Source organism: Acidovorax cavernicola (assembly GCF_003581445.1).
In genome coordinates this window covers 109,332-220,326 of sequence record NZ_QXMN01000002.1, presented here as the reverse complement: position 1 = coordinate 220,326, position 110,995 = coordinate 109,332, and the positions used below count along the sequence as shown (strand labels likewise).

Below are 110,995 nucleotides of genomic sequence, written 5' to 3'. Positions count from 1 at the left end.
CATCGGCGACACGATTCGCGTGTCGCTCACGCCGCAGCCGGGCGAGTCGCGCACGCAGGAAGTGGTGATCGCCAATGAAATCCTGCAGGCCCTGGGCCTGCGTGTGTTCGTGCCGAGCGTCACCGCCTGCCCAGGCTGTGGCCGCACTACGAGCACCACGTTCCAGGAGCTTGCCAAGCAGATCGACGACTACCTGCGCCAGCAGATGCCGGTCTGGCGCAACAAGTACCCGGGCGTCGAGACGCTGAAGGTGGCCGTCATGGGCTGCATCGTCAACGGCCCCGGCGAGAGCAAGCACGCCGACATCGGCATCAGCCTTCCCGGTACCGGCGAAGCGCCGGCCGCCCCGGTCTTCATCGACGGCGAAAAGGCCCTCACACTGCGCGGCGACAATATCGCCCACGAGTTTCACCAGCTCGTCGAAACCTACATCGAAAAGCGCTTCGGCAGCGAGCACGCTGCCCTGGCCTGACACCTCCGCAGACTCATGGCTGAAAAACTGAATGCCGTCAAAGGCATGAACGACATATTGCCGCCCGAATCGGCGCGCTGGGAGTGGCTCGAAGCCATCGTGCGCGACCTGATGGGGCGCTTTGCGTACCGCAACGTCCGCACCCCGATCCTGGAGCACACGGCGTTGTTCGTGCGCGGCATCGGCGAGGTGACGGACATCGTCGAGAAGGAGATGTACGCCTTTGAGGACCGATCGGACAAGCATGGGCAGGCCGAGCATTTGGCGATGCGGCCGGAGAACACGGCCGGCCTCGTGCGCGCCGTGATCGAGCACAACATGCTCTACGAAGGCCCCAAGCGCCTCTGGTACACGGGACCGATGTTCCGCCGCGAAAAGCCGCAGCGTGGGCGTTTCCGCCAGTTCCACCAGATCGGCGCCGAGGCGCTCGGCTTCGCTGGCCCGGACGTCGATGCCGAGTTGATCCTACTGGCCACCGCGCTGTGGAAGGCCATCGGGCTGACCGATGTGCGCCTGGAGCTCAACAGCCTCGGCCAGCCGGCCGAGCGCGCACTGCACCGCGCCCAGCTCATCGCCCACTTCGAGCAGCACGCCGACAAGCTCGACGAGGATGGCAAGCGACGGTTGCACAGCAATCCGCTACGCATCCTGGATACGAAAAATCCGGCGATGAAGGACGTCGTCGAGTCGGCGCCGAAGCTGATCGATTTCCTGGGTGCCGAATCCCTGGCGCACTTCGAGGGACTGCAGGCCATCCTCAAGGCCAACGACATCGCTTTCACGATCAATCCGCGCCTTGTGCGCGGGCTCGACTACTACAACCTCACGGTGTTCGAGTTCGTGACCGACCGTCTCGGTGCGCAGGGCACGGTGTGCGCCGGTGGCCGCTATGACGACCTGATCGCGCAGATCGGCGGCAAGCCGGCGCCCGCCGTGGGCTGGGCCATCGGCGTCGAGCGTGTGCTCGACCTGCTGAAGGAGCAGGGCGCCGAAGTACCCGCGCCGGTGCCCGATGCCTATGCCGTCGTACCCGACGCTGCGTCGATGCCCGTCGTGCTGCGCGCCTTGCAGCAATTGCGCGAAACCGGCGTGCGCGTGCAGATGCACGCCAGCACCGTCGACGGCCTTGCGAGCTTCAAGGCGCAGATGCGCAAGGCGGACGCCAGCGGCGCCGCCTACGCCCTGATCTTCGGCGCCGATGAACTCGCACGCGGTGAAGTGACTCTCAAGGCCTTGCGTGACGCCAGCGTCGCGCAGTCCGCCCGTTCACTTGCTGAAGTGACCACCTGGGCCGCCACCCTACAATCGCCGGCTCCCAACCTCTGACAGCGCATGGCCACCCATCTCGACCTCGAAGAACAGGAACAGCTCGACCAGCTCAAGCATTTCTGGAACACCTACGGCACCCTGATCACCTGGGTCGTGCTGCTCGTCGCCGGCGCCTTCGTGGCCTGGAATGGATGGCAGTACTACCAGCGCACCAAGGCTGGCCAGGCAGCGGCCCTCTATGACGAGGTCGAGCGCAGCACCCAATCTGGTGACGTCGAGCGCATCCGGCGCGTGATGACCGACATGAAGGATCGTTTCGCGGGCACCGCCTACGCGCAACAGGCCGGCCTGCTGGTCGCCAAGACCCTGTTCGACAAGGGCAACGTCGACGGCTCGCGCGAAGCGCTGGGCTGGGTGGCACAGAACGCAGTCGACCCGGGCTACCAGGCCATCGCGAAGCTGCGGCTCGCGGCGGAACTGCTCGATGCCAAGTCCTACGACGAAGCGCTCAAGCAACTCGACGGCAAGGTGCCCACTGAATTCGAACCGCTGGTGGCCGACCGCAAGGGCGACATCTACATGGCGCAGGGCAAGCGTGACGAGGCACAGGCCGAGTACCGCAAGGCCTGGACCGGCCTCGGTGCCGGCTCGGACTACCGCCGGCTGGTCGAGATCAAGCTCAACGCGGTCGGTGTCGACCCGAAGACCCTGGCGCCGACCGTCACCGTGACGCCCGCCGTCCCCAAGAACTCCTGATCGCACACCTCCCATGAATTTCAAGCGTTTCAAGCCTGAATCGACCGCCCTGCGCGCGGGTTCTGCTCTTGTTCTGGTAGCGCTGCTGGCTGCCTGCTCGGGCTCCGGCAAGCCGAAGCCCGCCGAGTTGCCGGCCAACCCGTCCCTGATGGGCGTGCGCCAGGCCTGGAACGTGCGGATTCCAGGGGTCGAATTCCCGCTCACCGCCGATGTCAGTGGCGACATCGTGACCGTGGCAGGCAGCGACGGCACCGTGGTCGCCATCGACGCCCGCGCTGGTCGCGAGACCTGGCGCGCCAGCGCCGGCGCGCCGCTCGCGGCAGGCGTTGGCAGCGACGGTTCGCTGACGGCCGTGGTCACCACCAACAATGAAGTGGTCGCCATCGAAAACGGCAAGGTGCTGTGGAAGCAGCGCCTGTCGGCCCAGGCCTTCACCGCGCCGTTGGTGGCCGGCCGCCGCGTCTTCGTGCAGACCGCCGACCGCAGCGTCAGCGCCTGGGATGGCCAGAGTGGCCGTCGCCTGTGGCAGCAGCAGCGCCCGGGTGAGAACCTCGTGCTGCGCAAGTCGGGTGTGCTGATCGCGGTGGGCGATACGCTGGTTGCGGGTCTGGGTGGCCGTCTGGTCGGCATGAACCCGGGCAACGGCAGCTCGCGCTGGGAAGCCCCCATCGCCGCTCCGCGCGGCACGAACGACGTGGAACGTCTGGTCGACCTGACCGGCAGCGTGAGCCGCTATGGCGACACGGTCTGCGCGCGCGCCTATTACGCCAGCGTCGGCTGCGTCGACACCCTGCGCGGCCAGCTGCTCTGGAGCAAGCCGGCCTCGGGCGCCGACGGCGTGAGCGGCGACGAGCGTTTTCTCTACGGCACTGAATCCGACGGCAGCGTCACCGCCTGGCGTCGTGCCGACGGTGAACGCGCCTGGCAGATGAGCCGCCTGAAGAACCGCGATCTGACCGCGCCGCTGGCCGTGGGCCGCTCGCTGATCATCGGCGAGAGCACCGGTACGCTGCACTTCGTGTCGCGTGAAGACGGTGCGCTGCTCAACCGCGTCACGCCCGACGGTTCGGCCATCACCGTGACCCCTGTTCTGGCAGGCAACACGGTGGTCGTCGTGACTGCCAAGGGCGGCGTGTTCGGCTACCGCCCTGAATAATCATTTCTTCTCTTTCTCTCACTTCCAAGGCCCGACCATGAAAACCGCGCCCTCGAAAGGCCGGCCATGAAGCCGGTCGTGGCCCTGGTCGGCCGTCCCAACGTCGGCAAGTCGACGCTCTTCAATCGCCTGACCCAGACGCGCGACGCCATCGTCGCCGACTTCGCCGGCCTCACGCGCGACCGCCACTACGGCAACGGTCGCCTGGGCAAGCACGAGTTCATCGTGATCGACACCGGCGGCTTCGAGCCCGACGCCGGCAGCGGCATTTACAAGGAAATGGCCAAGCAGACGCGGCAGGCCGTGGCCGAGGCCGACGTCGTGATCTTCGTGGTCGATGCCCGCGAAGGCCTCTCGGCTCAAGACCACGACATCGCCAACGAGCTGCGCCGGCTGGGCAAGCCCTGCGTGCTGGCCGCCAACAAGGCCGAAGGCATGCACGACGGCACCAAGCTGGTCGACTTCTACGAGCTGGGCTTCGGCGACGTGCATGGCGTGTCGGCGGCGCACGGGCAGGGCATGCGCGACCTCGTCGAGCTGGCGCTCGCGCCGCTGAACCTGGCCGACCCGGACGACGAGGAAGATGAAGACGACGTCAACAAGCCGATCAAGCTGGCGGTTGCCGGCCGGCCCAACGTCGGCAAGTCCACGCTGATCAACACCTGGCTGGGCGAAGAGCGCCTGGTGGCCTTCGACATGCCCGGTACGACGCGTGACGCCATCTCCGTGCCCTTCGAGCGAAACGGCCAGCGTTTCGAGCTGATCGACACCGCCGGCCTGCGCCGCAAGGGCAGGGTGTTCGAAGCGATCGAGAAGTTCTCGGTGGTCAAGACGCTGCAGGCCATCGAATCGGCCAATGTCGTGCTGCTGCTGCTCGATGCAACGCAAGGTGTGACCGATCAGGATGCACACATCGCCGGCTACATTCTTGAAAGCGGTCGCGCGGTGGTGATCGCCATCAACAAATGGGATGCCGTCGACAGCTACCAGCGCGAGCAGATCCAGCGGCAAATTGAAACGCGGTTGCCGTTCCTCAAGTTCGCGTCATTGCATTTCATCTCGGCCATCAAGCGCCAGGGCCTCGGTCCGGTGTGGCAGGCGATTGCGCAGGCTCACAAGTCGGCCACGCGCAAGATGTCGACGCCGGTGCTGACGCGCCTGTTGCTGGAGGCGGTTCAATTCCAGGCACCCCAGCGCGGCGGCATGTTCCGGCCCAAGCTGCGCTATGCGCACCAGGGCGGCATGAATCCGCCGGTGATCATCATCCACGGCAATTCGCTCGAGCACGTGACCGATGCTTACAAGCGGTTCCTGGAAGGGCGTTTTCGCAAGGAATTCGATCTCGTGGGCACGCCCTTGCGGATCCAGTTCAAAAGCTCGCAGAATCCGTTTGTCGACAAGGACAACTGAGGGTGCTTGGCTGCTGATGGCAGCCGATGAGTTGCAGCAGGAGTGGAAGTTCCGCCTTTTGAGAACCGTTATTTTCTCAAGGCTTTTGGCCCCGATTGCTGCGGCGCAGAAACCCTGTGTTAAGGTCATCTCTCCAACAACTACTCTTGAACACGGAGAATATCGTGAGCAATAAAGGGCAACTTCTGCAAGACCCGTTTCTGAACACCTTGCGTCGCGAGCATGTGCCGGTTTCCATTTATTTGGTGAACGGCATCAAGCTGCAAGGCCAGATCGAGTCCTTCGATCAATACGTCGTGTTGCTTCGCAATACAGTGACGCAAATGGTCTACAAGCACGCCATTTCCACCATCGTGCCGGGTCGTGCCGTCAACTTCTCGGCCAACGAGAACGACGACGCCGCCGCCTGATCGCGCGGAGCGCGGCGGCAACCCCGCCGCGCTTTTTCCATATTCTGATTCCGCTTGTCTGATTCGATCCCCCGCCAGGAAGGCGCCGCCGTTCTCGTCGGCGTCGATTTCGGGCTGCCTCATTTCGACAGCGAGCTCGAAGAACTCGGTCTGCTCGCGCAGACCGCGGGCCTGACGCCTGTCGCCCGCCTGGCCTGCAAGCGCAAGGCGCCTGATGCGGCGCTTTTCGTGGGGAGCGGCAAGGCCGAAGAGATCAAGGAGCTCGCCGCCATGTACCGGGCGAGCGAGGTCATCTTCGACCAGTCCTTGAGTCCTGCGCAGCAGCGCAATCTCGAACGCCAGCTCGATGTCGCGGTCTACGACCGTACCTTCCTCATCCTCGAGATATTCGCCCAACGCGCCCGCTCGCATGAGGGCAAGTTGCAGGTCGAACTGGCTCGCCTGCAGTACCTGAGCACGCGGCTGGTTCGTCGCTGGTCCCACTTGGAGCGCCAGACCGGCGGTGCAGGTGTGCGCGGCGGCCCCGGCGAAAAGCAGATCGAGCTCGATCGCCGCATGATCAACGAGTCGATCAAGCGCACGCGTGAGCGTCTCGCCAAGGTGCAGAAGCAGCGCAGCACGCAACGTCGCCAGCGCGAGCGCCGCGAGACCTTCAACATGTCGCTCGTCGGCTACACCAACGCCGGCAAGTCGTCGATCTTCAATGCGATGGTCAAGGCCCGCGCCTATGCGGCCGACCAGTTGTTCGCCACGCTCGACACCACCACCCGCAATCTCTACCTGGGCGATGCGCGCCGGCAGGTGTCGATTTCCGACACGGTGGGCTTCATTCGCGACTTGCCGCACGGTCTGGTCGATGCGTTCAAAGCCACCTTGCAAGAGGCGGTCGATGCCGACCTGCTTTTGCACGTGATCGACGCCTCCAATCCGCACTACCCGGAGCAGATGGCCGAGGTCCAGTCGGTGCTGCAGGACATCGGTGCAGGGGACGTGCCGCAACTGCTGGTGTTCAACAAGCTCGACGCCCTTGAAAGCGCGCAACATCCGCTGCATCTGCAGGACGAGATGGAAATCGACGGCGTGCAGGTTCCCCGCATCTTCCTCAGCGCCAGGACCGGCGAGGGCCTGCCGTTGCTGCGAGCCGAACTGGCCCGGCAGTCGGGGTCCGTCGTCGATACGATGACCCCTGAGGCGGACGCTGAATTGCACGATGCCGCCCCTTGATTGGGCACAATCCCGCCACTGACACGAGAACGAAGCGAATGAATGCAAAGCCAGCGCGGAGAGGGTTTCTGGGCATGTTCAACCTGAACGATGGCCGGTGGGGTCGCGGCGACGAGCCGTCCTCCAACGGCGATCGCCCGGCCGGCAACCGCCCGCCCGATGCCGATCCCCCCGGCGCCCCGATCCCGCCGCCTTCGAGCGGCAACCAGAACAACAACGGCAACCGCCCGCGCGGCCAGGGCCCGAACCAGGGCCCGCCCGACCTCGACGAACTCTGGCGCGACCTCAATCGCAAGCTCGGCGGTTTCTTCGGTGGCGGCAAGGGCGGCGGCAATCGCCCGAACGGCAGCGGCGGTGGCGGCAACGGCTACAAGCCCGACATGAAGAACGCCGGCTTCGGCATCGGCCTCGTGGCCATCGTGGCGGTCCTGATCTGGCTGGGCACGGGCTTCTTCATCGTGAACGAAGGCCAGCAGGCCGTCATCACGCAGTTCGGACGCTACAAGTCGACGGTGAATGCCGGCTTCAACTGGCGCCTTCCGTACCCCATCCAGCGCCACGAAGTGGTGGTGACGACGCAGATCCGCTCCACCGACGTGGGCCGCGACGCCATCGTGCGTTCCACCGGCCTGCGCGAATCGGCCATGCTGACCGAAGACGAGAACATCGTCGAAATCAAGTTTGCCGTGCAGTACCGCCTGAGCGATGCGCGCGCCTGGCTCTACGAGAGCAAGTCGCCCGCGGAGACCATCGTGCAGGTGGCTGAAAGCTCCGTGCGCGAAGTGGTCGGCAAGATGAAGATGGACGCAGCGCTCGCTGAAGAGCGCGACCAGATCGCGCCCCGCGTGCGCGCGCTGATGCAGACCATCCTCGACCGCTACAAGGTCGGTGTCGAAGTCGTCGGCATCAATCTGCAGCAGGGCGGTGTGCGTCCGCCCGAGCAGGTGCAGGCCGCATTCGACGATGTGCTCAAGGCCGGTCAGGAGCGCGAGCGCGCCAAGAACGACGCAGAGGCCTATGCCAACAACGTCGTGCCGCTGGCCACCGGTACATCGTCACGCCTGAAGGAAGAGTCCGAGGCCTACAAGGCGCGGATCGTGGCGCAGGCGCAGGGTGATGCCGGGCGCTTCAGCTCGGTGCTGGCCGAGTACCAGAAGGCACCGCAGGTGACGCGCGACCGCATGTACACCGATGCCATGCAGCAGATCTACGCCAGCACGACCAAGGTGCTGGTCGACAGCAAGCAGGGCTCCAACCTGCTGTATCTGCCGCTCGACAAGCTGATGCAGCAAAGCGGCAATGCCGCAGCCACCCCTGTCGATGCTGCCAACCCCAACGTGGCCGGCACCGCGCCGACCCAGTCGTCGGTGATTCCGGTGGCTCCGACGACCACCGACGTGCGCGCCCGCGATGGCCGCTCGCGTGACCGCGACGTGCGCTGAGAAAGGCCCGGAACAACATGAACAGAATCGGTTTCATCGCCACCTCGGTCCTCGTCCTGCTCGTGCTGCTGAGCTCGACCCTCTTCGTGGTCGACCAGCGCCAGTTCGGCGTGGTCTATGCCCTCGGCCAGATCAAGCAGGTCATCACCGAGCCCGGCCTCAACTTCAAGCTGCCGCCGCCGTTCCAGAACGTGTCGTACATCGACAAGCGCCTGCTGACGCTGTCCAGCCTCGACACCGAGCCCATGCTCACTGCCGAAAAGCAGCGCGTGGTGATCGACTGGTACGTGCGCTGGCGCATCTCCGACCCGCAGGCCTACATCCGCAACGTCGGCCTCGACGAGAACGCGGGCGCCATGCAGCTCAACCGCGTGGTGCGCAATGCGTTCCAGGAAAACATCAACAAGCGCACCGTGCGCGACCTGATCTCGGTGCGCCGCGAGGCCCTGATGGCCGACGTGCAGCGCGAAGTGCTGGCCGTGGTGAAGGGCGCCAAGCCCTGGGGCGTCGACGTGGTCGACGTGCGGATCACCCGCGTGGACTACGTGGAAGCCATCACCGAATCGGTCTACCGCCGCATGGAAGCCGAGCGCAAGCGCGTGGCCAACGAACTGCGCTCCACCGGCACGGCCGAAGGCGAAAAGATCCGCGCCGACGCCGACCGCCAGCGCGAAGTGATTGTGGCCAATGCCTACCGCGACGCCCAGAAGATCAAGGGCGAGGGAGATGCCCAGGCCGCCGCGACCTACAGCGAGGCCTTCGGTCGCGATCCGCAGTTCGCCCAGTTCTACCGCAGCCTCGAGGCCTACAAGCAGAGCTTCAACAAGAAGAGCGACGTGATGGTGCTCGACCCGACCTCGGACTTCTTCCGCGCCATGCAGAGCTCCGGCTCGGGCGGTGCGGCGCGCAGGTAACAGCGAGCCGCCTGCGTTTTCCTGTCTGGAGCCGTGAGCGCCGACACCTTCTGGAGCGCGTTGGCGCTGGTCCTGGTGATCGAAGGCATCCTGCCTTTGGTCTCGCCGGGTGGGTGGCGGCGCGGCTTCAGCCAGTTGCTGCAGCTGCGCGACGGCCAGCTGCGTTTCTTCGGTCTTTGCAGCATCCTGCTGGGTTTGGTACTCCTTTGGGTTCTGGGGTAGCGCGGGCCCGGTAGAATCCCGGTTTAACCACGCCCCCGATCCCCATGTCCGCCTGGGTCCTCCCGGATCACATTGCCGATGTGCTGCCCTCCGAGGCGCGCCACATCGAAGAACTTCGACGCCAGCTGCTCGATACCGCCCGTGGCTATGGCTACGAGCTGGTGATGCCGCCGCTGCTCGAGCACCTGGAGTCGCTGCTTTCGGGCACCGGCGAGGCGCTCGACCTTCAAACCTTCAAGCTTGTGGACCAGCTCTCCGGTCGCAGCATGGGCCTGCGCGCCGACACCACCCCCCAGGTGGCGCGCATCGATGCCCACCTGCTGAACCGCGACGGCGTGGCCCGGCTGTGCTACTGCGGCCCGGTGGTCCACACGCGGCCCGACCGTCCGCACGCCACCCGTGAACCGCTGCAGTTCGGTGCCGAGATCTACGGCCACGCCGGCCTGGAAGCCGACACCGAAACCCTGCTGCTGGCGCTCGACTGCCTCGACGCCGCCGGTTTGCGCGACGGCGTGATCGTCGACCTGGCCGACGCCCGCATCGTGCGTGCGCTGTTCGCCGGTGTGCCGGTCGATGCCGCCGCGATCGCTCGCGTGCACGCCGCGCTGGCAGCCAAGGACGCGAGCGAGCTGCAGGCGCTCACCAAGGATTTCCCCACAGCTTCGCGCGACGGCCTGCGTGCCCTCGTTGGTTTGTACGGCGATGTCGCGGTGCTCGACGAGGCTGCCAAGGCCTTGAAGGGCGCGCCCGCCGTGGCGGCTGCGCTGGCAGACCTGAAGCAGCTTGCGGCCGGCCTGAACGGCACGGCCGGGCGCCAGATCAGCTTCGACCTGGCCGACCTGCGCGGCTACGCCTACTACAGCGGCATGCGTTTCGGCATCTACGTGCCGGGCGCCGCCGATTCGCTGGTGCGCGGTGGCCGCTACGACGAAGTGGGCGCCGTGTTCGGCCGCAACCGTCCGGCCGTCGGCTTCAGCCTCGATGTGCGTGAGCTCGTCGGCGTGCTGCCGGCGCGTCCGCTGCGCGCCGCGATCCGCGCGCCCTGGAGCGATGCGGTCGGCCTGCGCGAGGCCATCGCGATGCTGCGCAAGTCGGGCGAGACCGTCGTCTGCGTGCTGCCGGGCCACGGCAGCGAAATCGATGAATTCCATTGCGACCGCGAGCTCGTCGAGCAGGCCGGCCAGTGGAGTGTCCGAGCGATCTGAATTTTTAAGCAATGGAACGAGCATGAGCGTAACCACCGGAAGAAACGTGGTCGTCGTCGGAACCCAGTGGGGCGACGAAGGCAAGGGCAAGCTGGTTGACTGGCTGACGGAAAGCGCCCAGGGCGTGGTCCGTTTCCAGGGCGGCCACAACGCGGGCCACACGCTGGTCATCAACGGCGTGAAGACCGCGCTGCACCTGATCCCGAGCGGCATCATGCGGCCCGGCGTCAAGTGCTACATCGGTAACGGCGTCGTGCTGTCGGCCGCCAAGCTCTTCGAGGAAATCGAGGGCCTGGAGAAGGCCGGTGTCGAAGTGCGTTCGCGCCTGCGCATCAGCGAGGCCTGCCCGCTGATCCTGCCGTTCCACGCCGCGCTGGACATTGCGCGCGAGGCCTATCGTGAAAAGGGCGGTATCGAGAAGATCGGCACCACCGGCCGCGGCATCGGCCCGGCCTACGAGGACAAGATCGCCCGCCGCGCGCTGCGCGTGCAGGACCTGAAGCACCCCGAGCGCTTCGGCGCCAAGCTGCGCGTGCTGCTCGAGCTGCACAACCACGTGCTGACCCAGGTGCTGGGCGCGCCCGCCATCGACTACGACACCGTGTTCGACGAGGCCATGCGCCACGCCGCGCTGCTAAAGCCCATGATGGCCGACGTCTCGCGCGAGCTGAACGACGCCCACAAGGCCGGCGCCAACCTGCTGTTCGAAGGCGCCCAGGGCACGTTGCTCGACGTCGACCACGGCACCTACCCGTACGTCACTTCGAGCAACTGCGTGGCCGGCAACGCCGCCGCCGGTTCGGGCGTGGGCCCGGGCATGCTGCACTACGTGCTCGGCATCACCAAGGCCTACTGCACCCGCGTGGGCGGTGGTCCGTTCCCCACGGAACTCGATTGGGCCACGCCGGGCACCCCCGGCTACCACATGAGCACCGTGGGCGCCGAAAAGGGCGTGACCACTGGCCGCAGCCGCCGTTGTGGCTGGTTCGACGCCGCGCTGCTCAAGCGCTCGGCGCAGGTCAATGGCCTGTCGGGCTTGTGCATCACCAAGCTCGACGTGCTGGACGGCCTCGAGAAGCTGGAGCTGTGCACCGGCTACGAGCTCGACGGCGAAACCACCGACATCCTGCCGATGGGCGCGGACGAGATCGAGCGCTGCACGCCGATCTACGAAACCCTCGAAGGCTGGACCGAAAGCACCGTGGGCGTCACGCAGTACGACAAGCTGCCGGTCAATGCGCGGCTGTACCTGCAGCGCATCGAGCAGGTCACCGGCGTGCCGATCCACATGGTGTCCACGAGCCCTGATCGCGACCACACGATCATGATGCGCCACCCTTACCTCGCGGACTAAGCTCTCCCCCAGGCTTGCCCACTTCGTGTGGCCGCCAACCCCCTTCCGAGGGCAACACCAGCGGCCCGGCAAAGCCGGTTCCGCGGTGTTCCACGAACGAGAAAAAGACTGAAGGAATCCAGACCATGTTGACCGAAGACGGCAAACATCTCTACGTCAGCTACGACGAGTACCACAACCTGATCGAGAAGCTCGCGATCAAAGTGCACCAGTCGGGCTGGGAGTTCGACACCATCCTGTGCCTGGCGCGTGGCGGCATGCGCCCGGGCGATGTGCTCTCGCGCATCTTCGACAAGCCGCTGGCGATCATGTCGACCAGCTCGTACCGCGCCGACGCCGGCACGATCCAGGGTCATCTCGACATCGCCCGCTACATCACGACCCCCAAGGGCGAGATCGCTGGCAAGGTGCTGCTGGTGGACGATCTGGCCGATTCGGGCCACACGCTGCACGCCGTGATGGACATGCTGCGCAACAACTACAAGCCGATCACCGAGTTGCGCAGCGCCGTGATCTGGACCAAGGCGCTGTCGACCTTCACGCCCGACTACTCGGTCGAGTTCCTGGCCACCAACCCGTGGATCCACCAGCCCTTCGAGGGCTACGACTCGCTCGGCGCCGACAAGCTGATCGAGAAGTGGTCGGTCTGACGACCGGCCCAGGCACCGCCGGCCGGCGCGCTCAGTTGCTGCTGCAGCTGCCGCCGCCGGGGGTGTCGAACATCGCGGTGTAGCGCCGCTGCATTTCCTCCGGCGTCACCTTCTCGATGCTGTGACCCACGTTCCACCGGTGACCGAACGGGTCGCGAAAGACGCCGGAACGCTCCCCATAGAACTGATCTTGCGGTGCCATGTCCAGCGTGGCCCCGGCGGCGACCGCGCGCGCGACCAGTGCGTCGGCGTCGTCCACGTGCAGGTGCAGCGTGACCGCGCTGCCGCCGAGCGCCTTGGGCGAGCGGATGTTGAACTCGGCGAACTCGTCCGAGATCATCAGGATCGCGCCATTGTGAAAGTCGAGTTCGACGTGCCCGATGCGGCCGCTGGGCTCGGTCAGGCGAAAGATCTCCTTCACTTCGAACACGTGGCAATAGAAGTCGACGGCCGCGGCGGCGTTGTCGACACAGAGATACGGAAACAGCTCGTGAATGGCCATGGCGGGACCTGCCTTTCTTTCTTGGAACGGATATTGAAACAGGGACTGTGGCGCCGATTCTGCGCAGCCCCGGCGCTAGCGTCTTGAAGGAATTTGACCTGCTGTGTCGACAGCCGGCACATGACGCGGCGATGTCGCGCCCGTCTGTCGCCAGGCCTGTGGCGACAGCCCGGCCAGCGCGGAGAACTCGCGGCTCAGGTGCGCCTGGTCGCTGTAGCCTGCGGCGAGCGCAATGTCGGCCCAGGCGCGCGCAGGGTCGTCGGCGGCCAGCGCCAGCACGCGGTCAAAGCGCATCACGCGGGCGTACTCCTTGGGCGCGAGCCCGATCGCCGAGCGGAACAGCGCGATGAAACGCCGGTGGCTGTAGCCGCTGCGCGCCACCAGCGTGGCGATCGATGCGGGCGTGTCGCGGCCCATCTGCCCGAGCGACGCCGCCACGGCCGGGTGCAGGCCGCGCGGGCTGGTGCGGGGCAGGGCGACGCTGGCCAGGCGCTGGGTCAGCAGCGCCTCGAATACATCCAGTTGGCGGGCCGGGTCGTCGGCTGTGGCATGCAGTTGCTCGAGCGCCTCGCTAGTCTGGCGTTCGCCCCAGAGCGCGTCGAGCGGGGTGTGGCGGCCGCTCAGGGCGTCCTCAGGCGCGCCCAGCAGCAGGCGGGCGGCTCCGGGATGCAGTTGAGCGCCCACCGAACGCGTCACCACCGATACATCGCGCAGATAGAAGGCCGCGCGTGCGCCGCCGACGATCGCGTAGCCGACCGTGTGGCCGCCTAGGTCGCGTGTGTCGTCGACGAGCCGCAGCGGCGGTCCGGAGAGCCGAAACACCACATGCATGCCACCCGTGGGCAGCACGTGCTCGCGCGCGCCGGTGCGTGTCTGCGGTTCGCCCTCGGGCACCGAGGCCCACAGCAGCCGCAGGAAGGGCCGCAAATGAGGGGACGGGGGCCGCGTCAGCTGCATGGCGCGACGGGCCCCAAAAAGGGCGGGCGGGTGAGCATCGGCGCATTGTGCGCCGAGGGCCCGCTTCGGCCCAGGCTGCTTACTTGCTGGTTGCGAGGCGCTTCTGGATGTTCGCCGCGCGGTCGCCGGAGGCGGGGTGCGAGCTGAGCATGGAGCTCTTGCCGCCGTCGAGCTTGGCCAGCTTCTGGAACGCGGTGACGAGGCCTTCGCGCTTCATCTTCTGCGCGGTCAGCAGGTCGAAGGCGTAGTTGTCCGAGTCGGTTTCCTGCGATTGCGAGAACTGCGCGTTGACCAGCTTCTCGGCGAAGTCGCCGATCTGCGAGGACGACAGCTGCGTGATCGCCGCATTGCCGGTGGCGCCGGCCAGGCCGCGCGCGGCCGACACGGCGTAGGCGGTCTGCATGGCCTTCTTGCTGTGGCCCAGGGCGACGTGACCGATCTCGTGGCCGATGATGCCGCGCAGCTCGTCGTCGTTCATGAGGTCCATCAGGCCGCTGTAGACGCGGATGCAGCCGTTGCCCATGGCCCAGGCGTTCACGTCCTTCGTGAGGTAGACCTTGTAGCTGGCAGGCTGGCCGCCGATGGTGGTGGGCAGGCCCTGGCGCACGCGCTCCAGGCGCTTGCTGTAGGCGTCGCTCGCGGGTGCGACCTTGGAGCTCTTGTCGAGTTCGGCGCAGGACTGGTTGGCCAGTGCCTGCACGTCGCCGTCGGAGAGGGACATGGCCTTGAAGGCGCTGCCGCCGGCGCCCGCGAGCGCGTTGGAATCCAGGTTCTTCATGCCGCCGCAGGCGGACAGGGCCGCAGCGGCCGTGATGGTGATGAGCAGATGACGCATCGAGAAAATCCTCCCTTTGTTTTCGGAGGGGGGACTCTATCCGCAATGCGCTGGCGATTTGTCCAAGGCCGTCAACATCGCACGGAGAATGTCACGACCACCGAGGGTTCCTCGCGGGGCGCTAGCATCGGCACATGAGCAAGCCTTCCACGACCCTGATCCATCATCCCTACACGCCGCCGGACACCTTCGCCGCGCCGCAGCCCGGCGTGTTCAAGGCCTCCACCGTGTTCTTCGCCGACGTCGCCGCCATGCGCGCGCGCGACTGGAAGACCAAGGCCGGCTACACCTACGGCCTGCACGGCACGCCCACCACCTTCACGCTCGAAGAACGCCTGGCCACGCTCGAAGGCGGCACCGAGTGCCTGCTGGTGCCCAGCGGGCTGGCCGCGATCTCGCTGGTCTCGTTCGCGTTCCTCAAGACCGGCGACGAGGTGCTCATTCCCGACAACGCCTACGGCCCCACCAAGGCACTGGCCACCGGTGAGCTCGCGAACTTCGGCATCACGCATCGTTTGTACGACGCGATGAATCCGTCCGACCTGGAAGCCAAGCTCTCGCACCGCACGCGGCTGGTGTGGCTCGAGGCGGCCGGCTCGGTGACGATGGAATTCCCCAACCTGCCGGCCCTGGCCGAAGTCTGCCGCGAGCGCGGCGTGATGACCGCGCTCGACAACACCTGGGGCGCGGGCCTGGCCTTCGCTCCTTTCGATTTCAACGGCAGCGGGCAGGGCGTCGATGTGTCGGTGCATGCGCTCACCAAATACCCGAGCGGCGGCGGCGACGTGCTGATGGGCAGCGTGGTCACGCGCGACGAACGGCTGCACCGCGCGCTCAAACTCACCCACATGCGCACCGGCTTCGGCATCGGCGTGGGCGACGTGGAAACGCTGCTGCGCTCGCTGCCGAGCATGGCGCTGCGCTATGCCGCGCATGACCGCGCGGCGCGCGAACTGGCCGGCTGGCTCAGCGGCTGCGAGGAGATCGCCCAGGTGCTGCATCCTGCGCTGGAGGATTCGCCGGGCCACGGCAATTGGCGCGCGCTGTGTGGCGCTACCGATCTGGCTGCGGGCCTTTTCTCGGTGGTGTTCGACGAGCGCTTCAGCACCGAGCAGGTTGATCGCTTCTGCGACAGCCTGAAGCTCTTCCGCCTGGGCTATTCGTGGGGCGGTCCTATCAGCCTCGTCGTGCCCTACGACATCGGCCTGATGCGCGACAACAGCGTCGCCCGCTGGCCCTACAAGGGCACGCTGGTGCGTTTTTCGGTCGGCCTGGAGGACGTGGACGACCTGCGTGCCGACCTGCAACAGGCCCTGGCGCAGATGTAAGCAAAGCGCCAGGTCCGGGCCGCTGCCGGGCCGGGAGTGCACCGTTATCGCTTACAGTAGGCCGCAGCGCAGTCACCCTGACTGCCTCGCCTGAAGGAGAAGCAGTGGCAACACCCAATTACGGCTACGAGAAGCGCCAGAAAGAGCTGGCCAAGAAGAAAAAGAAGGAAGACAAGCTCCGGGAGAAGGCGAACCGCAAGCTCAACCCGAGCAGCGACGGGCTGGCCCCCGGAGACCCGGAGACCGACGTGGCATCGCTCGAACACGATCCCCCCACGGTGCCCGAGTTGCCGACCAAGAACGGGTGATCTCCCGATCCCGGAGTCCGGGAACACAAAAGCCGCTGCAGGCGAAGGTCTGCGGCGGCTTTTTCTTTGCGGGTACCGGATGGTTATTTAGGCAGCAGCTTGCGCAACTCCAGCCAGACGTTGTCCAGGATCTGCGGCTGCGCCGCGGCGGTCGGGTGGATGCGGTCGGCCTGGAACAGCGTCATGGCGTCGGGCGCATCGGCCACGCCCTTGAGCAGGAAAGGCACCAGCGCCGACTTGGTCGCGCCAGCCACCTTCGCGAACACGGCCTCGAAGCGCCGCGTGTAGTCGCCGCCGTAGTTCGGCGGCACCTGGATGCCGACGATCAGCACCCGGGCGCCCGCAGCCTGCGCGGCCTTGGTGATCTGCAGCAGGTTGTCTTCGGTGTTCGTGAGCGGAAGGCCACGCAGGGCGTCGTTGGCGCCCAGTTCCAGCACCACGTGGGTGGGCTTGTGCTGCGTCAGCAGGGCGGGGAAGCGGGCGCGTCCGCCGGAGCTGGTGTCGCCGCTGATGCTGGCGTTGACCACCGAGGCTGCGATCTTCTGCTGTGCAAGCCTTTTTTCCAGCAAGGGTACCCAGCCTTCGCCGCGCTTGAGGCCGTACTCTGCGCTCAGCGAATCACCGAGCACCAGGATCACCGGCTTGCCCGCCGATGCTGCTGGTGCCTGGGCCGCAGCACCCGTCCATGCCCCCGCGCTGCCGAGCGCGGCGGTGGTCAAGATAAAGTCACGTCGATTCAAAACGAAAAGCCTTTCATGTCCCAACCCCCGTCTGATGCCATTGTCGCCGTCGAGCATGTCTTCAAGTCCGTCACCGACTCGGCCGGCACGCTGGACATTCTGCAGGACATCCATTTCACCCTGGGCGCGCGGGAAACCGCCGCCATCGTCGGCGCTTCGGGCTCCGGCAAGAGCACCTTGCTGTCGATCATCGCCGGACTGGACACGCCCACGCGCGGCACGGTGAAGCTGGCGGGCGACGACATTTTCGCCATCGACGAGGACGAGCGCGCCGCCCTGCGCGCCCAGCGCGTGGGCTTCGTGTTCCAGAGCTTCCAGCTGCTGGGCAACCTGAGCGCCCTCGAGAACGTCATGCTGCCGCTGGAGCTGGCCAACCGCAAGGACGCGCGCAAGGCGGCCGCCGAGATGCTCGGGCGCGTCGGCCTCGGCCAACGCCTGGGCCATTACCCCAAGGTGCTGTCGGGCGGGGAGCAGCAGCGCGTGGCGCTGGCGCGAGCCTTCGTGGTCCAGCCGGCCCTGCTGCTGGCCGACGAACCCACCGGCAGCCTCGACTTCGCCACCGGCGAGCAGGTCATGAAGCTGATGTTCGACCTGAACCGCGAATTGGGAACCACGCTGGTGCTGGTCACGCACGACCGCAGCATCGCCTCGCAGTGCGAGCGTCGCATCACCATCGAGGCCGGGCGCGTGGCCCTCAACGAAAAAACGCCAGAATCGACCGTCGCGCAAGCGGCTTGAGCCCGTCAAGAAACAGCGCCCGGCCCCCGCGGTGCCCCCTGAACACGAGGAGAGTTCATGACCCAGCTTCCCCCCGAAGCCATCGACGCGCTGGAGCGCGGCAACCTGATCGAGGCCATCAAGATCGTGCGCGAGCGCACCGGCATGGACCTCAAGTCGTCCAAGGAAGCCGTCGAGCGCTACGCCAACAGCGGCGCGGGCGCAGCAGGTGCGCCTGCGGACTGGCAGGAAGGCGACTGGGGCCGGAGCGACGCCGAAGCCGGGGACATGCCGGGCAACGGGCTCGCCGCGGTGCCGGCCGCCGCGCTCGCGGCTCTTGCGCGGGGTCAGAAGATCGAGGCCGTGCGCCTCACACGCGAGGCCACCGGCCTGGGCCTGGCCGAAGCCAAGCAACTGGTCGAGGCGCACCAGAATCCCGCCGCCGGCGGCTTCGAGCGCCCGCCGTCGAGTGCACCGGCGAACCCGATGGCCGAGCCCGGCCGGGTGTCGGGTGGCGGTTTCAAGTGGCTGCCGCTGGTCGTGGTGCTGCTGCTCGCGGCGCTGGCGTGGTCGTACTTCAAGGGGGCCTGACCGCGTGATCGTCCCCAAGTTCTGGGCCGAGGGCCGCATCCAGGAGCGGGTGGCCGGCGACCAGGTCACCGTGCGCCGCTTCGGCTGGTCCGACGACAGCCCGCTCGCCGCGCAGGCGCATGCCGACCAGCGTACCCGCGAAGCCTTCGACCGCGTGGTCCGTGGTGAAAAGCTGGAGCGACGCGAGCCCAAGCGGGCCTACAACGGCGCCGACGGCGTGCCGATCCGCGAGGAAATCGTCGAACGCCAGGGCGACAGCGTCATCACCCGCAATGGCTACGGCGCGCGCTGCCTCAACACGCCGGACGTGCTGTTCGTCGATGTCGATTTCGAGGAGGGCCCCAACGGGTCGCCGCTGTTCTCGGTGATCGGCGCCGCGCTGATCGGCGCGATCGTGGCCGCCTACGCCGTCAAATCGTGGATCGCGGTGCTGGTCACCTTTGTCGCGGTGCTGGCTTTCGGTCTCTGGCGCATCCGCGTGGACAAGGTCAAGGTGGCGCCGGCGCCGAAGGACCCGCTGCAGGCAGTACGGGGGCGCATCGAGCGCTTCATCCACCAGCATCCCGACTGGCACCTGCGGCTGTACCGCACGCCGGCGGGCCTGCGGGTGCTGGCGATGCACGATGTCTTCGCGCCGTCCGATCCCGCCGTGGTCGACGCTTTCCAGGTGCTGGGTGCCGACAAGGTCTACGCGCGCATGTGTCGCAACCAGAACTGCTTTCGCGCACGCCTGAGCGCCAAGCCCTGGCGCGTAGGCATCGGCGAGCACCTGCGGCCGCGCCCGGGTGTCTGGCCGGTGTCGCCCGACCGGCTGCCCGCGCGCGACGCCTGGGTCGCGCGCTACGAAAGTGCGGCCAAGGGGTACGCTGCCTGCGAGTATCTGGAGAGCGTGGGCAACACGATGAAGGTGCACCTGAACGCCCTGGCGGTGCAGGAACTGCACGACGAACGCGCCGGCGCCACCAGCGGATTCCCGCTGGCCTGAGGGCGAGGGCGCCGCGCCCTCGATAATCGGCATATGTCTTCCCCCAAAGTGATCTTCGGCTTCCATGCCGTGGGCGTGCGCATCAAGACCGCGCCGAAATCGGTGCTCGAAGTGATGTTCGACGCCAGCCGGCGCGATGCGCGCATGAAGCAGTTCATCGCGCGCGCCCAAGAGGCCGGTGTCCGGCTGGTCGAAGCCGACGGTCTGCGGCTGTCCAAGCTCAGCGGCAGCCACGGCCATCAGGGCGTGGTGGCGCGCGTCGAACCCGTCGCGCAGGTGCGATCGCTCGACGAGTTGCTCGAAGGCCTCGAAGAGGCCGGCACCGTGCCCCTGCTGCTGGTGCTCGACGGCGTGACCGATCCGCACAACCTCGGCGCCTGCCTGCGCGTGGCCGACGGTGCTGGAGCCCATGCGGTGATCGCACCCAAGGACCATGCGGCCGGCATCAATGCGACCGTGGCCAAGGTGGCCAGTGGCGCGGCCGAGACGATGCCGTACTTCATGGTGACCAACCTGGCACGCACTCTGAACGAACTCAAGGAGCGCGACATCTGGTGCGTGGGCACCAGCGACGACGCACCGGGCACCATCTACCAGAGCGACTTCAAGCGTCCGCTGGCATTGGTGCTGGGCGCCGAGGGCGAGGGCATGCGCCAACTCACGCGCAAGACCTGCGACGAGCTGGTGAGCATCCCCATGGCCGGCGCGGTCGAGAGCCTGAACGTCTCGGTGGCCAGCGGCGTGTGCCTCTACGAGGCCCTGCGCCAGCGCAGCGCCTGATTGGCTGTCGGGGCCTCAGCGCCCCTTGCGGTGGAAATACACCAGCTCCGCCGCGCGCCGCATGGGCGCCGTGCCGAGCAGGCGGTTGAACATCCAGTCGCTCTGGAAGTGGTCGAAGCCCCAGCGCAGCAGCCGCTTCGCCAGAAAGCGCGGGTAGCCGCGCACGAACCACGTGGCCGGGTCGTCCGCCTCGCCGCGCACGAAGCGCGCCACGGCCTCGCCCGCGCGCTCGCCGTGCTGCAGCGCCGTGTGAATGCCGCCGGCGGTCACGGGCGACACCATGCCGGCCGCATCGCCCACCAGCAACGCCCGTTCGCGGGCCACTACCGGCAGCACGCCGCCGCAGGGGATCATCCCGGCGCGCACGGCGACCGGCGGCGCCTCGCCGGGGGACACCACGGGAGCGATCTTGCGCAGCAGCGGGTCGAGCCGCAGTGCGCCTGCATCGTGGCGCCCCATGCGGCGTGCCAGCCCGATCTGGCTCACACCGACACCGTCGAGCGCCCAGCCGATGTAGCCCGGCGCGAGCTGGCGATCGATGAAGCAATGCAGCAGGTCGGGCGCCATGCGCGCGCCCTGGTACTCGTGTTCCACGCCGTAGAGGAATCGCGTGTTGCGCGACAGGCCCAGGGCCTTGGCGACGCGCGAGTGCGGGCCGTCGGCGCCGACGAGGTAGGTCGCGCGGATGCACGGGCCCTGTGCCACCGGCACCTCCCACCGGCCGTTCACCCACAGCGCCTGTTCGAACAGCGTGCCCAGGCGCACCTCGACGCCGCAGGCCCGGGTGGAGTCCACCATCCAGTCGAGCAGCGCGGGCGCGTCGGTGGCCCAGAACCAGTAGCCCGGCGCGTGCAGGTCGACGTGGTGCATGTCGGGTGCGTAGAGCCGCACGCCCTCGATGCGGCGCACCAGCGCGGGCGGTACTTCGGCCAGCCAGGGCACGCTGTCGACCGCGTCCTTGACGATGATCCCGGTGGTGTGCAGCTTGGCCCCGGCGGCGGTTTTCTTCTCGAGCACCATCACGCTGAGACCGGCCTTGGCGGCGGCGCGCGCACAGGCCAGCCCCGCGAAGCTCGCGCCGATGACGAGCAGGTCGACCTGGGTGCTGGCCGGACCGGTGTCGGTCACGAAGGCTGGTGCGGGGCAGGGCGTGGCCGGCGACGAAGGGGCACGCGGAGAACGTGGGGTGAAGAGACTGAAAGAAGAAGCGGAAGAGGCGTGCATGGGCGGCTGACTTGCAATGCGCACCGCGGGGTGCGGTGCGGCTGCGAAGTTAGCGACGCCATGTGCGCCGGGCGTGAAGCCTGTGTGAAGGGGCTTTCAGACCGGCACGCTCAAGATGGATCTTTGCTGCGCGTGCGCCCCACCGCGCTGAAGATGCCGATGCCCAGCAGGATCAGCGCACCGATGCCGATGTAGAGCGTGGGCACGCCGGCCACCGAGGCACCCCAGGCAACGCCGCCCAGGAAGATCAGGAAGCCGATCATGTAAAGCGCAAAAGACATGGGGAGTCCTCCAAAGCTGAGATGCTTGGCAGTATCCCGGGCGGCCCCGCGCCTCGCACCGGCCTGGACCGCCTCTGCGTGTGGGAGCGAGCCTACCGCGCTAGTCGCGACCTGAGACCAGCAGATAGCGGCAAGCCGTGGGGCCCAGCGCCCTGAACATCAGCGGCCGATCCACGCCGTAGTCGAGGCAGTCGCCCGGGGCGAGCTCGAAGCTTTCGTCGCCGTAGTCCACCCGCAGCGCGCCCTCGAGCATCCACAGGCACTGACGGTAGGGCTTGCCGCTCCATCGCGGGTAGCCGACCTGCGCCGCGCGCGGCAGCTCGATCTCGACCAGCTCCACGCCGCCCTCCGCACCGCGCTCGGCGACCTGGCGGCGCAGGTAGCCCGCTTCGGGGTCGCGCCAGACGTCCTGCTGGCCTTTCGTACGCAGTCGCTGGGGGTCTTCCTTCTCCTCGGTGAGAAGCTGCGCCAGCGACACGCCCAGCCCTGCGGCCAGCCGGCCCAGCAGCACCGCCGTGGGGCTGCTTTGCACACGTTCCACCTTCGAGATCATGGCCTTGCTGACCCCCGACAGCTCGGCCAGCTCGGCCAGGCTGAGCCCGCGGGCCTGGCGCAGCGCCAGCAGCCGGGTGGCGATGAGCGTGTCGATGTGGCCGTCGGCCGGTGCCGCCGACAAGGTGGACGGCATGGAGGATGCGGTGTTTCCCATATGAGATTATTATTCTCTTATATTGAACGACAGAGCAACACCATGCGTCTCATCGCCTGCACCGAAGAAGCCCATTCAGCCGCCATCCTGGCGATCCTGAACGAGGCCATCGTCAACTCCACCGCGCTGTACGACTACAAGCCGCGCACGGCCGAGAACATGGTGACGTGGTTTGCCACGAAGCGCGCCAGCGGATTCCCGGTGATCGGCGCGGAGGACGAGAGCGGCAAGCTGCTGGGTTTCGCGAGCTACGGCACGTTCCGCGCCTTTCCCGCCTACAAGTACACGGTGGAGCACTCGGTGTACGTCGATGCCGCGCACCGAGGCGAGGGCCTGGGCCGCACGCTGATGGAGGCGATCGTTGCGGAGGCCATGGCGCGCGAAGTGCACGTGATGGTCGGTGCCATCGACGCCTCGAACGCCGGGAGCATCGCGCTGCACGAGCGCCTGGGCTTCACGCACTCAGGCACCGTGCGGCAGGCCGGCTTCAAGTTCGGCCGCTGGCTCGACGTGGCGTTCTACCAGCGCATCCTGGCGACGCCGCTGACCCCGGTCGACGGTTGAAGCTCAGGCCGCTCAGGCTGGCGTTTCGGCGCTGGCCCGGTCGAGCATGGCGATGGTGCCCGCATCGAGCTTGAGCTGCGTGGCCACCACCAACTCTTCGAGCTGCGCCAGTGAGGTGGCGCTGGCGATCGGGGCGGTCACGCCGGGCCGTGCGATCTGCCATGCGATGGCGACCTGGCCGGGCTTGGCGTTGTACTGCTGGGCCACCTTGTCGAGCGCATCGAGGATGCGCAGGCCGCGCGGGTTGAGGTACTTCTTCGTGGTGTTGGCGCCGCGCGCGCTCTTGGCCGCATCGGCCTCGGTGCGGTACTTGCCGGTGAGAAAGCCCGCCGCCAGCGCGTAGAAGTTGATCACGCCCACTTCGCGCTGGATGCACAGCGGCTCCAGTTCGTCTTCGAACACCGCGCGGTCGTACAGGTTGTACAGCGGCTGCAGGCTCTCGTAGCGTGCGATGCCCAGGCGCTCCGACACGTCGAGCGCCTCGGCCAGCCGCGGCGCGGTGTAGTTCGAGGCGCCGATGGCGCGCACCTTGCCCTCCTTGATGAGCGCGTCGAAAGTGCCCAGCGTGTCTTCGAGCGGCGTGTTCGCATCGTCGTCGTGCGACTGGTACAGGTCGATGTAGTCGGTCTGCAGGCGCTTGAGCGACGCATCGACCGCCTCGCGGATGTACTTCGGTGCCAGGCCCACCTTGCCTTCGCCCATCGGCTTGCCGACCTTGGTGGCCAGCACCACGCGGTTGCGCTTGCCGCTTTGCTTGAGCCACTTGCCGATGATCGTCTCCGACTCGCCGCCGACATGGCCCGGCACCCAGGCCGAGTAGACGTCGGCCGTGTCGACGAAGTTGAAGCCGGCGTCGAGCCAGGCGTCGAGCAGCTTGAACGAGGCCGCCTCGTCGACGGTCCAGCCGAACACGTTGCCGCCGAAGGCGAGGGGAGACACGCGAAGGCCGGAGCGACCGAGCGGACGAAGTTGCGACATGACAGAGGGCTCCTGAAGGAAAGGGAAAACAGAAGAGGGCTCAGACGAAGCCTACCGCGCCCAGCGCCGCGCCGCAGCCCAGCAGCCACAGCAGGTGGATGCGCGTGCGCCAGACCACCAGCGCGGCCACGCCGCTGAGCAGCCACAGGTGCCAGGCCGGCACCCCGGCCGACTGGTTGCCGCCCGCCAGCACCCAGCCGGTGGCAATGAGCAGTCCGACCACCACTGGCGCCATGCCCTGCTTGAAGGCGCGCACCTCGCGGCGGGTGCGGTTGCGATGGCCCCAGCGCGTGGCGAAATAAGTGAGGGTGGTGCTGGGCAGCATGATGCCGACCATGGTGACCAGCAGGCCGAAGAAGCCGAGCAGCCAGGCCATGGGCCCGGCGCCGATGCCGCCGCCCGCGTTGAGCCCGACATTCCAGCCCATCAGCGCGACGAACAGCACGTTGGGCCCGGGCGCGGCCTGGGCGATGGCGACCGAGGAAGTGAACTGCGCCTCGGTGAGCCAGCCATGCTGGGCCACGAGGTAGCGGTGCATGTCGGGCACCGTGGTGATCGCGCCGCTGATCGACAGCAGCGACAGCAAGAGGTACTGGCCGAAAAGCCCCAACCAGTCGTGCCATTGCATCGCAATGGTCATGGCGCAATCCGCTTCCAGGTCCACACGCAGGCCACGCCGCCCACCGCGAGCAACACCCACCCCAGCGGAATCTTCAGGAGCGCGATGGCCGCGAACACCAATGCCACGAACACCAGGCAGGTGGCGAAGCCCAGCGGGTGCTTGCGCAGTTGCGGGATCAGCTTGATGCCCGTGGCGGCGATGAGCCCACCCGACACCGCGCCCATGCCGCGCAGCGCGGCCGCCACCTGCGGGTTGGCGGCGTAGTGCGCGTAGAGCACGGCCAGCGCCAGGATCACGAAGAGCGGCACGGTGAGCATGCCCGCCACCGCGGCAACGGCGCCGCGCAGGCCGAAGTAGCGGTCGCCGATCATCAGCGCGAGGTTGATCACGTTGGGCCCCGGCATCACCTGGGCCACGGCCCAGTCCTCGAGGAACTGGTCGGGCGTGAGCCACTTCTTCTTCTCGACCATCTCGCGCTGCACGATGGCGAGCACGCCGCCGAAGCCCTGCAGTGCAAGCCAGGTGAATGAAACAAAAAGGTCGCGTGGCGACGCGGGCTGCGGGTGGTCGGGCGGCGCGGCCGCGCCAGAAGGGGACGGATGCATGTGGATGCGATTATCGTAGGCGGGTCGTCCCCGAGGAACATTCCATGCTTATGCAACTGCGCGCACTCTTCGATCTCTGCCGACGAGCCTTCGCCTCCTGGTCCAACGACTACGCCCCGAGCATGGGCGCGGCGCTGGCCTACTACACGGTGTTCTCGATCGCGCCGCTGCTGCTGATCGTGATCGCGGTGGCGGGCCTCGTCTTCGGGCAGGAGGCCGCGCGCGGCGAGATCTTCGCGCAGCTCTCGGGCCTGATGGGCGAGCAGGGCGCGGCGGCGGTGCAGGGCATGCTGAAGGCCGTCAACAAGCCGACCGAGGGCATCGTGGCCACGGTGGTCGGCATCGGCCTGCTGGTGGTGGGCGCGACCACCGTCTTCGGCGAACTGCAGGACGCGCTCGATCGCATCTGGCGCGCCCCCGCGCGCACCCGCAACAAGGGCATCTTCAACATGCTGCGCGTGCGGCTGCTCTCGTTCAGCATGATCATGGGCATTGGCTTCCTGCTGATGGTGTCGCTGGTGGCGAGCGCGGCCCTGGCGGCGCTGGGCAAGTGGTGGTCGCCGATGTTCGGTGCCTGGGCCACGCTGGCGCAGGTGGTGAACTTCGTGTTCAGCTTCGCGATGGTGACCGTGATCTTCGCGATGATCTACAAGATCATGCCGCGCGCCAAGGTGCAGTGGCGCGACGTGTGGGTGGGCGCGGCCGTCACGGCGCTGCTGTTCACCGTGGGCAAGCACCTCATCGGCCTGTACATCGGCAAGAGCAGCGTGGCTTCGGGCTACGGCGCGGCCGGCTCGCTGGTGGTGGTGCTGGTGTGGGTGTACTACTCGGCGCAGATCTTCCTGCTGGGCGCCGAGTTCACCTGGGTCTACGCGCGCACCTACGGCTCGATGAAGGATGCCGCCGGTGAACCGGCCGGCCATGCCTCACCGACGCGCGACGTGCCGCTGCCCGCGCACGTCGATGCCGCCTAGCCGGCGAAACCGCCGTCGTCGAGAAACTGCTGCTCCTCGGGCGTGGACGTGCGCCCGAGCATCCGGTTGCGGTGCGGAAAGCGCCCGAAGCGGGCCACGATGTCGCGATGCAGCACCGCGAAGTGCTGCGTGTTGGCGTCCTGCGTGGCGTTGAGTTCGACCGAGCGTTCCTGCTCGGCCAGCACTTCCGAGTGCATGAAGGGCAGATAGAAGAAGCGCTGCAGCGAGGCCTCGGCCTGCCGGTCGAAGCCGGCCTCGACGGCGCGGCGCGCCACGGCCAGCGCGAGGCCGTCGGTGGCGAGCATGTGCGGGTTCTGGCGCCAGGCGTTGCGCGGGAACTGGTCGAGCAGCACCAGCAAGGCCAGTGCGCCTTCGCCGGTGTCGGCCCAGTGGTCGAGCCGGCCGCTGGCCGCGGCCTGGTGGGCGTGGGCCAGCGTGGCGATGCAGTCGGCGTCGAAGGCATCGCTTTTGGCGAACCAGCGCTCGGGGCCGGCATTGCGCCAGAAGGCGACCACGTCGTGCGCGGAGGGGAGTGTGTTGTCGGACGTCATCGTTGCATTCTCTTGCACAGGCGTGCGAAGAAGGGGCGCTGGCCGACAAGGCCGCAGGCGCCGCCTGCCTATGCTGAATGTTTTACCTCCACAGGAGACAACGACCATGAACAGCACTCGCACACTCTGGCGCACCGCCCTCGTCGCCGGCCTGGCAGCCGCCGCATTGGCCGGTTGCGGAATGATGTCGAAGTCGAACGTCGCGAGCTTCAGCGGCGCGATGAACGCGGCCAGCGAGGTCCCGCCCAACATGACGCGCGGCAGCGGCATGGCCGAGGCCTGGCTCAACCGCGACACCAACGTGCTCAAGTACAAGATCACCTACAACGGGCTGAGCGGCCCGGCCACGGCGGCTCACTTCCATGGCCCGGCTGCCGCGGGTGCGAATGCCGGCGTGGTGCTGCCCTTTGCCAACGCGGCCAGCCCGATCGAAGGGCAGGCCACGCTCACACCGGCGCAGGCGGCCGACCTCGTGGCCGGCAAGTGGTACGCCAACATCCACACGGCGGCCAACCCGGGCGGCGAGATCCGCGGGCAGATGCTGCCCAAGATGTGAGATTCGTCCGGGCTGAAGACGCGAAAAGGCCCCAGGTCAGGTAGCTGTCGCGAGGCTGGTGTCCAATGACCGCATGACGACGACACCCAAGAAAAAGCCTCGCGCCGCCACCGCTACTGCCTCTTCTTCTGCTTCTTCCGCTTCCGCTTCCGCTTCCTCTGCCGCTCCGCCCCATCCGTTCATCGCCCGCCGCGAAGACATGCGCGGCGCCCGCAAGGCGCTGGTGCTGCAGGGCGGCGGTGCGCTTGGGGCCTACCAGGCGGGCGTGTATGCCGCGCTGAGCGAAACCGATCTGCAGCCGCACTGGATCGCGGGCGTGTCGATCGGTGCCATCAACGCGGCGCTCATCGCCGGCAATGCACCCGCGCAGCGGGTCGACCGGCTGCGCGAGTTCTGGCACCTGGTGTCTTCAGGACCGGCGCAGCGCCTGCCGTCGTGGCTGGGTGATCGCGCCACGCAGAACCAGTGGAGTGCCACCATGGCGTCGTTGGTCGGCATTCCGGGCTTCTTCGAGCCGCGCTATTCGCCGGCCCTGCTGATGGGCGGCGCCGCGCCGCTCCTGAGCTACTACGACACCTCGCCGCTCAAGGCCACGCTGGAGCGGCTGATCGACTTCGACCGCATCAATGCCTGCGAAGCCCGTTTCAGCGTGGGCGCCGTGAACGTGCGCACCGGCAACTCGGTGTACTTCGACAACACGCGCCAGCGCATCGGCCCCGAGCACATCATGGCCAGCGGTGCGCTGCCTCCGGGCTTCGCGCCGGTGCACATCGACGGTGACGACTACTGGGACGGCGGCATCGTGTCGAACACGCCGCTGCAGTACGTGCTCGACACCCATCCGCGTTCCGAGGCGCTGGTGGTGCTGCAGGTCGACCTGTTCAACGCACGCGGCGAGATGCCGCAGACGCTGTCGGGCGTGATGGAGCGCCAGAAGGACATCACCTATTCGAGCCGCACGCGCATGAACACCGACGCGTTGGCGGCCAACATGAACCTGCAGCAGGCCATTGCCGACCTGATCGCCAAGCTGCCCCCGGGCTTGCGCAAGGACCCGAGCGTGGCCGAGGTGCAGGCGCAGCTCACGCACGAGCCGATCGACATCTTTCACCTGATCTACCGCGACAAGTCGTACGAGCTCGAATCGAAGGACTACGAGTTCTCGCGCGCGGCGGTCGAAGAGCACTGGGAGTCGGGCGTGCGCGACATGCGCAAGACGCTCTCGCACCCCGAGACGCTGCGCGCCGATGCCACGGTGAACGGCGTGACTACCTTCGACCTCGGCGAGCCGGGTACGGGGCGCATCAAGCGGCCGGGGCTGACGCGCTGAGTCTCGCTGCCGCAGCCGCTCGCCACGCGCGGTGGCGATTCAGCTTCAGCTAAGAAACCAGCGCCAGACTGGGTCGTCACTTCGCTTCAACAGGAGGAAATGTTTTCATGAACATTGAAGATGTGCGACGAACGGCCTTCGCGATGCCGTTGACCAGCCCGGCGTTTCCGCCCGGACCCTATCGTTTCACGCGTCGCGAATTTCTCATCGTCACCTACCGCACCGACATGGACGCGTTGCGCGCCGTGGTGCCCGAGCCGCTCGAAGTGGTCGAGCCGCTGGTCAAGTACGAATTCATCCGCATGCCGGACTCCACCGGCTTCGGCGACTACACCGAATCGGGGCAGGTCATTCCGGTGCAACTGCGCACGGCCCGGGGCGTGGAGAAGGGCGCGTACGTGCACGCGATGTACCTGAACGACCATCCGCCCATTGCCGGTGGCCGCGAGCTGTGGGGCTTTCCGAAGAAGCTGGCTTCGCCGTCGCTCGACTACGAGACCGACGTGATCGTCGGCACGCTCGACTACGGCAAGGTGCGCGTGGCCAAGGCCACGATGGGCTTCAAGCACCGCGCGCTCGACCCGGCGCCGATCCTCGCGGGCATTGCGCAGCCCAACTTCCTGCTCAAGATCATTCCGCACGTCGACGGCACGGCCCGCATCTGCGAGCTGGTGCGCTATCACATGGTCGACGTGACGCTGCACGGCGCGTGGACGGCGCCGGCCTCGCTCGAACTGCATCCGCATGCGCTGGCACCGGTGGCGGACCTGCCGGTGCTGAAGGTCGAGTCGGCGGTGCACTACATCGCGGACATGACGCTCGCGCTGGGCACGGTCGAGCACGACTATCTCGCCTGATTCTTGCTGTCACTTTTCAACCCAACCTCAAGGACTTCACCATGCAACTCAAGGACAAGGTCGCCTACATCACCGGCTCGGCCAGCGGCATCGGCAAGGAAATCGCCATCCTCTTCGCACAGGAAGGCGCGAAGATCATCATTGCAGACCTCAACAAGGAAGCGGCCGACGCCACGGCCGCCGAGCTGAAGGCCTCGGGCGCGCAGGCCATCGGCGTGGGCGTCGACGTGACGAACGAAGACCAGGTCAACGCGTCGGTGGAAGAGGGCGCCAAGGCCTTCGGCGGCATCGACATCCTCATCAGCAACGCCGGCATCCAGATCGTGCATCCGGTGGAAGAGTTCAGCTTCGCCGACTGGAAGAAGATGCTCGCGATCCACCTCGACGGTGCGTTTCTCACCACGAAGGCGTGCCTGAAGCACATGTACGCGCAAGGCCGCGGCGGCAGCGTGATCTACATGGGCTCGGTGCACTCGAAGGAGGCATCGCTGCTGAAGGCGCCGTACGTGACGGCCAAGCACGGCCTCATCGGGCTGGCCAAGACGGTCGCCAAGGAAGGCGCGAAGCACGGCGTGCGCGCCAACGTGATCTGCCCCGGCTTCGTGCGCACGCCGCTGGTCGAGAAGCAGATTCCCGAGCAGGCCAAGACGCTGGGCATCAGCGAGCAGGAAGTCATCAAGAACGTGATGCTGAAGGAAACGGTGGATGGTGAGTTCACGACCACGGAAGACGTGGCGCGCGTGGCGCTGCTGTTCGCAGGGTTCCCGACGAATGCGCTCACCGGCCAGTCGCTTGTCGTGAGTCACGGCTGGTTCATGCAGTAGTTGTTGCTCGCCCCCAGGCTGCGCGCACTTCGTGTCGCTTCGCCAACCCCGTGCCGGGGGCAACACCAACGGCCCGGCAAAGCCGGTTCCGTGGTGTTCCTGGCCTCAGAGCTTCAACTCCCAGGTCTCACCGACCTGCGGCTGGCCATAGCCCTCATGCGGCTCCGAATGCGTGAGCTGGAACCCCCGCTTGGCATAGATGCTGCGCGCGGCGACGAGGCAGGTGTTGGTCCACAGCGTCATCTTCTTGTAGCCCTTGCGGCGCGCGAAGGCGATGCACTCGTCCACGAGGCGCCCGCCCAGGCCCAGTCCGCGCGCGGCGGGCGAGAGGATCAGCATGCGCAGCTGCGCCACGGTGGCCGACTTGCGCACCACGAAGATCGCACCCACCCGCTCGCCATTGAGTTCTGCGATCCAGCAGCGCTCCCACTCGGGCTGGAACTTGAGCAGGAACTCGCTCGCGATGCCCGCCACGAGCGCCTCGAAGCGATGGTCCCAGCCGTATTCGCGTGCATACAGCTCGCCGTGCTGCTGCACCACCCAGCCGATGTCGCCGGGCGCCGGGTCGCGCAGCACGACGGCCTGGGGCCGGGCCGGCGGCGTGGCCGGATCGAGCAGCGATTGCACGGTGCCCATGGCCTGCACCAGCTGGCTTTGCTGCGCCGGCGGCAGCGCGGCGAGCAGGGCGGCGGCTTCGTCGCGCGATTTCTGTTGCAACGGCGCAAATGCGGCGTGCCCGGCCTCGGTCAGGCGCAGCACGCTCTGGCGCGCGTCCCGGGCGTGCGGCTCGCGCGTGAGCCAGCCCTGGGTTTCGAAGCGGCGCAGGATGCGGCTCAGGTAGCCCGCGTCGAAGCCCAGGTCGCGCCCGATCTCGCTGGCGACGGGGGTTTCGCGGTGCGCCAGCTCGTAGAGCACGCGCACGTCGGTCAGCGACATGTCGCTGTCCAGGTAGGGGTCGAGAGCGCCGATGCGCCGGGTGTAGAAGCGGTTGAACTGGCGGATGGCCTTGACGGCGGACGGGTCGACGGGGCTGGCGGAGGCGGTGGCAGATGCGTTCATGGTTGCCATTGTCATTTGATTGATTGACTTTGGCAATCAATTGGTGGCCTTGTCGATCCCGGGGCACTGGCTGCCGGAGGCGACAGACATGATGGAAAACCCTAAAATCAAGGGTTGCCCTTCACGGCGCCACCGAAGCGCTGTCCACTCCCACCGATGAACGCCCCCGTCGACGTCTCCTTTTTCGCGCGTGCCGCCAAGCCGCTGACCAGCTACCGCAAGTACTGGGCGGCCCGTTTCGGCACGGCCAAGTTCCTGCCGACCTCGCGCAAGGAGATGGATGCGCTCGGCTGGGACAGCTGCGACATCATCGTGGTCACGGGCGATGCTTACGTCGACCATCCCAGCTTCGGCATGTCGGTGATCGGCCGCATGCTCGAGGCGCAGGGCTTTCGCGTGGGCATCATCGCGCAGCCCGACTGGCAGAGCGCCGAGCCCTTCAAGGCGCTGGGCAAGCCGAACCTGTTCTTCGGCGTCACGGCCGGCAACATGGATTCGATGATCAACCGCTACACGGCGGACCGGAAGATCCGCAGCGACGACGCCTACACCCCCGGCGACGTCGGCGGCGCGCGGCCCGACCGTGCGGCCATCGTGTATTCGCAGCGCTGCAAGGAAGCCTGGAACGACGTGCCGATCATCCTCGGCGGCATCGAAGGCTCGCTGCGCCGCATCGCGCACTACGACTACTGGTCGGACAAGGTGCGCCGCTCTATCGTGGTCGACGCCAAGTGCGACCTGCTGCTGTACGGCAACGCCGAGCGCGCCATCGTCGAGATCGCGCATCGCCTGGCCGCCAAGGAGCCGGTGCAGCAGATCACCGACGTGCGCGGCACCGCCTATGTGCGGCGCGAAACACCCGACGGCTGGTTCGAAATCAACTCCACCAGCGTCGACGAGCCCGGCCGCGTCGAGGCGCACGTCAACCCGTACCTGATGGTGTCCGACCAGGCCAAGGCCAACGGCGCCACCTGTGCCAAGGAAGACGAGGCCGAAGCTGTCGCCAAGGCCGCCGAAGCCGCGGGCTCCGCGGCCGGCTCGGTCGTCAACCCCGCCATCAAGCCGCTGAACTTCGTGCCCGACCCCGCGCTGCAAAGCCGGGGCAAGATCAGCGTGCCGCCGCGCGATCGTTCGGTGATCCGCCTGCCGGCCTACGAACAGGTGCGCAGCGACCCGGTGCTCTACGCGCACGCTAACCGCGTGCTGCACCTGGAGACGAACCCCGGCAATGCCCGCGCGCTGGTGCAGGCACACGGCGAAGGCGCCACGGCGCGCGACGTGTGGATCAACCCGCCGCCCATTCCGCTCACCACGGCCGAAATGGACCACGTGTTCGACCTGCCGTATGCGCGCAGCCCGCATCCGCGCTACGCCGACGAGAACGGCAGCCACGACGGCGCGACCAAGATTCCCGCGTGGGAAATGATCCGCTTCAGCGTGAACATCATGCGCGGCTGCTTCGGCGGCTGCACCTTCTGCTCGATCACCGAGCACGAGGGCCGCATCATCCAGAGCCGCTCTGAAGACTCGATCATCAAGGAGGTCGAGGCCATCCGCGATTCGGTCAGCGGCTTCACCGGCACCATCTCCGACCTCGGCGGCCCCACGGCCAACATGTACCGCCTGGGCTGCAAGAGCCCCGCGATCGAGGCGGCGTGCCGCAAGCCCAGCTGCGTGTACCCGGGCATCTGCCCGAACCTGGGCACCAACCACGACCCGCTCATCAAGATCTACCGCCGCGCGCGGGCACTCAAGGGCATCAAGAAGATCCTGATCGGCTCCGGCCTGCGCTACGACCTGGCCGTGCAGTCGCCCGAGTACGTGAAGGAACTGGTGCAGCACCACGTCGGCGGCTACCTGAAGATCGCGCCCGAGCACACCGAGCAGGGCCCGCTCACCAAGATGATGAAGCCCGGCATCGGCAGCTACGACAAGTTCAAGCAGATGTTCGAGAAGTACTCGGCCGAGGCGGGCAAGAAGCAGTACCTCATTCCGTACTTCATTGCCGCGCACCCGGGCACCAGCGACGAGGACATGATGAACCTCGCGATCTGGCTCAAGAAGAACGGCTTTCGCGCCGACCAGGTGCAGACCTTCTACCCGTCGCCCATGGCCACGGCGACGACGATGTATCACACCAACAAGAACCCGCTGCGCAAGATCACGCGCGAAAGCGAGACGGTGGACATCGTGCGCGGCGACAAGCGCCGCCGTCTGCACAAGGCCTTCCTGCGCTACCACGACGCCAACAACTGGCCGCTGCTGCGTGAAGCGCTCAAGAGCATGGGCCGCGCCGACCTCATCGGCAACGGCAAGCATCACCTGATCCCGACCTGGCAGCCGCTGACCGATGGCGGCTACACGAGCGCGCGGCGCAAGAATTCGACCTCCGCGCCGGTGGCTGCGAAGGCCCCGGTCCGGCTGGCACCGGTGAAGCCCTCGAAGGGCCGCATCCTCACGCAGCACACCGGCCTGCCGCCGCGCGACAACGGTGCGGGCACGGGCAACAAGGGCGGCGGCAAGCCGGTCAACAAGCCTTCGCGCAAGGTGCGCTGAGGCACTGTGACGCGCTGAACGCGCGTGGCCGGCCTGGATTCGTCAGGCGAAGGCCGCGTGCTTCGACAGCCAGAACACCCACGCCAGCAGCGCCGCGCAGTGCAGCGCGACCGTGGCGTAGAACCTCCCCAGGAAGCTCGCCTTGCTCGACTTGTGCCGCAGCAGCCGCTGCGCGCACCACGCACCGGGCCAGCCACCCACCAGCGCGAGCAGGTGCAGCGTACTTTCCTGGGTACGCCAGCGACCGGCCTGTGCCGCGCTCTTGTCGAGCGCGTAGGCCACGAAGGTGAGCAGGCTCAGCCCCGCGACGACGGCCGGCACGTACAGCGGCAGGCGACCCAGCCAGACAGCGGCGCCCAGGCCGGCAGCGTAGATCACGATCAGCCATGCGCCCCACGGCGTGCCGGCCGTGCTGCGACCCGAAGGCCGGCGCGGCTGCGCGCGTGGCGACGCGCGAGGCGCAGCATTCGCTGAGGCCGCGGCCACCACGGCCATGGCCCGCGGCCCCTTGCCGCCCACATGGATCTCCTCGAAGCTCAGCTTCATGCCGACCTGCGGCGCGGCGCTCCGATCGGCGAAGTCGCGCAGGTGCACGAACACATCGGCGGAAACTTCAGGAGAGCGGATGAAGCCGAAGCCCCGGTCCTTCTCCCATCGAACGAGCGTGCCTTGGCGTTTCATCGACGGGATTCTCGCCGCTAGGCGTATTGCATTTCCCCATTCCCGAAGGACCAGTTTTCCTTCGACACCTCGACGAGGTTGATGAACACGTCCTCGCGCCGGATGCCCAGTTGGGCGTGCAGATCGTCGGCCACACGGCGGTAGAAGGCCTTCTTCATGTCCGTGGTTCGTCCCTGGTTCAGCGTGATCTGGATCAGCACGAAGCCCGGCGAGTACGCGACGCCAAGGTAGCTCGCCGGATGCACCAGTTCGTGCGGGGCATGCCGCGTGATGACCTGGAACTTGTCGTGCTCCGGCACGTTGATGGTGTCCCGCATGACCTGGTAGACGAGGTCCCCGATGGCCGGGCCCAGGGTTTCGGGGCTGTCGCTGGAAAGCTCGATCCGCACGAGTGGCATGTGCTGTTCCTTGTTGGAAAGTGTGGGGGCCTAAGATACGCCACATGGCCCGTCACTGTTCTCCTCCCTCCGTCGCTCGCAACTGACGCGCGCGTTTCGCGCCGCGCTCAGACCGCAAGTGGTCGCCGCCGTTCGTGCCCTCGAGGCCGGCCGGCGGCTCGGATGGTCATGCCCGCTTCTTGATGCCGATCGTGGATCGATCGGCCAGCCATGGCGGGCGCTATGGAGAACTCTCAATGAATGCAAGAACAACGGCCGTCCTGGCCTGGGGCGGCGTGCTGCTGGCCGGCGTGCTCTGGGGCGGCGGTGCGCTGGTGGCGCAATTCCTGATCGATGGCGGCATTGCGCCGCACAGCCTGTCGCTCGCGCGCTTTGCGCTGGGCATGCCGCTGCTGTGGTGGCTGCACTGGCAGGCGACCCGGCGCTCGCCGGCCGCTGATGCCGGGTGGCGCCACCTGACACGCCGCGAGCAGGGCCACGTCGTCGGCACCGGCGCTGCGATGGCGCTCAACGTGAGCTGCTGGTTCGCGGGCATCGCGCACCTGGGCGCCGCGCTGCCGACGGTGATCTCGATCTGCTGCGCACCGCTGATCGTGGCCTGCGTGTCGGTGCTGCGCGGCTATGAACCCTTCGGCGCGCGGCTGCTCGGGGGCCTCGTGCTGGCGCTGGCGGGCGTGTTGCTGCTGGTGTGGCCGGCCGCCGGCTGGGGCGCCTTGCCGGCAGGCTACGGCGCAGGATTGGCGTGGTCCTTCGGCTCGGCGGTCTGCTACGCGCTGGTGGTGCTGGGCAACGCGCGCATGCCGGTGCGGGTGCCGGCCGTCACCGCCTCTGCCTGGGGCATGAGCGCCGCGGCGCTGTGCATGCTCGGCGTGGCGTGGGCCGCTGGCGGCATCACCTGGCCCGTGGGCACGGCCCAATGGTTGGGCGCAGGCTACACCGGCGTGGCGACCACCTCGGTGGCCTATCTGGCCTTTGCCTGGGGCGCACGGCGGCTGTCGCCGACGGCGGCGGTGGTGGGCACGCTGATCGAGCCGCTGGTGGCGGCGTGGCTTGCGGCGCTGTGGCTGGCCCAGCCGATGGCGCCGCACCAATGGGTGGGCGCGGCGCTGCTGGCGGGCGCGATGCTGCTGCTGGTGCGGCGGAACCGGGGTATGGTGTAGCCCCATGACGAGCAGTTCGCCCCCCGTGCCGGTTTCGTGGAAGCGCATCCTGGCCATGGCCGCATGGTGCGGTGCGTCAATGCTCGCTCAGGCTGCCGCGCCCGAGGCCTCCGCGCCGGCGGGTGCCCAGGCCTTGCGCGCCGAGCACCAGAAGCTCAGCGACAAGCTCGACCAGAGCCGCTTCGGGCGCCCCGTGCAGCTCGACTCCACCGAGACGCCCGGCGGCCTGGAGGGCGACATCTACGCCGTGGTCGAACACCCGCTGTCGAAGGTCAGCGCCGCGCTCAAGGGCTCGGACCAGTGGTGCGAGCTGCTCACCCTGCACATCAACAACCGGCGTTGCCGCGTCAGCACCTCGCCGCAGGGCAAGGAGACGCTCACGCTGTTCGTGGTGCGCCGCTACGACAAGCCGGTCGACCAGGCCTTCGAGCTGCCCTTCGTCTACCGCGTGGTCAGCGCCACGTCCGAGCTTCTGCAGGTCGAGATGTCGGCCAGCAGCGGTCCGTTCGGCACCAGCAACTACCGCGTGCGGCTCGAAGCGGTGGCGCTCGACGAGCGCAAGACCTTCCTGCACTTCAGCTACGGCTACGACCACAACACGATGGTGCGCCTGGCCACGCAGGCCTACCTGGCCACGTTCGGCGCCAGCAAGGTGGGCTTCACCGTGGTGGGCAAGGGCGCCGATGGCCAGCCCGAGTACATCCGAGGCCTGCGCGGGCTGGTGGAGCGCAACGCGATGCGCTACTTCCTGACGCTCGATGCCTACCTCGCGACCGGCAGCAACGAGCCGGCCGAGCGCCGTCAGCGCTACTGGTTCGCCTCGGCCGAGCGCTACCCGCGTCAGCTGCACGAGGTCGATCTCGACACCTACCTCGCGGTCAAGCGCGAAGACCGCCAGCGCGACGGCAACGGTCGCTGAGAAAGCGCCGGCCAGCGCAACCTTTCGGTTGCAATTTCACGGGCTTGTCATCTGCCTCGGCACTAATCGCCGGGGCTTGCGCCTTTGCGCGGGCGCATCACAAGGACAACAGGCAATGCGCAAGACAACAAGAGGATCGAGGATGGGATGGCTGGCGCTCGTGGGCGCTGGTGCGGTGCTGACCGCCTGCGGCGGCGGCAATGGCGGCGGGGGCGGCTGGGCGTTCCCCGTGGCCGGCGGCGGCACGACCAACCCGCCCGCTGCACAGTCGAAGACCGGCACCTTCCTCGATGCCGCGGTCGAGGGCCTCGACTACGTGGCCGGCAGCGCCGCCAAGGCCGCCACCAACGCCAAGGGCGAATTCAGCTGCAAGGACGGCGAGACCGTCACCTTCAGCGTCGGCGCCTTGGCCCTGGGCAGCGCCGCATGCGGCGACGCGATCACCCCGCTGACCCTGGCCGGCGGCAGCGACGTGAAGGCCGACGCCGTGGTCAACCGCCTGCTCGCGCTGCAGAGCTTCGACGAGGACCGCGACCCCGCCAACGGCATCCGCCTGACGCCCGCGCTCAAGGCTGCGTTGACGGCCGGCGCGCTCGATTTCAACGCCTCGGCCGACGCCTTCCACACCGCGCTCAATGCCGTTCTGGCCGCGCTGCCCGCTCCCTACAATGCCCGCATGGTCGACTCGAACCGCCGCATGCTGGCCCGCGAACATTTCGAGGACACGCTGGCCTCGCGCCTGGCCGCACCGGTCACCGAGGCGTCGACGCAGACCAACCAGCTCGGCACGATCGGCATCGGCGTCACGCGCTACCAGCTGCAGGCCGACGCCGGCTTCCACGTGCCCTACGAGGGCGACAACACGCAGATCAAGGCCGACTTTCCCGAGGGCTTCCTGCCGGCCTACGGTTCGGGCCTGGCGTTCAAGGGCAAGGCGGACGACGGCGCGCTCGAGTTCTACGCCATCACCGACCGTGGCCCGAACGGCGATGGCCCGACCGCACCCGTGCCCGGCGGCGGCGACGGTGTCACCAGCATCAGCAAGGTGTTCCCGGCGCCATCGTTTGCGCCGAGCTTCGGCATCGTGCGCGTGGGCAAGACCGGCGCGGTGCTCAGCACCAGCGTGCCGCTCAAGCGCGACGCCAACACCAAGATCACCGGCCTGCCGCCGCGCTCGGGTGTGGGCTCGACCGGCGAAACCCCGCTGACCGACAGCTACGTGTTCAACGAAGCCAAGGCCGGCTTCGACGCCAACGGCCTCGACCCCGAGACCCTGGTGCTCGACAAGGCGCGCAACGTGCTGTGGACCAGCGACGAGTACGGCCCCTTCATCGCCCGCCTGAACATCGCCACCGGCGTGGTCGAGAAGAAGTACGCGCCCGGTCCCGGCGCCGCCGACCTGCCGGCGGTGCTGGCCCAGCGCCGCCCCAACCGCGGCATGGAAGGCCTGACGCTCGACGTGGCCAGCGGCGTGCTGCACGGCTTCCTGCAAAGCCCGATCGATCCGCGCGACGGCAATGGCAAGTCGATCAAGGCCAAGCCGCCGGGCGGCAGCAACACCGACGTGCGCCACATCGCCAAGTTCACGCGCTGGCTCGCGTTCGACCCGGCCACCGAGACCTCGAAGCTCTACGCCTACCCGATCGACGGCAGCCAGTACGACAAGGACCGCACCGGCAACGCCAAGCTCGGCGACATGGTGAGCCTGGGCAACGGCCGCTTCATCGTCATCGAGCAGGGCGCGCGCAAGAGCGATGGCAAGGTGTTCAACAAGCTGATGCTGGTGGAGCTACCGGCCAATGCGACGAACATCGCCGCCCCGGAGTTCAACCACAACCTCGAGATCAGCAGCATCACGCAGGCACCGTCGAATGGCGTCGACTATTCGACCGTGGTGACGATGCGCAAGACCGAGCTGCTCGACCTCAACACGCTGGGCTGGCTGGCCGAGAAGGCCGAAGGCCTGACCCTCGTCGACGACCAGACCCTGGCGCTGGTGAACGACAACGACTTCGGCCTGGGCACCATCCTGTTCGACGGTGCAGGCAAGACGGTGGCCGGCAGCGTCGAGGATTGCGAGGTCGATGTGAAGGGTGTGCTTAGCAAGTGCCCGGCGGGCGTGACCGGCGCGCGCATCACGCGCGGCTCCGACCTGGAGCGCCCGACGCGCATCTGGCTCATCAAGCTCGATCGCAAGCTGAGCGAGCTGCGCCTGCCGGCCTCCTGAGTCGCCGTCAGCCGGCGAGCGTGAGCAGCGGCACGTCGCGCTCGCGGCCCATGGCCTCCAGCTCGGTGCGCGTGCGCGTCGCGAGCCAGGTGGCCAGCGCCGCGTGCGTGGCCGGCGCCATCATGTCCGGCGGCGTCACGCCGGCAACCTCGCACAGGCGCGCCGCGAAATGCGGCTCCAGTGCCGCCACCGCCACGCGGCCGTCGGCGCAGGGGTAGACCCGGTAGCCCGCGTGCGCGCCGCCCACCGCACCCTCGGGCTTCGTCAGCCCCCAGGTGCGGGGCAGGGCGAGCCAGTCGGCCGAGGCGTTCAGCGCCACTTCGAGGTATACGCCGCCGCGCTGGCGGGTCTGTTGCAGCATGGCCTTCAGCACCGCCTCGCTCGCGAGGAGCGCGCCGCCCATGTCGGCGTACAGCGTGGGCGGCAGCTCGGTGCCGGTGACGAGGCCGCTTTCGGCCAGGTAGGTCAGGTCGTGGCCCGGCTCCTCGGCGCGCTCGCCCGGCGCGCCGACGATGGCGACCTGCGACAGCGCCGGGTGGCGCGCCTGCAACGCGGGCCAGTCGAGCCCTAGCTTGCGCAGCGCCGAGGGGCGGAACGAGGTCAGCAGCACGTCGGTGCTCGCCAGCTCGGCATGCAGCTGCTGCTGGCCGGCCTCGGTCTTCAGATCGACGGTGCGGATCTCGACGCCCTCGTGCAGCGCGGTGTAGGCGGGGCGGTTGTACAGCCCCATCGGATCGCCACCGGGCGGCTCCAGCTTGAGGCAGGTCGCGCCCATCGTGCGGCAGCGCAGCAGGGCGGCGGGGCCCGGCAGGTTGAGCGCGAGGCTCAGCACGCGCACGCCGTCGAGCGGCAGGAAGGAAGAGTCGGCAGGGCTGGGCATGGGGCGTGTGTCCGGAAGGTCCTGAGGAAAAGAGGAGGGGGAGGAGGCGCGGTCATTCTCACCCGGCGGCAAAGCCAGATTCCGCAAGCCACGGCGGCCCGGCGGACGTAGCATGCGGCCGATGGCAGCACGCGCTCCTGCCGCTGCCGCAACGCCAAGGAGATCCTCATGTTCGAAGCATCCCTCATGCGCGGCCAGCGCATCCTCGTGACCGGCGGCGGCACCGGCCTGGGCAAGGCCATGGCCGGGCACTTCCTGAGCCTGGGCGCCGACGTCGCCATCTGCGGCAGGCGCCAGTCGGTCTGCGAGGAAACCGCCGCGGCCTGGCGCCAGCAGTTTCCCGACCGGCGCATCGACGCCTTCGGTGTCGACATCCGCATCGCGCAGCAGGTGGACGAGATGGTCGAGAGCCTGTTCCAGAGCGGCGGGCTCACCGGCCTCGTGAACAACGCGGCGGGCAACTTCGTCTCGCCGACCGAGAGCCTCTCGCCGCGCGCCTTCGATGCAGTCGCCAACATCGTGTTCCACGGCAGTTTCTACGTGACGCAGGCCGTGGGCAAGCGCTGGGTGGCGCAGGCCAAGTCGGGCGAGTGGAAGCCGGGCGATGCTTTCCGCAGCGTGATGAGCATCATCGTCACCTGGGTCGACAACGGCAGCCCCTATGTCGTGCCCTCGGCGATGAGCAAGGCCGGCATCGAGGTCATGACCAAGTCGCTCGCGGTCGAATGGGCACGCCACGGCATCCGCCTGAACGCGGTGGGCCCCGGCGAGATCCCGACCGAAGGCATGAGCAAGCGCCTGAACCCCGGCGAGGAGCCCGGCGCGCGCAGCAAGCTCAACAACCCGATGGCGCGCGTCGGCCGCATGAGCGAGCTGCAGAACCTCGCGTCCTTCCTGATGGCGCCGGGCCAGTGCGACTGGCTCACGGGCCAGAGCATCATGATGGACGGCGGCAACGCGCTGGCCACCGGCGGCAACTTCTACGAACTGCGCCAGTGGAGCGACGCCGACTGGCTGGCCGCGCGCGAGCGCATCGAGGCGCAGAACCAGAAGGACAAGGCGCAGCGCTGAAGGTTGCCGGCTACTTGCGCGGAGGCTTCGCGGCGCCCACCGTGACCTGCTTGCGCACCGGACTCGACAGCACCAGCGATGTGGTCACGGCGCCGTCGACCGCAAGCGCGTCCACCACGCGCTCCAGGTCGGTCGGCTCGGCGATGGCGCAGCGCACGAAGAAGCAGTCGGCGCCGGTCACGCGGTCGACAGTGAGCACTTCGGGCATGGCCTCGAAGAGCGCGAGGTAGCGCGCGATGCCCGCATGCGTGGTGTCGATGCGAATGATGGCTTCGAGCCCGACGCCGAGCGCGCGCAGGTTCACGCGCGCACCGTAGCCTTCGATCACGCCTGCGTCTTCCAGCTTGCGCACGCGCTCGCTCATGGCAGGCTGCGACAGGCCGATGCGCTTGCCGATGGCCGCCAGGCTCTGGCGCGCATCGGTCTGCAGAGCTTCGAGGATCAGGCGGTCTTTCTTGTCGATGGGCATGGCGCGCGGTGGAGAAGGAGAGGCGGTTGGCCGATGGTCGATCGGTTTGCGGCCCCGATTTTCGATGGATGGCCCTGTCGCGCGAGCGGGGTGGGCGATATCGTGGCGCCTCACCATTCTTGCCAGGAAAAAACCATGCAACTCGTCGGCATGCTCGACTCGCCCTTCGTTCGCCGCGCCGCCATTTCCCTGCGGCTGCTCGGCCTGAGCTTCGAGCACCGCTCGATCTCGGTCTTCAGCACCTTCGAGCAGTTCCGCGCGATCAACCCGGTGGTCAAGGCGCCGACGCTGGTGTGCGACGACGGCACCGTGCTGATGGATTCGACGCTCATCGTCGACCATGCCCAGGCCGTAGCGGGCCGCAGCTTGTTTCCCGTCGAGCCGTCTGCGCGGCTGCGCGACCTGTGTCTCACAGGGCTAGCGCTTGCGGCCTGCGAGAAGACCGTGCAGATCGTCTACGAGCGCAACCTGCGCCCGCAGGAGAAGCAGCACCAGCCGTGGGTCGATCGCGTGCTCGGCCAACTGAACACGGCCTATGCCGAACTGGAACGCGAGCTGGCCGCCGCGCCACTGGCGACGCCCGACGAACGCACGATCACGCAGGGCGGTCTCTCGGCGGCGGTGGCCTGGACCTTCACGCAGTTCATCCTGCCCGATGCGGTGCGCCCGGCGGACTTTCCGCTGCTCGCTGCGTACACGGCGCAGGCTGAGCAGTTGCCCGTGTTCGTCGGCGCGCCCTTGGTCTGAACGAAAGCGCTCAGGCCGCGATGTCGGCGCCGCGCTCGGCCAGCAGGCCGCGCAGCAGCGAGCGGTGGCAGCGCGACTCGTCTTCGCAGTAGCAGCCGACCGACAGTGCGGCGGTGTGCGAGAGCGCGGCGAGCAGGTCGAGGCTGCGGCTCGCGTCGGCCTCGGCCATCTCGGCCTTGTACTTGCGCACGAAGGCGTTCCACTCGGCGGGCGTTTCGGCCGTCTGCGCCTGCTTCATGGTCTCGACCGACGGTGCGAGGTTGGGGTACCACACGTCGTACCAGTTCTGCGAGGCGAATTCGGTCTTGGGCACGCCGCGCGGCGGGCGGCGGACGGTGCCGATGCGCAGGCCCTCGCCGGGCGCGCGCGGGGTGCCGAGACGAACGATGCGGATGCTCATGAAAGTGACCTCCTTGGGACGTGTTGTTGTGGTTGCCGATGTTCAGGTGCCGACGATACCGCCGTCGCGCCGGCGGATCGCCAGCGTGGCCGAGCGCGGTCGTGCGCTGCCGGGGGCGTCGCCGTCGGGCCAGGCGCTGTTGTGTTTCGCTTCGCCGTCGTCACGCGATTCGCCCGGATGCTGGATGTTGACGAACAGCGTGCGGCGATCCGGCGTGACCACGCAGCCCGTGATCTCGCAGCCGTTCGGCCCGGTAAGGAAGCGCTTAGTGCGGCCCGTGGCCGGGTCGGCGCACAGCATCTGGTTGTTGCCGAGCGCGGTGTACGGCGGCTTGCCGATCAGCTGGCCGCTCATGTCGGTCTGTATCCACAGCAGGCCGCCGCGGTCGAAGTGCAGGCCGTCGGGGCTGCCGAACAGGTCGACGTCGGGGCTCGGGTAGCGCGCGCCGCTCGCGGGCTGGTCGGTGTCGCCGGCGAGCACGAAATGCTCCCACGCGAAGCCCAGGCTCGCGGCGTCGCCGTCGTCCTCGCGCCAGCGCAGGATGCCGCCGAAGAAGTTGTTCGCGCGCGGGTTGGCGGCGTCGGGGCCGGGCTTACCGAAGTCGCCGCGCTGCGTGTTGTTGGTGAGCGTGACGTACACCTCGCCGTCGGGGCTGACCGCGATCCACTCGGGGCGGTCCATCTTCGTGCCGCCCACCACGTCGGCCGCGAGCCGGGCGTGGATCAGCACCTCGGCCTGGTCGGCGAAACCGCTGGCGGCGTCCAGGCCGTGGCGGCCGTGCGTGAGTTCGATCCAGCGCCCGCGTCCGTCGGCGTCGAAGCGCGCGACGTACAGCGTGCCCTCGTCGAGCAGGCGGCTGTTGGCCCGCGCCTGCGGGCCGTCGCTGGTGACGGCGATGCGGTCCTTGCTGATGTACTTGTAGACGTACTCGAAGCGCGCGTCGTCGCCCATGTAGACCGCCAGACGACCGTCGCGGGCGACGGTGCAGGTCGCGCTTTCCTGGCGCTTGCGGCCCAGCGCCGTGCGCTTGATCGGGCGGGCTTCGGGGTCGAAGGGATCGATCTCGACCACCCAGCCGAAGCGGTGCGGCTCGTGCGGATGGCGGGTGAGGTCGAAGCGCTCGTCGAAGCGCCAGTACTCCACCCATTGCGAACCGGGCACGGTGCCGTAGCGGCGCTGCGCGGGCGTCGCGGTTTTCGCGGCGTCCTTCGGGCCGCCGAAGTAGCCGTGGAAGTTTTCCTCGCAGGTCAGGTAGGTGCCCCAGGGCGTGACGCCCATCGCGCAGTTGGCGAAGGTGCCGAAGACCTCGTCGCCGGCCGGGTTCGCGGCGGTCCGCATGAGCGGCGAGCCTGCGGCCGGCCCGGCGATGCGCATCGGCGTGCGGCCATGCACGCGGCGGGCGTAGGGCGAGGGGCTGACCTGCCGCCAGCCGCCGCGCGCGGTGCGCTGGATCTCGATCACCGAGACGCCCATCGCATGCAGCGACTTGCGGACCTTCTCCGCGTTCCATTCCTTCACACCGTCGGCGTGCAGCAACTGCTCGTCGGTGTACTCGTGGTTCATGACCAGCAGCGCGCGGTCGGGCGTGGCCAGCGGAAAGAAATGCATGCCGTCGTGGTGCATGCCGGCCTGCAGTGCCTGGTCGGCGGCGCTGTTGCTGCCGTCGGGCGCGAATGCGGGCATCGGCTGGCGTGGCACGCCGGTGGGGGTGCCCCAGGGGTAGAGCAGTTGCCACTCGTATTCGGGCGGGACGACGACCGCATCGCGCAGCGAGGCAGGCACGCCCGTGAAGCCCAATGACCGACCGGGTTCGGAGGGCGCCGGGTCGGCGGCATCGGCGTGCCGCTGTGCCAGCAGCGACACCACGGCAGCGGTGCCCGATTGCAAGAAACGGCGGCGGTCGAGGGACATGGAAACAGGGGGAAGGTGTTGGGTCGGCGACAGTCCGCATCATCGCCCAGCGGCCTTGCCGCGCGATACTGGGGCGATACCCACAAGGAGACTTGGATGAGCGACCGTATCGAAACGATCCGTCACCCCGACGGCGTGGTGGAACTGCAGCTGGCACGCGCCGACAAGATGAACGCGCTCGACCCCGCGATGTTCGACGCGCTGGTCACCGCCGGTGAGGCGCTGCGTGACGACAAGAGCGTGCGCGCCGTGGTGATCGCGGGCCGTGGCAAGGCCTTCTGCGCGGGGCTCGACATGGCCTCGTTCGAACGCATGGGGCAGGGCGCCGCCAGCGACGTGCTGGGCGCTTCGGCTGGCGGCACCGATCTTGTGGCGCGCACCCACGGGCTTTCGAATGCGGCGCAGCAGGTCGCGATGGTGTGGCGCGAGGTGCCGGTGCCGGTCATCGCGGCCGTGCACGGCGTGGCTTTCGGCGGCGGGCTTCAGGTGGCGCTGGGCGCCGACATCCGGCTCGTGGCGGCCGACACCAAACTCTCCGTCATGGAGATCAAATGGGGCCTCGTGCCCGACATGGCGGGCATGGTGCTGATGCGCGAGCTGGCGCGCACGGACGTCGTGCGTGAACTCACGTTCACCGGCCGCATCTTCTCGGGCGAGGAGGCCGTGCGCCTGGGCTTGGCCACGCGCGTGGCCGCCGACCCGTTGGCCGAGGCGCTGCAGATGGCGCACGAGATCGCGGCCAAGAGCCCCGACGCGATCCGCGCTGGCAAGCGGCTGCTGAATGCCTCGCTCGCGCACAGTGCCGCCGAGCTGTTGATCGCCGAGTCGGTCGAGCAGCAGGCGCTCATCGGCAGCCCCAACCAGCTCGAAGCCGTGAAGGCCAACATCGAGCGGCGCGCGCCGCGTTTCAGCCCGCCGGCCTGAGTCTTTCGCACCCGGTCCGCTTGCGTTCCTCGCGGTGAGAACACCGCGAGGCGCAGCCGTTTGTGCGCCTGACATGTGCGCCCGATTCGGTCTGCCGACGGGCGGTGGCAACATTTCGTATGCCAAAAATCGTACACAAAGTGCATCTCAGGTGACTTCGTGTAAGAATTAAGTAGTTATTTTCCCGAGTGATTCGGCGGAATTGACCGCACTTTGTGTGCAGAAGGTCACGTCTTGCCGTATGCCCTCGGTCAGGAAAATGACTATCGGAGTCACACTCGAAAACAATTAATCAACTTCTTGCTTTGGCTAGCGACGGCGTTCCGCATGTCGACGAATACGTTTTTTTGCAATCTCAGCGTGCCCATCCTCGTGGGCGAGGACCGCTACAAGTACGTCCCGATCGTGGGGGTGTTTCGCAGCATCCCCATCGAGCAGGTCGACGAGTGGGTGATGCACCCTGACGGCCGGCCGCGCAGCGATCGCGAACTCGCAGCCGAGGTGCTGGTGGAAATTCGCAAGCCGCTCGGCACGAGCGGCCACACGGCGCCCAATGCCTTCGATGTCGCCGACATCCTGCAGCTCGATCGCGCGGCTGCGATCGTGGTGTCGACTTTTCTCGCGGCGTTGCCGCGGGTCTGAGCACCTCTCCCGCTTCTTCTCCCTTCTTGTTCCTTCAGCTCGCGATGGCGCCGACCGCCCAGTAAAAGGTCGGCTGCGCGCCGTTGAGCAGGTGGTCGCCCACCACGCGCCCCTTGTAGATCGTCGGGTTGTGCGACGCGAGCGTGCGCGCATTGCGCCAGTGCCGGTCGAGCCGGCGGTCTTCCTGCAAGGCTGAAGCTCCGCCGATGTCGAACAGTCGCGTCCCCGCGTGCAGCACCGCATCGACGATGCCGGCCTGCGCCTTGGCGGTGTTCAGTTCCACTTCGAACAGCAGGTGCTCCGGCACGGGCTCGCCGCGCTGCAGGTGGCGGTCGACCTCACCCAGGCCGCGTGCGACTGCCTGCACGGTGGAGGCGGCCACGAAGGCCGTGCTCGCGAGCTGGCCGATCACCTGCTGCACCAACGGGTCTTCGCGCGGCGTGGCGCCGCTGCCGTGGCTGTAGACGCGCTTGCGCGGCTGCACGAAAGCCACCGCGTCGCGCACGATGGCGCGCGCGATGCCCGCCAGCGTGGCCAGGTGCGTGAGCTGGAAGTGCGCAGTGAGCGGCGTGGGTTGGTCGCGCACGTACAGCAGCACGTGCTCGGGTTTCACGCGCACCTGTCGAAAGCGCGTTGTGCCCGAAGCGCTCAGGCGTTGGCCGAAACCGCGCCAGTCGTCGACGCGCTCGACGCCCGCCGCCTGTGCAGGCACCAGCGCGATCACGCGATCGCTGCTGCCGTCGTCGTTCAGGCGCTGGGCCGCGACCGAGATCCAGTCGGCGTAGAGCGTGCCGGTGCTGTAGAACTTGTCGCCGTCCAGGCGCCACGCATCGGTGCTGTCCCTGTCGCGCGTCAGCGTGGTCTGCAGCGCGCCGAGCGCGCCCTCGCCGAGTTCGGTGGTGGCGTTGCCGAAGATCACGCCGTCGGCCGCAAGGCGCATCCAGGGACCGTGCAGCGCGGGGTCGATCTCGGCGAACAGGCGCTCGATGAAGGCGAAGTGCGCGCGAAGAATCTGCGGCAGGTTGGAGTCGGCTTCGCCAAGCTCGATCAGCAGGTCGTACAGCTGCTCGACCGACGCACCGAGGCCGCCTTGTGCGAGCGGCACGCGCAGCGCACCGAAACGCGCCGCCTTGAGCCAGGCCACGGGCGCATAGGCCAATTCGCGTTCGTGCTCGCGCTGCGCGGCGTGTTCGGCGATGCGGTTGAAGACAGGGCGAAAGCGCTCGGCGAGCTGATGTGAAGAGGGGGCGGGTTCGGTGGTCGCAGGGCGGGCATGCGCCGTGGACGCGGCGGGGCGCGTCGGCGTGTCGTGGAGGGAGGCCATGAAAAGTCGGACGGCCCGAAGGGCGCGCCAGAAAGAGCGATACAGGCGTGCGACTGTGCCCGCGCCATGCCCCCGCCGGGAAATACGCTTTTCGTGTTTTCTTATGCGCGCCGGCGGATGGCGCGCATGGCCCCGGCCTCAGGCCGCCTTGACCTCGAAGTACGCCTCGTCCGTGTCCCCCAGGTCGCGAAAGCCTGCCGTGCGCGCGGCGTCGTAGGCCTTGACCCAGCGCGCGGCCAGGGCGATCTCGCTCTTGGTGAGGTCGGTGTCGCTGGACTCGCTGGCGTTCTGGAAGGCGCGCATGGCCGGCAGTACGTCGGCACCCAGCTGCTTTTCGAGCTCGCGCCGGAAGCGTTGCTCCGCGACCCTGACCGCGTCGGCCGACGAATGGGGGTAGCCGATCAGCTTCGCTAGGAAAGGGTCGTGCGGCTCGTCTTCGGCTTCTTCGAGCGAGACCGCGGAAGGCGGTTCGTGGAAGTTGAAGGGGGGCGAGGGCGGCATTGTTGGCCGGGGGAAGAAGAGTTCAGCTTGGGTCATGGCTCACCCATGCGGTCGATCGGGCAGACGTTCTTCGGCATGTGAATTCCTTGAGAATACTGTTTAAATGTACAGTATCAAATCAAGAATGCAAACGACAAACAGCATGCATGTGACGCTTCAGACCCTCTGCTTTAATGGCGCCTCGCCGGGGAGGGCCCAGGCTTTGTCACAACGGAAGGCGACGCGCAGATGGATTGGATGACCGTTCTTGCGGGCGCTGTGGTGATCGTCCTCCAGGGGTTGTCGTTCTGGTTTCTCTACTGGATCTGGAAGAAGCTGCGCATGCCCAAGCCGCCGCGTGCAGGTGCCGCGCCCCTCGTGATCAAGGGCGGAGTGATTCCCGTCATGGCAACGTTCACCGGCCTGCGCGGACTGCCGTGGATCGCACTGGCGACCAACAGCCTGAACCCCGTGCTTCGCATCGAAAGCCAGCAGCTGGTGTTCCGCGTGCTCCGCCAGCGCCAGCGGCCCTTTGCGGACATCCGCGAGGTTGATGTGCGCGAGGCCTATGGCACCTTCAACTTGATCTTCGAGTTCCACGATACGCGATGGACGTTCGCGGCCAATGTGGGTACCACTGCGCGCGGTGCGCAGGTGTTGTCGCTGCTGCCGCAAGGCGTGCCGCTCTCTGCGCGTGCGAGGGAGGTGTTGGTGTCGACGGGGATCAAGGAGGGCGCGTGATCCTGGGCAGGCTGTCCACCGGGGTGTTCGGACAGGGGCTTCACCTCGTCTGCGGGTGACCCACGCAGCATGCGCGTCGCTACCATCGCCGCATGCGCCTCACCTTTCTCGCCAGCCTTCTCCTGATCGCCTGCGGCATGGCCCATGCGCAGCAGGTCTACCGATGCGGCAACCAGTACAGCGGTGAGCCGTGCGCAAGCGGTGGAGGTCGCGTGGTCGACGTGTCGCCTCCGGTGCGCAACCTCGACGCGGCAGGTGCATCCCAGGTGTTTCTCTGCGTCAGCAACAGCGGCGCGCGCTTCTGGTCGCCGGATCATTGCCGCGAACGTGGCGCCTTGGTGGAGCGCATCGAGTCGGTTCCGGCCGGTGTGCCGTGGGAGCAGCAGGTGGACATCGCCGACCAGCAAACCAGGCAGGGTTATGCGGTCCAGCAACGGGCTGCGCAACAACGTGGCGCGGCCTCCCCGGGCGTGACGGGGGCCAGTGGCGACACCTCGCGCTGCGCGCACTTCAACCAGCAGGTGGAGTACTACGACCGCCTGGCGCGACAGCCGCAAAGCGGCGCGTCTCAATCCTGGATCGCGCAGCAGCGCAAGGAGGCCCGCGATCAGCAGTTCAGGGTCAGATGCTGATGAAGGCGAGGAAGCGGATTCGCGCGACGCGGTAAGTCATGCCTTCGTGGCGCATTCGCGTCGTTACGATGCCGCCATGCTCGCAGCCTTTTCTTCGATGGTGCCCACGCTTGTCTACGGCCTGGTGATCTGGTTCGTGGCCATGGTGGCCTTCCTCGTGCTGGGCCTCGTGTGGATGATGCTCGACTGGCCGGGGGGCGTGCAGCTGGCCCGATTCGCTGCCTGGTTCGGCTTTCTGACGGATGCCGTGTTCAGTCTCGTGGGAGGCTTCGCGCTCGGCGCTTTCGCTGTCTATGACGCTGTCGTCAAGCCGCGGCCAGCCGTCCCCGACCTGCCTGCGATGGCGGAGTACATCACCCCCTCGGTGATTCTGGGCGTGCTGTCGCTGCTCATCATGAAGCATGGCTGGCACACGTTGACCACCAGGCTGGGGGCGAAGAGACGGTGAGGGGCTTCGGGGAGCGGGTGTTCGACGCGGGGCTTGTCTGTTGATCGGTTAGAGGAAACCGCAACGGTCAGAGACGCAATTGGCCTGCCCGGAGGGGATCGAACCCCCGACAACCTGCTTAGAAGGCAGGTGCTCTATCCAACTGAGCTACGGGCAGATTCCGGTCGAGACGCGAGGGCCGAGGCCTTCAATTCCCGGGTCGCATGGGGTGCGACAACAGATCCGAAAAATCATCGGTCCGGACGCTTCTGTCCCGGACCGGGAAAGCGCGGATTCTACCTACATCCCTCCAGCCACTACGCCTTGCCGGACGGCCGTCGAGGAGGCCCGCGCGTTGGTGGCGCGGGCGGAGACCCTGGCTGTTTCGGCGGCCTGCTTGGGCGCGAGCTGCTTCTTGCCACAGACGGTGCACCGGTAGAGCCTGAGCGCCGGAAACAGCCGCATCCAGGCCAGTCGCTCGACGCGGCGGAGGCGGGCCAGGCCGCAGGAACATCGAAAAAACAGATTCAGCAACATCGCAGCAGAGTTCAAACCGGAAGGGCATCGAGACTCCTTCCACGGCGCTGCTTCGAGGTTGGTGCAACAACGAAGCTTTCGCGTTTGATTCTGTGGGTGTGCAGGGCATGCAGCGAAAGGCCCGCATGCGAAACAAATTGCTGGATGCCGGCTGGGCTGCGACGCAATGGCTGCCTTGGCGAGGGGGCTGTTGCGGCTGTATCAGGCGTTTTCCGAACGGTGCTTCCAGATGGCTTCGTTCACGGCGCGCTCAGTGGCCAATTGCTTCTTCCCGCAGGCGCTGCATTGATAGAAGCGCTGGCTCGAGAAGAGCCGCATCCATGGGCGACGCTCGATGCGTTGGAGATGCTTGAGGCCGCAGGAGCAGCGGGAGAAAAGAATCAGCATCAGAGAGGGGTCCAGGGTGAGGGTTCTGCGGCAATGTCCATCCCTGACCTAGCTCTTCGGCTTTGTAAACGCGATTCGGCTTGCTTTGTAAACACGATCACGATTCGCTTGATTCTGCTTGAACTCCGTGCGTCACACGGGTAGTCCCGTAAGAAAAAGGTTGCAATATTCGCGTAACAACAAGGCAGTGGCGTTTCCCAATGTACAGAACGCGCGGGGCGTGCTACGAGATGTGCTTGTGGCGGTTTCGGAAGCCGGCCTGAAGTTCGACCTCGGCGAATTCGCCCATACGGTCAACGTGTACGAGATCTTGCGGCCCAGCGGTTACACCGACATTTCCAACAACGTCTTTTCCTTTAGCGGCGAGCAGTGCAGGGGCAGGGCCAGGGCCAGGGCCAGACGCCCGCCAATCTCGCTGAAGGGGTCGCAATACCGTATTTCCGGGACCTTGGCTGATCGACGGCCCCGCCACAATGGACCTTTGGCAAGTCGAAAGCCGTGAATACCAATGTACTGATCGTTGAAGATGAGCCGGCTCTGCTGCGGCGATTCACTGACGCCGTCCTGGTGGAGCCGGGCTTCGTGCTGTGCGGGGCTGTGTCCACTGTCGCCGCGGCGCGAGCCCTGCTCGACGCCACCCCGGTGGATGTCGTGCTCGTCGACCTGGGGTTGCCTGACGGACACGGCTTGCAGGTGATCGGGCATGCCGTGGCACGCCATCCGCAGTGCGATGTGATCGTGGTCACCATGTTCGGTGACGATGCCAACGTGACCGACTGCATCGCCGCCGGCGCCACCGGCTACCTGCTGAAGGACGCGCTGCCGCAGCAGCTGGTGGCGGCCATCAGGGAGGTTCGCGAGGGCGGCTCGGCCATCAGCCCTGCGATCGCGCGGCGGATTCTCCAGCGCATGCGGGCCGTTGGGGCCCCCATGTTGACGGGGCCGGCGTCGCAGGCGAAGCCGCCGGCGCCATCGCTGCTGTCGGAGCGTGAAACCGAAATCCTGCGCCTGACCGCGAAGGGCCTGAGCTTCAAGGACGTGGGCGAAGTCCTGGGCATCTCGGCGCACACCGTGAACACGCACATCAAGCGCATCTATCAGAAGCTGGCGGTCCACTCGCGAAGCGAGGCGGTCTACGAAGCGGGCCAGCTCGGCTTGATCTAGGGCCTGTTCACACCGGAACGCAACCAGAACGCGCGAGCGCCAGCCATCGCGTGAACAAGGGACTGCGCGGCGTAAACACGGGATGGAAAAAACATATCGACCTTGACACCATGTCAATTCGATTGTTTTTTAAACCCAGAGGGAGACTCAGATGTCGGACGAATTGGAGAAGCAAGCGACTGAAATTGGCAATGCCGCCCGCGCAAAACTCATTGCCTCGGGGAAAGATATCGAGCCAGGACGTGGGATGCGAAAGGACTTGTTCGACGTGCTCGTTTCCTCGGGGCTCGACTTGGCGGACGTCTTGAAAATCCCGCCCGCTGCGCCAGCCGAAGCCTTGCAAAAGCTCGACGACGTTGTGCAGCAGATGAAGGATGTGGCAGGCGCCTCGATCAACAAGCAGGAATGGCCTATCGGGCTCGATCCTCAATCCTCCATCGGCGTGGCTGCGCTTGAAAAGGCCTATCGGGAACTCGTCTTGTGGCGCGAAGCAACTTTCGAACAGAGGATGCAGGCGATCTTCAAATATCTGGGTGAAGATTCCGGCTACGAGAACTGGTGCGCTGCATTTGTCAGTTGGTGCCTCGAACAGGTTCCGCCCCAGCGGTGGGCGGATGCGCACGTTACTCGGCAGGCGAGCCGGGGCGCGCTCAGGTTATTCGAAAAATTCGAGAAGCATCCCTCAACCGCGGAATTCACCATGCAGGGGATTCCGTCCGGCGGACCCAAGCCAGGAGACATCGTTTTCTGGGAGCGTGCCGATGCCAACGGCGACCTCAAGACAGGGCTCGGGCACATCGGCTTTGTCTTCTCGGTGAACCATGGCCGGGTCACTACGCTCGAAGGAAATTCATCGATGAGCGTGAGGCTTGATGAATACGACGCCGGATTCGACAAGGGCTCTCGACATCGATTTCTCGGCACGGTACGCCTGCCTTGAGAGGTAGGGGCGTGCTCGAGAGCCCGTCGATCGTCTCGCGCCGGCGCTGACCACTTCCGCGCCCGGCGCGGATGTTGTGACGGCACAATCGCCGAAAGGATCGATGCCGCCGCCAACGTCCAAGCCATGAACATGCCAAACACGCGTCACTGGTGGAGGAGCTTGGTGCTGGCGTGGTGGCTTCTTCTCGTTCCGGCCTGGGCCCACGCCGCACAGCACCTCGTTGTTCAAGCGCTCCCGGCCGCCGACATGGGGCGCAACACTCCATCTCCAGACGCAGACTGGGCGCCGGTGACCTTGCCGCATGCGGCGCCGGGCACGACGTGGTATCGGGTCTTCTTCGAGATCGAGTCTCGGAAGGCGGATTCATGGGCCATCTATCTGCCTTATCTCTACGGCGGCGGATCTCTCTGGCTGAATGGCGTGCCGCTGAGCGCCGTGCGGTCCTCCGATGCGGAAATGACGGTGCGCTGGGAGCGGCCCTTCCTGTTCACCATCCCGGATGCGTTGCTGCGCTCCGGCCGCAATGAGCTGCTGATCCTGGCGTCGACCTCCGCGATCACGCCTCAGGCGAGGCTGGGTGAGCTTCAGGTGGGGTCGTCCGTGGCGCTGCTCGAGACCTATGAGCGGCGGCGCTTCTGGGTGCACACGATGCCGCAGTTCACCGTGCTGTCGTGCTTCGTGGTGGGGGTGCTGGTCCTGTTCATCTGGTGGCGCCGGCGCGAGGAACTGCTCTACGGCTTGTTCGGACTGGCGTCGATCTTCTGGGGCTTCCGCACCCTGACCTTCGTGGTGGAAGTCCTGCCCAGCGGGATGTGGCCCGGCTGGCGGGTGCTGTACTACACCGCGACTGGCGGCTTCATCATCGTCCTGCTGATCTTCGCGCTGCGCCTCGCGGGCACGGTCTATCCCCGGGTCGAGCGCGCGCTCTTGCTGTACTGGCTGCTGGGGCCGATCGGCTATGCCGTCAGCGGCGGCTCCGAAACCCTCCTCGGGAAGGTCTGGCAGGGCGGCACCATCCCGTTGGGAATCGGCATCCTCGTGGCATGCACGATTGCAGCGATACGGCAGCGGACCTGGCAGTTGACGGCCCTGACGATCGCCATTGCGCTGGCCGTGGGGGCGGGGGTTCACGACTACCTGCTGGCCACCACGTCGATTCCGCAGCGCCTGGCACCCGCCTGGTTCGGCCAACGCTTTTTCCTGCTGCACTACGGTGCCGACCTGGTGCTGATGGTCATGGGCACGATCCTGAGCACGCGTTTCGTCAACGCCCTGTATGCCGTGGAGCAGATGAACGGGGCACTGGAGTCCCGGGTCCAGGAGCGCGAGCAAGCCCTGCGGGCCAACTATGTCCAGATGCACAAGCTCGAGCGGCAGCACGCGGTGGACGAAGAGCGGCAGCGCATCATGCGCGAACTGCACGACGGTCTGGGTTCGCAACTGTTCGTCGCCTTGTCCCGCGTCGAAGCCCGGGAGATCGAATACGAGGGCGTTGCGCAGACGTTGAGGGACTGCATCGCGGACATGCGGCTGGCACTTGAAGTGATGAGCCCCGCCGGAAACGACTTCATGGCGGCATGGGGCAGCTTCCGTTTCCGGTGGGACCGGCAACTCCAGCAGGCGGGGATTCAAACGCGCTGGAACGTCGACTACGAAGGTGACACGCTGAACCTGAGCGCCGAGGACGGGATGCAACTACTGCGCATCGGGCAGGAAGCCTTGACCAACGTGCTCAAGCACGCCCGGGCCACGCAGGTGGACATCGAGCTTCAGTGCATCGATGCGAACGTGAACTTCGTGGTGTCCGACGATGGCACGAGCTTCGATGCGGGCGGTTCGACCATGGGCAGGGGGCTGGCCAACATGCGTGCGCGGGCGCATCGGCTGGCCGGCGAACTGCACATCGATGCGGCCGATCCGGGGACGCGGATCACGCTGCGATTTCCTTTAGCGGCGCCTGCGCAACCTTGAGACAGAACCCCTTGACCCGTTACACCTAAACCTCGAACGTCGGATCGCCATAGGGGTAGTAGTCCTCGAGCCGGACGTTGGCGTAGCGCAATCCATCGAGCCGCACGGTTCCCAGGTACGGCTCGGGCGGCTCCACCAGCAGGATGCTGGCAGCGAAGCCGGTGTCGTCGAAGCCCCGGCGGAAGTGCACGCGCGACTTGATCGCGAAGAGGTCGAAGTCCGCCGCGTCCAGGCCCATCCCCGTGAACATCGCGGGATCGATGATCTGCATGAGATAGGTGCTGATGACCAGCACGTTGCCGGCGCCGAAGCGCACGCTGACGTAGTCGCTGCGTCCCCCGGTCCCGTCTTGCGCGCTGCCTGTTCCCAGCACCGTGCCCGTCACGCGCACCGGCTGGCCGGCGGATTCGTCCACGAGCCCGCCCACGAGGTGATCGAACGATGCGCCGGGCCGGATGCCCTCGCGCATCAGTCGACTGACCAGCGCCTTGTCGGCAACGCTGGCGACGAGCGTCCTGTGCAGGTCGTGCCGCAGCACCGCGTCGAGCACCCAGGTCGCGCTGCCCGACCGGTCGCTGTGGTCCGCCAGCACGACCGGCGTGCGCCCGGCAGCCATGTCCTGCCGAGCCTTTTCGATGCCTTCGTCGATGGTGTGGATCTTCGTGGTGTGCAGCAGCGCCTTGCGCATGCGCCAGGCGCTGCGCGCGAGGTCGGCGGCGATCCGCGCGGACAGCGCTGCATCGCCGTTGGTCGTGACCTGGACCGTCATGCCGATGTCCGGGACGTCCGACCAGGGGAAGCCGAAGTAGATGTTGACGACGGTGTCGGGCTCGCGCGCCTCCCAGACCAGTGCCTGTTGCGCGAGGTCCATCCACGGCGAGGCCCCGGTCCACTGCAGCACGGTGGGCGAGACGATCGGGACTTTCAGCGTGGTCGAGGTGGGACTGAAATCGCCGCGCATGGCCCGCACCATGGCGCGCGCGGCGCGCTCGCCTTGCAGGTGCATGTCGTAGTGCGGATAGAACTTCACGCAGAACGCGAAGTCGGCGGCCTCCAGGAACTGTTCGTCCTCGTTGCCGTGCGGATCGAAGGTGGCGCCGAGGATGGCGTTGGGGCCCACGACCCGGCGCACCCGCGCAGCGAGTTCCGCCTCGGGGCGCGGCACGCCCCGGACTGCCATTGCGCCGTGCAGGGCCATGTACACGCCGTCGAAGGGGCCGCGATCGGCCAGGTCGCGCAACATGGCCTGGGTGAAGTGCTCGTACGCTTCCTGCGTCACCCAGCCCGAGCCGATGCCGGTCTTGGGAAAGAGCGGCGAGTCGATGCCCACCAGTTCGATGCCGGCGTACTCGCGCGCGCATCGGACGAAGCCGCCCATGTAGCCCCGGGGATCGGCCTGGAGCAGGGCTTCGTCGCGGCAGGGCGAGCCCTCGTAGATGAAATCGTTCAGTTCCGTGTCCTGCGCGAGGAAGGTCACGGTCTCGTGCGCGAAGTGCAGCACCGCGATGCGCAGCGGTGCGATATCTGGTGTCGGGGGATGAGCGGACATGACGGGTTCGTTCACACCTTCTCAGATGTTGGCCGCGCCGGCGCGCTTGACCAGGGCGGCCCACTTGTCCTGCTCGCGCTTGACGAAGGCGATGAACTGTTCGGCGCTCATCGGTGCCATCGCCAGGGTGCCCGTCTGTTGGTAGAAGGCCTTGACGGCCGGGCTCTGGTTGGTTTTCTCCGCCGCCTGCTGCAGTTTCTGGATGAGGGGCTGGGGCGTGCCCCTGGGCGCGGCGATGCCGCCCCAGCTGATGGTCTCGTAGCCCTTCAAGCCCGTTTCCTGCAGGGTGCGGACCTCGGGGAAGAGCGCGCTGCGTTGCGACGCGGTCACGGCCAGCAGCCGGACGCGCCCGTCCTTCGCGTACGGGCCCACCGACAGCAGGTTGTCGAACATGAAGTCGACACGCTCGCCGGCAATGTCGGTGTAGGCCGCCGAAGAGCCCTTGTAGGGCACGTGGACGGCGGTGATGCCGGCCATCTCCTTGAAGAGCTCGCCGCTCAGGTGTCCCGTTGTGCCGGTTCCTGAGGAGCCCATGGTGAGCTTGTCCGGGTGCGCCTTCGCGTAGGCGATGAGGTCCTGCACCGAGTGCACGGGCAGCGTGGGGCGCACCACCAGTGCGTTCATCGTGGAGGCGGTCAGCGCGATCGGCACCAGGTCGACGAGGGGATCGTATTTCTGCTTGGGAAAGAGCGTTGGGTTGATGGCCAGCGTACCCACGTTGACGTACAGCAGCGTGTAGCCGTCCGGGGCGGCGCCGAGCGCGGCCGCCGTGCCCGTGATGCCGTTGGCGCCGGGGCGGTTGTCGATGATCACCGGCTGTCCCAGCGCGAGCGCCAGTTCGTTGGCGAAGAGCCGGTTGACGATGTCCGGCGAGCTTCCGGCGGCGAACGGGACGATCAGTTTCACCGGCTTGCCGGGCCAGGATTCGGCATGGCCGCTGCTGCTGCCGAGGAAAAGGCCCGCGCCGAGCAGGGCGCTGAACTCGCGACGATTCATGAACACTCCGGATTGCATGTCACCAGGGTTGGAGTGCCGCGCGCTGCTTCATGAGCAGATGCGATGCATCTCCGCCTTGCTGCGCCCCACGGCCTTGCCGCAAATGGACAAGGCGAAGGATTCGCGCAGAGGGAGAATAGGTCTCCAGCCCCGAGAACGACAAACGATCGATGCGCATGAAGTTCATGCGAAAAACTCATGAAAAGAAGCCTGCACCTCGCGCTCCCTTCCATCGACAGCCTCATCGTCTTCGAGCAGGCGGCCCACTTCCTGAGCTTCACCAAGGCCGGTCAGCATCTCGGCCTGACGCAGAGCGCGGTGAGCCGCCAGATGATCGACCTGGAGGCGCTGCTGCAGGTCGCGCTCTTCACGCGCGACAAGCGACGGGTGCAGCTCACGCCCGCCGGCGGCGAGTTTCGCGAGATGGTCCGGCCGATCGTGCGCGACCTGCGCTCTGCCACGCTGCGGATGCGGTTTCGCCAGGCGCAGACGGGCGTGCTCAACCTCTCCGTCGCGGCCAGCTTCTGCAACCTGTGGCTGATCCCGCGCCTGCCCCGGTACTACCGCGACGAGGCGGCGCCGCGCGTGAACGTGACGCCGCATGTCGGCGCCGTGCGCTTCGGCGACGGCCAGTTCGACGCGGCCATCGTGAATGCCGACCGCCCGCCGCCGGATTGCGAATCCATCCGGCTGCTGGATATCGAGCTCGCACCCTATGGCGCGACTGCGCTGCTGGCCGAATTGAAAGCCGGGCGCTTGCAGGACCTGCCGCGCATTCCCGCGCTGGATTTGCGCGAAGGCGAGGGCGCGTGGCTGACCTACCTGTCGCAGGTCGGATTGCCGCACATCCCGGTGGACTATGTCGGCAGCAATTCAATGCTCTGGGTGAACCACGAGGCGGCATTGGCGGGGCTCGGCATCGCCCTGCTGCCCAGCCACTTCGTGGAGCGGGAGGTGACGCAGGGGCGGCTCGTCCGGCTGCACCCCGCGACCTTCTCGATCGGGCGCTCGTACTACTACTGTTGGCCGTCGCATCAGGCCAAGAGTGAGGCCGTGCAGCACCTTGGAAACTGGCTCAAGGACTCCCTGGTCGAATCCTGAGCAGGCGGCGCCGTGTGGCGTCGCTCAACCGCGCGGGCGCTGCCCGAACCAGATGCTGCCGATCACCAGCACGAAGCCGGCGATCTGCGTCGGCGTCAGCGTCTGGTCCAGGAAGACCCAGCCCAGCGTCACCGCGGTCACGGGGCTGAGGAAACCGAGCGAAGACACGACGGACGACTCCAGCCGTGCCACGCCGCGGAACCACAGCACGTAGGTCAGCGCCGCGCCGATCAGGCCGAGCCAGGCCAGCCCCGCGAGATTGGCCGCGCTCACCTGCGGCAGCGTCGGATCGACCAGCAGCGCCACCGGCACCAGCAGCAGCCCGCCGGCAGTGAGCTGCCAGGCGGTCAAGGTCAGCAGCGACACCGGCGGCTGCCAGCGCCGCCCCAGCACCGTGCCGAAGGCCATCGAGACAGCGCCGGCCAATGCGGCGGCGACGCCGATCGGGTCCAGCGCGGCATTCGGCGTGAGCACCAGCAGCGCCACGCCGCACAGCCCCGCGAGGGCGGCCGCGATGGTCGCGGCGCGAATCGGCGTCTGCAGGAGAAAGTAGGCCAGCACGATCACGATCAACGGCTGCACCGCCCCCACCGTGGCCGCCACGCCGCCGGGCAGGCGATAGACCGAGATGAACAGCATGGCCCAGAAGAAGGAGAAGTTGAGCGCCCCCAGCACGAAGGCGCGCAGCCACCAGATGCCGCGCGGCAGCTGGCGCACCGCCAGCAGCATCACCAGCCCGGCGGGCAGGGCGCGCAGCATGGCCACCAGCATCGGCGGCCAGCCGGCCAGGAACTGGGTGCTGACGATGTAGGTGCTGCCCCATATGGCGGGAGCGATGGCGGTCAGGAGGAGGTCGTCGGCGCGGATTTTCATGCGAGGTCGAGTATCTCCGGCAGCGGGCGGCGCGGCTTCTGCGGCCAGTTGCCGGGCGCGGCGCGACCGACAGCGACCAGCACCACGGGCACCTCGTGCGACTGCAGGCCGAACTCGCGGCGCACGCCCTCGGGATCGAAGCCGACCATGGGCCCGGAGGCCAGGCCCTGGGCCTCGGCGGCATGGATCAGCGTCGCCGCGCCGAAGGTGGCGGTGCGCACCGCCTCGTCGCGCGCGGTTTGCGCGTCGGCGTACTGCAGCCGTGCGCCTTCGCGCCAGCCGGCCACCGTCTCCTCGGACATGAAGCCGTGCTCGACGAAGGGGCGCAGCCGCTCGGACAGGCTGTCGTGGTCGGGCGGCAGTCCGACGATGATGAAGGTGACCGCCGCATCGACGACCTTGCGCTGGTTCTGCGCCACCGCGCGCAGCCGCGCCTTGGCCTCGGGCGTGCGCACGGCGATGAAGCGCCAGTTCTGCAGGTGGTAGGCGGTGGGGGCCCGGGTCGCCAGGCGCACGAGCGCCTCGATCTCGGTGTCCTGCAGCACGTGCCCGGGGTCGAAGTGGTTGGCGGAGAACCGTTGCTCGATGAGGGCCAGTGCGGGATGGGTCGTCATGAAGGGTTCCTTGGTGATGGATTGAGGGTGTCGGTGCGCGGACCGCCTCAGGGCGCAGTGGGCGCCATGGGCGCAAGGCCTGCACCGAGGCCGGCCCCGTCGAGGAAGGCTCCTTGCTCGGTGTAGACCAGCCGCGTGCCGCTGCCTTCTGCGAAGAACTCGATCGTCGCCAGCGACACGGAGTTGCGCCGGCCGCCGATGGTCATCGTGTAGCTCAGCACGATGCGTTGGCCGGGCACGATCTCGTGATAGATCGTGTCCATGCGCATCGGCGGCCCGTCGCCGCGGCTGAAGCGGCTGCACTCGTGGCCACCTTCCGCGAACACCGCGGTGAATGCTTCCAGGGTCCAGCCCTCGCCGTCGCCGAACCAGCAGCGCTTGGCCGCCGGATCGGCGAAGGCCTCGAAGACCCGCGCAGGGCTGGCCGCGCAGTTGCGCTCGATGACGAAGCTGGCGTGGCGGATGCCGGGCCGGCTCATGCCGCTGCGCCGCACGGCAGCGTGGCCTCCAGCGTGAAGCCGCCGACACCGACAGGTGCGCGCGCGTCGACCGCGTCAATCACCGCCGCCGCGCCTGCGCTGGTGAAGCCGCCGTACAGCTCGATCAGTCCGATGCCGCGCGCGGCCAGTTCCCGCGCCACCGCCGGCGCGTCGGCTTCGTCGGGGAGCGGAACGAAGATGGTGTGCTGCAGCGCGATGGTCCTGGTGAAGCGATCCGCCGACGGGTCGGCGCCGGCCTCGAGGAAGAGAAAGGCCTGGGCAGGCGGGCGGCCTTCGAGGTAGGCCTGGTTGAAGCGCGCGGCGGGCAGCAGCGATTCGATGCCGAAGCTCACCGAGCTGACCCGCACGGCGGGCCCGGCTGCGGCGCTGACCACGGGGCGCCATCGCGGCGAGACGCCGCCGCACAGCTCGATCAACGCCACGCCTTCGGCGACCAGGTCTGCCGTCACGGCCAGCAGTTCACCGGGCTCGCTGATGGCCACGATGGTCAAGTCCTTGCGCTGGATGAGGTCGCGTCTCGGGTCGGCGCCGGGGACTTCGTAGACGATGGCCTTCTTCATGACTTCCCTCTATGGAGTTGGATGTAGGGATAGTGCTTGAATGGAATGATCTGCACAATTGTCGAAATTTCGATCAACTCGATCAGGTGAATCGATCATGTTGGATGCCCTGACCCTCGACCAGCTTCGCGTCTTCGTGTCGATCGCCGACCGGGGATCGTTTCGCGCGGCGGCCCGCTCGCTGGGGCGCGCGCAGTCCGGCCTCAGCAGCGCCATCGCCAACCTCGAGTCGGAACTGCGCCTGCCGCTGTTCGACCGCTCGCAGCACCGGCCTGTGCTGACCGAGGCGGGCGCGACCTTGCTCGCCGAAGCGCGCACGCTCCTGATCAAGGCCGACGCGCTGCGGGCACGCGCCAACAGCTTCAGCCAGGGCGTGGAGGCCGAGCTGCGCGTGGCCATGGACCCGCTGCTGCCGCTGCCACTGCTCGCGCGCGTGATCCGGCGCTTTCAAGAGGGCTTTCCGAGCGTGCGGCTGTCGCTGCAGACCTCGCCGATGACGGCCACGCTCGCGCTGGTGCTGCAGGGTGAGTGCGACATCGGCCTCACGGCCTCGGACGAGCAGGACCCGCACATCGCGTCCGAGGCCTTGGCCGACATCCCCGGCATGGTTGCCGTCTGCGGTGCGGGCCATGCGCTGGCCCATGCGCCGGGCGAGGGCGGCTGGACCGCGGTCGACCTCAGCGATCACCTGCAGATCGTGGTAGCCGATCCGTCCGCGCGTTCGCAGGGGCGCAGCTTCGGTGTGCTGTCGCAGAAGACCTGCCGGGTCAGCGACATCGCGACCAAGCATGCGCTCATCGTCGGCGGCGTGGGCTGGGGCCACCTGCCGCAGTGGATGGTGGAAGACGACCTGCGTGCCGGCCGGCTCGCGCGCGTCTCGCTGGCCATGCAGCACGGCCTGGGCCCCAGGCACCTGACGATCTTCATGATCCGCCGCATCGATCGGCCGTTCGGACCCGCGGCCTCGGGCTTGTGCCGCATGCTGGCGGACGACTTCCGCTGATGCCGGCCTGATCCGGCCGGCTTCGTTGCTTTGCGCTGGCGGACCCTCTTCAACTGATCTGCGACAGATCTTCAGCAGACCTTCAGCCTTTCCTTGGCTTGCACGAGGGATCGCGTCTCCAGAATCCGTGCGAACGTGAACTCGCCACTGGTGCCCGTCGCGAGCGCCGAGTCGTGACGCCCGGCCGTCTTGACGCTTCAGCTCCGCTCCCCGGCTCGTGGGCGCATCTCTACATCACAACCACCTCCAAAGGAAATCGGAATGAATCTGTTTGAAATGAAGACAGGGGCTCAACGGCTGCTCTCGATAGGAAGCGCCTGCGTTCTTCTCATGGCACTCACCGGATGCGAGACGCTGGAGGATCGACGTCGACACGAAAGGCATGAGGATGCGCGGAAGTGCTCCAGCTACGGTGCGCGTGAGGGCTCGAGAGCGTTCAGCGACTGCATGTACCGAAGGCAACTGCGGCGGGACCGGGACCGGGACTGGGACAGGCGCGAGGATCGCGACGACTAGGTCTTCGAAATCGCCCTTTCGAGTCGCGATCTCAGGAATTGCGAGCCGCCGGCGCCGAACCTTTAGCAATCCTTAAGGTTGGCGGACGAACAATCCAGCCATGCATCTCCTGCTCATTGAAGACGACCTCGACCTGGGTCGAGCCCTGTCGCAAGCACTCAAGGCCGAAGGCTTCAGCGTCGAGTGGCTGCGCCGCATCGTCGACGCACCCCGTTCGCTCGAGGGCGATGCCTGCGGCTGTGTCCTGCTCGACGTCTGCCTGCCGGACGGCTCGGGCCTGCACCTGCTGTCGCGCTGGCGGCGTTCGGGTGTGATGGTGCCCATCATCGTCATCACGGCGCGTTCCGCACTCGACGATCGGCTGACCGGGTTGGACGGCGGTGCCGATGACTACGTGGTGAAGCCTTTCGCGACGCCCGAGCTGGTGGCGCGCATCCATGCCGTGCGGCGCCGCTATGCACAGCAAGCCAGCGACTTGTGGACGCTCGGCGACCTCGAGATCGCGCCGCGTGCGCATGTCGTACGGCTCGCTGGCGAAGTGCTGGATCTGTCTCCGCGCGAATTCAACCTGATGCTCGAGCTTGCGCGCGAGCCTGGCGCGGTGGTCCCCAAGGGCACCTTGTCGCAGAGGTTGGACCCGCGAGGCGACGTGGTCGATTTCAGCGCGATCGAAGTGCACGTGTCGAACCTGCGCCGCAAGATCGGCGCGGAGCGCATCAAGACAGTACGTGGCGTCGGCTACATGCTCGCAACATGAAGTGGCTGTTGCAGCGCAGCCTGGTCCGGCGCGTCGCGTTGTCGCTGATGTTCGCCTTCACGCTCGCGTGGATCGTGCTGGTGGCCTACGTCTATCTGGATTTCCGGATGAGCATGTACACGGACTCGAACGTCGTGCGCGCTGGCCGCGAGCTCAACGCCGTGCTGGCGGACGTCGAGAACCCGAGCGTGGCCGCCGAAGTCGTCCGGACGATGGATGCGATGGTCAACAGGATGCGCCACGAGTGGGGCAGGACCCCGGAAGGCGCGGTCTTTCAGTTGAAGGATGCGCAGGGGCGGCTCCTGTATGCGTCGCCCGCGATCATCGGCCTGGCGCTGCCCGGAGAGCCCGGCAGGATGATCGACGTCGCATTGCACGACCGGCGATATTGGTTGTACGAAGGGCGCAGTGCCCGTTGGCGCGTGTGGGTCGGCGAGCCGCACCGGGGAACGCCGTGGGTGATCGGCCTCTTCGGCAGCTTGCTCGTGATGCCATTCTTGATCGCCTTTCCGTTCGTGCTGGCACCTGTGTGGATCGCCGCGAGGCAGGGCCTCAAGCCGCTGCGGCTGCTCGGCGAGCGCATCCAGACGCGAAGCGCCGATGACCTGACCCCACTGAAGTTCGCGCCGAAGTACGCCGAGTTGAAGCCGCTGGTGATGGCGCTTGAAGACCTGCTCGCGCAGCTGCGAGGCAAGGTCGAGCGCGAACGCTCGTTCGTGAACGACGCCGCGCACGAGCTGCGAACACCGCTCGCCGTGATCGGCGTGCAGGCGCACGTGCTGTCGCGCTCGACCGACCCCGCCGAGCGCGAGGAGGCCGCGCAGCACCTGGCGCACGCCATCGCCCGCAGCTCGCATCTCATTCGGCAACTTCTGGAACTGGCGACCATGGAGGGTTCGTCGAACCCTGAAGTGCAGTGCGTCGACATCGCGGAGCTCACACGGCGTCACCTCGCGCAAACGGCGAGGGATGCGGCCGAACGACAACTGGAGCTGACCTTCGAGTCGCCCGATCGCGTGTGCTTCACCTTGTCGGTGCCTCTGTATGAGTCGGTGTTGCGCAACCTGCTCGACAACGCGACGAAGTATGTCGACGAGGGCGGTCAGGTGTCAGTCGCGCTGCGCGCGGAAGACGGCGTCCTGGTGCTCTCGGTGATCGACACCGGGCCGGGTATTCCGCTCGAAGAGCACGCATTGGTTTTCGATCGCTTCCACCGCGTGTCGGGCACCTCGGCGCAGGGCTCGGGGCTCGGGCTTTCGATCGCGCGGCAGGCCTGCCAGCGCATGGGGGGCATGATCGAGCTGACGCCCAACCCGGCGGGACTGGGATGCGCGTTCACGGTTCGAATTCGCAGCCGGCTCGCGCCTGATGCCGTTTCGCCGTGAACAGCCCGCTCGCCGGCTTCTGCGTGAGCGGGCCTGCGCAGCGTGAGCAGCACTTACCGGCTGGCCGGCGATGTGAAGTTCGAGTAGAGGCCCTACACTGTGGCCGCGCTGCAGGTGGGCTACCGGTTCCACCCGAAGCTGGAGGCCACGCTGATGCTTGGCGCCCCGTGAAAAAAGGGCGTCCAGACGGGTGAGCCGGACGCTCCCTGGCCATTTTTTCCTGCGCATTCATTCGTCGAATGACAGCCGGGTCGCGGAACCTTCGGGCGATGAGGGCCTCTTATCGGGCTTTTCCGCTTCTTTGGTCGCTCCAGCCCCTGTCGCTTGATGAATGAAATCCGCAATGCCGCCGCCGAGCTCGCACTTTTTCGCCGCCGTGTGGTGGTCGTCGGCTGCGCGGTGCTGTTCGGATTCGGGCTGATCGGCGCGAGGCTGGTCTACCTGCAGGTGGTGCGCCACGAGACGCTGGCGGACCGGGCCGAGAGCAATCGCACGGCGATCGTCCCGGTGGTTCCCAACCGCGGGCAGATCGTGGATCGCAACGGCGTGGTGCTTGCGTCCAACTACGCCGCCTACACGCTGGAGATCACGCCGTCGAAGGTGGGCGACATCACGACCGTCATCGACGAGCTGGGGGAGCTGGTCGAAGTGACGCCCAGGGACCGTCGTCGCTTCCAGCGACTGCGCGAGGATTCGCGCAGCTTCGACTCCCTGCCCATCCGCAGCCGTCTGAGCGATGAAGAGGTGGCACGTTTCGCGGCGCAGCGCTACCGCTTCCCCGGCGTGGAAATCAAGGCGCGGCTGTTCCGCAGCTATCCGCATGGCGAGGTGGGCGCGCACGTGATCGGCTACATCGGCCGCATCAACCAGCGCGAGAAGACCGCGATGGACGACTGGGCAGAAGACGAGCGCGCCAACTACCGGGGCACCGACTACATTGGCAAGGTCGGCATCGAGCAGAGCTACGAACAGGCGCTGCACGGCCAGACCGGGGTGGAGCAGATGGAAACCTCGGCCGGCGGGCATGCGGTGCGCCGCTTGTCCCGTCACCCCGCCAGGCCCGGCCAGACGGTGATGCTGTCGCTCGACATCAAACTGCAGAAGCTGGTCGAAGACATGTTCGGCGAGCGCCGGGGCGCGCTGGTGGCCATCGACCCGAAGACCGGCGAGGTGCTGGCCTTCGTGAGCAAGCCCTCGTTCGACCCCAACCTCTTCGTCGAAGGCATCGACACGGAGAGCTGGAAGGCGCTGATCGAGTCGCCCGACAACCCGCTGATGAACCGCGCGCTGCGCGGCACCTATCCGCCGGGCTCCACCTACAAGCCCTTCATGGCGATGGCGGCGCTGCAGACCGGCAAGCGCAGCGCGGACAAGGTGGAGAACGATCCGGGCTTCTACAACTTCGGCGGACGCACGTTTCGCAGCCACCGGGGTGGACTGGGCGGCGTCGACATGCACCGCGCCATCCAGTTCTCGAGCAACACGTACTTCTATTCGCTGGCCAGCGAGATGGGCGTCGACCTGATCCACGACTTCATGGCGCCGCTGGGTTTCGGACAGTACACCGGCATCGACCTGCAGGGCGAATCGCGCGGCGTGCTGCCGAGCAAGGCCTGGAAGCGCGCGGCCTACCGGCGCGCCGACATGAAGACCTGGCACCCGGGCGAGACGATTTCTCTGGGCATCGGACAGGGCTACAACAACTTCACGATGCTGCAACTGGCCTCGGCCAACGCCACGCTGGCCAACGGCGGCGTGCGCTACCAGCCGCACCTGGTGCGCGCGATCCGCGACACCGTGACCGGCGACGTGGTGCGCCAGGTTCAACCCCCGGCCCAGGACCTGGGCTATGCGCGCAGGCACGTGGAGGTGGTGCGCGACGCGATGGTGGCGGTCACCAAGGGCGGCACCGGCACGCGCGTGTTCGCGGGCGCCGCGTACACCTCGGCCGGCAAGACGGGCACCTCGCAGGCCGTGAGCCTGGGGCCGAAGGCACGTGCGAGCGGCAAGGCCCTGGATGAACGCCAGCGCGATCACGCGCTGTACATGGCGTTCGCCCCGGCCGAAGACCCGACGATCGCCGTGGCGGCGATCGTCGAGAACGCCGGCTTCGGTGCGGCGCACGCGGCACCGATCGTGCGACGTGTGTTCGACTACTGGATTGCGGACCAGTACCCGAACGACGCCGACATGGCGGCAGTCCAGGTGGGCAAGGCCGGGGCGCCCATCGGCACGCCGTTGCGGGCGAGCGAGGTGCCGATGCCGGACGACGATGGGGCGACGGGGGAGGCTTCGGTGCTTTGAGGGGGCGATGGCGAACGTGCGGCGACGATGGTCGAACTCCATCCGGTCAGCGATGCTTCTGGTTGCGCGAGCAGGCGGCCGCGAGTTCGCCCGCTACAGCCATGCCGTTCGGGACGGACTCACCGGCGGCACATTGCCTGCACGCGTGTCAGTCCTTGCTGGGGCTGTACGCGGCGCAACGGTTCTGGCTCTTTCCGGATGAAAGCAGGCACTGCATCCTTTCATCCTCGACCCCCACCATACCCTCCGATGAGCTGCTTCCCGTCGCGCCATCGGGGTAGGTCACCAGATGGCTGCGACGGTCTTGCGGGGCTGCACGCACCGTCATGGCCATGTCGCCGAACACGTTTGTTTCCAGGTACAGCGTTGCGGACGTCGGGGGATCGAAGCTCGGAGGAAGGAAGAGCGACTTGGATCGCAGTCGAACTTCGTTTTTCGACGGGTCTTCTCTGATGTAGATCACGGGAAAATATGAAAGCTCCGCTCTCAGGCCTGGCGTGCGGACGGCGTTTTTCTCACTCCCGAATCTGAACCTGCTTCGGAAGGACGTCGCTTCCTTCCCCTTGGCCAGCGGGTGGTTGCTTCTGTACTTGAATGAGGTTTCGAGGGACACCAGCTTCCATTGGCAACTTCCTCCCGCATCGATGGCAAAGCGCGCCTTGTAGGCATCGCCTACCGACTCCTTGATGAGGTTGACGTGTTCGAAGTGCGTGGCTCGCATCAGCATCGTGCCGCTTTGCGACTGGCCGCCCACACCGTAGCTCCTCGGTTCCTTGCATTTTTCGGATTCGTATTCCAGCGTGACAGGCAGGGGCTCGACACCTTCGTTCCCCTTCATGACCAGCGTCAGCCAGCGGGCATTCGCGGCAGGGCTTTGCGTGCGATCGGCTTTCTGGTCCAGATCCAGCGCCGAGGCGCAACCCGCCAGGACAAAGCAGATCATCAACAGAGGGATGCCGGATTTCGTCTTCATGTTCGGTCGTCGCGCAATGATGGAACGGTTCTGCTCGCGCCGGGTGGGGCGCGGACAGTTCGGGCGAGTGTCGGGCGCGCGATGCGACCGACGCTATTGCTTCACCTTGCCCAGCGCGTTGACGATCGACAGCTCGACATAGTTCGAGCCCACGTGGGAGGTCGGCGAGAAGCCGGTCGAATAGCTGCCGATGTCCACAGGGCCGAAGGTATTCAGCGCCGCCACCATGCCCTCGCGGGTCGGAGTGCGACCGATCCGTTGGGCGGCTTCCACGATGACGCGGCCCGCGATGAAGCCCTCGATCATGGTGAAACTGCGTTCGAGCTCAATCTTCGACTTGGCGAACGCATCGTTGAAGTCCTTGCTGAGGGCCGTCGTCACCTTGTACGGACTGGGTGTCACCTGGGCGATCACGATGCCCCGCATCTGCTCTTCGCCCAGCCGCTGCGAGAGTTGCTCGACATCGGCGCTCGATGGCGTGAAGAGATGGGCCTTCCCGCCCTCGGAGCGATAGCGCTCGACGAAGGCGCTGGTGGTGCTGCTGTTGCTCACCAGGGGAGGCAATGACCCCGCCTGTCCCTGCGTCTGCTGCCGGTGGGCCGGGGTGCTAACCACAAAGCCGAAGCCTTCGGCACTAACTTGTGGAAGGGGGCCCTTCCAATCGAGCGGAACTCGCGCGCTGGGTCCTGATTTTTCGCAGCGTGTTGGTCAAGGCCTGCGGGCTGGTGTTGAGTTGCCTTGCCGCTTTGGTCGGGCGCATGCCTTCGACCAGTACCAGGCGCGCGGCGGCCAGGGACGGGGTGGTCTGCAGATGCAGTTTCTGGGCCACTTCCCAGAACTCGGCCGAGGTGAACGTGCCGAGGTCGGGGGGCAACGAGCGCGGCGCGACCGCCTTGCGCTTCTCGAAAACACAGTGAGGCGCGGATTCCATTTCAGCAACCCGGGCGATCAGGGCCTCGAGATAAGCCTGTGTGGCAGGGGTGTTCGAAATCCAGTTCGAATGGACGATCAGCTTCGATCCGTCGTCGGGAAACGTGTGCTCCCAACTCACACGCAACTCGGTCATCGCCAGCGGTGAAACGCGCACGTCGCGGGACGGCCGTTTTCGGTGTGATTTTTTCGCATGTGTGCAGTATGTCTCAGAAGGGGGCGCTTCTCCGAGAGCGATCCGCCGCGGGTGTGAGTCGTACCCGCCAATGAAAAAGGGCGTCCGGTCGAATGAACCGGACGCCCTTGGGCATTTCAATTGGTCGGGGCGAAAGGATTCGAACCTTCGACCCTCTGGTCCCAAACCAGATGCGCTACCAGGCTGCGCTACACCCCGCCAAGCCTTCGATTCTAGCCCGAATCCAGGCCCGTTCAGCGCTTCTCGTACTGCGTCTTGCCAAAAAGGATCTCGCGGGCCTTGTCATCCGTGATCGGACGACGCAGATCGGCCAGCACTTTCACGCCGCGCTGCACGGCGGGGCGCGCGGCGATGCCGTCGAACCAGGCCTTCAGGTGCGGGTAGTCGGTGAGGGTGATGCCCTGGTTTTCCCAGCTGCGCAGCCACGGGAAGATGGCGATGTCGGCAATCGAATAGCTCTTGCCGGCAATGAACTTGTTCTTCGACAGCTGCCGGTCGATCACGCCGTACAGGCGCCTGGCTTCGTTGGTGTAGCGGTCGACGGCATAGGCGATCTTCTCGGGCGCGTAGATGCGGAAGTGGTGCGCCTGGCCCAGCATCGGGCCGACGCCGCCCATCTGGAACATGAGCCACTGCAGCACGTCGTAGCGTTCGCGGTCGCCCGTGGGCAGGAACTTGCCGGTCTTGCCTGCCAGGTACACGAGGATGGCGCCTGATTCGAACAGCGAGATCGGCTGGCCGTCCGGCCCGTCGGGGTCGGTGATGGCGGGGATCTTGTTGTTGGGGCTGATCTTCAGGAACTCGGGGGCGAACTGGTCGCCGGTGCCGATGTTCACCGGATGCGCGTGGTACGGCAGGCCGCACTCCTCGAGCATGATGTGAATCTTGTGGCCGTTCGGCGTGGGCCAGGAATAGACCTCGATGGGCGATGCGGGCATGTCGCGGGCTCCGGATTGAGAGGGTTGTGACGGGAGAACGGCAGCATATACACGCCTATCCGGGCGCGTGCGGGTGCGGTCATTGCCCGTCGGCCCGCGGCCGAATCAGCCCACCTGACGTTCGTGCGCGTTGCACCACATCCAGTGTTCGCCGGGCTCGATGGACTGGATCACCGGATGCCCTTCAGCCCGCGCATGCTTCGTGGCGTGGCGGTTCTTCGACGAGTCGCAGCAGCCCACGTGGCCGCAGTGCACACACAGGCGCAGGTGGACCCAGGTGTCGCCGGTCTTCAGGCAGTCTTCGCAGCCCTGGGGCGTGTGCGGCTGCGCGAGGTCGGCGGGAACGTGTTCGCAGGCTTGGATGGGCATGGAGCGCCTTTGGAGAAGAAAAAGATTCAGGCCACGGCCGAAGCCGACGACAGGTGCTGGTGAATGAGCGCCACCGCCGCGGCGCCTTCGCCGATCGCACCGCCCACGCGCTTGACCGAGCCCGAGCGCACGTCGCCCACCGCGAACACGCCGGGCACGCTCGATTCGAGCGCGGCGGCGGGCCGGGCCGGGAAGCCGCTGCTCGCGGCCGGGCCGGTCAGCACGAAGCCGTGGCGATCGACCGCCACGCCGCAGCCGTCGAGCCATGCGGTCTCGGGCTCTGCGCCGACAAACAGGAAGATGTTGCGCGCCGGGCAGTCGTGCTCCTGGCCGGAGGTGTGACAGCGCCACGTGGCGCCCGTGAGGCCCTCTTCGGGCGCGCCGTGCAGCCGGACGAGCTCGGTGTGCGGCTGAAGCGAGATGTTGGGCGTGGCTTCGATGCGGTCGATCAGGTAGCGCGACATGCTGGCCGCCAGCGAAGGTCCGCGCACCAGCACGTTGACCTTGGCCGCGTGGCGCGACAGGAACACCGCCGCCTGGCCCGCCGAGTTGCCGCCGCCCACCAGCGCGACTTCCTGCTGCGCGCAGATCTTGGCTTCGATGGCCGAGGCCCAGTACCAGATGCCGCGGCCTTCGAATTCGGCCAGGCGCGGCACGCCGGGGCGACGGTAGCGCGCGCCGCTCGCGATGACCACCGTGCGCGCCTGGATGCGGCGGCCGTCGGTGAGCTTCAATGCCAGGCTGCCCAGGGCGTTCTCGCGCGAACAGTCGAGCGCTGCCACCTGCGCCGGAATCAGCATCTCGACGCCGAACTTCTGCGCCTGCACGAACGCGCGGCCCGCCAGCGCCTGTCCGGAGATGCCGGTCGGAAAGCCCAGGTAGTTCTCGATGCGTGCGCTGGCGCCGGCCTGGCCGCCGAAGGCGCGGCAATCGAGCACGATCACGCGCAGGCCTTCGGAGGCCGCATACACCGCGGTCGCAAGGCCGGCCGGCCCGGCGCCGACCACGGCCACGTCGTACAGCTCGTCGCGCGCCGCGGTGTCGACCATGCCGAGGCACCGCGCCAGGCCTTCGTCGCTCGGGTTGACGAGCACCGAGCCATCGGGGCACACGGCCAGCAGTTGGTCAGGGCCGTATTGAGCGAGCAGGGCGGCGGCATCGGCATCCGCCGCCGCATCGACCAGGTGATAAGGATGACCGTTGCGGCGCAGGAAGTTCTCCAGCCGCGCCATGTCGTGTGAATCGGGCCGCCCGATCAGCACCGGTCCGGCCGCGCCCGATTCGATCAGCGCCACGCGCCGCAGGATCAGCGCGCGGGTGATGCGCTCGCCCAGGTCGGCCTCGGCCACCAAGAGCGCGCGCAGGCGGTCCGGCGGCACGACCAGCGCCTCGACCTCTTCGTCGGCGTGCCCGTCGACCAGGGCAGGGCGCCCGCTCAGCTGGCCGACCTCGGCCAGGAATTCGCCCGGCCCCTGGCGTGCGATGGGCACCACATGGCCCAGGCCGTCGCGTTGCGTGACGGCCACCACGCCCTTGAGCAGCACGAACATGCCGGCGCCGGTCTCGCCGGCGGTGAACAGGCGTTCGCCGCGCGCAAAGCGCTGCACGCTGCCGAAGCTGGCGATGCGTGCCATCTCGGCGTCACTGAGGACGGGGAAAGTCTGGTGCAGGCGGCTGTTGGCGCCTGGAGCATCGGTGGCCATGGGGGTGGAACTCCGTGTCGCGAATGCTCCGCATTAGACGCCGAAGCGGGCGCGAAACGGCGCAAACGCGCGATGTAACAACGTCATGTGGCTGCCATGCCGCTGACATGCCGCTTTCATCGCGTGTGTCCAGACTCGGTCGGCAGAAAGGGATTTCCCATGAAAGAACTGCCGAACCCGACGTTTCCGCTCTCGCAGCTCGGACTGCGCGCGGCCTTGTGGCCTGCCCCCACGACCGGCACCCCCGTCGCCACCTCTGCCGCTGCCGCCGCAACAGCCGCCGCCCTGGCCACTCGCACGTCGGTGCCCGAGGCGCCCCTCGCTGTCATCGTGCCACCGGCCGCCGAAGCCAAGTCGGGCATCACGGTGAGCTGGGCCCGCCATCTCGACGATGTGCGTGCCGCGCAACGCCTGCGTCACGATGTGTTCGTCGGCGAAATGGGCGCACGCCTGACCACGCCGCTGGCCGGCCACGACATCGACCTGTTCGACGACTTCTGCGAACACCTGCTGGTGCGCGACGAACTCACCGGCCAGGTCATCGGCACCTACCGTGTGCTGACCCCCGCGCAGGCCCGCCGTGTCGGCAGCACCTACAGCGACACCGAATTCGACCTGACCCGCCTGCGCGACCTGCGCGAGCGCATGGTCGAGCTGGGCCGCAGCTGCGTGCATGCCGAGCACCGCCAGGGCGGTGTGATCCTGGCCCTGTGGGGCGCGCTGGCCGGTTTCATGCATCGCAACAAGCTCGACACCATGATCGGCTGCGCGAGCATTCCGATGTCGCACAACGGCGTGACCAGCGGTGACGCGGCCGCCAGCATCTGGCGCCAGCTCTCGGCCAGCCATCTGGCGCCGATCCAGTACCAGGTGCAGCCGCGCCTGCCGCTGCCGGTCGAGCGGCTGGACAGCGCGCTCGACGTGGAACCGCCCGCGCTCATCAAGGGTTATCTGCGCCTGGGTGCCAAGGTGCTGGGTGCGCCGGCCTGGGACCCGGACTTCAACACCGCCGACCTGCCCATGCTGATGCGCATCGACGATCTGCCGGCGCGCTACCGCAAGCACTTCCTCGGCGCATGAAGCCGGCGGCCATCCGGCCCGACGCCGGGCCGCACGCTGCATCGCTGTCGTCGAATATGTCAGGGGCGTTGCCTGCGGGGCAGGGCGCGTCACGCGAATGTCATGGAACTGTCACGAACGAAGTTGACACTGTCATATTTCAGCCGACGTGTTCTCCCGTGCCGCTTGCTCCAGAATCAGTGCCCATGCCTTCCGTTTCCGCTGACCCATCGCGCGCCGATGCGTCGCCCTCGTTCGCATTGCTGGACCGCGACCACAGCATCCTCTCGTTCAACGAGCGCGTGCTCGACTGGGCGCATCGCCCCGAGGTGCCGCTGATCGAGCGCCTGCGCTATCTGTGCATCGTGTCGTCCAACCTCGACGAATTCTTCGAGGTTCGCGCCGCGCCGCACCTGAGTGCGGGCAGTGCCGGCGATCGCAAGGGCACCTACACGGTCGAGTCGTTCGAGCGGTTGTCCGAGGCGGCCCATGCCCTGGTGGCAAGGCAGTACGCGCTGTACAACGATGAGCTGATGCCGACCTTCGCGACGCACGGCATCCACATCGTGTCGCACGGCGAGCGCAACCCGGCCCAGCGCAAGTGGGTCAGCGAGTATTTCGAGCGCGAGGTGCGCCCGCTGCTGATCCCTGTGGGGCTCGATCCGGCGCATCCGTTCCCGCAGGTGGCGAACAAGTCGCTGAACTTCATCGTGCGCCTGGGTGGCAAGGACGCCTTCGGCCGCGAGAACCCGATCCAGATCGTCAAGCTGCCGCGCGTGCTGCCGCGCCTGATCAAGATGCCGGCCAAGGTGTCGGATGGCAAGACGCTGTTCGTCGCGCTGTCGAGCGTGGTGCGCGCGCACCTGGCGAGCATGTTCCCGGGCCGCGAAGTGGGCGACTTCTCGCAGTTCCGCGTCACGCGCCATTCCGACCTCGCTGTCGATGAGGAAGACGTCAAGAACCTGCGCACCGCGCTGCGCCAGGGTCTGCAGCACCGCCACTACGGGCAGGCCGTGCGGCTCGAGGTGTCGGCGAGCTGCGCCGAATCGCTCGCGAGCTTCCTGCTGGCGCAGTTCAACCTGCCGCCACAGGCGCTGTACCGCGTGCATGGGCCGGTGAACCTGGCGCGTCTCACGCAACTCATCGACCTGATCGGCGAGCCGCAGCTGCGCTTTCCGCCTTACGAGGCGTCGTTCCCCGTCACGCTGTCGCCCGCGCAGTCGTTCTTCGATCGGCTGCAGCGCGGCGATGTGCTGATCCACCAGCCCTTCGAGAGCTTCGACGGCGTGCTGGCCTTCCTGCGCGAATCCGTGCTCGATCCGCAGGTGCTGGCCATCAAGCAGACCATCTACCGCACGGGCGCCGACTCGGAGCTCATGGACCTGCTGCGCGAAGCCGTGCGCCGCGGCAAGGAGGTCACGGTGGTGGTCGAGCTGAAGGCGCGCTTCGACGAGGAGGCCAACATTAACTGGGCCGAGATGCTCGAGTCGATCGGCGCCCAGGTGGTGTACGGCGTGGTGGGCCTGAAGACCCACGCGAAGATGCTGCTGGTCACGCGCCGCGAGGGCAAGCAACTGCGCCGCTACGGTCACCTTTCCACGGGCAACTACAACCCGCGCACGTCGCGGCTGTACACCGACATCAGCCACCTCACGGCCGACCCGGCGCTCACCGCCGACATGGAAGCCGTGTTCGTCCACCTGGCCAGCCAGAGCCGCCTGCCCAAACTCAACCGCATGTGGCTCGCCCCCTTCGACCTGCACAAGAACCTGGTCGCGCGCATCGATGCGCTGGGGCAGGCCGCAGCCAGCGGCGAGCCGACGCGCATCGTCGCCAAGATGAATGCGCTGACCGACGAGGAGATCATCGGCGCGCTCATCCGTGCGGGTCAGAAGGGTGTGAAGATCGACCTCATCGTGCGCGGCGCCTGCACGCTGCCGGCGCAGGTGCCGGGGCTCACCGACAACGTGCGCGTGCGCTCGGTGATCGGGCGTTTCCTCGAGCATTCGCGGGTGTTCTATTTCCGCCATGGCGAGGACGAGTCGCTCTACCTGTCGAGCGCCGACTGGATGAACCGCAACATGATGCGGCGCATCGAGCTGGCCTGGCCTGTGACCGACCCCAACCTGCGCCAGCGCCTCATCGACGAATGCCTGGTGGCCTATCTGCACGACGGGCGCGACGCCTGGGACCTGGGCGGCGACGGCATCTACACGCGTGTCGACCACGACACGCACTCCGGCGAGGCGGGCGCGTCCCCCGCGATCGAAGCGCATGGCGCCCAGGCCGCATTGATGGGCCGCTATGCATCACGAGGAAATCACCGTGATGCGTCCGCCCATTGAAATTGAAGAAGAAGTTCGAAAGACGATGAGCATGGACTTGATCTTCTGGCGTCACGCCGAAGCCGAGGACTGGACCGAAGGTTGTGACGACATGCAGCGCTCGCTCACGCCGCGCGGCGAAAAGCAGGCCAAGCGCATGGCCTCCTGGCTCGACCGGCAATTGCCCGACGGCACGCGCATCGTGTGCAGCCCGGCGCGCCGCTGCGAGCAGACCGCGCTGGCGCTGGGCCGCAAGTACAAGCTGCGTTCGGAGCTGTCGCCCGACACCACCGCCGACGCGCTGCTGGCCGCCACGGGCTGGCCCAACGGCAAGTCGGTGGTGCTGGTGGTGGGTCACCAGCCTTCGCTGGGGCAGGCGATCTCGCTGCTGCTCGGCCTGAAGCAGGACAGCTGCCCGGTGCGCAAGGGCTCGCTGTGGTGGATCCGCACCCGTGAGCGCGATGGTGACGTGCAGACCGTCGTCGTGACGGTGCAGGCGCCCGAACTGCTCTAGGGCCAATCAAGGCGGGTGACGCCGCGTGTGCATGTGCACACGCAAGGAACGCGACGCCAGAAGCCGCGTAATCAGGCCCTGGGTACCCCGGGCGCTTTGTCATGGATGCAGACCAAGTGGGCAGGGGCGCTTGTCTCCCCGGAAAAAGGGCGCGCTGCTCATGTGCGCCGGCGGCGAAATTCCTACAGTGACTCCACGGCAGTCCGTCTGGCCCCGACGAGGGAAAAGAGCGTTGCCTGTCGGCCACCTCACTGGGGGAACACGCATGAAACCGCTCGACCTCTTGCCAAGAAGCCCCACGACCCTGCTGCGGGAAAGCGCGGGCATGTCGTTGAAGATGCTGACTTTCCTGCTGGTTGCCGCAGCCCTTCTGTCAGGGTGCGCGACGAACACGCCCCCGCCTGCGCTGCAGATCAGCCCCGACGCAGCCCGGTCGGTAGCGAAGGTCGAAATCATCTACAACCAGCAGGACGAACTGCTCGTCTCGGATGGCGGCGGTTCGGGGTTGACAAGCTTCGCCGGGTTCCTGGGCCCCATTGTCGCGCTGGTGGCGCTCGGCATCGACAACAGCAGCCGGGCATCGGCGGCCGACCGCATGGCCCAGCGCAGCAAGGAATTCACGGACGCGGTGAGAAAGAGCGGTGTGCCCATGGGGCTCAACAAGTACTTCGCAGAACGGCTGGCGGAACGCCTGCGGGACGGCGGTCGCGAGGTGAAGCTGACGCCTTTCATGCGCGCGACCGGAAAGCTCCCCGAGATGCAGGTGCCGGAACTCCAGCCCACCCCTGGCTACAGCACATTGATCCTGCGGATCATGACGGCCTATGGCGCGTACGATGCGACTTCGAGCTTCAAGCCCTACGTGACGGTCGAGCAGTTGCTGAGAGACGAGCATCAGACCGTCCTCTACCAGGCAAGCCATAGTCCCGAATTGAGCGAGCCGACCTACTTCCGCTATGAAGGCATCCTCAGCGACCCTGCGGCTGCCCGGGAAGGGCTGAAGCAAGGGCTTGCCCAGGTCGTTCAGTCTGCCTACGTCGGCATGTTCGGAGGCGACGCGCCTCGCGTGGCCCATGTGGCAGCCGGCCCGGCGGTCGCCCCCGATCCCGGCACCGCCCCTGAGTAAAGGCCAGGGGCGCTCAGGCTCCGCTGAGGTCCACGCGCCAGTTGCCGGTTTTCTGCCAGGCGAGCACTTCTTCTCGCAGGAGGTGCGCGGACTGCGGGTAGACCTCGGCCCAGTCGGGCGCGCAGGCGATCGTGAATGCACGCGCGCCCAGCGTCGCCACGTGCAGCGCCTGCGGGTCAGGGTCGCGGCGCGCATGGCACAGGATCACGGCCAGTCGCAGCGCGAGCAGCTGCATCACGAAGGTCTCGTCGTCGAGCGAGGCCTCGAGCTTGCGCAGCTTGCCGCGCTGGCCGAGCACCAGCTGCGCGAGGGCATGCAACTCGTTCACCGCGAAGCCCGGTGCATCGGTGTTGTCGAGGATGTAGGCGCCGTGCTTGTGATAGTCGCTGTGCGAGACCAGCGTGCCGATCTCGTGCAGCTGCGCGGCCCAGCCGAGCTTGCGCAGTGCGCGGCCGGCGCGGCTGGAGGTGCTGCCGCCGCGCGCGGCGGGGGCCAACTGAACGAACAGCGCGGCGGCGGTGTCGCTCACGCGCTTGGCTTGGGCTGTATCGACGGCGAAGCGGGTGGCCAGCCGGGTCACGGTGGCGCTGCGCATGTCGGCCACGCTCTCGTCGCGTTCGAGCAACTCGTACAGCACGCCGTGGCGCAGGGCGCCCTGGGCGACCTTCATTTCCTGGATGTCGAGCAGGTCGAACACCGCGCGCAGCACGCTCAGGCCGCCGCCGATCACGGCCTTGCGGTCTTCGCGCATGCCGTCGATGCGCAGCTTGTCGATGCTGCCGGCCTTGAGCAGGCGGTCGAGCAGCCAGTCGAGACCGTCGCGGGTGACAAGGCCGGCCTCGCCGCCGGCCGCGGCAAGCACGTCGCCCACCGCGCCGATGGTGCCGGAGGCGCCGTAGGCCACGTCCCACTGATCGCGTGTGTAGCTCGACAGCGCGTCGTCCAGCACGGCCTTGGCCGCCACCTCGGCGGCGCGGAAGGCGGGGGCGGTGAACTGGCCTTCGCCGAAATGCTTCATCGACCAGGCGACGCTGCCCACGCGGTACGACTCCATGCGCTCGGCTTCGAGCGCGTGGCCGATGATCATTTCGGTGGAGCGCCCGCCGATGTCGATCACCAGCCGGCGTTCCTGGTCGGACGCGTCCGTATGCGGCAGGTGGTGCGCCACGCCCTGATAAATAAGGCGGGCTTCTTCCCGGCCCGGGATCACGTCGATGCCGAACCCGAGGATGGTGCGCGCACGCAACAGAAATTCCTCGCGGTTGCGCGCTTCACGCAGGGTCTGGGTGGCCACGGCGCGCACTTGCGAGCGCTTGAAGCCGGCCAGGCGCTCGCCGAAGCGGGCGAGGGCGTCCCAGCCGCGCTGCATGGCTTCGGTCGTGAGGTTGCGGGCGCTGTCCAGGCCGTTGCCCTGGCGCACGGTTTCCTTGAGGTACTCGGTGCGATGGATCTGTCCGTGGTCGACCTGGCCGATTTCCAGCCTGAAGCTGTTCGAGCCGAGATCGACCGCTGCGAGGCGGGTGCCGTTTTGCATGTTGTGGTGAAGAGGGCGGTTCTCTGATCGTAGCGCCGTGACAGCAAGCGCCGCCTCCCAAGTCACGTCACGGCGAGGTCGGGAGGTTAGGCGCGGCGAATGACGGTTATGTGACATCGTCACACGCGACATGGGCGGCGCAGCGGCATTTTCCCTCGACAGAGGGGTGTCACATCGATGTCACAAAAGCTTTTTAGAGTCCGTCCGAGCCCCAAAAAGGGACTACTTCTTACTTCTCAAGGAAGCTTTATGAAAACGACGTTCAAATTTGCAACCGCCGGCCTCGTGACCGCGCTGTTCTCCATTCCCGCCCTGGCCCAAGACGTGACCGGCGCTGGCGCCAGCTTCCCGGCACCGCTGTACGCCAAGTGGGCGTCCGACTTCAACAAGGCCACCGGCGTCAAGATCAACTACCAGTCGGTCGGCTCGGGTGCCGGCCTGAAGCAGATCGAAGCCAAGACCGTCGATTTCGGCGCATCGGACGCTCCCCTGAAGGACGACGAGCTGCAAGCCAAGGGCCTGATGCAGTTCCCCACCGTCATCGGCGGCGTGATCCCCGTGGTGAACATCCCCGGCATCAAGCCGGGCGAACTGAAGCTCAACGGCCAGGTCCTGGGCGACATCTACCTGGGCAAGATCACCAAGTGGAACGACGCCGCCATCAAGGCGCTGAACGGTTCGCTGAACCTGCCTGACGCCGCCATCGCCCCGGTTCGCCGCGCCGACGGTTCGGGCACCAGCTTCCTGTTCACCAACTACCTGAGCAAGGTCAACGCCGAGTGGAAGTCGAAGGTCGGTGAAGGCACGGCCGTGAACTGGCCCACCGGCGCGGGTGGCAAGGGCAACGAAGGCGTCGCCGCTTTCGTGAACCGCCTGCCGAACTCGATCGGCTACGTGGAATACGCCTACGTGAAGCAGAACAAGATGACCTACGCGCAGCTGCAGAACGCCGCCGGCTCGTTCGTCTCGCCCGACGACACCGCTTTCAAGGCTGCCGCCGCCGGCGCCGACTGGAGCAAGAGCTTCTACCAGGTGCTGACCAACCAGGCCGGCAAGGATTCGTGGCCCATCACCGGCGCGACCTTCATCCTGCTGCACAAGGTGCAGGACAAGCCCGCCAGCGCCACCACCGTGCTGAAGTTCTTCGACTGGGCCTACAAGAGCGGCGACAAGACGGCTGACGAACTCGACTACGTGCCGATGCCCGACGCCGTGAAGGCCACCATCGCCAAGGCATGGGGTGAAGTGAAGGATGCATCGGGCAAGCCGGTCGCGTTCAAGTAAGAAGCAACCCTTCATTCCACAGTCCAGGACGGCGCGCCCATGAGCAACTCTTCGCTCCAGGACGCGCCGCTTTCGTCTTTGCCGGAGCGACCCGTGTCATCCACTTTCCCCGCTGCTGCCGCTTCTCTCGACCTCGCGGCCGAGCGCGCGCGCACCTCCGCCGCTCCTCCGCCGCCCGTGAAGGCGGCCCGTTCCGGCCCCATGGCCGACCGCCTCTTCGGCTGGGCCGCCAAGGGCGCCGCCCTGCTGACGCTCGCACTGCTGATCGGCATCCTGCTGTCGCTGATCGCTGGCGCCTGGCCCGCCATCACGAAGTACGGCCTCGGCTTCCTGACGAGCAGCGTCTGGGACCCGGTGAAGGACGAGTACGGCGGCCTCGTGATGATCTACGGCACGCTGGCCACCTCGTTCATCGCGCTGGTGATCGCCGTGCCGGTGAGCTTCGGCATCGCACTGTTCCTGACCGAACTCTCGCCCAACTGGCTCAAGCGCCCGCTGGGCACCGCCATTGAACTGCTGGCTGCCGTGCCGTCCATCGTGTACGGCATGTGGGGCCTGCTGGTCTTCGGCCCGATTCTTTCCACCTGGGTGCAGCAGCCGCTGCAGAAGCTGCTGTCCGGCGTGCCGTACCTCGGTGCCCTGGTGTCCGGCCCGCCCGTGGGCATCGGCATCCTGTCGGCCGGCATCATCCTGGCCATCATGATCATTCCGTTCATCGCCTCGGTGATGCGCGACGTGTTCGAGGTGACGCCCGCGCTGCTCAAGGAGTCGGCCTACGGCCTGGGCTCCACCACCTGGGAAGTCGTCTCCAAGGTCGTGCTGCCCTACACCAAGGCCGGTGTGATCGGCGGCATCATGCTCGGCCTCGGCCGCGCACTGGGCGAGACCATGGCCGTCACGTTCGTGATCGGCAACATGAACCAGCTCAACTCCCTGTCGGTGTTCGAGGCTGCCAACAGCATCACCTCGGCGCTGGCCAATGAATTCGCCGAAGCCGGCGCGGGCCTGCACCAGGCCGCGCTGATGTACCTCGGCCTCGTGCTGTTCTTCATCACCTTCGTCGTGCTGTCGCTCTCGAAGATGCTGCTGGCACAGATGAAGAAGAGCGAAGGAACCAAGTCGTGAGCAGCACTGCGCAAAACCTGATCAACGCCAAGACGTTGGCCGACACGCGCCAGGCGAAGTTCGCCGCGCGCAACCGCATCAACAAGATCGCGCTCACGCTGTCGCTCGCCGCGATGGCTTTCGGCGTGTTCTGGCTGGTGTGGATCCTCTGGGAAACGCTGCGCCAGGGCGTGGGCGGCCTGGCGATCGCCACCTTCACCGAGATGACGCCGCCGCCGAACGAGGCGGGCGGTATCGCCAACGCCATCTTCGGCTCGTTCGTGATGGTGGCGCTGGCCACCTTCGTGGGCACGCCCATCGGCATCATGGCCGGCATCTACTTGGCCGAGTACAACCCCAAGGGCCTGCTGGCCTCGGTCACGCGCTTCGTCAACGACATCCTGCTGTCGGCGCCGTCGATCGTGATCGGCCTGTTCGTCTACGCCGTGGTGGTGGCCTACTTCAAGACCTTCTCGGGCCTGGCCGGTGCGCTGGCGCTCGCGCTGATCGTGATTCCGGTGGTGATCCGCACCACCGAGAACATGCTGCAGCTGGTGCCGCCGGGCCTGCGCGAAGCGGCCTACGCACTGGGTACGCCGAAGTGGAAGGTCATTCTGAGCATCACGCTGCGCGCCGCGCGCGCAGGTGTGGTCACGGGTGTGCTGCTGGCCGTGGCCCGCATCGCCGGCGAGACCGCGCCGCTGCTGTTCACCGCGCTGAACAACCAGTTCTGGACCTCCGATGTGAGCCAGCCGATGGCCAGCCTGCCGGTCACGATCTTCAAGTTCGCGATGAGCCCGTACGAGAACTGGCAACAACTGGCCTGGGCCGGCGTGTTCCTGATCACTGTCGCCGTGCTTGCCCTCAACATCCTGGCGCGCGTGCTGACGCGCAACAAACACTAATTCAAGAAGGCGCCAACATGCCAAACACCGTTGCACAACAACCCGCGTCGCGCTCGAAGATCTCGGTCAAGGACCTGAACTTCTACTACGGCAAGTTCCACGCGCTCAAGGGCATCAACCTCGAGATTCCCGAGAACAAGGTCACGGCCTTCATCGGCCCGTCGGGCTGCGGCAAGTCGACCCTGCTGCGCACCTTCAACCGCATGTTCGAGCTGTACCCCGAGCAGCGCGCCGAAGGCACGATTGCCCTGGACGGCGAGAACCTGCTCACGTCGAAGCAGGACGTGGCGCTGATCCGCGCCAAGGTCGGCATGGTGTTCCAGAAGCCCACGCCGTTCCCGATGTCGATCTACGACAACATCGCTTTCGGCGTGAAGCTGTTCGAGAACCTCTCGGCCAGCGAGATGGACGACCGCGTCGAGTGGGCCCTGAAGAAGGCGGCCCTGTGGACCGAAGTGCGCGACAAGCTGCAGCAAAGCGGCTCGGGCCTTTCGGGCGGCCAGCAGCAGCGCCTGTGCATCGCACGCGGCATTGCCATCAAGCCTGAAGTCCTGCTGCTCGACGAGCCGTGCTCCGCACTCGACCCGATCTCGACCGCGAAGATCGAAGAGTTGATCGCCGAGCTGAAAAACGAGTACACCGTGGTCATCGTGACCCACAACATGCAGCAGGCCGCCCGCTGCAGCGACTACACCGCCTACATGTATCTCGGCGACCTGATCGAGTTCGGCGCGACGGAACAGATGTTCTTCAAGCCGCAGCGCAAGGAGACCGAGGACTACATCACCGGCCGTTTCGGTTGAAGTGAAAGGAAACACCATGACCGAGAAACACCTTTCCAGCCAGTTCGACAGCGAACTCAACGGCGTCTCGTCGCGCGTGATGGAGCTCGGCGGCATGGTCGAGTCGCAGATCCACCAGGCCGTGTACGCCTTGCTGCAGTTCGACCCCGAAGCCGCTGACCGCGTGATGGAGACCGAGAACCGCGTCAACGCGATGGAGATCGAGATCGACCGCGAACTGTCGTCGATCATTGCGCGGCGCCAGCCCACGGCGCGCGACCTGCGCCTGCTCATCGCCATCAGCAAGACCACCGCCAACCTGGAGCGCGTGGGCGACGAGGCCAACAAGATCGCGCGCATGGTCAAGTCGATCATCGAAAGCGGATCGGCCCGCCAGCTGCCCACCACCGAACTGCGCATTGCCGCCGACCTGGCCTCGAACCTGCTGCGCACCGCGCTGGACGCCTTCGCGCGCCTGGACACGGCCGCGGCGCTGTCGATCCTGAAAGACGACGACCTCATCGACAAGGAGTTCGACGGTTTCGTGCGCAAGCTGGTCACCTACATGATGGAAGACCCGCGCACCATCTCCGCCAGCCTGGACCTGCTGTTCCTGGCCAAGGCCATCGAACGCATCGGCGACCACGCCAAGAACATCGCCGAGTTCATCATCTACATCGTCAAGGGTGCCGATGTGCGGCACACTTCCATGGAGGAAATCGAGTCTGCCCTCCAATGACAAACCCCCAGGCTTCGCGCACTTCGTGTCGCTACGCCAACCCCCTTGCAGGGGGCAACGCCTGCGGCCCGGCAAAGCCGGTTCCGCGGCGTTCGCTGGAAGGAATCGGGGTGACCCGCAAGTGAGCAAATAACATGAAGAAACCCAGAGTCCTGATCGTCGAAGACGAATCCTCGATCGCCGAGCTGATCGCCGTCAACCTGCGCCACAACGGCTTCGAGCCGATCTGGTCCGAAGACGGCGCTGCGGCCCAGCGTGAAATCGACGCCTTCCTGCCGGACCTGATCCTGCTCGACTGGATGCTGCCCGGCCAGAGCGGCCTGCAGCTCGCGCGCCAGTGGCGCAAGGACCCGCGCACCAAGGCCATCCCCATCCTGATGCTCACGGCGCGCGGCGACGAGCCCGACAAGGTGGCCGGCCTGGACGCCGGTGCCGACGACTACATCACCAAGCCGTTCTCCACCCAGGAAATGCTGGCGCGCATCCGCGCCGTGCTGCGCCGCCGTGCGCCCGAGGTGGTCACCGAACGTGTCGAGATCGGCGAGCTGGCCCTGGACACCTCCACCCACCGCGTTACGTGGCAGGGCGGAGCGCTGAAGGTCGGCCCGACCGAGTTCAAGCTGCTGGCCTACCTGATGCAGCATGCCGAGCGCGTGCACAGCCGCGCACAGCTGCTCGACAAGGTATGGGGCGACCACGTCTACATCGAAGAACGCACGGTCGACGTGCACGTCAAGCGCCTGCGCGAGTCGCTGGGCGCGGCAGCGCCGATGGTGGAAACCGTTCGCGGCGCAGGTTACCGGCTGACGGCCCAAGTCACGGTGTGAGCACCGCGGCGAGCCTCGGCGGCGGGCGCGGATAATCGCCCGCCATGCCTTTTCGTATTGCTACTTTTTTAATAGCATCCCTCGTAATTGCGGCGGGTGCTGTCGGCCTTTTCGGCTGGAAGTACGGCTGGCTGGGCGCCTGGTTGGGCGCGGTGGTCTGGCTGGGCCTCGATGCCTGGCGCGCAGAGCGCCTGCTGCGCGTGCTGCGCAACGACGCGGCCGGGTTGCCGTCGCGTGGGCCCGGCGTGTGGGGCGAACTGTCGGAGCGCATCCGCAAGCTGCTGCGCGAGCGCGAACAGCAGACCCGGCAGGCCGAAGACCGGCTGCAGGAGTTCCTGGCCGCGATCCAGGCGTCGCCCAACGGTGTGGTGCTGCTCGACGAGCAAGGCCGCATCGAGTGGTGCAACCAGACGGCGGCAGGGCAGTTCGGCATCGACGCCGAGCGCGACCTGCTGCAGCACCTGGCCAACCTCGTGCGCGACCCGGCGTTCGTGGCCTACCTGGCTTCATGGAACTACAGCCGCGACGTGGTCATCGATGCGCCGGGCCTCGGCCATGCGCAGCATCGCGGCCATCCGGTGCGGCTGTCGGTGCAGGTGCATCCCTATGCCGGCAACCGGCGCATGCTGCTCACGCGCGACATCACGGCGCTCGAGCAGGCCGAAGCGATGCGGCGCGACTTCGTGGCCAACGTGTCGCACGAGATCCGCACGCCGCTCACGGTGCTGGCGGGCTTCGTCGAGACGCTGCAGAACCTGCCGCTGGACGCCGACGAGCGCACGCGCTACCTCTCGCTGATGGGCGCGCAGTCGCACCGCATGGAAACGCTGGTGAACGACCTGCTGACGCTGTCGCGGCTGGAAGGCAGTGCGGCGCCGTCGGGCAACCAGTGGGTGCGCATGCGCGCGCTGCTGGCGCAGTGCGAGGACGAAGGGCGCGGCCTGTCGGGTCGGCTCACGCCGCAGGGGCACCGGCTCACGTTCACGTCCGAGGCCGAGTCCGAGCTGTCGGGCGCGGCCACCGAGTTGCAGAGCGCGATGTCGAACCTCGTGAGCAACGCCATCCGCTACACCCCCGGTGGCGGCGAGGTGGCCGTGAGCTGGCGGGTGCTGCCCGACGGGCGCGGTGAATACGCCGTGCGAGACACCGGCCCAGGCATTGCGGCCGAGCACATTCCGCGGCTCACCGAGCGCTTCTATCGCATCGATCGCAGCCGCTCGCGCGAAACAGGCGGCACCGGGCTCGGGCTGGCGATCGTGAAGCACATCGCGCAGCGCCACGGGACCGAGTTGCGCATCGAGAGCACCGTAGGCAAGGGCAGTCGTTTCGCGCTGCTGTTCCCGGCGACACGGGTGCGCGAGGCGCGGGTGATGGTCACCAAGTAAGTCGGCAAGCCGCGAGGCGCCTGACCCGGGTCAGCGCGCCCGCGCCTTCATCGTCCAGCGCAGCAGCGCGACGAACAACAGCGCGGTGAGCGCCAGCGCGATGGCGCTCATGAGCCAGAAGGCCAGCGGCGACTGCATGGCCGGCCACGGCCCCAGGCCGCGGTAGGCCAGCAGGTAGCTGCCGCCCAGACCCATGCCCCAGAGCATCGTGCAGTAGATGACCAGCGGCGCCAGCGTCACCCGGTAGCAGCGCAGCACGAAGACGCACAGCGTCTGGAAGGCATCGGCAACGTGGTAGATCGCTACGGTGACCAGCAGCGCGGCCGCCTGCGCGATCACGGCGGGATTGTCGGAGTACACATTGGCCAGCGGCGTGCGGAAGGCCGCCATGGCGCCGGCATAGAGCAGGGCGAACAGCGCCGTGAGTTCGAAGCCGAGCCGGCAGGCATGACGGGCCCTGGTGGCGTCACCGGCGCCGAGCCAGAAGCTCACGCGCGCACTCGTCGCGATGGCGAGCGACAGCGGCGTCATGTAGGCCACGGCCAGCAGGTTCGACGCGATCTGGTGGGCGGCCGCCGCGGCGGTGCCTAGGCGTGCGATGAAGAGCGCCATCAGCGTGAACGACGTGACCTCCACCAGCACTGCGAGGCCGCCGGGCACGCCCAGTCGCGCGAACAGGCGGATCTGGCGCCAGTCGGGCGCCTCGATGCGTTTCCACAGCTGGTAGTCGCGGTAGAACGCGCCGTGGCGCAGCAGCCAGATCGCACAGCCGAGCATGGCCCAGTTCACGCACAGCGTGGCCCAGGCGCAGCCCACCAGCCCCATCGCAGGAAGGCCGGCGCCACCGAAGGTGAACCAGACCGACAGCGGCAGCTTCACGATCAGCGAGGCCAGCTGCAGCCAGGTCACGAGCTTGGGCTTGCCCAGGCTCTGGTTCAGCGTGCTGAAGAGTCGAAAGAGAAGGGCGGGCGCCAGCGCAAAGGCCAGCACCGCGAGGTAGGCCTCGACCTCGCCGCGCATGTCCGCCGGCACCTGCGTCCAGCGCAGCGCGGGGCCGGGCAGCAGCAGCACCGTCATGCCCACCACGACGGCGATGGCCGCGAGGTAGAGCGACTGTCGCACCGAGCGGCCGATTTCGCTGCCCCGGTTGGCGCCGTGCAGTTCGGCCCATACGGGCAGCAGCGCCTGCAGCACGCCCATCAGCGAGACATACACGCTGACGAAGATCGCGGCACCCACCGACAGCGCGGCCAGTGCGCCTTCGGAGTAGCGGCCCGCGATGATGGTGTCGGCCACGCCGAAGGCCATCACGGCGAGCTGGCCGATCAGCACCGTGCCGGCGTGCCGCGCGATGAGTCCCCGTTCGCTGCTGTTCTGTGTGCCGATGGTGCTGCTGCTGCTCACGGGTCAGCGCACGATCTTTTCGTAGAGCAGCAGGTCGTCCGCGGGGCTGCTGGGACGGCGCAGGGTGCCGCTGAAGCGCCACTGTTCCAGCGGGATGATCGTGTGCAGCCGCTCGATGGTGTCGGGGCTCACCAGCAGCCAGGGGCAGTCGTTGCCCAGCAGCAGCGGTTGCAGGTTGAGATTGCCGTGGTGGCGCAGTGCCGCGATGTGCGGCCGGCTCAGCGCCAGTTCAGCGACGCAGCGTGGATGGCCGATGCGTTCGGTCACGGCACGCACCTGCGGGATGTAGCTGCGCGCGTAGTCGATCGGCGGCAGCCAGAGCGTCATCAGCAGCATCCAGCACAGGGCGGTGCCGCCGGCGGGCAGCACCAGCGTCTTCCAGAGCGCGGCGCGATGGCGGCCGGTGCGCCAGCGCACCAGCCAGCACCAGGCCAGCGTGGCGGCCAGCGCGAGCACGAAGGCGACCGGCGAGAACTCGGCCACGAAGCCAGGCACCAGCCGCGCGACGCTGGCGGCGGCCTTGCGTGGCGCGCCTGTCAGCATGGCGATCCAGTACATCCAGCCGAGCACGGCCAGGCCGCTGAAGAACAGGACGTTGAACCAGTCGATCAACGCTGCTGCACTGCGCCGGAAGGTCGGCAGCGCGAAGGCGGCCAGCGTGGCGAAGGCCGGCAGGGCCAGCAGCAGCGAACGGTCGGAGAAGTCGGTGGTCCAGGTGGCGGCCAGCGGCACCAGCGCGAACCACAGCGGCAGCGCCAGGTGGCGCTCGAGCAGCTGGCGGCGCCAGCGCCAGAGCGTCCAGATCGCGAGCGGCCAGACCGGCCAAGTGAACCACAGCAGCAGCTTGGCCTGGCTGCGCACGTCGGACAGCAGCGAGTTGCCCAGCGTGATCTTCCATTGCGCCAGGCCCAGGCCGAAGACCAGCGCGGCGGCCAGCACGGTGATGCCGGCCATTGTCAGCAGGGCACCGAGGGTGAAGCCGGGGCCGCTCTCGTCGTCATGGCTGCTGCTGCCTGCTTCTTCGCGGGCGGCGCGCTGGCGGCGCTCGTAGACCATGTACACGGCGCTGCCGATGGCCAGCGCGAGGCCGACCGTCGGCCCGCCGCTCAACGTCATGCCGAGGGTACCGATCACGAGTGCGATCACCGGGCCGACCCGGCGGTAAGGCAGTGCGGCCACGCCGTAGAACAGGTGCGAGGCGAAGTACAGCTGCGCCAGCGCAGGCGTGGTTTCATGCCCGAGCTGGGCGAGGCCCAGCGAGGCGATGAGCGCCAGCAGGCCGCCGTCGGCGATGGCGCGGGCGTAGTCGGTGGGACGCGCCTCGCCGCCGAAGGCAAAGGCCACGGGCTGGGCGCGCGGTGTGCGGGCGAGGTAGTAGACCGCATACCAGGTTGCGGTGAAGGTGCCCCACAGCATCAGCGCGAACACGAAGCGCACCGCCAGGTCGGGGTTGACCCACGACGGGGCCAACTGGATCGCCCAGGCGCCGATCCAGTAGGGGATCAGCGCGGGCGTCTCGGGGCGCATGCCCAGCAGCAGCGGGTCGAACCAGCGGGCGATGCCCTCGGTGCTGCGGGCCAGTTCGGCCATGTAGCCGAAGGCCGTGATGTCGGCGCTCTTCCAGGGGCCCCGGCCGAGCAGGCCCGGCAACAGGTAGGCCGCGCACAGCAACAGCAACGCGACGCGCGGCAGCCGGCGGACGGCATTCTGGGCAACGATCGCGGGGGTCGGCTGGTTCAAGGCGAGGGCGGAAGAGGGAAACGGGTGATTGGAAAGAAAAAGGGCAGCGCGGTAAACCGGGCTGCCCTCGACGCCAGAGCGCGTGCCTGATTACTTGGCAGCGGTCTTGCCGAAACGGTTGCGGAACTTCTCGACGCGACCACCCATGTTGTCCACCGACTTTTGCGTGCCGGTGTAGAAGGGGTGCGATTCGCTCGTGGTGTCCAGCTTGAACAGGGGCAGCTCGCGACCGTCGTCGGTCGTGCCCATTTCCTTGGTGTTCGCGCACGAACGGGTCACGAACTTGAAGCCGTTCGACATGTCGACGAACAGAACTTCGCGGTAATTCGGGTGGATGCCTTCTTTTGCCATGGTGTTTCCTTTTGCGCTGTTGGAATCAATGCGCGGTCGATGCGAGAGCCACCAGCGTGCCAGCAATCTGGCGCGCCGCCCTGAGGCCTTCAAGCGAAGTGAAGGCCAAGGAAGCCGGGCGACGCTGCCCAGCCGCACTTTTCGCGGAGCCCATGATTATCGCATACTGCCCCAATTGCGAGCAAACCGGGCCCTTCCATGACTTCTACACCTCTTCGTGCCGGCCTCGTCGGCTACGGTTTCGCCGGCCAGACCTTCCATGCACCGGTGCTTTCGGCTGTTCCGGGACTCGAGCTGGCGGCGGTGGCGAGCTCGCAGCCGCACAAGGTCCATGCCGACTGGCCGGGCGTGGCCGTCGTGCCCGACGTGGCGGCGCTGGTCGCCCGGTCGGACATCGACCTCGTGGTGGTGGCAACCCCCAACGCCCAGCACCACCCCGTGGCAAAGGCCGCCCTGGAGGCCGGCAAGCATGTGGTGGTTGACAAGCCGTTCACGCTCGATGTGACCGAGGCGCGGGAGCTTGAATTGTTGTCACAACGCAACAATCGGGTGCTCGCTGTCTACCAGAACCGGCGCTTCGACGCCGACTTCCTGACGCTTCAGCAGGTCCTGGCGTCCGGCGAGTTGGGGCGCCCGGTGTACCTGGAATCGCATTTCGATCGCTTCAGGCCCGGGGTGCGCGAGCGCTGGCGGGAGCAGCCCGTGCCGGGTTCGGGTCTGTGGGTGGATCTTGGCTCGCATCTGCTCGATCAGGCCGTGCAGCTCTTCGGCCGGCCCGACACGTTGCAGCTCGACACGGCCGCCTTGCGCGATGGCGCGCTGGTCGAAGACTATTTCCATGCTGTGCTGCGCTACGAGCGCGGTCCTCACGCACCCTTGCGCGTGGTGCTGCATGCCACGACGCTCGCGGCCCATGCGGCACCGCGCTACATCGTGCACGGCACGCGCGGGAGCTACGTGAAGCACGGCGTCGATCCGCAGGAGGATGCCCTGCGCGCCGGCCAGCGGCCGCCAGCCGAAGGCTGGGGCGCCGATCCGCTCGACGGCGAGTTCACGCTGATCGGTGGCGACGGCGCGCCGCAGTTCCGCGCGGTGCCGACGCAGGCGGGAAACTACGTCGACTACTACGTGGCGATCCGCGATGCGATTCTTGGCAACGGGCCGAACCCCGTACCGCCCGCGCAGGCCGTCGCGTTGATGGAGTTGCTCGACATCGGTCGCCAGAGCGCTGCCGAGGGACGTGCCATCCGCATCGAGCGCCCATGAAAAAAGCGCGTGGGCCCGTGAGGGCCAACGCGCTTCTTGCGGAAGAGCAGGGTGTGCTCAGCCGCCGCGACGCATCATGTCGAAGAACTCGACATTGGTCTTGGTCGCCTTCATGTTCTTGAGCATCAGCTCCATCGACTCGATCTCGTCCATGTTGTACATGAGCTGACGCAGGATGCGGGTCTTCTGCAGGATCTCGGGTGCCAGCAGCAGCTCTTCGCGGCGCGTGCCGCTGCGGTTGAGCTGGATCGAGGGGAACACGCGCTTTTCGTACAGGCGGCGGTCGAGGTGGATTTCGGAGTTGCCGGTGCCCTTGAACTCTTCGAAGATCACTTCGTCCATGCGGCTGCCGGTGTCGATCAGCGCCGTGCCGATGATGGTCAGCGAGCCGCCTTCTTCCACGTTGCGCGCGGCGCCCAGGAAGCGCTTGGGGCGCTGCAGCGCGTTGGAGTCGACACCGCCCGTCAGCACCTTGCCCGACGAGGGCACGACGTTGTTGTAGGCGCGGGCCAGACGCGTGATCGAGTCCAGCAGGATCACGACGTCCTTCTTGAGTTCGACCAGGCGCTTGGCGCGCTCGATCACCATTTCGGCCACGTGCACGTGGCGCGCTGCGGGCTCGTCGAAGGTCGAAGCAATGACTTCGCCCTTCACCGTGCGCTGCATCTCGGTCACTTCTTCAGGGCGCTCGTCCACGAGCAGCACCATCATGTGCACGTCAGGGTAGTTGGCGCTGATCGCGTGGGCGATGTGCTGCATCATCACCGTCTTGCCGCTCTTGGGCGGTGCCACGAGCAGGGCGCGCTGGCCTTTGCCGATGGGGGCGATGATGTCGATGATGCGGCCGGTGAGGTTCTCTTCGCCCTTGACGCCTTCGCGCTCAAGCTTCATCTGTTCCTTGGGGAACAGCGGCGTCAGGTTCTCGAACATCACCTTGTGCTTGTTGGCTTCGGGTGCGCCGTCGTTGACCTTGTCGAGCTTGGTCAGTGCGAAGTAGCGCTCGCCGTCCTTGGGCGTGCGCACTTCACCTTCGATCATGTCGCCGGTGTGCAGGTTGAAGCGGCGCACCTGGCTGGGCGAGATGTAGATGTCGTCGGTGCTGGCCGTGAAGCTGGTGTCGGGGCTGCGCAGGAAGCCGAAGCCGTCGGGCAGGATTTCGAGCACGCCGTCGGCGAAGACCTGTTCGCCGGCTTTCGCGCGCTTCTTGATGATCGCGAACATCAGCTCCTGCTTGCGCATGCGGCCGATGTTTTCGATCTCAAGCGCCTCAGCCTGCTTGAAGACTTCAGACACGTGGAGTGCCTTGAGTTCGTTTAAGTGCATGGAACGACCCCTGGAGGGGTAATCGAAACGGAAACGGGGGGAGGTTTGATGTGGGGCAAGAACTGCCTCACGAACCGGGGAACTCGAACCGGTTGCCTGATGAAAGGCCCGGTGAACTGAGGGCGATTATGACAGGAAAATCGCCCCGGCCAACGCCTTGCGCGCTGGCCGGAAGAAATGCATCAGGCGAGTTGCTGGTCGATGAAGGCCGTGAGTTGCGCCTTGCTCATGGCACCGACCTTGGTGGCGGCCAGCTGACCGTCCTTGAACAGCATCAGCGTGGGGATGCCGCGAATGCCGAACTTGGCGGGGATGTCGCGGTTCTCGTCGACGTTGAGCTTGGCGATCTGCAGCTTGCCTTCATAGGCGGTCGATACCTCATCGAGGATTGGCGCGATCATCTTGCAGGGGCCGCACCATTCGGCCCAGTAGTCGACCAGAACCGGCTGGCTGGACTTGAGAACGTCGGCCTCGAAGGAAGAATCGGAGATATGTTTGATCAGTTCGCTGGCCATGTGATGTGTCCTTGTGCGCAGAGAGAGTTTCGGTGCAGCTAAAGTGCTGGTCATTGTGACAGAAACCAAGGGGTGACGTGCCATGCGGCCCGGCTATGGCGGCGATAGCCAAAGCCCTTGGCGGCCCTGGCGCCGACCTCCTCAACCCCCTCGATAGAACATGAACGAAGGCCACCCCGTCCAGGCCCTGTGGTGCGAACCCGCCGACGGCGTCGTCGCGCGGATCGTCCGCGCGCTCGGCGAGCGGCAGCTGCATGCGGCGCGCACCGTTGTGCTGGTGCCGTATGCGCAGCTGATGGCGGTCGCGCGCGGCATGTGGGCGCGTTGCGGCAGCCCGGGCTTCGTGCCGCGCTTCGAGACCACGCACAACTGGGCGCGCAGCGCGGGCGGCTTCCTGCCGGCCGGCTACGACATCGCCTTCGACATGGCGCGCGATCTGGTCACGGCGCAGGGGCTGCTTGCGCAGTCGGGTTTCCAGTCCGAACGCTTCGCGCTCGCGGGGCGCGTGGTCGAGCTGGCCTACCAGCTGGCGCCGTTGGCCGCGGCCGTGACGCCGGAGCGGCGCAGCACCGACTGGGCAGAGGGCGCTGCCAAGGTGGCCGATGCAGGCAGCGAATCGGAGTGGTTCCGCATCGAGAGTGCGTTGATCCGCGTCGCCGTGGCCTGGGCTGCGAACTCGGGCTATGCGACCGACGTGCTGCTGAGGGATGCAGCGCGCACCCAGGTCGATGCGCTGATCGTGCTCGAAGGCTTCCAGACCGACCCGCTGACGCAGGCGCTGTGCGCGCTGTGGGGCGACCGCGCGATCCGCATTCCGCTGGTGCCCGCCGACGCTCCGCTGTCTGCAGCTCATGCGCATGTCGCGCTCGATCCAGAAGACGAGGCCCAGCTGGCCGCTGCCTGCGTGCTGCAGCACCTGGCCGAGGGGCGTGCGCCCGTCGCGCTCGTTGCCACCGACCGCGCGCTCACCCGCCGCATCAGCGCGCAGCTGAGCACGCAGGGCATCGTCACGCACGACGAAACCGGCTGGAAGCTCTCCACCACGCGCGCCGCCGCCACGCTGATGAGCGCACTGCGTGCTTGCGCGCACGATGCCGCCACCGACCAGGTGCTCGAGTGGCTCAAGAGCGGTGCCGAGGTTGATGCGTCCGCCGTCCAGTCGCTCGAAGCGCGCCTGCGGCGCGAAGGCGTGCGCGACTGGCAGGCCTGGTGCGCGTTGATCGCGCGCAGCGACAAGGCGCAGGACGAAGGCCTGCGCACCTTCACCGCCACCATCGAAGCTCGCCGTGCGCCGATGGCGCGCGCGCGTTCCCTGGCCGACTGGCATCGCGCATTGCGCGAGCTGCTGACGGCCGGTGAACAGTGGGACGCGCTCGCCGCCGACTTCGCCGGCGCCAAGGTGATTGCCGCCCTCTGGCTCGATGCCGATGCGCACGGCGAAGAGGACGAGTTCCCCGGTGGACGCCACAGCCTCGCCGAGTTCACGGCCTGGACGCGCGACGTGCTCGAAGACGCCAGCTTCGTGCCGCCCGCCGGCGACGACGCGCCCAAGGTGTCCGTGCTGCCGATGTACCAACTGCTGGGCCGCGTCTTCGGCGCCGTCGTCATTCCCGGCTGCGACGACCGGCGCTTGCCCGCATCGCCCGAGCCGCCGGGCAACTGGAGCGCGGCGCAGCGCCTCGACCTCGGGCTGGCGTCGCGCGAGACGCTCGAGATCGCGCAGCGCGCGGCCTGGGCCATGGCCACGCGCAACCCGTGCTGCGACCTGGTCTGGCGCCATTCCGACGCCAGCGGCGAACCCGTGCGGCCGAGCCCGCTGGTGCAAGCCCTGCAACTCGCCCACGTGCTGGAGCCGGGTATCGACCCCCGCACGCCGCGCGACGTCGCCGTGACACCGACCCTGCGGCCCACGCCTTCGGGCGCACTGCTGCCGCTCACCAACGTGTCGACCAGCATCTACGAAGACCTGCGCCGCTGCCCCTATCGTTTCTTTGCGCTGCGCCAACTGGGCCTGCGCACTGCGGACGAGCTGGATGCCGAGGTCGACAAGCGCGACTTCGGCAACTGGCTGCACGCGGTGCTCGGCCAGTTCCACGAGACCCTGCGCGACACTCCGACGAGTGATGCGCAGGCGCGCGCCGTGTTGCTCGCCGACACCGCGCGCGAGGTCACGCAGGCGGTCGGATACTCTGATGCCGAGTTCCTGCCGTTCGCCGCGGCGTGGCCGGCGGTGCGCGACGGGTACCTCGAGTGGCTCGCGAAGCATGAAGCGGGCGGAGCGGTCTTCGTGGAGGCCGAGCCCTGGAAGGAGCAACTCCTGGGCAAGTTGCTGCTGGTCGGCCGGCTCGACCGCGTCGATCGCACCGCCGACGGCCAACCCTTCGTGATCGACTACAAGACCGAGACCGCCTCCGTCACCAAGGAGCGCGTGAAGGACCCGACCGAAGACACGCAGCTTGCGTTCTACGCAGCGCTGGTGGCTGACGACACCTTGCGTGCAGCCTACGTCAACGTGGGCGAGAAGTCGTCCGGCACGCAGACCGTCGAGCAGCCGACCGTGGTCGAGGCACGCGATGCGCTCGTCGCGGGCATCATCGACGACTTCGCGCGCATCGCGCAGGGCGCACCGCTGCCACCGCTGGGCGAGGGGACCGTGTGCGATTTCTGCGCCGCACGCGGCCTGTGCCGCAAGGATTTCTGGGAGGTCTCGCCATGAACGGCGCAGCCTACGAACACAACGGCCGGCACATCGCGCGGGAAGCCTTCTACACCGTCGCCTGCGACCCGCGGCGTTCGGTGGCGGTCGAAGCTTGTGCAGGTGCCGGCAAGACCTGGATGCTGGTGTCGCGCATCGTGCGCGCCTTGCTCGAAGAGGGTGATTCGGCCTGCGAACCGCACGAGATCCTGGCCATCACTTTCACCAAGAAGGCGGCCGGCGAGATGCGCGAGCGGCTCGACCAGTGGCTTGCGCTGTTCGCCGAACTCGACCCGGCCGCCTCGCAACGCGAGCTCGTGATGCGTGGCATGACGCAGGAGGCCGCGCAGGCCGCCGTGCCGCGCCTGCAAGGGCTCTACCGGCGGCTGCTCGAAGGCGGCCGGCCGGTGCAGTTCCGCACCTTCCACGCGTGGTTCGCGGGCCTGCTGCGCAACGCGCCGCTTGCCGTGCTGCGCGAACTGGGGTTGCCGTCGAACTACGAGCTGCTCGAAGACGACGCCGAGGCACGCAACCACACGTGGCGCCCGTTCTTCGAAGCGGTGACCGGCGATGCGCGTGCGCTGGCCGACTACTACGCCGTTGTCGCCACCCATGGCCGCTCGCAGACGGCCAAGGCGCTGGGCGAGGCGCTGTCGAAGCGCGTCGAGTTCTCGCTGTCCGATGCCGCAAGTGCCGTGGCGCCTTTCGACGTGCTGTTCCCGGCCCTGCAAGGGCTGGAAGTGCCGACCGATGCCTTGCGCGGCGAAGCGGTGCGCCGCCGCTGGCTCGACCGCGCCGCCGCCCTCGGCCGCGAAGCCAACAAGACACCGCAGAAGGCGGCCGAAGCCATCATCGACGTGTTCGGCACCAGCGAGCCCGCGCCCGAAGCACTGGCCGATGCACTCGCCGTGCTGCGCAAGACCTTCTTCGTCGCGACCGAAGACCGGCTCACCAAGAACCTGCAGAAATTCCCCGCCGCGCAGGAAGCCGAGACCGAACTGCAGCTGCTGTGCGCCGCGCAGGCCCAGCATTCGGCCTGGCTGTATCAGCAACGCATGACCCGGCTCACGCGTCTGCTGATCGCCGCCTTCGGCGAGGTCAAGCGCGCGCACGGTTGGGTCGACATGAACGACGTCGAGCAGGCCGCGCAGCTGCTGCTGGGTCAGTCGGCGCTGTCGGGCTGGGTGCAGGAACGGCTCGATGCGCGCGTCGCGCACCTGCTGATCGACGAATTCCAGGACACCAATCCGCTGCAGTGGCAGGCGCTCTACGGTTGGCTCAGCGCCTACACCGGCGCGGGCGGCAGCGCGCCGCGCGTGTTCATCGTGGGCGACCCCAAGCAGAGCATCTACCGCTTCCGCCGGGCCGAGCCGCAGGTGTTCATCGCCGCCAAAAAATTCGTGCGCGAAGGGCTCGGCGGCGAACTGCTCAACTGCGACCACACGCACCGCAACGCGCGCGCCGTGGTCGACCTCGTCAACAGCGCGATGCTGGCTGCGCAGGCGGCCGGCGAGTTCGACGGCTACCGGGCCCACACCACCGAGCGCGGCGATGACGGCGAACTGCTGAAGCTGCCCGCCATCGATCGCGACGCGCTGGACGCCGAGGCCGCCTCCGCGCCGGCCGACGACGGCATGCTGCATTGGCGCGACAGCCTCGTCACGCCCCGCGTGTTGCCCGAGGAGCAGCTGCTGCAGAAGGAATGCGAACAGGCCGCGCGCTGGGTTGCGCAGCGCATCGCCGACGGCACGCCGCCGCGCCAGATCATGGTGCTGGCTCGCCGCCGCAGCCGGCTGTCGGCCATGCAGGACGCGCTGCGCCGCCGCCACATTCCCGTGCAGCAGCCCGAGAAGAACGACCTGAACGATGCACCCGAGGTGCAGGACGTGGTCGCGCTGCTCGACGCGCTGGTGTCGCCCGCGCACGACCTGTCGCTGGCGCGTGCGCTCAAGTCGCCGCTGTTCGGCATCGACGACGAGACGCTGGTGCAACTGGCACGCTGCCAGCGCGAGACGCCGGTGGCCAGCTGGTTCTCGCTGATCCAGAAAGGCGAGGGCCTGCCGGCCGTGCTGACCGAGGCCGGCGTGCAGCTGCGCCGCTGGCAGCGCTGGCTGATGGCGATGCCGCCGCACGATGCGCTGGACGCCATCTTTCACGACGGCGACGTGCTCGCGAAGTTCGGCGCCGCGGTGCCGGCGGCCTTGCGCCAGAGTGCGTTGGCCAACCTGCGCGGGCTGGTCGCCGCTTCGCTCGACATCGACGGTGCGCGCTTCGCGACGCCCTACGCGCTGGTGCGCGCCTTGCGCGCGGGCGGCGTGCGCGCGCCCACCGTGGCCGCGCCAGAAGCGGTGCAGCTGCTGACCGTGCACGGCGCCAAGGGCCTCGAGGCCGACACCGTGCTGATGCTCGACTGCGACGCGCCACCGCCGCGTGCCCAGACCATGGGCGTGCTCGTCGAGTGGAAGGGCAGCGACAGTGCGCCGACGCGCTTCGTGTTCCTGGCCAGCGAGAAGACACCGCCGGCCTGTGCTGCCGCGCTGCTCGAAGAGGAGCAGCAGGCGCGCCACCGCGAGGAACTCAACGGTCTCTATGTGGCGACCACGCGGGCGCGTGAGCGGCTGGTGCTGTCTTCGGTGAAACCGTCGCGCGCCAACGAGGGCAGCTGGTGGACGCGGCTGGAGCCGCTGTGCGAGCCGACCGAGGTCGATGAGCCGCTGGTCGAGGCGTCTGCCGCCGCGGAAGCAGGCTCGACCACCTTCGCGATGAAGCAGCTGCCCGCGCCGCTCGTGGCGACAACTGGTGCGCCGCCCGAAAAGAAAAAAGCCCAAGACACCACGGTCGATGCGCGCGCCGCCGCGTTCGGCCAGGCCATGCACCGGTTGCTCGAATGGGCGGTGCCCGGCGAGGCCTTGCCGCCGGCCCACGTGCGGGCGGCTGCGCGCGAATTCATGCTCGATCCGCAGCAGGCGCGCGGTGCCGCGGCGCTGGCCCAGCGCATCCGCGCGGGGGCGGGTGCCTGGGTGTGGGACGATCGCAGGGTCGACTGGCATGGCAATGAGGTCACGCTGGTCCATGAGGGCGACACCTTGCGCATCGACCGATTGGTGCGCGAGCGCGCCACCGGCGCATGGTGGATCCTCGACTACAAATCGGCCGCGCGCCCCGAACGGGACGCGGCCCTGATCGCACAGATGCAGCGCTACCGCACTGCCGTGCAACATGCCTACCCCGGTGCCACGGTGCGCGCCGCGTTCCTGACCGGGCAGGGCGAACTGGTGAATCTCGAATGACTGTTTCTTCCACCGTCGCCGTCATCGGCGGCGGCCCTGCCGGCCTGATGGCGGCCGAAGTACTGAGCGCGTCCGGCGCGCAAGTGCATGTGTACGACGCGATGCCCTCGGTGGGCCGCAAGTTTCTGCTGGCCGGCCGCGGCGGCCTCAACCTCACGCACTCGGAGCCGTTCGACGTGTTTGTCACCCGCTTCGGTGAGCGCCGTGCCGAGCTCGAGCCGCTGCTCGCGGCCTTCGGCCCGCAACAGGCGCGCGAATGGGCGGCGGGACTGGGCATCGAGACCTTCGTCGGCACGTCGGGCCGTGTGTTTCCGACCGACATGAAGGCCGCGCCCTTGCTGCGCGCCTGGCTGCACCGCTTGCGCGCCGCGGGCGTGCAGTTCCACATGCGCCATCGCTGGGTGGGTGAGGGGGCCTTCGATGCGAACGCATTGCGCTTTGCGACGCCGATGGGCGAGGTGACGGCCAAGGCCGATGCCGTCGTGCTGGCCCTGGGCGGCGCGAGCTGGGCGCGCCTGGGCTCCGACGGGGCGTGGGCGCCGTGGCTGCAGGCGCAGGGCGTGGCCGTGGCACCGTTGCTGCCCGCCAATTGCGGCTTCGATGGGGCAGGCTGGAGCGAGCATTTTTCAAGCCGCTTTGCCGGGCAGCCCTTCAAGTCGGTCGCGATCGCGTTCACCGACAGCCAGGGGCGTCACTTCGCGCGCAAGGGTGAGTTCGTCGCCACGGCCACCGGCATCGAGGGCAGTCTGGTCTATGTGGCGTCGGCGCTGCTGCGCGACGAGATTGCTGCGAACGGCAGCGCGACATTGCTGCTCGACCTGCTGCCCGACCGCAGCGCCGAACAGGTGCTGGCGGCGGTGAAGCATCCGCGCGGCGCGCGTTCGCTGAGCAGCCACCTCAAGAGCCGGCTCGGCATCGAGGGCATCAAGGCGGGCGTGCTGCACGAAGCGCTGAGCAAGGATGCGATGCAGGACCCGGCGCAACTGGCGGCCACCATCAAGGCGGTGCCACTGAAGCTGGTCGCGACGCGGCCGGTCGACGAGGCGATCAGCACGGCCGGTGGTGTGCGCTTCGACGCCCTCGATCCGGCGCTGATGGCGACGGCCTTGCCCGGCGTCTTCGCGGCAGGGGAAATGCTCGACTGGGAAGCCCCGACCGGCGGCTACCTGCTCACGGCGGCGATGGCCAGCGGTGCGGCTGCCGCGCGCGGCGCGATCCTGCGGCTGGGGCTGTAGCGCAAGGCCCGCTCAGCGCTCGCACGGCCAGAAGAACACCTGCTCGGGGTCGCCTGCATCGAGGTTCTCGATGTGGCCGCTCTCCCTGAAACCGGCTTCTTTCAGCAGCAATTGCATCGCCCCATTGGAGCGGTTCGTGGAGGTGAAAAGCTTGGGGCGCTCGCAGATCGACTGGAAGTGATCGACGAGCCTCAGGCCGAGTCGCCTGCGGCGAAACTTCTCGCCGACCATCAGCATTTCGATGAAGCCGCAGTCGAAGAAGTGGTGGTGCAGCACGCCGTAGGCGGCGATGTCGCCATCCGTCTCGAGCACATGGCAGAAGCGATCCTCGATCCAGCCCTTGATCTGCACGGCGCGACGTTCATCGTGCGCGGCCACGGTGTCCAGACGTGTCAACGCCTCGAGGTCGTTGAGGCGGGCGGGCCGGATGTCCACGTTCATGGTGGGCTGCGCGAAGTTCTGGGAGGTTGGGTTTCCAGAGGGCCGTAACCCCTGGAAACAGCGCGTGAGTTCTCCGGGAACTCACGGCTTTCTGATGTTAGGTTGACGAGCCTTACCCCTGGCACTGACTACGCAGTTAGGGCTGCTTGGTTCCCCACCTGACCCGGTTGGCCACTTCACCATGCAGGGAGGCCCGTCAGCGTGCATTCTAACCGCGCGGATTTGCCCCCTTTGCCGGGGCGTGAATCATTTCCCGTCGAATGGGGAAACCAGTGTGAAGTCACCCCCGCCGCGCCTTTTAGAATGCCCGCAATGTCTTATCTCGTGCTCGCTCGCAAGTTCCGTCCGAAAACCTTCGGTGAGATGGTCGGTCAGGGGCATGTGGTCCAGGCGCTGGAAAACGCGCTGACGACGCAGCGCCTGCACCACGCCTATCTGTTCACCGGCACGCGAGGCGTGGGCAAGACCACGGTGTCGCGCATCCTGGCCAAGTCGCTCAACTGCCAGGGCCCGGACGGGCAGGGCGGCATCACGGCCACGCCGTGCGGTGTGTGCCAGGCCTGCCAGGACATCGATTCGGGCCGCTTCGTCGACTACACCGAGCTTGACGCGGCCTCCAACCGCGGCGTCGACGAAGTGCAGTCGCTGCTCGAGCAGGCGGTCTACAAGCCGGTACAGGGGCGCTTCAAGGTCTTCATGATCGACGAAGTGCACATGCTCACGAACACCGCATTCAACGCGATGCTCAAGACGCTCGAAGAGCCGCCCGAGTACCTCAAGTTCGTGCTGGCCACGACCGATCCGCAGAAGGTGCCGGTCACGGTGCTGTCGCGCTGCCTGCAGTTCAACCTGCGGCCGATGGCGCCCGAGACGGTGCTCGAACACCTCACGGCCGTGCTGCAGACCGAGCAGGTGCCGGCCGAGCCGCAGGCGCTGCGCCTGCTGGCGCGCGCCGCGCGCGGCTCGATGCGCGACGCGCTCTCGCTCACCGACCAGGCGATCGCCTTCGGCAACGGCGAACTGGTTGAAACGGGTGTGCGCCAGATGCTCGGCAGCGTCGATCGCGGCCATGTGTTCCGCCTCATCGAGGCGCTGGCGGGCGGCGACGGCAAGACCGTGGTCGACACCTCCGAGGCGCTGCGCCGCGACGGCATGTCCGCCGCCTCGACGCTCGAAGAGATGACGGCGGTGCTGCAGGCCATGGCGGTGCTGCAGGCTGTGCCCTCGCGCGCCGAGTCGGCCGATGCGGCCACCGACCCCGACGCGGCCGACACGGCGCGCCTGGCGTCGCTGATGCCCGCCGACGAGACGCAGCTGCTCTACAGCCTGTGCCTGCATGGGCGCGGCGAGCTGGGTCTGGCGCCCGACGAGTACGCGGCGTTGACCATGGTGCTGCTGCGGCTGCTGGCCTTCAAGCCTTCCAATGCGGCTGCTTCGACGGCCTCCGCGGAAAAAAAAACTCTGAATGACGCCGGGGGCGCCGCGCCGCGGGCTCACGTACGCGAAGCCGCCCCGGTTACCCGGCCTTCCACACCCGACGCGGCGCCGATCGCCGCGCCTTCCGCACCTGCTGTTTCGCAACCGCCCGTGCAATCCGCGCCGGCCGGCCAGCGGCTGGCGGTGGTCGATGCCCCGCAGCGACAGCCGATGCCCCGGCCTACAGCGCAGGACGCACCGGATGCCCCGGCGGCCCAGGTGGTCGGCGTGCCGATCCGCGTGCAGCCACCACCCGGGCAGCGCGACGTGCCGCGCGAAGAAGAACAGCGCAGCACCTACACCCCGATCCCGCCGAGCGAAGAGGGCGACTTCTGGCACGCCACGGTCATGCAGCTCGTCGCCGCCGAGAGCGTGGCGGCGCTGGCGCGCGAGCTCGCGTTGCAGTCGCAACTGGTGGCGCGCGACACCGACCAGTGGATGCTGCGCATCGAACGCGAAACCCTCAACCAGCCCGCCAGCCGCGAGAAGCTCACGGCGGCGCTGCAGGGCCTCGGCCACAATGTGAAGCTGGTCATCGAGATCGGCGGCGTGGTCGACAGCCCGGCGCGCCGCAACAAGCAAGCGGCCGAGGAGCGTCAGCGCGTGGCCGAAGACGCCATCCGCAGCGACCCCGAGGTGCAAATGCTGATGCGCGACTTCGATGCGAGGATCGTGCCCGGATCGCTGAAGCCCCTCTGAACGCGGCCTCACAATCGCCGCATTTTTCGACCGTATTCTTTCCATCACCAACCCATCAAAGACAGGACCAACGATGTTCAACAAAGGACAACTGGCCGGCCTCATGAAGCAGGCACAGGCAATGCAGGACAACCTCAAGAAGGCCCAGGAAGAACTGGCGCACATCGAGGTCGAGGGCGAATCCGGTGCAGGTCTCGTCAAGGTCGTCATGACCTGCAAGCACGACGTCAAGCGCATCACCATCGACCCCAGCCTGCTGGCCGACGACAAGGACATGCTCGAAGACCTCGTGGCTGCCGCCTTCAACGCCGCCGTGCGCAAGGCTGAGGAAACCAGCGAACAGAAGATGGGCAAGCTGACGGCCGGCATGCCCGGTCTGCCGCCCGGCATGAAGCTGCCGTTCTAAGCGGCGCATGGCAGACGCCAGTTCGCTCGACGCGCTGGTCGATGCGCTGCGCCGGTTGCCCGGTGTCGGCGTCAAGTCGGCCTCGCGCATGGCGTTCCACCTGCTGCAGCACGACCGCGAGGGCGCGCAGTTGCTCGCGCGTGCGCTGCAGCAGGCAGCGGGCCAGGTGCGGCACTGCGAGCTGTGCAACACCTTCACCGAAGCGCCGATCTGCCATGTCTGCATGGACTCGCGGCGCGACGGCTCCAAGCTGTGCGTGGTGGAGACGCCGGCCGACCAGGCCGCGCTCGAACGCACGGGCGCTTTCCGCGGCTACTACTTCGTGCTGATGGGCAAGCTCAGTCCACTCGACGGCATCGGGCCGAAGGACATCGGCCTGCAGAAGCTCTTCGACCGCGCACGCGACGGTACGGTGAGCGAGGTCATCCTCGCGACCAACTTCACGGCCGAAGGCGAGGCCACCGCGCACGTGATCGGCGAAGCGCTCAAGCAGCACGGGCTCACCGTGACGCGTCTCGCGCGCGGCGTGCCGGCGGGCAGCGAGCTTGAGTACGTCGACCTCGGCACCATCGCGCACGCGCTGGTCGATCGTCGCTGAAGCGCGGCCTGTTCAAGGCCGCGTTCGTTCTTTCTCTTCGTTGTCGTCACCATGACCTTCTCCCTGCTCACCGTCGCCTACTGGTGCGTGTTCATCGCCTGCGGCCTGCCGTACCTGGCGGCATGGATCGCGAAGGCGGGCAGCTTCGGTCCGCGCGACAACATGCATCCGCGCGACTGGGCCGCCAAGCAAAGCGGGTGGCGCGCACGTGCCAACAGTGCGCAGGCCAACAGCTTCGAAGGCCTGCCGTTCTTCATCGGCGCAGTACTCATTGCGCACCAACTCGGCGTGGCGCAGGCGCGGCTCGACATGCTTGCGGTGGCCTATGTGGTGCTGCGCGTGATCTACCTGGGCCTGTACATCCGTGGTGCGGCGAGTGCGCGCAGTGCGGTCTGGGCACTCGCGTTTCTGGTCAATATCGCGATACTTTTTCTGGCCCGATAACGCGTTGGCGAAGGCTTCTCCAAGAGGCCTTCATGCTTACGTGAAAACCCGCACGGGATCACCCCGATGCAGGGCGGCGGCGCGCACGCCTAAGCTCGATTCAATTCACAAGAATCACAGAGCCCGCAGGACCGCGCCATGCTTCATCGCAGAACCCTCATTTCCGCCTCCGCAGTGGCCGCAGCAGCGATTGCATTGCCGCGGGTCTTTGCGCAGCAGGCCAAGCTGGAGAAGAGCAAGGTCTCCATCGCGGTGGGCGGCAAGGCGGCGTTCTACTACCTCCCGCTCACCATCTCCGAGCAGCTCGGCTACTTCAAGGCCGAAGGCCTCGAGGTCGAAATTTCCGACTTCGCCGGTGGCGCACGAGCGCTGCAGGCCGTGGTGGGCGGTTCGGCCGATGTCTGCTCGGGCGCCTACGAACACACGATCAACCTGCAGGCCAAGAACCAGTTCTTCCAGGCCTTCGTGCTGCAGGGCCGTGCACCGCAGATCGCGGTGGGCGTGTCGACCAAGAACCTCGCGGGCTACACCGGCATCCAGGACCTCAAGGGCAAGAAGATCGGCGTGTCGGCGCCGGGCTCGTCGACCAACATGGTGGCCAACCTCGTGCTCTCGCGCGGCGGCCTCAAGGCCAGCGACGTGAGCTTCATCGGCGTGGGCGTGGCGGCCGGCGCGCTCACCGCACTGCGCTCGGGCCAGATCGACGCCATCAGCAACACCGATCCGGTGATGACGATGCTGGAGCAGAAGGGCGACGTGAAGATCATCAGCGACACGCGCACGCTCAAGGGCACCGAGCAGGTGTTCGGCGGGCCGATGCCCGCGGCCTGCCTCTATGCGCCGACCGACTTCGTGCTGAAGCATCCCAACACCTGCCAGGCGCTGGCGAATGCCATCGTGCGCGGCCTCAAGTGGCTGCAGACGGCGGGGCCCGGCGACATCATCAAGACTGTGCCCGAGACCTACCTGCTCGGGGACCGCGCGCTGTACCTCGCGTCGTTCGACAAGGTGCGCGAGTCCATCGCCACCGACGGCCTCGTGCCGGCCGAGGGGCCGAAGACCGCGCTCAACGCCATTGCGAGTTTCGACACCGCGGTGAAGGCCGACAAGATCGACCTCGCCAAGACCTACACCAATGATTTTGCAAAGCGTGCGAAAGACAGGTTCAAAGCCTGACTGCGAACGTTTCCGCGACCCGGCCTAGGCCGGGTTTTTTAATCCTGGCCCTCATGTCTGACTACGCACTCGAACTCATCTCCATCCGCTGCACCTTCCATTCGAAGGACGATCCCGGTCAGCGCTACACGGCGGTGGACGACACCACGCTGCGCATCGGGGCCGGCGAATTCGTGTCGGTGGTCGGCCCCACGGGCTGCGGCAAGTCGACGCTGCTGAATGTGGGGGCGGGGTTGCTGGAGCCGTCGTCGGGCGGCGTGAAGGTCTTCGGCCAGGGGCTCACGGGCGTCAACAAGCGCGCCGGCTACATGTTCCAGACCGAGGCGCTGATGCCTTGGCGCAGCGCCATCGACAACGTGAAGGTGGGGTTGCAATACCGGGGCGTCTCGGATGCCGAGGCGACCGAGCAGGCAGAAGCCTGGCTCGCGCGGGTGGGGCTTTCGGGCTTCGGTGATCGCTATCCGCACCAGCTCTCGGGCGGCATGCGCAAGCGCGTGGCGCTGGCGCAGACGCTGGTGCTCGACCCCGACATCATCCTCATGGACGAGCCCTTCAGCGCGCTGGATGTGCAGACGCGGCAGCTGATGGAGAACGAAGTGCTCGAACTGTGGAGCGCGAAGAAGAAGGCCGTGCTCTTCATCACGCACGACCTCGACGAGGCGATCGCGATGAGCGATCGCGTGGTGGTGCTGTCGGCCGGCCCGGCGACGCGGCCGATCGGCGAGTTCGTGATCGACCTGCCGCGTCCGCGTGACGTGGCCGAGGTGCGCACGCAGCCACGTTTCGTCGAACTGCACCGCCAGATCTGGGAGGTGCTGCGCGACGAAGTGCTCAAGGGCTACGCGCAGCAACTGAGGAAGGCCGCATGATGCCGCGCCTGGACGCACGCCATGCGCGCTTCTGGCAGCTTGCGCTGCTGGCCCTGATCCTGGTGCTGTGGCATGTCGCGTCGCGCAACGACCAGATCGCGTTCTTCCTTGGTCAGCCGATCGTGGTGGCGGGGCGCATCTGGAGCTGGTTCCTGCCGTTCGAGGTGCCGCCGAACTTGCTGTTTCCCGAAGGCCTGAAAGGCAACGCCGACATCTACCGCCACCTGGGCACCACGCTGCTCGAAACGGTGCTGGCTTTCGGCATCGGCACGGCGCTCGGGCTGGGTTGCGGCCTGTGGCTCGCGCTGGCGCCCACGGCGAGCCTGATCCTCGACCCCTACATCAAGGCCGCCAACTCGATGCCGCGCGTGATCCTGGCGCCCATCTTCGCGCTGTGGTTCGGCCTGGGCATCTGGAGCAAGGTGGCGCTGGCGGTCACGCTGGTGTTCTTCATCGTGTTCTTCAACGTCTACCAGGGCGTGCGCGAAGTGAGTCCGGTGGTGCTGGCCAACGCGAAGATGCTGGGCGCCAACCAGCGGCAGCTGCTGCGCACGGTGTACCTGCCGAGCGCCACGAGCTGGGTGTTCTCCAGCCTGCACACCTCGGTGGGCCTGGCCTTCGTCGGCGCGGTGGTGGGGGAGTACCTGGGTTCGGCGCGCGGCGTGGGCTACCTGATCCTGCAGGCCGAAGGCACCTTCGACGTGAACACGGTCTTCGCAGGCATCGTGGTGCTCACGGCGTTTGCGCTGGCGCTCGACGGGCTGGTGGGGCTGATCGAGAAGCGGCTCATGAAGTGGCAGCCGCGCAGCGGAGAGACGGAAAAACTCTGAGCCGCGCGTTCGGCGCCGTCAGTGCTGCTGGCGCGTCTCGGTGTTGACCTGCACCAGCGCGCGCCCCGCGAAGAGGCCGCCGGACATCTCCAGCGCCAACCGCTCCTTGTCGCGCCGGCGCAGGTCGTCGATCACCTCGTCGGCTTCGTCGGGCGTGGCACCGAGCGCGAGCACGCCCTGGCGGCCGAAGGCCATGGCCGACTCGAAGGTCTCGCGGATCTGGTAGTCGACGTCGAGCTTGACCAGCTCCACCGCATGCTCGCGATCGAAGGCGCGCACCATCAGGTGGGCATGCGGGAACTCGGCCTTCACGTGTTCCGCGATGCGTGTGGCCAAGGCGCGGTTGTCGATGCACACCATGATCGCGCGGGCGTTGTGCGCACCCGCCGCATGCAGCACGTCGGCGCGCGCGCCGTCGCCGTAGTAGACCTTGAAGCCGAAGTCGGCCGCGTCGCGGATCACCTGCGTGTCGTTGTCGATGATCGAGATGGACGCACCGCGCGCCAGCGCGCCCTGGATGGCGATCTGGCCGAAGCGGCCAAAGCCGATGACGAGGATGTTGCCGGCCAGCTCCTCGGCCTTTTCCACGCCTTCCATCGAGGCCTGCACGGTGGGCGCGAAGCGGCGATGCACCAGCACCACCAGCGGCGTGAGCGCCATCGACAGCACGACCACCGCCGTCATGTTGGCGTTGACCGTCGGACTGATCACCTTCGAGGCCAGCGCCGACGAGAACAGCACGAAGGCGAACTCGCCGCCTTGCGCCATCAGCACGGCGCGGTCGAGCGCGTCGGCGGGCGAGCTCTTGGCGAGCCGCGCCACGCCGTAGATGCACAGCGCCTTGACGACCATCATCGACACCACGCCCGCGACGATGAGTTGCCAGTTCTGCGCCACCACCGCGAGGTCGAGCGACATGCCCACGCCGATGAAGAAGAGGCCGAGCAGCAAGCCGCGGAAGGGTTCGATGTCGGCTTCGAGCTGGTGGCGGAAGGTCGATTCGGAGAGCAGCACGCCGGCCAGGAAGGCCCCCATGGCCATCGACAGGCCGCCGACCTGCATCAGCAGCGCCGCGCCCAGCACCACGAGCAATGCCGCAGCCGTCATGACTTCGCGCGCCTTGGAATTCGCCAGCATGCGGAACAGCGGGTTGAGCAGCCAGATACCGGCCGCAACGAGCGCCGCGAGCGCTCCCACGGCGATGCCGACACCGACCCAGCGCGAGGGAGCGATGGCGTCCTGCGCCGCATCCACCGGCGCGATGAAGGCGACGATGGCCAGCAGCGGCACGATCAGCAGGTCTTCGAAGAGCAGCACCGCGACGATCTTCTGGCCGCGCGGCGCGGCGATGTCGCCGCGCTCGCCGAGCAGCTGCATCACGATGGCGGTCGAGGTGAGCACGAAGCCCATCGCACACACGAAGGAGACGGCGAGCGGGAAGCCGAAGGCCATGCCCACGCAGGTCAGCAGGATGCCGCAGACCACGACCTGCAGGCTGCCCAGGCCGAAGATGTCGCGCCGCATGCTCCACAGGTGCGAGGGCCGCATCTCGAGCCCGATCACGAAGAGGAACATCACGACGCCGAGTTCGGCCGTGTGCAGGATGGTCTGCGGGTCGGTGAAGAGGCCGAAGCCGAAGGGCCCGATGGCCAGGCCCGCTGCCAGGTAGCCGAGCACCGAGCCCAGCCCGAGCCGCTTGAACAGCGGCACGGCCACGACGGCAGCACCCAACAACGTCACGACCTTGATGAGATCGCCCGCGCTTCCTTCGACTGCCATGGCCTGTCCTCCTGATATCGCTCTTATCTCTTATCGTCGTCCGGGCCCGGCACCGCCCGCCGGCAGGGCGGGGGTCAGCGCTTGCGCTTGGACGGCGTGCCGCCGCGCGGCTGGCGCACCACCGCCTGCTTGGCGCTGCTGCTGCGCGAGACGGCCTTGACCGGTGCGCCACGCTTGGATGTTGCCACCGCGGCGCCACGGCCGCGCGCGGGCCCCGCGCCCGAACCGACACGCGCCGACGGCGTGGCTCGCACCGGCAGGTACACGACCACGCTGTAACCGCGCTTGAAGGCGTGGTTCTGATTCACGTCGTTCCAGTCGGCCACGGCCGCGGGCTTGAGGTTGTAGCGGCGCGCGATGCTCGCCACGTTGTCCGAGCGGCCGGCCTTGACGGTGGTGCGGCGGGTGATGATTTCGGGCTGGAAGCTCAGGTGACCGCCATCGGCCACGACGGCCGCCACGTCTTCCTTCACGCGCGCGCCGCGCGGCACGATGAGCGTGGAGCCGGCCTTGATCAGCATGCGCGGCGGCACGTTGTTGAGCGCGCGCAGGTCCGATTCGCTCATGCCCGAGCGCTGGGCGGCGTCGGCCACCGTCATGGTGGAGGGCACGACCCAGGCGGTCCAGCTGGCGTACTGGCCTTGGGAGTAGGCGTCGAAGTTGCGCTTGAAGACCGCAGCGTTGTCCCAGGGCAGCAGGATCTCGGAGGTGCCGGCTGCGATCAGCACGGGCTTGTGGGCGGCGGGGTTGAGTGCGCGGAAGTCCTCGATGCGCACGTCGGCCAGCTTGGCCGCCAGTTCCACGTCGAGGTCACGCGTGAGCGCCACGGTCTGGAAGTAGGGGTGGTTGGCGATCAGCGGCAGCTCGGTGTTGAAGGCCTGCGGATTCGCCACGATGTTCTTCACGGCCTGCAGCTTGGGCACGTAAAGCCGGGTCTCCGCCGGCATCGACAGGTCGCTGTAGGTGGTGGGCAGGCCCAGGCGCTGGTTCTTGGCGATGGCGCGTCCCACGCTGCCTTCGCCCCAGTTGTAGGCGGCCAGCGCGAGTTGCCAGTCGCCGAACATGCCGTAGAGCTTCTGCAGGTAGTCGAGCGCGGCGCGGGTGGAGGCCACCACGTCGCGGCGGTCGTCGCGGAAGATGTTCTGCTTCAGGTCGAAGTCGTTGCCCGTGGCGGGCATGAATTGCCACATGCCGGCGGCACGCGCGCTCGACACGGCCTGCGGGTTGAAGGCGCTCTCGATGTACGGCAGCAGCGCGAGCTCGGTCGGCATGTTGCGACGTTCGAGTTCCTCGACGATGTGGAAGATGTACTTGTCCGAGCGTGCGGTCATGCGCTGGATGTAGTCGGGCCGGCTGGCGTACCACTGCTCGCGGTCACGCACCAGGTCGCTCTCCAGGTTGGGCATCTTGAAGCCGCGACGGATGCGGTCCCACATGTCGGTGGGCGGGGCCAGCGTGACCACGCTCTGCGAGCGTGCCTGGCCGCTGGTCAGGGGGCTGAGGTGGCTGTCGCGCGGATAGACCGGCGTGGCGCTGCCCGACGGGCGGGCGCCCGTGCCGCCGGCGGAGGCGCCGGCCTTGGCGGTGGAGGAGGAAGAAGCGCTGTTGTCCGTGCCCGCGCAGCCCGCGAGTACCAGTGAGCCTGCAAGGCAGGTGGCAACGATAAATTTCATCGGAAGTCGTTTTTCCATTGGCGCAGCGCGGCGAACACTTCGGCTTCGGCGGCATCCGCGGAAAGCTCGGCGTGGGCCCGCACCGCTCGAAGGACAGTGGCTTCGCGGCTGCGAAGAAAGGGGTTGATCTGGCGTTCGATCGCCAGTTGCGACGGCAGCGTGGGCTGCCCTTGTGCGCGCAGGCTTTCGCAGCGCGCGTTGTAGTGACTCAGCGCGTCGTTGCCGGGTTCCACGGCGCGGGCGAACTTCAGGTTAGCAAGTGTGTATTCGTGCGCGCAGCACACACGGGTGTCGCCGGGCAGCGCGGCGAGCGCATCGAGCGAGGCCAGCATCTGCGCGGGCGTGCCCTCGAACAGGCGGCCGCAGCCGCCGGAGAAGAGGGTGTCGCCGCAGAACAGCACGGGTGCCTGCGCGGCCGAGGCCGGCAGAAAGTAGGCGATGTGCCCGGCCGTGTGGCCCGGCACGTCGATGATCTCGAAGCGCAGGCCCAGGGCCTGCGCGACGTCGCCCTGCACCAGCGGCGTGAAGGGCCCGGGGATGCGCTCGTGCGCGGGGCCCCACACCTTCGCGCCCGTGGCTGCGTGCAGCGCGGCCACACCGCCCGTGTGATCGGCGTGGTGGTGCGTGACTAGAATCGCGGCCAGCTGCAGCTTGTGGTGCGCCAACGCATCGAACACCGGTTGGGCATCGCCCGGGTCCACCACGATGGCGTGGTGCCCGTCGTGCAGCATCCAGATGTAGTTGTCAGCAAAAGCGGGCAGCGGAACAAGGGTCATGAGCGGTCAAATTATAGGTTTGCAGGATTGGTTCGCGACCCCCCCCGGCCGCTACCTCCTGGCTTGGGAACAGGCCCAGTTCGACGAGGCGGTGGCCGATGTTTTCGGTTACCACGCCTTGCAGCTCGGGGCCGCCGAGGTCGACGGGCTGCGCGCCAACCGCATGCCGCACCGCTGGCTGGCCCTGACCGACCCGGTGCGGGCCGG

Annotated in this window: 111 protein-coding genes, 2 tRNA genes and 1 other RNA gene (2 of these 114 only partly in view); 67 read left to right on the top strand and 47 right to left on the bottom strand. The window is 67.3% G+C overall.

Annotated elements, in window-relative coordinates; genetic code table 11:
- The 13 genes from ispG to D3H34_RS03865 form a co-directional block, all read left to right on the top strand.
- Positions 1-472: the 3' end of a flavodoxin-dependent (E)-4-hydroxy-3-methylbut-2-enyl-diphosphate synthase gene (gene ispG, locus D3H34_RS03925; RefSeq protein WP_119552137.1), read on the top strand. Its footprint begins 806 nt before the window's first position; 472 of the gene's 1,278 nt are visible here — the last part of the coding sequence; the start codon falls outside the window, past its left edge; its stop codon occupies positions 470-472.
- Between the two features lie 15 nt (positions 473-487).
- Entirely contained in the window at positions 488-1,798 is a 1,311-nt protein-coding gene (hisS, locus tag D3H34_RS03920; RefSeq protein WP_119552136.1) for a histidine--tRNA ligase, read from the top strand.
- Positions 1,799-1,804: 6 nt separating this feature from the next.
- Positions 1,805-2,497, top strand: a complete 693-nt coding sequence (locus D3H34_RS03915) for a YfgM family protein (protein WP_119552135.1) — start codon at positions 1,805-1,807, stop codon at positions 2,495-2,497.
- A 13-nt stretch (positions 2,498-2,510) separates the two neighbouring features.
- Entirely contained in the window at positions 2,511-3,653 is a 1,143-nt protein-coding gene (gene bamB / locus D3H34_RS03910; RefSeq protein WP_119552134.1) for an outer membrane protein assembly factor BamB, read from the top strand.
- 66 nt (positions 3,654-3,719) lie between these two features.
- On the top strand, positions 3,720-5,063 hold the full coding sequence (gene der / locus D3H34_RS03905) for a ribosome biogenesis GTPase Der (RefSeq protein WP_062480763.1): 1,344 nt from the start codon (positions 3,720-3,722) through the stop codon (positions 5,061-5,063).
- Between the two features lie 164 nt (positions 5,064-5,227).
- Positions 5,228-5,473 (top strand): RNA chaperone Hfq, encoded by a 246-nt coding sequence (gene hfq, locus D3H34_RS03900; RefSeq protein WP_056582504.1) that lies wholly within the window; start codon positions 5,228-5,230, stop codon positions 5,471-5,473.
- A gap of 54 nt (positions 5,474-5,527) precedes the next feature.
- Complete coding sequence (gene hflX, locus D3H34_RS03895; RefSeq protein ID WP_119552133.1) at positions 5,528-6,697, top strand: GTPase HflX; 1,170 nt, start codon at positions 5,528-5,530, stop codon at positions 6,695-6,697.
- A gap of 74 nt (positions 6,698-6,771) precedes the next feature.
- Positions 6,772-8,139 carry an FtsH protease activity modulator HflK gene (hflK, locus tag D3H34_RS03890; protein ID WP_119552132.1) on the top strand — a complete coding sequence of 456 codons (1,368 nt, stop codon included), beginning with the start codon at positions 6,772-6,774 and terminating at the stop codon, positions 8,137-8,139.
- A 17-nt stretch (positions 8,140-8,156) separates the two neighbouring features.
- A complete protein-coding gene (gene hflC / locus D3H34_RS03885) occupies positions 8,157-9,053 on the top strand; it encodes a protease modulator HflC (RefSeq protein ID WP_119552131.1) in 897 nt (298 codons plus the stop codon).
- A 33-nt stretch (positions 9,054-9,086) separates the two neighbouring features.
- Positions 9,087-9,275 (top strand): DUF2065 domain-containing protein, encoded by a 189-nt coding sequence (locus D3H34_RS03880; protein WP_119552130.1) that lies wholly within the window; start codon positions 9,087-9,089, stop codon positions 9,273-9,275.
- A 44-nt stretch (positions 9,276-9,319) separates the two neighbouring features.
- The gene (locus tag D3H34_RS03875) at positions 9,320-10,480 is read left to right on the top strand and encodes an ATP phosphoribosyltransferase regulatory subunit (RefSeq protein ID WP_119552129.1); all 1,161 of its coding nucleotides are present in this window, start codon (positions 9,320-9,322) and stop codon (positions 10,478-10,480) included.
- Between the two features lie 22 nt (positions 10,481-10,502).
- On the top strand, positions 10,503-11,834 hold the full coding sequence (locus D3H34_RS03870) for an adenylosuccinate synthase (RefSeq protein ID WP_119552128.1): 1,332 nt from the start codon (positions 10,503-10,505) through the stop codon (positions 11,832-11,834).
- A 125-nt stretch (positions 11,835-11,959) separates the two neighbouring features.
- Positions 11,960-12,484 carry a phosphoribosyltransferase gene (locus tag D3H34_RS03865; protein ID WP_119552127.1) on the top strand — a complete coding sequence of 175 codons (525 nt, stop codon included), beginning with the start codon at positions 11,960-11,962 and terminating at the stop codon, positions 12,482-12,484.
- A 31-nt stretch (positions 12,485-12,515) separates the two neighbouring features.
- On the opposite strand, the gene D3H34_RS03860 is transcribed toward D3H34_RS03865, so the two are convergent.
- From D3H34_RS03860 to loiP, 3 genes are all read right to left on the bottom strand, one after another.
- A complete protein-coding gene (locus tag D3H34_RS03860; protein ID WP_119552126.1) occupies positions 12,516-12,986 on the bottom strand; it encodes a VOC family protein in 471 nt (156 codons plus the stop codon).
- 75 nt (positions 12,987-13,061) lie between these two features.
- Complete coding sequence (locus D3H34_RS03855) at positions 13,062-13,943, bottom strand: AraC family transcriptional regulator (protein WP_119552125.1); 882 nt, start codon at positions 13,941-13,943, stop codon at positions 13,062-13,064.
- A gap of 79 nt (positions 13,944-14,022) precedes the next feature.
- Positions 14,023-14,778, bottom strand: a complete 756-nt coding sequence (gene loiP / locus D3H34_RS03850) for a metalloprotease LoiP (RefSeq protein WP_119552124.1) — start codon at positions 14,776-14,778, stop codon at positions 14,023-14,025.
- A 134-nt stretch (positions 14,779-14,912) separates the two neighbouring features.
- Between loiP and D3H34_RS03845 the strand changes: the two genes are divergently transcribed.
- On the top strand, positions 14,913-16,106 hold the full coding sequence (locus tag D3H34_RS03845) for a PLP-dependent transferase (protein ID WP_119552123.1): 1,194 nt from the start codon (positions 14,913-14,915) through the stop codon (positions 16,104-16,106).
- Positions 16,107-16,210: 104 nt separating this feature from the next.
- Positions 16,211-16,414, top strand: a complete 204-nt coding sequence (locus D3H34_RS03840) for a hypothetical protein (protein WP_119552122.1) — start codon at positions 16,211-16,213, stop codon at positions 16,412-16,414.
- Positions 16,415-16,497: 83 nt separating this feature from the next.
- On the opposite strand, the gene D3H34_RS03835 is transcribed toward D3H34_RS03840, so the two are convergent.
- Positions 16,498-17,133: an arylesterase gene (locus D3H34_RS03835; RefSeq protein WP_286185420.1), complete on the bottom strand. Its 636-nt coding sequence runs from the start codon at positions 17,131-17,133 to the stop codon at positions 16,498-16,500.
- Positions 17,134-17,169: 36 nt separating this feature from the next.
- Here D3H34_RS03835 and D3H34_RS03830 point away from each other — a divergent pair, with 36 nt between their 5' ends.
- The 4 genes from D3H34_RS03830 to rlmB are packed head-to-tail and all read left to right on the top strand — an operon-like array spanning position 17,170 to position 20,227.
- The gene (locus D3H34_RS03830) at positions 17,170-17,892 is read left to right on the top strand and encodes an ABC transporter ATP-binding protein (protein WP_119552121.1); all 723 of its coding nucleotides are present in this window, start codon (positions 17,170-17,172) and stop codon (positions 17,890-17,892) included.
- Positions 17,893-17,949: 57 nt separating this feature from the next.
- On the top strand, positions 17,950-18,462 hold the full coding sequence (locus D3H34_RS03825) for a ribosomal protein L7/L12 (protein WP_119552120.1): 513 nt from the start codon (positions 17,950-17,952) through the stop codon (positions 18,460-18,462).
- A gap of 4 nt (positions 18,463-18,466) precedes the next feature.
- On the top strand, positions 18,467-19,447 hold the full coding sequence (locus D3H34_RS03820) for a hypothetical protein (protein ID WP_119552119.1): 981 nt from the start codon (positions 18,467-18,469) through the stop codon (positions 19,445-19,447).
- 33 nt (positions 19,448-19,480) lie between these two features.
- Positions 19,481-20,227 carry a 23S rRNA (guanosine(2251)-2'-O)-methyltransferase RlmB gene (gene rlmB / locus D3H34_RS03815; protein ID WP_119552118.1) on the top strand — a complete coding sequence of 249 codons (747 nt, stop codon included), beginning with the start codon at positions 19,481-19,483 and terminating at the stop codon, positions 20,225-20,227.
- Between the two features lie 15 nt (positions 20,228-20,242).
- Here rlmB and D3H34_RS03810 read toward each other — a convergent pair whose 3' ends face one another.
- The 3 genes from D3H34_RS03810 to D3H34_RS03805 all read right to left on the bottom strand — a co-directional run bounded on the left by D3H34_RS03810 (position 20,243) and on the right by D3H34_RS03805 (position 22,420).
- Positions 20,243-21,355, bottom strand: a complete 1,113-nt coding sequence (locus tag D3H34_RS03810) for an NAD(P)/FAD-dependent oxidoreductase (protein ID WP_350308471.1) — start codon at positions 21,353-21,355, stop codon at positions 20,243-20,245.
- Positions 21,356-21,561: 206 nt separating this feature from the next.
- Positions 21,562-21,732: a hypothetical protein gene (locus D3H34_RS34160; protein WP_013542089.1), complete on the bottom strand. Its 171-nt coding sequence runs from the start codon at positions 21,730-21,732 to the stop codon at positions 21,562-21,564.
- A gap of 100 nt (positions 21,733-21,832) precedes the next feature.
- Positions 21,833-22,420, bottom strand: a complete 588-nt coding sequence (locus D3H34_RS03805; protein ID WP_119552116.1) for a helix-turn-helix domain-containing protein — start codon at positions 22,418-22,420, stop codon at positions 21,833-21,835.
- A 63-nt stretch (positions 22,421-22,483) separates the two neighbouring features.
- Between D3H34_RS03805 and D3H34_RS03800 the strand changes: the two genes are divergently transcribed.
- Positions 22,484-23,005 (top strand): GNAT family N-acetyltransferase, encoded by a 522-nt coding sequence (locus tag D3H34_RS03800; RefSeq protein WP_119552115.1) that lies wholly within the window; start codon positions 22,484-22,486, stop codon positions 23,003-23,005.
- A gap of 12 nt (positions 23,006-23,017) precedes the next feature.
- Here D3H34_RS03800 and D3H34_RS03795 read toward each other — a convergent pair whose 3' ends face one another.
- From D3H34_RS03795 to D3H34_RS03785, 3 genes are read right to left on the bottom strand one after another with little or no spacing between them, the layout of a single operon-like run.
- Entirely contained in the window at positions 23,018-23,983 is a 966-nt protein-coding gene (locus D3H34_RS03795; protein ID WP_119552114.1) for an aldo/keto reductase, read from the bottom strand.
- A gap of 40 nt (positions 23,984-24,023) precedes the next feature.
- A complete protein-coding gene (locus D3H34_RS03790; RefSeq protein WP_119552113.1) occupies positions 24,024-24,623 on the bottom strand; it encodes a chromate transporter in 600 nt (199 codons plus the stop codon).
- The gene (locus tag D3H34_RS03785; protein WP_119552112.1) at positions 24,620-25,210 is read right to left on the bottom strand and encodes a chromate transporter; all 591 of its coding nucleotides are present in this window, start codon (positions 25,208-25,210) and stop codon (positions 24,620-24,622) included. Before D3H34_RS03785 ends, D3H34_RS03790 begins: the two co-directional genes overlap by 4 nt.
- A gap of 44 nt (positions 25,211-25,254) precedes the next feature.
- Between D3H34_RS03785 and D3H34_RS03780 the strand changes: the two genes are divergently transcribed.
- Entirely contained in the window at positions 25,255-26,184 is a 930-nt protein-coding gene (locus D3H34_RS03780; RefSeq protein ID WP_119552111.1) for a YihY/virulence factor BrkB family protein, read from the top strand.
- Here D3H34_RS03780 and D3H34_RS03775 read toward each other — a convergent pair.
- Positions 26,181-26,735 carry a DUF924 family protein gene (locus D3H34_RS03775; RefSeq protein ID WP_119552110.1) on the bottom strand — a complete coding sequence of 185 codons (555 nt, stop codon included), beginning with the start codon at positions 26,733-26,735 and terminating at the stop codon, positions 26,181-26,183. The genes D3H34_RS03780 and D3H34_RS03775 overlap by 4 nt on opposite strands.
- Positions 26,736-26,841: 106 nt before the next feature.
- Between D3H34_RS03775 and D3H34_RS03770 the strand changes: the two genes are divergently transcribed.
- The 4 genes from D3H34_RS03770 to D3H34_RS03755 all read left to right on the top strand — a co-directional run bounded on the left by D3H34_RS03770 (position 26,842) and on the right by D3H34_RS03755 (position 30,302).
- Entirely contained in the window at positions 26,842-27,291 is a 450-nt protein-coding gene (locus D3H34_RS03770) for a CHRD domain-containing protein (RefSeq protein ID WP_119552109.1), read from the top strand.
- 199 nt (positions 27,292-27,490) lie between these two features.
- Positions 27,491-28,621, top strand: a complete 1,131-nt coding sequence (locus D3H34_RS03765) for a patatin-like phospholipase family protein (protein ID WP_434057677.1) — start codon at positions 27,491-27,493, stop codon at positions 28,619-28,621.
- A gap of 107 nt (positions 28,622-28,728) precedes the next feature.
- A complete protein-coding gene (locus D3H34_RS03760) occupies positions 28,729-29,478 on the top strand; it encodes an acetoacetate decarboxylase (protein WP_119552107.1) in 750 nt (249 codons plus the stop codon).
- 41 nt (positions 29,479-29,519) lie between these two features.
- Positions 29,520-30,302, top strand: a complete 783-nt coding sequence (locus D3H34_RS03755; RefSeq protein ID WP_119552106.1) for a 3-hydroxybutyrate dehydrogenase — start codon at positions 29,520-29,522, stop codon at positions 30,300-30,302.
- A gap of 105 nt (positions 30,303-30,407) precedes the next feature.
- Here the strand turns inward: D3H34_RS03755 and D3H34_RS03750 are convergent, their stop codons facing one another.
- Positions 30,408-31,361 (bottom strand): bifunctional helix-turn-helix transcriptional regulator/GNAT family N-acetyltransferase, encoded by a 954-nt coding sequence (locus tag D3H34_RS03750; protein WP_434057674.1) that lies wholly within the window; start codon positions 31,359-31,361, stop codon positions 30,408-30,410.
- Between the two features lie 156 nt (positions 31,362-31,517).
- Here D3H34_RS03750 and D3H34_RS03745 point away from each other — a divergent pair, with 156 nt between their 5' ends.
- Positions 31,518-33,917 carry a YgiQ family radical SAM protein gene (locus tag D3H34_RS03745; RefSeq protein ID WP_119552104.1) on the top strand — a complete coding sequence of 800 codons (2,400 nt, stop codon included), beginning with the start codon at positions 31,518-31,520 and terminating at the stop codon, positions 33,915-33,917.
- Between the two features lie 42 nt (positions 33,918-33,959).
- Here the strand turns inward: D3H34_RS03745 and D3H34_RS03740 are convergent, their stop codons facing one another.
- Positions 33,960-34,598, bottom strand: a complete 639-nt coding sequence (locus tag D3H34_RS03740) for a DUF1294 domain-containing protein (protein WP_119552103.1) — start codon at positions 34,596-34,598, stop codon at positions 33,960-33,962.
- 17 nt (positions 34,599-34,615) lie between these two features.
- A complete protein-coding gene (locus D3H34_RS03735; RefSeq protein WP_119552102.1) occupies positions 34,616-34,996 on the bottom strand; it encodes a tautomerase family protein in 381 nt (126 codons plus the stop codon).
- A gap of 236 nt (positions 34,997-35,232) precedes the next feature.
- Here D3H34_RS03735 and D3H34_RS03730 point away from each other — a divergent pair, with 236 nt between their 5' ends.
- From D3H34_RS03730 to D3H34_RS03720, 3 genes are all read left to right on the top strand, one after another.
- Entirely contained in the window at positions 35,233-36,156 is a 924-nt protein-coding gene (locus D3H34_RS03730; RefSeq protein WP_119552101.1) for a DMT family transporter, read from the top strand.
- Between the two features lie 4 nt (positions 36,157-36,160).
- Positions 36,161-37,075 carry a hypothetical protein gene (locus tag D3H34_RS03725; protein WP_119552100.1) on the top strand — a complete coding sequence of 305 codons (915 nt, stop codon included), beginning with the start codon at positions 36,161-36,163 and terminating at the stop codon, positions 37,073-37,075.
- 142 nt (positions 37,076-37,217) lie between these two features.
- Complete coding sequence (locus D3H34_RS03720) at positions 37,218-39,302, top strand: esterase-like activity of phytase family protein (protein ID WP_119552099.1); 2,085 nt, start codon at positions 37,218-37,220, stop codon at positions 39,300-39,302.
- 7 nt (positions 39,303-39,309) lie between these two features.
- Here the strand turns inward: D3H34_RS03720 and D3H34_RS03715 are convergent, their stop codons facing one another.
- Positions 39,310-40,182: a CoA transferase gene (locus tag D3H34_RS03715; protein WP_119552098.1), complete on the bottom strand. Its 873-nt coding sequence runs from the start codon at positions 40,180-40,182 to the stop codon at positions 39,310-39,312.
- Between the two features lie 168 nt (positions 40,183-40,350).
- Here D3H34_RS03715 and D3H34_RS03710 point away from each other — a divergent pair, with 168 nt between their 5' ends.
- On the top strand, positions 40,351-41,253 hold the full coding sequence (locus D3H34_RS03710; protein ID WP_119552097.1) for an SDR family oxidoreductase: 903 nt from the start codon (positions 40,351-40,353) through the stop codon (positions 41,251-41,253).
- A gap of 10 nt (positions 41,254-41,263) precedes the next feature.
- Here the strand turns inward: D3H34_RS03710 and D3H34_RS03705 are convergent, their stop codons facing one another.
- Positions 41,264-41,722 (bottom strand): Lrp/AsnC family transcriptional regulator, encoded by a 459-nt coding sequence (locus tag D3H34_RS03705; protein WP_119552096.1) that lies wholly within the window; start codon positions 41,720-41,722, stop codon positions 41,264-41,266.
- A 135-nt stretch (positions 41,723-41,857) separates the two neighbouring features.
- Between D3H34_RS03705 and D3H34_RS03700 the strand changes: the two genes are divergently transcribed.
- A complete protein-coding gene (locus D3H34_RS03700; RefSeq protein WP_119552095.1) occupies positions 41,858-42,469 on the top strand; it encodes a glutathione S-transferase in 612 nt (203 codons plus the stop codon).
- Between the two features lie 10 nt (positions 42,470-42,479).
- Here D3H34_RS03700 and D3H34_RS03695 read toward each other — a convergent pair whose 3' ends face one another.
- Both D3H34_RS03695 and D3H34_RS03690 read right to left on the bottom strand, forming a co-directional pair.
- Entirely contained in the window at positions 42,480-42,869 is a 390-nt protein-coding gene (locus tag D3H34_RS03695) for a DUF488 domain-containing protein (protein ID WP_119552094.1), read from the bottom strand.
- A 42-nt stretch (positions 42,870-42,911) separates the two neighbouring features.
- Positions 42,912-44,780, bottom strand: coding sequence for a PhoX family protein (locus tag D3H34_RS03690; RefSeq protein WP_119552093.1), 1,869 nt, complete (start codon positions 44,778-44,780; stop codon positions 42,912-42,914).
- Positions 44,781-44,876: 96 nt separating this feature from the next.
- On the opposite strand from D3H34_RS03690, the gene D3H34_RS03685 reads away from it, so the two are divergent.
- Positions 44,877-45,704 carry a crotonase/enoyl-CoA hydratase family protein gene (locus tag D3H34_RS03685; RefSeq protein ID WP_119552092.1) on the top strand — a complete coding sequence of 276 codons (828 nt, stop codon included), beginning with the start codon at positions 44,877-44,879 and terminating at the stop codon, positions 45,702-45,704.
- Positions 45,705-46,064: 360 nt separating this feature from the next.
- The gene (locus D3H34_RS03680; RefSeq protein ID WP_223301334.1) at positions 46,065-46,346 is read left to right on the top strand and encodes a hypothetical protein; all 282 of its coding nucleotides are present in this window, start codon (positions 46,065-46,067) and stop codon (positions 46,344-46,346) included.
- A 34-nt stretch (positions 46,347-46,380) separates the two neighbouring features.
- Here D3H34_RS03680 and D3H34_RS03675 read toward each other — a convergent pair whose 3' ends face one another.
- Together D3H34_RS03675 and D3H34_RS03670 are read right to left on the bottom strand one after the other, a co-directional pair.
- On the bottom strand, positions 46,381-47,670 hold the full coding sequence (locus D3H34_RS03675) for an acyl-CoA dehydrogenase family protein (protein ID WP_119552091.1): 1,290 nt from the start codon (positions 47,668-47,670) through the stop codon (positions 46,381-46,383).
- Positions 47,671-47,808: 138 nt separating this feature from the next.
- Positions 47,809-48,171 (bottom strand): hypothetical protein, encoded by a 363-nt coding sequence (locus D3H34_RS03670; RefSeq protein WP_286185419.1) that lies wholly within the window; start codon positions 48,169-48,171, stop codon positions 47,809-47,811.
- A 228-nt stretch (positions 48,172-48,399) separates the two neighbouring features.
- On the opposite strand from D3H34_RS03670, the gene D3H34_RS03665 reads away from it, so the two are divergent.
- From D3H34_RS03665 to D3H34_RS03655, 3 genes are all read left to right on the top strand, one after another.
- A complete protein-coding gene (locus D3H34_RS03665; protein ID WP_147400372.1) occupies positions 48,400-48,891 on the top strand; it encodes a hypothetical protein in 492 nt (163 codons plus the stop codon).
- A 92-nt stretch (positions 48,892-48,983) separates the two neighbouring features.
- Positions 48,984-49,523 carry a hypothetical protein gene (locus D3H34_RS03660; protein WP_119552088.1) on the top strand — a complete coding sequence of 180 codons (540 nt, stop codon included), beginning with the start codon at positions 48,984-48,986 and terminating at the stop codon, positions 49,521-49,523.
- Positions 49,524-49,599: 76 nt separating this feature from the next.
- Positions 49,600-49,971 carry a hypothetical protein gene (locus D3H34_RS03655; RefSeq protein WP_147400371.1) on the top strand — a complete coding sequence of 124 codons (372 nt, stop codon included), beginning with the start codon at positions 49,600-49,602 and terminating at the stop codon, positions 49,969-49,971.
- A gap of 80 nt (positions 49,972-50,051) precedes the next feature.
- Here the strand turns inward: D3H34_RS03655 and D3H34_RS03650 are convergent.
- The 3 genes from D3H34_RS03650 to D3H34_RS33845 form a co-directional block, all read right to left on the bottom strand.
- Positions 50,052-50,128 (bottom strand) — tRNA-Arg (locus D3H34_RS03650).
- A 122-nt stretch (positions 50,129-50,250) separates the two neighbouring features.
- Positions 50,251-50,487, bottom strand: a complete 237-nt coding sequence (locus tag D3H34_RS03645; RefSeq protein ID WP_119552086.1) for a hypothetical protein — start codon at positions 50,485-50,487, stop codon at positions 50,251-50,253.
- Between the two features lie 201 nt (positions 50,488-50,688).
- Positions 50,689-50,874, bottom strand: coding sequence for a hypothetical protein (locus tag D3H34_RS33845; RefSeq protein ID WP_147400370.1), 186 nt, complete (start codon positions 50,872-50,874; stop codon positions 50,689-50,691).
- Between the two features lie 498 nt (positions 50,875-51,372).
- Here D3H34_RS33845 and D3H34_RS03635 point away from each other — a divergent pair, with 498 nt between their 5' ends.
- The 3 genes from D3H34_RS03635 (at position 51,373) to D3H34_RS03625 (ending at position 54,952) form a co-directional block, all read left to right on the top strand.
- Positions 51,373-52,038 carry a response regulator gene (locus tag D3H34_RS03635; RefSeq protein WP_119552084.1) on the top strand — a complete coding sequence of 222 codons (666 nt, stop codon included), beginning with the start codon at positions 51,373-51,375 and terminating at the stop codon, positions 52,036-52,038.
- A 151-nt stretch (positions 52,039-52,189) separates the two neighbouring features.
- Complete coding sequence (locus D3H34_RS03630; RefSeq protein ID WP_119552083.1) at positions 52,190-52,978, top strand: CHAP domain-containing protein; 789 nt, start codon at positions 52,190-52,192, stop codon at positions 52,976-52,978.
- 165 nt (positions 52,979-53,143) lie between these two features.
- Positions 53,144-54,952 (top strand): sensor histidine kinase, encoded by a 1,809-nt coding sequence (locus D3H34_RS03625; protein ID WP_205736663.1) that lies wholly within the window; start codon positions 53,144-53,146, stop codon positions 54,950-54,952.
- Positions 54,953-54,977: 25 nt separating this feature from the next.
- Here D3H34_RS03625 and D3H34_RS03620 read toward each other — a convergent pair whose 3' ends face one another.
- Complete coding sequence (locus D3H34_RS03620) at positions 54,978-56,501, bottom strand: M81 family metallopeptidase (RefSeq protein WP_119552081.1); 1,524 nt, start codon at positions 56,499-56,501, stop codon at positions 54,978-54,980.
- A 21-nt stretch (positions 56,502-56,522) separates the two neighbouring features.
- Positions 56,523-57,497 (bottom strand): Bug family tripartite tricarboxylate transporter substrate binding protein, encoded by a 975-nt coding sequence (locus tag D3H34_RS03615; protein ID WP_167481115.1) that lies wholly within the window; start codon positions 57,495-57,497, stop codon positions 56,523-56,525.
- A gap of 198 nt (positions 57,498-57,695) precedes the next feature.
- On the opposite strand from D3H34_RS03615, the gene D3H34_RS03610 reads away from it, so the two are divergent.
- Complete coding sequence (locus D3H34_RS03610; RefSeq protein WP_119552079.1) at positions 57,696-58,598, top strand: LysR family transcriptional regulator; 903 nt, start codon at positions 57,696-57,698, stop codon at positions 58,596-58,598.
- A gap of 24 nt (positions 58,599-58,622) precedes the next feature.
- On the opposite strand, the gene D3H34_RS03605 is transcribed toward D3H34_RS03610, so the two are convergent.
- The 4 genes from D3H34_RS03605 to D3H34_RS03590 are packed head-to-tail and all read right to left on the bottom strand — an operon-like array spanning position 58,623 to position 61,145.
- Complete coding sequence (locus D3H34_RS03605) at positions 58,623-59,471, bottom strand: EamA family transporter (protein ID WP_119552078.1); 849 nt, start codon at positions 59,469-59,471, stop codon at positions 58,623-58,625.
- The gene (locus D3H34_RS03600) at positions 59,468-60,085 is read right to left on the bottom strand and encodes a nitroreductase family protein (RefSeq protein WP_119552077.1); all 618 of its coding nucleotides are present in this window, start codon (positions 60,083-60,085) and stop codon (positions 59,468-59,470) included. Before D3H34_RS03600 ends, D3H34_RS03605 begins: the two co-directional genes overlap by 4 nt.
- A 47-nt stretch (positions 60,086-60,132) precedes the next feature.
- On the bottom strand, positions 60,133-60,579 hold the full coding sequence (locus D3H34_RS03595; RefSeq protein WP_119552076.1) for an SRPBCC family protein: 447 nt from the start codon (positions 60,577-60,579) through the stop codon (positions 60,133-60,135).
- On the bottom strand, positions 60,561-61,145 hold the full coding sequence (locus D3H34_RS03590) for a DUF6506 family protein (protein WP_119552075.1): 585 nt from the start codon (positions 61,143-61,145) through the stop codon (positions 60,561-60,563). The genes D3H34_RS03595 and D3H34_RS03590 overlap by 19 nt, the downstream gene beginning before the upstream one ends.
- 97 nt (positions 61,146-61,242) lie before the next feature.
- Here D3H34_RS03590 and D3H34_RS03585 point away from each other — a divergent pair, with 97 nt between their 5' ends.
- The 4 genes from D3H34_RS03585 (at position 61,243) to mrdA (ending at position 67,110) form a co-directional block, all read left to right on the top strand.
- The gene (locus D3H34_RS03585) at positions 61,243-62,148 is read left to right on the top strand and encodes a LysR family transcriptional regulator (RefSeq protein ID WP_119552074.1); all 906 of its coding nucleotides are present in this window, start codon (positions 61,243-61,245) and stop codon (positions 62,146-62,148) included.
- A 616-nt stretch (positions 62,149-62,764) separates the two neighbouring features.
- Positions 62,765-63,421 carry a response regulator gene (locus tag D3H34_RS03575; RefSeq protein WP_119552072.1) on the top strand — a complete coding sequence of 219 codons (657 nt, stop codon included), beginning with the start codon at positions 62,765-62,767 and terminating at the stop codon, positions 63,419-63,421.
- Positions 63,418-64,806 carry a sensor histidine kinase gene (locus D3H34_RS03570; RefSeq protein WP_119552071.1) on the top strand — a complete coding sequence of 463 codons (1,389 nt, stop codon included), beginning with the start codon at positions 63,418-63,420 and terminating at the stop codon, positions 64,804-64,806. Before D3H34_RS03575 ends, D3H34_RS03570 begins: the two co-directional genes overlap by 4 nt.
- Positions 64,807-65,133: 327 nt before the next feature.
- The gene (mrdA, locus tag D3H34_RS03565) at positions 65,134-67,110 is read left to right on the top strand and encodes a penicillin-binding protein 2 (RefSeq protein WP_119552070.1); all 1,977 of its coding nucleotides are present in this window, start codon (positions 65,134-65,136) and stop codon (positions 67,108-67,110) included.
- A 148-nt stretch (positions 67,111-67,258) separates the two neighbouring features.
- Here mrdA and D3H34_RS03560 read toward each other — a convergent pair whose 3' ends face one another.
- The 7 genes from D3H34_RS03560 to D3H34_RS03530 form a co-directional block, all read right to left on the bottom strand.
- Complete coding sequence (locus tag D3H34_RS03560; protein WP_147400368.1) at positions 67,259-68,083, bottom strand: hypothetical protein; 825 nt, start codon at positions 68,081-68,083, stop codon at positions 67,259-67,261.
- A gap of 93 nt (positions 68,084-68,176) precedes the next feature.
- Complete coding sequence (locus D3H34_RS03555) at positions 68,177-68,647, bottom strand: ABC transporter substrate-binding protein (protein WP_167481113.1); 471 nt, start codon at positions 68,645-68,647, stop codon at positions 68,177-68,179.
- A gap of 70 nt (positions 68,648-68,717) precedes the next feature.
- Positions 68,718-69,149: a hypothetical protein gene (locus tag D3H34_RS03550; protein ID WP_119552067.1), complete on the bottom strand. Its 432-nt coding sequence runs from the start codon at positions 69,147-69,149 to the stop codon at positions 68,718-68,720.
- A gap of 181 nt (positions 69,150-69,330) precedes the next feature.
- Positions 69,331-69,407 (bottom strand) — tRNA-Pro (locus D3H34_RS03545).
- A gap of 35 nt (positions 69,408-69,442) precedes the next feature.
- Entirely contained in the window at positions 69,443-70,147 is a 705-nt protein-coding gene (locus tag D3H34_RS03540) for a glutathione binding-like protein (RefSeq protein ID WP_119552066.1), read from the bottom strand.
- 105 nt (positions 70,148-70,252) lie between these two features.
- A complete protein-coding gene (locus D3H34_RS03535; RefSeq protein WP_119552065.1) occupies positions 70,253-70,516 on the bottom strand; it encodes a UBP-type zinc finger domain-containing protein in 264 nt (87 codons plus the stop codon).
- A 26-nt stretch (positions 70,517-70,542) separates the two neighbouring features.
- Complete coding sequence (locus D3H34_RS03530; RefSeq protein ID WP_119552064.1) at positions 70,543-72,219, bottom strand: FAD-dependent oxidoreductase; 1,677 nt, start codon at positions 72,217-72,219, stop codon at positions 70,543-70,545.
- Positions 72,220-72,378: 159 nt separating this feature from the next.
- On the opposite strand from D3H34_RS03530, the gene D3H34_RS03525 reads away from it, so the two are divergent.
- The 4 genes from D3H34_RS03525 (at position 72,379) to D3H34_RS03510 (ending at position 77,242) form a co-directional block, all read left to right on the top strand.
- Entirely contained in the window at positions 72,379-73,299 is a 921-nt protein-coding gene (locus D3H34_RS03525) for a GNAT family N-acetyltransferase (RefSeq protein WP_119552063.1), read from the top strand.
- Positions 73,296-75,623: a polyphosphate kinase 1 gene (gene ppk1, locus D3H34_RS03520; RefSeq protein ID WP_119552062.1), complete on the top strand. Its 2,328-nt coding sequence runs from the start codon at positions 73,296-73,298 to the stop codon at positions 75,621-75,623. The genes D3H34_RS03525 and ppk1 overlap by 4 nt, the downstream gene beginning before the upstream one ends.
- Before the next feature lie 31 nt (positions 75,624-75,654).
- Positions 75,655-76,116, top strand: a complete 462-nt coding sequence (locus D3H34_RS03515; protein WP_205736669.1) for a SixA phosphatase family protein — start codon at positions 75,655-75,657, stop codon at positions 76,114-76,116.
- A gap of 265 nt (positions 76,117-76,381) precedes the next feature.
- Entirely contained in the window at positions 76,382-77,242 is an 861-nt protein-coding gene (locus tag D3H34_RS03510) for a hypothetical protein (protein ID WP_119552060.1), read from the top strand.
- A 13-nt stretch (positions 77,243-77,255) separates the two neighbouring features.
- On the opposite strand, the gene D3H34_RS03505 is transcribed toward D3H34_RS03510, so the two are convergent.
- Positions 77,256-78,776 (bottom strand): Ppx/GppA phosphatase family protein, encoded by a 1,521-nt coding sequence (locus tag D3H34_RS03505; RefSeq protein WP_119552059.1) that lies wholly within the window; start codon positions 78,774-78,776, stop codon positions 77,256-77,258.
- Positions 78,777-79,025: 249 nt separating this feature from the next.
- On the opposite strand from D3H34_RS03505, the gene pstS reads away from it, so the two are divergent.
- The 7 genes from pstS (at position 79,026) to phoR (ending at position 85,802) form a co-directional block, all read left to right on the top strand.
- Positions 79,026-80,060, top strand: a complete 1,035-nt coding sequence (pstS, locus tag D3H34_RS03500) for a phosphate ABC transporter substrate-binding protein PstS (protein WP_119552058.1) — start codon at positions 79,026-79,028, stop codon at positions 80,058-80,060.
- Positions 80,061-80,099: 39 nt separating this feature from the next.
- On the top strand, positions 80,100-81,185 hold the full coding sequence (gene pstC, locus D3H34_RS03495; protein WP_119552057.1) for a phosphate ABC transporter permease subunit PstC: 1,086 nt from the start codon (positions 80,100-80,102) through the stop codon (positions 81,183-81,185).
- Entirely contained in the window at positions 81,182-82,069 is an 888-nt protein-coding gene (gene pstA, locus D3H34_RS03490; protein ID WP_119552056.1) for a phosphate ABC transporter permease PstA, read from the top strand. The genes pstC and pstA overlap by 4 nt, the downstream gene beginning before the upstream one ends.
- Positions 82,070-82,086: 17 nt before the next feature.
- Positions 82,087-82,872, top strand: coding sequence for a phosphate ABC transporter ATP-binding protein PstB (gene pstB / locus D3H34_RS03485; RefSeq protein WP_119552055.1), 786 nt, complete (start codon positions 82,087-82,089; stop codon positions 82,870-82,872).
- A gap of 16 nt (positions 82,873-82,888) precedes the next feature.
- Positions 82,889-83,590: a phosphate signaling complex protein PhoU gene (gene phoU / locus D3H34_RS03480; protein WP_119552054.1), complete on the top strand. Its 702-nt coding sequence runs from the start codon at positions 82,889-82,891 to the stop codon at positions 83,588-83,590.
- Between the two features lie 134 nt (positions 83,591-83,724).
- A complete protein-coding gene (phoB, locus tag D3H34_RS03470; RefSeq protein ID WP_007836652.1) occupies positions 83,725-84,417 on the top strand; it encodes a phosphate regulon transcriptional regulator PhoB in 693 nt (230 codons plus the stop codon).
- A 44-nt stretch (positions 84,418-84,461) separates the two neighbouring features.
- Positions 84,462-85,802 (top strand): phosphate regulon sensor histidine kinase PhoR, encoded by a 1,341-nt coding sequence (gene phoR / locus D3H34_RS03465; RefSeq protein ID WP_167481111.1) that lies wholly within the window; start codon positions 84,462-84,464, stop codon positions 85,800-85,802.
- Between the two features lie 30 nt (positions 85,803-85,832).
- Here phoR and D3H34_RS03460 read toward each other — a convergent pair whose 3' ends face one another.
- The 3 genes from D3H34_RS03460 to D3H34_RS03450 form a co-directional block, all read right to left on the bottom strand.
- A complete protein-coding gene (locus tag D3H34_RS03460) occupies positions 85,833-87,206 on the bottom strand; it encodes an MATE family efflux transporter (protein ID WP_286185417.1) in 1,374 nt (457 codons plus the stop codon).
- Between the two features lie 3 nt (positions 87,207-87,209).
- Entirely contained in the window at positions 87,210-88,946 is a 1,737-nt protein-coding gene (locus D3H34_RS03455) for a hypothetical protein (RefSeq protein ID WP_119552052.1), read from the bottom strand.
- Positions 88,947-89,036: 90 nt separating this feature from the next.
- The gene (locus D3H34_RS03450; RefSeq protein ID WP_119552051.1) at positions 89,037-89,297 is read right to left on the bottom strand and encodes a type B 50S ribosomal protein L31; all 261 of its coding nucleotides are present in this window, start codon (positions 89,295-89,297) and stop codon (positions 89,037-89,039) included.
- Positions 89,298-89,495: 198 nt separating this feature from the next.
- Here D3H34_RS03450 and D3H34_RS03445 point away from each other — a divergent pair, with 198 nt between their 5' ends.
- Positions 89,496-90,563 (top strand): oxidoreductase, encoded by a 1,068-nt coding sequence (locus D3H34_RS03445; protein ID WP_119552050.1) that lies wholly within the window; start codon positions 89,496-89,498, stop codon positions 90,561-90,563.
- Positions 90,564-90,620: 57 nt separating this feature from the next.
- On the opposite strand, the gene rho is transcribed toward D3H34_RS03445, so the two are convergent.
- Together rho and trxA are read right to left on the bottom strand one after the other, a co-directional pair.
- Positions 90,621-91,886: a transcription termination factor Rho gene (gene rho / locus D3H34_RS03440; RefSeq protein ID WP_062473130.1), complete on the bottom strand. Its 1,266-nt coding sequence runs from the start codon at positions 91,884-91,886 to the stop codon at positions 90,621-90,623.
- A gap of 182 nt (positions 91,887-92,068) precedes the next feature.
- Positions 92,069-92,401: a thioredoxin TrxA gene (gene trxA / locus D3H34_RS03435; RefSeq protein WP_093195545.1), complete on the bottom strand. Its 333-nt coding sequence runs from the start codon at positions 92,399-92,401 to the stop codon at positions 92,069-92,071.
- A gap of 160 nt (positions 92,402-92,561) precedes the next feature.
- On the opposite strand from trxA, the gene D3H34_RS03430 reads away from it, so the two are divergent.
- Genes D3H34_RS03430 through D3H34_RS03420 form a run of 3 tightly spaced genes read left to right on the top strand, consistent with a single transcriptional unit; the run spans position 92,562 to position 99,621 of the window.
- Entirely contained in the window at positions 92,562-95,117 is a 2,556-nt protein-coding gene (locus tag D3H34_RS03430) for a PD-(D/E)XK nuclease family protein (protein WP_119552049.1), read from the top strand.
- Positions 95,114-98,386, top strand: coding sequence for a UvrD-helicase domain-containing protein (locus tag D3H34_RS03425; protein ID WP_119552048.1), 3,273 nt, complete (start codon positions 95,114-95,116; stop codon positions 98,384-98,386). The genes D3H34_RS03430 and D3H34_RS03425 overlap by 4 nt, the downstream gene beginning before the upstream one ends.
- Positions 98,383-99,621 (top strand): TIGR03862 family flavoprotein, encoded by a 1,239-nt coding sequence (locus D3H34_RS03420; protein ID WP_119552047.1) that lies wholly within the window; start codon positions 98,383-98,385, stop codon positions 99,619-99,621. The genes D3H34_RS03425 and D3H34_RS03420 overlap by 4 nt, the downstream gene beginning before the upstream one ends.
- A gap of 12 nt (positions 99,622-99,633) precedes the next feature.
- On the opposite strand, the gene D3H34_RS03415 is transcribed toward D3H34_RS03420, so the two are convergent.
- Entirely contained in the window at positions 99,634-100,062 is a 429-nt protein-coding gene (locus tag D3H34_RS03415) for a GNAT family N-acetyltransferase (RefSeq protein ID WP_119552046.1), read from the bottom strand.
- A 101-nt stretch (positions 100,063-100,163) separates the two neighbouring features.
- An RNA gene (gene ffs, locus D3H34_RS03410) (signal recognition particle sRNA small type) lies at positions 100,164-100,260 on the bottom strand.
- 114 nt (positions 100,261-100,374) lie between these two features.
- Between ffs and dnaX the strand changes: the two genes are divergently transcribed.
- The 7 genes from dnaX to D3H34_RS03375 all read left to right on the top strand — a co-directional run bounded on the left by dnaX (position 100,375) and on the right by D3H34_RS03375 (position 106,560).
- Positions 100,375-102,237 carry a DNA polymerase III subunit gamma/tau gene (gene dnaX, locus D3H34_RS03405; RefSeq protein ID WP_119552045.1) on the top strand — a complete coding sequence of 621 codons (1,863 nt, stop codon included), beginning with the start codon at positions 100,375-100,377 and terminating at the stop codon, positions 102,235-102,237.
- A gap of 73 nt (positions 102,238-102,310) precedes the next feature.
- On the top strand, positions 102,311-102,643 hold the full coding sequence (locus D3H34_RS03400; RefSeq protein ID WP_007836669.1) for a YbaB/EbfC family nucleoid-associated protein: 333 nt from the start codon (positions 102,311-102,313) through the stop codon (positions 102,641-102,643).
- Between the two features lie 7 nt (positions 102,644-102,650).
- Positions 102,651-103,241 carry a recombination mediator RecR gene (recR, locus tag D3H34_RS03395; RefSeq protein WP_056580157.1) on the top strand — a complete coding sequence of 197 codons (591 nt, stop codon included), beginning with the start codon at positions 102,651-102,653 and terminating at the stop codon, positions 103,239-103,241.
- Positions 103,242-103,292: 51 nt separating this feature from the next.
- Entirely contained in the window at positions 103,293-103,685 is a 393-nt protein-coding gene (locus tag D3H34_RS03390; protein WP_119552044.1) for an MAPEG family protein, read from the top strand.
- Between the two features lie 138 nt (positions 103,686-103,823).
- Positions 103,824-104,861 (top strand): ABC transporter substrate-binding protein, encoded by a 1,038-nt coding sequence (locus D3H34_RS03385; RefSeq protein ID WP_119552043.1) that lies wholly within the window; start codon positions 103,824-103,826, stop codon positions 104,859-104,861.
- 53 nt (positions 104,862-104,914) lie between these two features.
- Positions 104,915-105,730, top strand: a complete 816-nt coding sequence (locus tag D3H34_RS03380; protein ID WP_119552042.1) for an ABC transporter ATP-binding protein — start codon at positions 104,915-104,917, stop codon at positions 105,728-105,730.
- Positions 105,727-106,560, top strand: coding sequence for an ABC transporter permease (locus D3H34_RS03375; RefSeq protein ID WP_119552041.1), 834 nt, complete (start codon positions 105,727-105,729; stop codon positions 106,558-106,560). Before D3H34_RS03380 ends, D3H34_RS03375 begins: the two co-directional genes overlap by 4 nt.
- Before the next feature lie 18 nt (positions 106,561-106,578).
- On the opposite strand, the gene D3H34_RS03370 is transcribed toward D3H34_RS03375, so the two are convergent.
- From D3H34_RS03370 to gloB, 3 genes are all read right to left on the bottom strand, one after another.
- Complete coding sequence (locus D3H34_RS03370; protein ID WP_119552040.1) at positions 106,579-108,339, bottom strand: monovalent cation:proton antiporter-2 (CPA2) family protein; 1,761 nt, start codon at positions 108,337-108,339, stop codon at positions 106,579-106,581.
- Positions 108,340-108,413: 74 nt separating this feature from the next.
- Positions 108,414-110,012, bottom strand: a complete 1,599-nt coding sequence (locus tag D3H34_RS03365) for a transglycosylase SLT domain-containing protein (protein WP_119552039.1) — start codon at positions 110,010-110,012, stop codon at positions 108,414-108,416.
- Positions 110,009-110,788 (bottom strand): hydroxyacylglutathione hydrolase, encoded by a 780-nt coding sequence (gene gloB / locus D3H34_RS03360; protein WP_119552038.1) that lies wholly within the window; start codon positions 110,786-110,788, stop codon positions 110,009-110,011. Before gloB ends, D3H34_RS03365 begins: the two co-directional genes overlap by 4 nt.
- Here gloB and D3H34_RS03355 point away from each other — a divergent pair.
- Positions 110,787-110,995, top strand: the 5' portion of a protein-coding gene (locus D3H34_RS03355; RefSeq protein WP_434057673.1) for a class I SAM-dependent methyltransferase. The gene runs 565 nt beyond the window's last position; the window shows 209 of its 774 coding nt (coding positions 1-209); the start codon lies at positions 110,787-110,789; its stop codon lies beyond the right edge, outside the window. The genes gloB and D3H34_RS03355 overlap by 2 nt on opposite strands.

Coding starts and splice junctions, on each gene's coding strand:
- hisS (WP_119552136.1), top strand. CDS start 488: ATGGCTGAAAAACTGAATGCCGTCAAAGGCATGAACGACATATTGCCG.
- D3H34_RS03915 (WP_119552135.1), top strand. CDS start 1,805: ATGGCCACCCATCTCGACCTCGAAGAACAGGAACAGCTCGACCAGCTC.
- bamB (WP_119552134.1), top strand. CDS start 2,511: ATGAATTTCAAGCGTTTCAAGCCTGAATCGACCGCCCTGCGCGCGGGT.
- der (WP_062480763.1), top strand. CDS start 3,720: ATGAAGCCGGTCGTGGCCCTGGTCGGCCGTCCCAACGTCGGCAAGTCG.
- hflK (WP_119552132.1), top strand. CDS start 6,772: ATGTTCAACCTGAACGATGGCCGGTGGGGTCGCGGCGACGAGCCGTCC.
- hflC (WP_119552131.1), top strand. CDS start 8,157: ATGAACAGAATCGGTTTCATCGCCACCTCGGTCCTCGTCCTGCTCGTG.
- D3H34_RS03875 (WP_119552129.1), top strand. CDS start 9,320: ATGTCCGCCTGGGTCCTCCCGGATCACATTGCCGATGTGCTGCCCTCC.
- D3H34_RS03870 (WP_119552128.1), top strand. CDS start 10,503: ATGAGCGTAACCACCGGAAGAAACGTGGTCGTCGTCGGAACCCAGTGG.
- D3H34_RS03865 (WP_119552127.1), top strand. CDS start 11,960: ATGTTGACCGAAGACGGCAAACATCTCTACGTCAGCTACGACGAGTAC.
- D3H34_RS03860 (WP_119552126.1), bottom strand. CDS start 12,986: ATGGCCATTCACGAGCTGTTTCCGTATCTCTGTGTCGACAACGCCGCC.
- D3H34_RS03855 (WP_119552125.1), bottom strand. CDS start 13,943: ATGCAGCTGACGCGGCCCCCGTCCCCTCATTTGCGGCCCTTCCTGCGG.
- loiP (WP_119552124.1), bottom strand. CDS start 14,778: ATGCGTCATCTGCTCATCACCATCACGGCCGCTGCGGCCCTGTCCGCC.
- D3H34_RS03845 (WP_119552123.1), top strand. CDS start 14,913: ATGAGCAAGCCTTCCACGACCCTGATCCATCATCCCTACACGCCGCCG.
- D3H34_RS03830 (WP_119552121.1), top strand. CDS start 17,170: ATGTCCCAACCCCCGTCTGATGCCATTGTCGCCGTCGAGCATGTCTTC.
- D3H34_RS03825 (WP_119552120.1), top strand. CDS start 17,950: ATGACCCAGCTTCCCCCCGAAGCCATCGACGCGCTGGAGCGCGGCAAC.
- rlmB (WP_119552118.1), top strand. CDS start 19,481: ATGTCTTCCCCCAAAGTGATCTTCGGCTTCCATGCCGTGGGCGTGCGC.
- D3H34_RS34160 (WP_013542089.1), bottom strand. CDS start 21,732: ATGTCTTTTGCGCTTTACATGATCGGCTTCCTGATCTTCCTGGGCGGC.
- D3H34_RS03805 (WP_119552116.1), bottom strand. CDS start 22,420: ATGCCGTCCACCTTGTCGGCGGCACCGGCCGACGGCCACATCGACACG.
- D3H34_RS03800 (WP_119552115.1), top strand. CDS start 22,484: ATGCGTCTCATCGCCTGCACCGAAGAAGCCCATTCAGCCGCCATCCTG.
- D3H34_RS03795 (WP_119552114.1), bottom strand. CDS start 23,983: ATGTCGCAACTTCGTCCGCTCGGTCGCTCCGGCCTTCGCGTGTCTCCC.
- D3H34_RS03790 (WP_119552113.1), bottom strand. CDS start 24,623: ATGACCATTGCGATGCAATGGCACGACTGGTTGGGGCTTTTCGGCCAG.
- D3H34_RS03785 (WP_119552112.1), bottom strand. CDS start 25,210: ATGCATCCGTCCCCTTCTGGCGCGGCCGCGCCGCCCGACCACCCGCAG.
- D3H34_RS03780 (WP_119552111.1), top strand. CDS start 25,255: ATGCTTATGCAACTGCGCGCACTCTTCGATCTCTGCCGACGAGCCTTC.
- D3H34_RS03775 (WP_119552110.1), bottom strand. CDS start 26,735: ATGACGTCCGACAACACACTCCCCTCCGCGCACGACGTGGTCGCCTTC.
- D3H34_RS03770 (WP_119552109.1), top strand. CDS start 26,842: ATGAACAGCACTCGCACACTCTGGCGCACCGCCCTCGTCGCCGGCCTG.
- D3H34_RS03765 (WP_434057677.1), top strand. CDS start 27,491: ATGCGCGGCGCCCGCAAGGCGCTGGTGCTGCAGGGCGGCGGTGCGCTT.
- D3H34_RS03760 (WP_119552107.1), top strand. CDS start 28,729: ATGAACATTGAAGATGTGCGACGAACGGCCTTCGCGATGCCGTTGACC.
- D3H34_RS03755 (WP_119552106.1), top strand. CDS start 29,520: ATGCAACTCAAGGACAAGGTCGCCTACATCACCGGCTCGGCCAGCGGC.
- D3H34_RS03750 (WP_434057674.1), bottom strand. CDS start 31,361: ATGAACGCATCTGCCACCGCCTCCGCCAGCCCCGTCGACCCGTCCGCC.
- D3H34_RS03745 (WP_119552104.1), top strand. CDS start 31,518: ATGAACGCCCCCGTCGACGTCTCCTTTTTCGCGCGTGCCGCCAAGCCG.
- D3H34_RS03740 (WP_119552103.1), bottom strand. CDS start 34,598: ATGAAACGCCAAGGCACGCTCGTTCGATGGGAGAAGGACCGGGGCTTC.
- D3H34_RS03735 (WP_119552102.1), bottom strand. CDS start 34,996: ATGCCACTCGTGCGGATCGAGCTTTCCAGCGACAGCCCCGAAACCCTG.
- D3H34_RS03730 (WP_119552101.1), top strand. CDS start 35,233: ATGAATGCAAGAACAACGGCCGTCCTGGCCTGGGGCGGCGTGCTGCTG.
- D3H34_RS03725 (WP_119552100.1), top strand. CDS start 36,161: ATGACGAGCAGTTCGCCCCCCGTGCCGGTTTCGTGGAAGCGCATCCTG.
- D3H34_RS03720 (WP_119552099.1), top strand. CDS start 37,218: ATGGGATGGCTGGCGCTCGTGGGCGCTGGTGCGGTGCTGACCGCCTGC.
- D3H34_RS03715 (WP_119552098.1), bottom strand. CDS start 40,182: ATGCCCAGCCCTGCCGACTCTTCCTTCCTGCCGCTCGACGGCGTGCGC.
- D3H34_RS03710 (WP_119552097.1), top strand. CDS start 40,351: ATGTTCGAAGCATCCCTCATGCGCGGCCAGCGCATCCTCGTGACCGGC.
- D3H34_RS03705 (WP_119552096.1), bottom strand. CDS start 41,722: ATGCCCATCGACAAGAAAGACCGCCTGATCCTCGAAGCTCTGCAGACC.
- D3H34_RS03700 (WP_119552095.1), top strand. CDS start 41,858: ATGCAACTCGTCGGCATGCTCGACTCGCCCTTCGTTCGCCGCGCCGCC.
- D3H34_RS03695 (WP_119552094.1), bottom strand. CDS start 42,869: ATGAGCATCCGCATCGTTCGTCTCGGCACCCCGCGCGCGCCCGGCGAG.
- D3H34_RS03690 (WP_119552093.1), bottom strand. CDS start 44,780: ATGTCCCTCGACCGCCGCCGTTTCTTGCAATCGGGCACCGCTGCCGTG.
- D3H34_RS03685 (WP_119552092.1), top strand. CDS start 44,877: ATGAGCGACCGTATCGAAACGATCCGTCACCCCGACGGCGTGGTGGAA.
- D3H34_RS03675 (WP_119552091.1), bottom strand. CDS start 47,670: ATGGCCTCCCTCCACGACACGCCGACGCGCCCCGCCGCGTCCACGGCG.
- D3H34_RS03670 (WP_286185419.1), bottom strand. CDS start 48,171: ATGCCGCCCTCGCCCCCCTTCAACTTCCACGAACCGCCTTCCGCGGTC.
- D3H34_RS03665 (WP_147400372.1), top strand. CDS start 48,400: ATGGATTGGATGACCGTTCTTGCGGGCGCTGTGGTGATCGTCCTCCAG.
- D3H34_RS03660 (WP_119552088.1), top strand. CDS start 48,984: ATGCGCCTCACCTTTCTCGCCAGCCTTCTCCTGATCGCCTGCGGCATG.
- D3H34_RS03655 (WP_147400371.1), top strand. CDS start 49,600: ATGCTCGCAGCCTTTTCTTCGATGGTGCCCACGCTTGTCTACGGCCTG.
- D3H34_RS03645 (WP_119552086.1), bottom strand. CDS start 50,487: ATGTTGCTGAATCTGTTTTTTCGATGTTCCTGCGGCCTGGCCCGCCTC.
- D3H34_RS33845 (WP_147400370.1), bottom strand. CDS start 50,874: ATGCTGATTCTTTTCTCCCGCTGCTCCTGCGGCCTCAAGCATCTCCAA.
- D3H34_RS03630 (WP_119552083.1), top strand. CDS start 52,190: ATGTCGGACGAATTGGAGAAGCAAGCGACTGAAATTGGCAATGCCGCC.
- D3H34_RS03620 (WP_119552081.1), bottom strand. CDS start 56,501: ATGTCCGCTCATCCCCCGACACCAGATATCGCACCGCTGCGCATCGCG.
- D3H34_RS03615 (WP_167481115.1), bottom strand. CDS start 57,497: ATGAATCGTCGCGAGTTCAGCGCCCTGCTCGGCGCGGGCCTTTTCCTC.
- D3H34_RS03610 (WP_119552079.1), top strand. CDS start 57,696: ATGAAAAGAAGCCTGCACCTCGCGCTCCCTTCCATCGACAGCCTCATC.
- D3H34_RS03605 (WP_119552078.1), bottom strand. CDS start 59,471: ATGAAAATCCGCGCCGACGACCTCCTCCTGACCGCCATCGCTCCCGCC.
- D3H34_RS03600 (WP_119552077.1), bottom strand. CDS start 60,085: ATGACGACCCATCCCGCACTGGCCCTCATCGAGCAACGGTTCTCCGCC.
- D3H34_RS03590 (WP_119552075.1), bottom strand. CDS start 61,145: ATGAAGAAGGCCATCGTCTACGAAGTCCCCGGCGCCGACCCGAGACGC.
- D3H34_RS03585 (WP_119552074.1), top strand. CDS start 61,243: ATGTTGGATGCCCTGACCCTCGACCAGCTTCGCGTCTTCGTGTCGATC.
- D3H34_RS03575 (WP_119552072.1), top strand. CDS start 62,765: ATGCATCTCCTGCTCATTGAAGACGACCTCGACCTGGGTCGAGCCCTG.
- D3H34_RS03570 (WP_119552071.1), top strand. CDS start 63,418: ATGAAGTGGCTGTTGCAGCGCAGCCTGGTCCGGCGCGTCGCGTTGTCG.
- mrdA (WP_119552070.1), top strand. CDS start 65,134: ATGAATGAAATCCGCAATGCCGCCGCCGAGCTCGCACTTTTTCGCCGC.
- D3H34_RS03560 (WP_147400368.1), bottom strand. CDS start 68,083: ATGAAGACGAAATCCGGCATCCCTCTGTTGATGATCTGCTTTGTCCTG.
- D3H34_RS03550 (WP_119552067.1), bottom strand. CDS start 69,149: ATGACCGAGTTGCGTGTGAGTTGGGAGCACACGTTTCCCGACGACGGA.
- D3H34_RS03540 (WP_119552066.1), bottom strand. CDS start 70,147: ATGCCCGCATCGCCCATCGAGGTCTATTCCTGGCCCACGCCGAACGGC.
- D3H34_RS03535 (WP_119552065.1), bottom strand. CDS start 70,516: ATGCCCATCCAAGCCTGCGAACACGTTCCCGCCGACCTCGCGCAGCCG.
- D3H34_RS03530 (WP_119552064.1), bottom strand. CDS start 72,219: ATGGCCACCGATGCTCCAGGCGCCAACAGCCGCCTGCACCAGACTTTC.
- D3H34_RS03525 (WP_119552063.1), top strand. CDS start 72,379: ATGAAAGAACTGCCGAACCCGACGTTTCCGCTCTCGCAGCTCGGACTG.
- ppk1 (WP_119552062.1), top strand. CDS start 73,296: ATGAAGCCGGCGGCCATCCGGCCCGACGCCGGGCCGCACGCTGCATCG.
- D3H34_RS03515 (WP_205736669.1), top strand. CDS start 75,655: ATGGACTTGATCTTCTGGCGTCACGCCGAAGCCGAGGACTGGACCGAA.
- D3H34_RS03510 (WP_119552060.1), top strand. CDS start 76,382: ATGAAACCGCTCGACCTCTTGCCAAGAAGCCCCACGACCCTGCTGCGG.
- D3H34_RS03505 (WP_119552059.1), bottom strand. CDS start 78,776: ATGCAAAACGGCACCCGCCTCGCAGCGGTCGATCTCGGCTCGAACAGC.
- pstS (WP_119552058.1), top strand. CDS start 79,026: ATGAAAACGACGTTCAAATTTGCAACCGCCGGCCTCGTGACCGCGCTG.
- pstC (WP_119552057.1), top strand. CDS start 80,100: ATGAGCAACTCTTCGCTCCAGGACGCGCCGCTTTCGTCTTTGCCGGAG.
- pstB (WP_119552055.1), top strand. CDS start 82,087: ATGCCAAACACCGTTGCACAACAACCCGCGTCGCGCTCGAAGATCTCG.
- phoU (WP_119552054.1), top strand. CDS start 82,889: ATGACCGAGAAACACCTTTCCAGCCAGTTCGACAGCGAACTCAACGGC.
- phoB (WP_007836652.1), top strand. CDS start 83,725: ATGAAGAAACCCAGAGTCCTGATCGTCGAAGACGAATCCTCGATCGCC.
- phoR (WP_167481111.1), top strand. CDS start 84,462: ATGCCTTTTCGTATTGCTACTTTTTTAATAGCATCCCTCGTAATTGCG.
- D3H34_RS03450 (WP_119552051.1), bottom strand. CDS start 89,297: ATGGCAAAAGAAGGCATCCACCCGAATTACCGCGAAGTTCTGTTCGTC.
- D3H34_RS03445 (WP_119552050.1), top strand. CDS start 89,496: ATGACTTCTACACCTCTTCGTGCCGGCCTCGTCGGCTACGGTTTCGCC.
- rho (WP_062473130.1), bottom strand. CDS start 91,886: ATGCACTTAAACGAACTCAAGGCACTCCACGTGTCTGAAGTCTTCAAG.
- trxA (WP_093195545.1), bottom strand. CDS start 92,401: ATGGCCAGCGAACTGATCAAACATATCTCCGATTCTTCCTTCGAGGCC.
- D3H34_RS03430 (WP_119552049.1), top strand. CDS start 92,562: ATGAACGAAGGCCACCCCGTCCAGGCCCTGTGGTGCGAACCCGCCGAC.
- D3H34_RS03425 (WP_119552048.1), top strand. CDS start 95,114: ATGAACGGCGCAGCCTACGAACACAACGGCCGGCACATCGCGCGGGAA.
- D3H34_RS03420 (WP_119552047.1), top strand. CDS start 98,383: ATGACTGTTTCTTCCACCGTCGCCGTCATCGGCGGCGGCCCTGCCGGC.
- D3H34_RS03415 (WP_119552046.1), bottom strand. CDS start 100,062: ATGAACGTGGACATCCGGCCCGCCCGCCTCAACGACCTCGAGGCGTTG.
- dnaX (WP_119552045.1), top strand. CDS start 100,375: ATGTCTTATCTCGTGCTCGCTCGCAAGTTCCGTCCGAAAACCTTCGGT.
- D3H34_RS03400 (WP_007836669.1), top strand. CDS start 102,311: ATGTTCAACAAAGGACAACTGGCCGGCCTCATGAAGCAGGCACAGGCA.
- recR (WP_056580157.1), top strand. CDS start 102,651: ATGGCAGACGCCAGTTCGCTCGACGCGCTGGTCGATGCGCTGCGCCGG.
- D3H34_RS03390 (WP_119552044.1), top strand. CDS start 103,293: ATGACCTTCTCCCTGCTCACCGTCGCCTACTGGTGCGTGTTCATCGCC.
- D3H34_RS03385 (WP_119552043.1), top strand. CDS start 103,824: ATGCTTCATCGCAGAACCCTCATTTCCGCCTCCGCAGTGGCCGCAGCA.
- D3H34_RS03380 (WP_119552042.1), top strand. CDS start 104,915: ATGTCTGACTACGCACTCGAACTCATCTCCATCCGCTGCACCTTCCAT.
- D3H34_RS03375 (WP_119552041.1), top strand. CDS start 105,727: ATGATGCCGCGCCTGGACGCACGCCATGCGCGCTTCTGGCAGCTTGCG.
- D3H34_RS03370 (WP_119552040.1), bottom strand. CDS start 108,339: ATGGCAGTCGAAGGAAGCGCGGGCGATCTCATCAAGGTCGTGACGTTG.
- D3H34_RS03365 (WP_119552039.1), bottom strand. CDS start 110,012: ATGAAATTTATCGTTGCCACCTGCCTTGCAGGCTCACTGGTACTCGCG.
- gloB (WP_119552038.1), bottom strand. CDS start 110,788: ATGACCCTTGTTCCGCTGCCCGCTTTTGCTGACAACTACATCTGGATG.